Genomic DNA, 114167 nt, shown 5'->3' on the forward strand with positions numbered 1-114167 from the left:
TCGATGTCGGCTCATCGCATCCTGGAGCTGTAGAAGGTTCCAAGGGTTAGGCTGTTCGCCTATTAAAGCGGTACGTGAGCTGGGTTCAGAACGTCGCGAGACAGTTCGGTCCCTATCTGATGTGGGCGTAGGAGATTTGCGGGGACCTGTCCTTAGTACGAGAGGACCGGGATGGACGAACCTCTTGTGTTCCAGCTGTCATGCCAGTGGCACGGCTGGGTAGCGAAGTTCGGTTGTGATAAACGCTGAATGCATATAAGCGTGAAGCACTCCCCAAGATCAGATCTCCCAACCCGTAAGGGGCAAGAAGGGCACAGGAAGACCACCTGTTTGATAGGCTGGAAGTGGAAGCGCAGCAATGCGTGTAGCTTACCAGTACTAATCGCCCGTTCGGCTTGACCATAAAATTTACTCGGTGCATCGAAGCACTCAGTACCCGCAGCTAACTTCAGTAGAAACTGACTTCAAGTTGACTGCAGGCTGAGCGCTTCGCGCCGACGGTTTTGACCGGTCAGCCTTAAATTTCACTCAATCTATTCAGTTGTGAGGCTTCGTCCTCACCGTTCTTTGAATTTCGGATGTCATCCTGAACGAGCGCCGCAGTTGCGCGAGTGAAGGACCTGGGCGAGTCACCGCGCGCCGAATCGCATTGCGATAAGGTTTAAAGCGCGAGACGAGCTTCCTTGAACATCCGAGCGACTTTGTCGGTGACCATACCGCGGGGGCAACACCCGTTCCCATCCCGAACACGGAAGTTAAGCCCCGCAGGGCCGATTGTACTGCACGCGAAAGTGTGTGGGAGAGTAGGTCGTCGCCGGCATAAAAAATAAGGCCGATTACGTTTCGCGTAATCGGCCTTTTTGTTTTTGGCCGACCAGAGCGTCCGCCCCCACATTCAAATTTTCTGCTGCTTCCACTGGCCGCGGCGAAATAGCAGAATGCCCGCGGCTGCGATTGCGGCTTCGGCAATTACGATCGCGTAGAAGACGCCACTGGTTCCCCAGCCAGCGCGGATCGCCAGCCAGTACGCCAGCGGAATTTCCAGGAACCAGAAACCGAACAGGTTGACGATGGTGGGTGTCACCGTGTCTCCGGCGCCATTGAAGGCTTGCAGCATGACCATCCCGTAGGAGTAGCCGATGTTCCCATAGCTCAGGATGCGCAGGCACGAAGTTCCCAGCCGGACGACCACTGGATCGTGGGTAAAAAGCCGTATTATCGGTTCAGCGAAAATTATAAAGACGACTCCAATGCCTCCCAGGAACAGCATGTTATAGAAGCCCGTGCGCCACACGGATGCCTCGGCACGCTGCGGCTGATTTGCGCCCAGGTTCTGCCCGACAAGCGTGGCCGCAGCGTTACTCAGACCCCAGGAGGGCAAGATGACGAAAATCAGTATGCGAATCGCGATGGTGTAGCCGGCGAGGGCAGCCGAGCCGAAGGTGCTCACAATGCGTACCAGTCCGATCCAACTCGTGTGCGCGATGGCGAATTGCAGAACGCCGGTGAGCGAGACCCGTATCAGGCGCCACAGCACTGGCAGATTGAGACGGATCTGGCGGGTGAGCACGCGGATGCGCTCTGTCCCGCGCAGCAGCCGATAAAACTGGTAGGCCACGCCGATGCTGCGCCCGGTCAATGTGGAGACGGCCGCTCCGGTCACGCCTAACCGTGGAAATGGGCCCAACCCGAAGATCAGGCAGGGATCGAGCACGAGGTTGATGATGTTTGAAAGCCATAGCAGCCGCATGGCGATTGCCGCATCGCCCGCGCCGCGAAAGATGGCGTTATTCAGAAACAGCATCAGCACAACCCCGCCGCCGCCCAGCGCGATCCGCGTGTAGCTGCCGCCGATGCGGACGATTTCAGGGGATGCGCCCATCAGCCCCAGCAGACGCGGCCCATACAGCAGGCAAGGAACACCAATGAGCAGGGACACGCCCAGTCCCAAGGCCACCGCCTGAACTGCAGCCACCGCCGCGCCTTCCGGATCTTGCTCGCCAATGCGACGCGCCACCATGGCGGTGGTCGAGAGGCTCAAGCCTAGTCCTATGGCGAATACCAGCGACAGCATTGATTCCGTGATGCCTACGGTAGCTATGGCATCCGCCCCCAAACGTCCGACCCACATCACATCCACCACCGCGAACAGCGATTCCAACACCATCTCCAGCACCATAGGAATCGCCAACAACAGAATGGCGCGATTCAGGTTGCCGCTGGTGAAGTCCTGGTGTGTGCCCTGGATCGCTTCCCACACCGACCCCCAGAAACTCTGGGACACCTCTGCTGTGGCCGCATGGCTCATAGAGACCTGCACATTCGTAGCACACTGGACGACTCTCGTCCTGCTAAAGATTCTGTGCGATAATACGGATTCAGCGGGTCAGGTTGAGTCACCAGCCTGGCCCGTTTTCTTTTGACCAGCGAGTCAGGCTCGCGCTATTGGCGCGGGCCGTTTTATTTTTTGGAGGAAACACATGTCAGAATTTCAGGGCAGACGCGTCACCCATTCCTACACCCAAAGCAACAAGGCGACGCCGGAGAAGGTCTTTCCGCTGCTCTGCCCGGTGCGCGAGGCAGACTGGGTTCCGGGGTGGGAATATCGGATGATCTACTCGCAAAGCGGAGTCGCCGAGGCGGGGTGTGTATTTGCTACTCCCAATGAGGGCCACGGCGCTGGACAAAGTGAGCCTTCCGAAACGATCTGGATTGTTACCGAGTACGATCCGGCCGCATTCAGGATCGGATATGCATGGATTAATCCGGGCCTGGTGGCCGCACAGATTAAAATTTCACTGCGCGCAGAGGGACGGGACACGGCAGCTGGCATTCGCTACACCTACACCGGCCTCTCCGAAGCTGGTAATAAAGAGGTCGAGCGCTACGACGAAAAATGGTTTAAACACAAAATGCAGCACTGGGAAAAAGCGATTAACCACTACCTGGGATCGGGAAAGCTGATTTCCGCAGACGCCTGGGAGTAGCGGCCGCCGGCGTAGCTGTGGGGATGTGGCTGGGAAGACGCAGAGCAAAAAAATATCTGAACTCGTGAGAACAGGTTGGAATATAGCTCGGACCTAGGGCAGCAATTCTTTCGGGATCGGATTGTCAGGGCGTTCCTGGTCCCAGATCGCTGACGCGATCCACCACCGCTTGCCATCCCAGAAGAGTTCAACGCTGTTCACCCCACGCATAATTATTGGGCCCTTGGCCGTGGTCCGGCTTTCATAAGTGCTGAAAACGTGTGCAATGTTGCCGAAACGTTTGGTCTCTCGATGGAGTTCGTTTTCGAAGAAGCCGTTTTTTACAAGCGGCGGATCTGACCGGTCCACGAACTGCTGATGGTCCACAATCTCGGCATGCGGCTTTCCATTTTTGTCTTCACTCATTTCGACAAATCGAACGCCTGGAATATAAAGACTGCGATCGCGCTCCCACTGCCGGGGTTGACCCGCGGATCCAGAAATAACTTCGTAGAAAGCTTTCATGATGGAGTCAATGCTGGCTACGTCCTCTGGACGCGGCGGCACGGTGCGGACTTCAACGTGCCGGGACTTTGTGCGCGCCTGAGCGGCCAATGCCGTCCAGCCAGCCGTAACGCAGGCGGTCAACACTGCCAATTGCAATAATGACATCGTCAATGATCGCGGGCGCATTCGGTCTCCTCGCGGCAATACGGCAGACACTCTAACACGAGGAATTATTTCTTGAATATGCCGACGGACCAGCGTGGTTCAGCGAGTGGTTTTGGTGACTTGCCCGGTAGGATTTAGCCAGTTCTGCACGTGGCGCTGGTGTTCTTTTGAAAGCCTGACAAAACGGATGCCGGCGCGCCCGTTCTTATCTGCCCAGGTGATTTCGCCGACAGTTTCGATCGAGATTTTGCTGTCGGGCAGAAAGAATCGGAGGTGCACCTTCTCTGTGATCTTGACCTTTTCAGGCATGCGTATGGAGACGCCGCCCTCACTCAGGTTGAGCAAAACCGATTTAACGTAATGAATTCCGTCCAGAGATACTTCAACCGCCATGTGCAGCGACTTTCGGAACTGCTGGCGGCGCTGCGGATACATGAGGTTCTTTACGGCGCGCAAACCTTGCATAGCGCGTTCCAGTGAGAGGGGCGTGTAAAACACAAAGTTTGCGCCCTCATCGAAAGCGCCGCGCACGGTATCTTCTGGGCTAAGAATTGCAGCGACTATGATCTTGCGGTCCGGTTGATCGCGGAAGCCTTGCAGCACCAAATGAGAGTTGAGCAGGTGTAAGTCTATGATTGCAGCTTCGAACTTCTGTTTCTTTAAAAGCTCCTGAGCCGCATGTGGTTCACCGCACACCACCGCCTCAATATCCAGCCGAGAAAGTGCTTGTCTAAGCGCTGTGATGCGCTCGGCATCGCGGCAAAGTAGTAAGCACTGGAAGGTCATACTCACTGAAAATGTTAAGGCCTTGTAACATCGGAGGCTAGTTACGATGGTCATGGAAAGCCATTCAACAAATACAACTGCGCCGTAGTTAAGGAATCTGGAGACGGCGGGTACGTAAGTAACTTGTGTGTCGCGAAACCGGTACTAAGATGGAATCTCGTCGCTCGAAATAAGCAATAGTCCGTGACTCCAGCCTGCGAGTCGTTCTCACGCGGAGCAGGTGCATTTAAAGTTGGAGGAGGTCAGCGTGGGGTCAGATACTGTTAACCATGTTTCAGCCATGCCGCAGTTTCCGCCGGCGCGGCCAGCGAATTCCCGTAAAACCATTAGGAGCTTCGGTTTTCAACATCTCGAAGAGGTGAACCGCGAGCTGTGGTTAGTTTTGTCGTTGTTCATTCTGGCGGGATTGATGAATTTTCTGCTGGATGCGCACCGCATGGTGTTGGGCCTGTATTCGCTGCCGACCCTGTTCTCCGCGTACATTTACGGCCGCCGGCATGCCACGTTGACTTCGGTCGCCAGCGTAGCCTTGGTCTCGCTTCTCACCTACTTCAATCCGGTCTTATTTGCGCAACAAGAACAAGCTCTTCCGGTCAGCGGTAAATGGTTTGATATTACGGTGTGGGGCGGAATCCTGCTGATCACTGCTTACACCATGGGCACGCTGTACGAGAAGAAAGAGCAGCATGTTCGCGAACTTAAGCGTACCTATCACGGCATTCTTATCATCCTGAGCCAATTCATATCCAAGGACAAATACACCCAAAACCACTCTTATCGAGTCTCGGTGTATGCGGCGAAGCTGGCGGCCCAACTGGGTTTGAGTTCAGACCGCATTGAGGATGTTCGTGCGGCGGCGCTGCTGCATGATCTGGGCAAGCTCGAGGTCAGTCGCGACATTTTGCACAAAGCGGCAAGGCTGACAGAGCACGAATCCTCGGAGATGAAGAGGCATGTTGACCTTGGGGTCGGCATGCTCGAACCGGTGGGTGGTTCACTGTCACGACTGATCCCAATTATCCTGGCACATCATGATAAGTATGACGGGACGGGCTACCATCCTTCTCAGGGCAACGAGATCCCGATGGAATCACGCATTCTGACAGTCGCGGATGTGTACGATTCGCTCACCAGCGATCGTCCGTACCGCAAAGCGATGTCGCCCTACGACGCTAAAGAAGTCATACAGAAGGGATCAGGCAAGGATTTTGATCCCAAAGTAGTGGACGCATTTGTGATTGCCTTCAGAAATGGGCAGATGGAAGTGCCGGAAGTGATCGTTTAGGCGCCCTCCGTTTGTAGATTAGAGCGCCTACCCCGCCAAGACCTACGCTACAACTCTTCGTGTAATATCAAAGTTTTGCATGGCAGCGATCATCGTAGCTGAGGACCTGCGTAAGACTTACCACGTCGGCAAAGTGGAGGTGCCGGCGTTGCGCGGAATCTCGTTCACCGTGGAAAAGGGAGAATTTGTCAGCGTAGTAGGGCCTTCGGGGAGCGGTAAATCAACCCTCTTCTATTTGCTTGGAGGCTTGACGCGCGCCGATTCCGGTCGCGTGCTGATAGACGGTGCGGACTTCGCCTGCCTTTCCGACGGGGAGCGCACCCGCATGCGCAAAAACAAGATTGGTTTTGTGTTTCAGAAATTCAATCTCCTGCCTACGCTGGATGCGCTCTCCAACATAACTATCGCGCAGGACATAGCCGGCAATCACGCCAGCCCCAACGATGAATACTTTCGGCGCATTATTGAGTTGTTGGGAATCGCGCCACGCCTGCATCATAGGCCATCCGAGCTTTCTGGCGGTGAACAGCAACGTGTGGCTTTGGCGAGAGCGCTGATTAACCATCCCGCAATCGTGCTGGCCGATGAGCCTACGGGAAACCTGGATTCCAAGAACTCTGAAATCGTACTGAATATGTTGCGGCACTCCAAGGAAGCGCTCGGCCAAACCGTCCTGATGATCACCCACAATCCTGAAGCCGCCGCCTACGGCGACCGCACTATCCATATGCGGGACGGACAGATTGTGGACGGTGCGGCCATTGCCACGGAACCCCGGTGAAGGCTAGTTCCTCAAGCCGGTGCCAATCGGTTTTACAATAAGCCTCATGGAAGACCTGCGAACTCCTATCCTGCCCGGCACCGCTGCCTCCGATTACGAGCGCTACCTGCGTACCGACGAACTCCTGAGCCTGCAGAAGCAGCCGGAAGAGCTGCTGCACAAGGATGAAGTCACATTCCAGGTTGTGCATCAGGCATCCGAGTTGATGCTGAAAGGCGCGGCATGGGAACTGGAACGTGCGCTCGATCACCTTGAACAGGGTGACTTCGGCAACACTGGCCGCCTGATTCGTCGCGCCAACATGGAAATTGATTATCCGATCCAGATGTTGCATGTGCTGGAGACCATCACCCCTTACGACTACCACCTGATCCGCGCTGGCTTAGGACACGGCAGCGGCCTGGACTCACCAGGTTTTTTGTCGTTGTTGCACGTGGGGCCACGTCTGGGGAGGGCGTTCTACGAGCAACTTGAGCGAACCGGGATCACCTTGGATGCCCTGTACCGGCATCACCAGAAACATTTTGCCCTTCATGAGGTTGCCGAGAGCCTGCTGGATTTTGACGAGCGGGTGCAGATCTTCCGCTTTCATCATTTGAAATTGGCGCAGCGCATCATCGGCGGGGGAGTCGTGGGGACGATGGGTACGCCGGTGGAGGTGCTCCATCAGCGGCAGGAACACGTCTTATACAAGGAACTCTGGGATGTGCGTAACCAGATCACAGCCAGAGCCAATGAAAGCCTGCAGAATGAAGGGAAAATCTGAAGGCGGCGGCCCACCGGCTGAATCAGGCTGGAGTGCGGGATTGCCTGTGTTTCGAAGGCTCATTTATAATCGCTGCTATAATCCTTTCAGTCGAGCGGGAGTAACTCAGCGGTAGAGTGCGACCTTGCCAAGGTCGAAGTCGCGGGTTCAAATCCCGTCTCCCGCTCCAGAATTTCTGACCCAGAGATTTGCTCTGAACCCTCCAGCTATCCCTCAGCGACAAGCATCGAGAGCGTAACCAGAGCAGCAACCTAGCGGCGGAGTGCAGAAGCTACCCGTCCCACAGGAGTGCAAGGGCCAAGGAGGCCTTGGGGCCGTGTCACGCGCCTTGGTCGTGGAATTCACGTTAAGTCAACATTTGTGCCCAGATGCAACTTGTTAGGAGGCCAGTGCAACAGTTGTGTATCTGCAGGCCGTTACCAATATATAAACACGCTGTCCCGAGCGCGGGAATCTACTCAGGAAAAGGCTGTTGAAAAAAACGGAACACTGCGTGCTTGCTATTCCAAATGTGAAACTACCGCCCTCGACTTTTCCTCGCGCAGAACGTCGGCGGAAGATTGATGTTTCGCTCAGTCCCACAGGTCGACCCCGAAAGAAAATCCAAACAGAGAGGATAAAAATGAAGAACTTCATTATGCTGCTCATCTTCGCCGTCGCCTGTACCCTATCGGCGAGCGCCGAAGTGCCCAAGGGGGAGAGCGGTTTCCTGCTGGGCGGCAATGCCCAGAATGCTCAAGATCCAGAGAACCCGGCGAATGACGTAATTGTGATTAACACTCTAGCTCCGCCTTTTTACGGTACGGTGTCGCGGGTGCTCGGGGTACAAATTGCCGCGCTCGACAATATGCTCGAGTTTAAGTCCTATTTTCAGAACCGCAGCTGTGGCGGTGGGTCCCCGCGCTTCGTGTTGACTATCGATCTGAACGGCGATGGTGTCCCCGACGGTGACGTGTGGGCCTACACCTTCCCCTTTACTCCCGGCGGTTGCGTGCCGAATCGCTGGCAATACGATGATTTGACAGACGAGATGCCGCGGTGGGATGCCTCTCCGCTGGTCGCGTCCGGATTCCCAGTGCTCGCCACGATATGTTCAAACCCACTCTTCAATACGAATCCAGCAATCGCTCCTCTGTGTCCTTTCGTACAGAACAGCAGCTACGTGCCGTGGAATGTCTTCAAGACTGTGCTCACTGTTCTCTACCCGAACCACAAAATATGTAGCGGAGCTCTAGTCGATGACTCAGGTTGGATGGCAGCGGCTGCGGGGGTCGCCTACTACGACATCATCTCCCTGGGTCGGGCCACGTGGGAAGATCACGAAGATAGCGTGGGACGCGGTTTCGCAAAGGGTTGCGGACAGCCTGATGAAGGTGACGTCGAGATTCCGGGCGACGAAAACCATGATCGGGCGGTCAATGATGACGACCGCAATTGGAAGAGTAGGCACAGCGGGCAGTGAGCTTCACCAGCATTAAGAGGGCCGAAAAAATCCGGCCCTCGTGCTTCCCCAAGCAGAATAATTCAGCTCGGCGAAAGTGACCTCCAACGATCCCGTATTGTCGCGCATTACTCCTATGGCATTAAGTGTGTCCCGCTCGAAAGGAAGCCCGCCAATTCCTCTAACGCCGTGGAATCTCGACATCAAATCGTGACATCAGCCTCTCTGCCTGTTTACAAGTTCTGCATGCTGTCCAGGTTTTGTGCACGCAACATGGGCGTAGTAAAATCACTCAGAGCGAGCTTCTGGAGCTATCCGCCAAACATCTTGGCGTCAGTTTTCTAACTGATTTAGGCGCGGTACCCAAGTGGTAAGGGAGAGGTCTGCAAAACCTTTATACGTCGGTTCGATTCCGACCCGCGCCTCCAACTTTCTTTCAATCCAGTTGCGCGATTCAGCTTTCCTTGCATTTTTGTCACTGTAGCGGAATGTGTAGCAACTGCTCGTCACGTTTCGCATATTCGGCGATTGGGTTTGTCCTATTGAATTCCTCGACACGTCGCACGGCAGCACTTTGGTGCTCCTCGGTCGGATGCGCATACCTCAGAACCATCTGAATTCGGGAACTGCTGCAAAGTGCTTTGCGGCATAACGGGGGTCGTCCAGGATCCTGCAATCCTGCATCCAAGCTGCTGGAGGACCTCCATGTTCCTAACCAGGGTATTTGCTGCCTTTATTATTCTTTGTACCGGGCTGGGTTGGTCACAAGTCAGCGGTTCGGGAAGCACGAATTTTGTGCCGCGTTGGACAAGTTCGAGCAGCCTTGGGAATACATCGCTTTTTTACAATCCAACTTCTGGCCGCTTTTCTATCAACTCCAATACTTCAGCCGCCAAGTTCAGCATCCGCACGGGATTGAATTTTGCGCTCTGGGTGCAGAGCACGGCGGCCGGCGCACACGTCATTCGCGGCGAGGCCCTGAACAGTGCTGGAGGAGCGGGAGTTGAGGGCTCTGCGGCTGGCGCGAAAGGGATTGGTGTCCACGGAATCGGTGGCCACGAAGGCGTGGTGGCAGAGGGTACCGGCGATTCGGCGGCGATCGGGCTGCACGCCAAGGGAAATGGGGTCGGAGTATTTTCTGAGACGTTTCTCGGAGCTTCGGGAGCGATTGCCGGCGTGTTTCACAATGCCACCGGAGGAGACATATTGCTTGGCACCAGCGGCTTCTCCATGGACCGCAAGTTTCGCGTGGATGGCGCCGGCAATGTATTTGCAAACGCCTACAACACAGGAGGCGCCGATTTCGCTGAGTCAGTGGCCGGTGCGGCTGCGGGGCGCAGCTACGAGCCCGGAGATGTGCTGGTGATCGATCCGGCCTCTGATCGTCGAGTGGGACTCTCACCAACCCCTTACTCGACGTTAGTCGCCGGTATTTACTCCACCAAACCTGGCATCCTGGCCAGCCCTTATGGGATGGGTGAGCGGCCGAGTTCTCATTTGCCTTTGGCGGTAATGGGAATTGTTCCCTGCAAAGTGACTGCGGAAAATGGCTCGATTCAACGTGGAGACTTGCTAGTCACATCCTCAGAGAGCGGCTATGCCATGAAAGGTACGGACCGCAGCCGGATGCTGGGCGCTGTCCTGGGAAAGGCAATGGAACCGCTGAGAAGCGGCAAAGGCACCATCCAGGTGCTGATCACGCTGCAATAGAATCTAAAGACGCCGGTGCCTCAAGACGGCAGGCATAGATCGCCACTCGAACTGTTGAGCCTCAGTTTGGGTTAGGTTTGGTCGAAGAACAAAATGAAGCATCAGATTGTTCACACGCTTCAGAAATACTTTCTGAACCCGCCCATCAAGTTCGCACTCGGAATAGGTCTGCCGCTGCCCGGATATGCGCTGCTCGAAACGAAGGGGAGAAAGACGGGAAAGCCACGGCGCACGCCAGTGGGCGATGGTCGCATTGGAAACCAGTTCTGGCTAGTGGCAGAGCATGGCGTGAAGGCTGGATACGTCCGCAACATTGAGCACGATCCGCATGTGCGTCTGAAGGTGCGTGAGGGGTTAAGATACCGCTGGCACGCGGGGACTGCCAATCTGCTTGTTGATGATGATCCGTGTGAACGCCAACGTTGGCTGGCGCGTCAAAAGCCCTCAAGCGCCGGGAACGCGAGAGCGGTGCGGCTTTTCGGAACAGAACTCCTCAGCATTCGAGTTGATTTGGATCACTAAGCGAAAAGGGTTCAGAACAAGGCTAAGCCACCGGGATGAGGATCTAAGTGCTTGGCTCGTAGGTATATTGCAGTGTTCCTCGGGATGGTGTCACGTGACTGAACTCTGCATTTGCCCCTTGCACTGTTATTAGCACTGCCGTGCCCAGCACACGCTGCGCTGCTCGCAGCACTCTCACTTCTGTTGAACCCCTCGGACGCCGGACACGCCTTACACCAATAGAGACTTAGCTATACGGTATGCGCCTAGACAAATGTAGACGACGGCGATTGCAAACCACGCAGCACGTTGCTTTCTGCCAAAAGGCCTGCTCTCCTCGACCGCTTTGGCGAGGCCGAGTTGCTGCAAATTTTGCCAACGCCCATTAAAGACCTGGTACAAAAAAAGGAGTCCAGCCACGACATCAAAAACACCCTGCAGGACAGCATCTTGGTTGCTCATTTCAGTTCCATGTGCAGGACACATTATGGCATGCAGACGTCAGCGAACTACCGCACCACAGCACCATATTCAGCGCCGCACACGCGCCCACCAGATCACACACGCTGGCGTCAGAGAGAACCAGGAGACATGATTGAGCCGCGCACACGGAAGATCATTAGGCATGAGGAGATCACAAGCAGGTATGACCGCGAGATCGTAACATCCCGTTACTGTATCGTGGCCTGTCCCGAAAGCTGAGCGCCCGCATTATCAAATATCTGGACGACTGCGAGGTGAGGCCGCGTTACCCTGGACATGTGCGAGGTCAGCACATCAAATGTTTTTCTCGATCGAGCTGCGAGACCGCATTGTGCCCAGACACAATGTCGGCATCCCCAATCGTTCCAATGCGTACGTGGGTTCGATTCCGACCCGCGCCTCCACTTTTTTCAGCTAATTTCACGATCCGCCCTTCCTTCCATTTCTATCACTGTACCGAAATATGTAGCGACTGCTCGTCGCTTTTCGAATATTCGGCGATTTGGTTTGCCTTATTAAACTCCTCAAACCGATACACGGCCGCAGTTTGATGCAAGCATACGAAGAAGTGCTGATCTTAGATCAGTACCTACGAAAGGTGAGGCTCAAATGGGTGTTGAATCATCGTATAATTGTGAGAATGTGGTCTCGAACAGTTCATAAAGTTCGGGGTCGAATTCTGCTGAGAGAAACATTGCTGGCCTCTTGTCTTTTGTCGTGTGATAGGGGATAAGTTCTATCAAAGCCCACTCTCCCTTCACAATCACGCCTTGCATTGTTGGTGCGGACGTATAGCTGCGTAATCCAGTAATGACACTCGGAAATTCCTTGGCCAGTTGCTTCCAGCGACCGGATGTCGCTGATTTGTGCGGCTGCACCTGATGGATCGAACTCGTATTCACCAAGGTGCTTGCGAAAGGCTTCAATCGCTTGTGATCCTACGCGGGGATTCCATGTGAGTACGCGCAATGTGGTTCGAGCGATCTTCGCATTGTTCAGGTACTCCCGCATATCATTCAGCGTATCTTTGGACATGATGCTGACATATAGGACGTCCTTGCCGCTTTTAAATGCACTCTCGTACACCCTGCCGTAAACTTTTTTGCGGTGACGCAGAAAGAGGCTGGCATTGCAAGAGTCGGCATATATATTCTTAGCTGCGTTTTCTGTATCCGAGCCTTGCACTACCTCAACAATCTGCTTGAATCGGGCAAGTACGATTTCAAACAGTACGTGTTTGCCGAACTCCGAAAATATGTCAGGAAATGGCATTCCGCCCACGCTCTGTCCGCCCTTGGTCATTCCACGCGCTCTGTTTCCTATCGTCGCTGATAGAACGCGGCGCCATTTTGCCCGTGGCGAACCGAGAATAGCAGGCTCTTCAGGACAGACCAAGCGGCAATTCTATTTTCGAAAAGATGCAAGGGGCACTGCGGTAGGGTCAGTGCGGCGGAGTGGTAGAGGGCTCGGTCTTCGTGGGACGCCGCGACACCACACCCCGACGAGCGGTCCCTCTACCTTTTTGCAGCAGTGGAGGCTCGTCGGGGAATGGTCCTCGCCAGCCACTTTTTTAGTGCACAGTCATCCAATGGGGCGACGATGGAATACCGTTGGCGACGACAAACAATTGGCTAAGGCCGGTTTCCGTGTTGGCCGGAACGTCAAAGTGGGTTGATACAGTTTTGCTCCCAGTGGCCACTGCCATTGTGCTGTGGCCATGAGTACGGCAGTAGAACACATGTCCCGTAGCCGCGTTCACGATGCGAACTAACGGATAGTTGGTGGCATCCTGGAAATCGTCGCCGTAAGCCGCTGCCTGCGAGAGTCCATTGAATTGCGTACCCGAGATGCTGTAGCTGTTGCCCCGGGTGACGTTGGCAGGAGCTGAGCTGATGGCTGGAGCCCACGCAGCATTGTAGGTACCGGCCGGGGTGAAGATCTCAACATCGCTGGTGAAGTCGGTGAACATGATCTGTCCCGTGGGCAGGACAAGGAGATGTCCGACGTACGATGCGTCTGCCAGCGCACTCGGTGGCGTGCTGGTCAACGAGAAGGTCGAACCATTCCACTCGAAGAATTGCCCAGCCGGAGGATAGAAGCGGCTGGGGCTGGAGAAGACCAGAACGTTGCCGTTGGGTTCCAGGGCCGCAGGTCCATCCGCAGCGCCATAGGCTCCGGGAAAATCTGGTCCAGCAGTCCATGCGCCCGACTTTGAGTTGTAGATGGCTGTGTGGCCTGGTCCGCAGGTATTTGCGCCAGTGTAAAAGACCGTACCATCCGGCCTCAGGATGGCAGGACCAACTTCATAAGAAGCCAGGTTTGATCCTCCGCATGAGTCCCAAAGTTGCACCCGGGTGCTGCCAGCGCTCGTCCATGTGGCAGTACCTGGGCTGTAGATCTCCGAGTTAGTACCGCTGGCGTCGTACTTGAACACATACGCATCAACCGTCAGAACTTTTCCGTTCGGCAGCAGCGTCCATCCTTCGTCGTTGATATCGAACTTGCCTTTTCCGACGTTGGTCCAGGTCAAAGTTGATGGATTGAAAAGAGCCTGTTCGGTGGTGCAGCAGTTCGCCTGCATATAAGTTCCATTGGGCAAAATCACTGATTGGGCGTCGCCAATTGTCGTCCAGCCTGCTGGCGGCTGCACCGACTTCCAGGCGTTCTTCAGAGGATCGTAGAGCGCCCCTTGATTGGTCCACACTGCGTTGCAGCTTCCACTAGCGCAGTTGTATTCGCCGCCCTCAATGACCACGCGGCCATCGGGCAACACAACGGACCCGAAATATAGAGGGGCATAGCCGCTCGGCAACGAAGCCACTTGCTTCCAGGTGCCGTTCACGTAGCTGCCATGGCTATCAGGTATCAGCTTGTACCAGGAACTATAGTCTGTGCTTGTGCAGGTAAGGCAGTTGGGTTCCGAGTGCACCAGGACGGTGCCATCGGTCAGGAGCAACATTGCTCCCGGGCTGAAAGTTGGCTGGTTAGCCAGTGGTTGCCAGGTCTGGCATAGGGCGGCACTGGAACTGACGATGATAACGGCGAGCATGACCGCTAACTTCCGCAATAGTTTCATTGCCTTCTCCTCGGCGTGATTATGGGTGTTCAGGAAGCCCGATTTATGGATCAGGAATGTCACGTTTGCTGCTCTTCAGCAGCTAAGAAAAATGGGTGGCGCCCACAGGCGTACTAATCCGGGTTCGTACTTCGGACGGGGTAGATTCTGGGCCACTCTGAAGGGTTGCTTCTAATTAGGAGAGAGTAGGATCACCCGCAATTGACGGCTGACGAGAATAGACTTCCCCAACGGACCAATTGGGGCACAAACGGCCAAGTGTTCGCCTGAGCACAGCAAGCGGTCACAGAGTGTTGCGATTCTGGGCTGGTGCTCTATCGTTTTCCTGAAGAACAAGTCCATAGGCATAGAATCTACTGCTTCCAGGAGGGGATGACGAAAATGCGGGATTACACGATCGGAGTGGCTGTGGCGTTGCTGGTAGCTGGCGGATTTCTTTTGCGCGCACAATCGTCGCCAGCGGGTTCAGCAGAAGAGTCGGACAGGAGGGTCCTTAGCCAGAAGTTGCCGAAGATGAATGGCGACAACCTAACCGTGCACTTGGTGGAAGTTGATTATCCCGTGGGCATCGGGTCCGAGCCTCACAGCCATCCCTGCCCGGTTATCGGCTACGTTGTCAACGGCGCCATCGAGTCACAGGTCAAAGGATCGCCTGGTCAGACCTACGAAGCCGGTAAGGCCTTCTACGAACCACCCAATGGGATCCATCAAGTCTCCAAGGATGGTAGCCCCAGTCAAACCTCGCGATTGCTGGCGATCTTTATATGTGATCGCGACGTTCCGCTGTCCGGTCCTCCAACCCCGGACGCACATATGACCAAATAGCAGGGTGAGCATTACCTTCGTGCTTTGACCCGGTAACACGCCGCCGTTACTTTGAAGCAAGGTCTCGCAAATGTTAGAGTCCTCTCAAGTTTCGGTTCGGCGGCGAGCACAGCGTGCAAATCCGCGTTTCTTATTTTCTGGCCGAGTGATGCTCTTTGAAGCCGAACGGACGGAAGTCACGGCTGGCCGGGCCCTCGGCATAAGCCTCTCAGGATTAGCGGCAGTGCTCCCACGGGACCTTTCCCTGGGTCAAACGGTCGAGTTAGAATTTGTATTCCCGCTTTCGTCAGACGCTTTGCACCTCCGCGCCATCGTGCGCAATCGCATTGGGGACCGCTATGGATTCGAATTTGTGTCCCTGAGCACCGATCACCGCGACGCTATCGAGCGAGGATGCGCCGGCCTGGCGCCTCTGTAAGCCAGCAGTCACTAAGGTACTAGTCTTCACGCTGAGCAATCTTCTACAACCTTCTTTAAGCCTCTGAATTATGACCCACCCACAAATGATCAAGCTGGCCGTGGACTGGTTGCGGCGCTATGGTTGCGGCGTGGTGCTCTCCGAACAGCTTTGCCAAAGCGGAGAGATGCCCGACGCCATCGGCTGGAAGCGGCGCTGTCACTCGGTGGTCGTGGAATGCAAGATGTCGAGGGCAGATTTTCTGAGCGATTCCAACAAGCCGTTCCGGCAAAATCCCGAGATGGCTCTGGGTTGTGAACGCTTCTATATGGTTCCCAGGGGGCTGGTCACCACGGGCGATCTGCCACCCGGCTGGGGATTGCTGGAATGCACGGGCAAAAAAGTCGAGCTCCGCCGCAAGAGTCGTTGCCAGCGCAGCTTAGCTGGGCTGATGTTCGAGATGAATCTATTGCTGGCCAGTCTTCGGCGGGTAGAGATTCGCATTGAGCCCCAGACCATCACCGAATTCCTCAAATGGAAGAACAGGCTCATGGAATACAACGGCGGCGTGTGCCCCAAGGAACTGACGCCCTCGCAAGAAGAGCCCAATCAGCACCTGATAAATCACTGAACTTAATGGAAGGATTGACCTGCGCTCAGAGTGCCACGGCAGAGTACAATATGAATAATATGTCCGAACGCACCTTTACCCTGGAAGAAGCCCACGACCTGTTACCAATCCTGGAATCGCTCCTGCGGACGGCGATCCAAAGCAAAAAAGACGTGACTCAAATCGACAAGGAATTCGAGGAGATTGCCCACCGCGTATTTCTTGCCGGTGGCTTGATGCTGCCCATCGTCAAACTTGCGCGTCGCAAGGCGGAGCGTGAGAAGTCGGTCCAGCGAATTAAGGACGCAGTTACCGAAATCCACTCTACCGGGGTCCAGGTTAAGGACTTAGACATCGGATTGCTCGATTTTCCCTGCGAAGTAGAAGGCGGCACGATTCTGTTGTGCTGGAAGCTTGGCGAGCAAAAAATCACGCACTGGCACAGCACTGAGGAAGGTTACTCTGGGCGCAAGCCTCTGGATGACCGCATTCTGAAGCTGCCGCCAAAACGCCAGCACTGAGCGGTAAATCTAAATTTCAATAAGACCGATAGAAAAGCCAGCTCTGCTAAAATTCTGTGCAGCAATGCCTTGGTTCGACGTTCCCAGGATGACTCTATCCGGGTCCGCGGAGTTCATTGTTGATGCTCAAGCGCAGTAATTTGCCCATTTCGGGATTGGCTTTTCTGCTGATTTTTGTGTTGGTGGCCTGCCACGGGTTTTTCGTAAATCCGGTGCTCACGTCCATTACGCTGAAGCCGGCAAACCCTTCTATTGCTAAGGGAGCCACGCTGCAGTTCACGGCAACTGGAACTAATGACGACGGTAGCACCGGGAACCCAAAGAACCTCACCTGGACAACTTCTGACAAGACCATCGCAACCGTCAACAGTTCAGGATTGGCGAAGGCGGTGGCGCCAGGATCGGCCACCATAACCGCAACCTCAGGGACGGTCAGCGGAACCGCCACCTTGACTGTGACCGCATCAGCCCTCACCAGCATCAATATCACCGCACCCAACTCGGTTGTCTCCTTGGGCGGCACCGATCAATTTACGGCCACGGGCACATTTGCCGATGGTAGTAGCAGCACCATTACCAATTCCGTGACCTGGAATACGAGCAACCAAAACGTGGTGACAATTAATTCACAAGGCTTGGCCACGGCCAGCAGCACCACGACCGGCACGGCCAACATTACGGCCACTTCCTCTTCCGGCTCGATCACCAGTAATACATTTACTATCACCGTGCAATGAGCGAAATCCGCACCATCGGGATCTCCACGGGCGGCGGTGATGCTCCTGGCCTCAATGCTGTGATCCGCGCGGTAGTGAAATCCGCTTTTCTGAAATACCACTGGAAAGTTATCGGTATTCCCGACGGTTTTGATGGCCTCATCAACCCGGAGAACGCCTTTGAGCTCACGCTTAAGCACGTCAGTGGGATTCTTCCTCGCGGCGGCACGATTTTGGGGACCACGAATCGAGGTAATCCCTTCGTCTATAAGGCCACTGAGGACGGCAAGGAGGTCACGAAGGATGTCTCGGCGGACGTGATCGCGAACGCACGCAAGCTCGGAATTGACGCGGTAGTTGTGATCGGCGGCGATGGCTCGCAGAAGATTGCGCTCGAGCTCGCCGAAAAGGGCCTGAAGGTTGTAGGCGTCCCGAAAACCATAGACAACGATCTTTCCGCCACCGACATTACCTTCGGCTTCGATACAGCCCTCTCAACCGCAACTGACGCAGTTGACAAAATCCATACCACAGCAGAATCACATCACCGCATCATGCTGGTCGAGGTAATGGGACGCGACGCTGGGTGGATTGCGTTAGGCGCAGGGGTGGCGGGGGGCGCACATGTAATCCTTATTCCTGAAATCGCCTTCAGTGTTGAAAAAATAGCGGAGTATGTACGGCGCCGCGAGAGCTATCGCAAAATGTTCACGATCGTAGTGGTTGCAGAAGGGGTGAAACTGCCGAAGGACCTGAACCCCGAGATTGCACAGGAGCGGCGCCGCAATCCGAGAAGCGGAAGCGTGGGCAACGTCATTGGCGACGCCATTGGGCGCGCAACCAAAAAAGACGTGCGGGTCACCGTCCTGGGGCATATACAGCGCGGTGGAACACCATCAGCCTTTGACCGTATCCTCGCAACCCGATTCGGGGTAGCCGCGGTTGACATGATCGCCCGCGGAGAATTCGGCCGGATGGTGTGCCTGCACCAGTCCAAGGTGGGCAGCGTGCCCATCGCGGAAGCCATTGGACACTTAAAGTGCGTTGACCCTAACGGCGAACTAGTGCACGTAGCGCGGTCCATAGGAATTTGTTTTGGCGATTGATTCCCGGTAAACCTTCTCTTCTCCCAGTAACAGAGTTGATACATCCTGGCGAAACACCGAAGTCACTGTGACACCGCCCGTCACGGAAGCTATATTTAGTCTGAGGTGAAATTGGTACAGGCATATTTCTTCCGCCGCTGCTCGCGATTTTCGTTGTTGTCCGCGGGACTCCTTGTTTTCTTAGCCATCCTGCTACTGATGGCGTGTGGAAGGGGAAACGCCTCGCGTGAGGTGGCTTACGTCACGGTTCCGCAACTTTATCTACGTGATCAGGTCGCCGCCACCTACAACAAAGTGGAGCTGGTTAAGAATGGTGACCGCTTGGAAGTTCTGGAAAGAGCCCGCCGTTTTGCTCGAGTACGGACCGAAGGCGGCAAAGAAGGCTGGGTCGAGCAGCGTTACCTGACCGGCCAGGATACATTTGACCAGTTGCTAAAACTGGCGGCTGAGTACAAAAGCGCCTCCGTGCAAGGATCTGGGACCACCCGCAACGATACCAACATTCATCTGCTGCCTGCCCGCGATGCGGACCATATTTACCAGGTCAAGGAAGGCGAACAGGTGCAAGTCCTGAAGCGCGCCACCAGTCCTAAACCCCAGACTGCTCTGCTGATTCCGGCGAAGCATACAACCGGAAGAAAGCTGGAGGAAAAGCCAGTGATGGAAGACTGGTGGCTTGTGCGGGACACGCAAGGCCATACCGGTTGGGTGTTGTCCCGGATGATAGATCTCAACATTCCCATCGAAATTTCGCAATACGCGGAGGGTCAACGAATTGTGGGTGCATTTCAGCTGGATGAAGTGAACGATGGCGACAAGAAAGTTCCGCAGTATGTTGTCGCCCTTTCAGAGCCCAAGGATGGTATGCCCTTCGACTTCAACCAAATCCGAGTTTTCACGTGGAACGTGAAGCGTCATCGTTACGAGACCGCCTATCGCGAACGCAAGCTATCTGGTTTTCTCCCCGTCAACATAGCTCGCGAAAACTTTGATAAAGAAGGCAATTTGCCGCTGTTTGAGCTACACCTGAAGGACGTGGACGGCAACCTTGTTGAGCGAAAGTACAAGCTGAATGGACCCATTGTCCGTCGCGTGCTTACCCCTGAAGAGCAGCAATCGACAGCCGCGCAAAGGCGCCCCGGCCGCCGCTCCCGCCCGCAGCCTTAATCCTTTCCCGGGAGGCATCAGTACGCCCCGGCTACGAATCCAACTGTGCTCGGGGGGCGGGTACTATGGCTGAGAAGGTAAAGAAGCTCAATCTAGAGCGCGATTATCGGAATTACCTGTACTACCTGGATGGTGAGGGGAACGTCTGCCAGAAGGCCAAGTCTGGCAAAGGCGACTCCCAGATCCTCGTTCCCAAAGCTGTCGAGCGCGACAATCAATACTTGTACTTCATTGATAAAGATGGCGATGTAGCTCGCTCACGCCGCGGCGCCAAAGACAAAGATAAAGATAAGTCAAGAGCGGCTTAAGCACCGACCTAAGAGCTCGAGCCCACCAATTAACTCATGCTTGTATTTCGTGACGGCCGACGGAACGTCTCGGGAGCTGCATTAGTTCGCCAATTGGTCAGCAGCATCCGAGCGGCAGGCCTTCACACGGGTCAAGCCAAGCCAGAGTTTCTGCTGGACGCCCTTCTGCGATGTGGCGAGTTGGAATGCGCTTTAGCTGATTCTGGCGCTGCGGACGCTCGCGCCATTGCTGAAATCACCGATCATCTGGCCCACCTGCTACTCGGTGGCACTTGCGGTATGCAATACGGACAGACCCTTCAGCAGCTCTCACGAATCAATTTTCCCGTAACCGTTCAGAGTTCGCCGCCCGAAGGATTTGCCTACTACGGCCTTCACCCACTGAAGTTTGTCGATCTTGCTGATTCCTTTCTGTCGCTTTCTCAACCGGCAGCAGTGGTCGGCATCCGCAGCATTGGGACCACGCTCAGCGCGGTTGTCGCCGCAGCTGCGCGCCGGCGGAGGGTCCCGGTGTCGCGTATTACGGTGCGTCCTACTGGGCACCCGTTTTATCGCAAGACTGAATTTACTGTCGCGGATCGGCGCTGGATCGCGAAGCAGCGATCAGCATCGGCACAGTTCATGGTCGTGGATGAGGGCCCGGGGCTGAGTGGTTCTTCGTTTCTCTCGGTTGGAGATGCTCTGCTGGAGGCGGGCGTCGCGCGTGCGCAGATCACCTTCCTGTGCAGTTCACTGTCCAACACCAGCCGTCTCTGCACCAGGGATGGTCCAGCGAGATGGGCGCAATTCCGCTCGCTTGCCGTCGAGCACATCAGTCATATGCCTCCGCAGGCTGAAATCGACGCCAGCGGCGGATTGTGGCGCGAGTTTCTCCTGGAAAGCAAAGATGAGTGGCCAGCCTCGTGGATTTCGATGGAGCGCAGCAAGTTTCTTTCCGCAGACCGCGGTTGCCTCTGGAAATTCGAGGGGTTGGGACGGTTCGGGAGTGAGATACGTGAGCGGTCACTCGCGCTTGCGGCTGCCGGCTTCGGTCCGCCGGTTGAAGAGTTTGACCAGGGTTACGTCTCCTACGAGCTTGTACCCGGATGCCCCGCGAGACCCAAGGACATCTCGACAGAAATCTTGGATCGGCTGGCCCAATATTGCGCCTGGCGAGAGAAGGAATTCACAGTCTCAGACCGGCAGCCTGAGGATTTAGGAAAAATGCTTGCCTGCAATCTGCGCGAGGAATTCGGCGAGGGGATAAACGATCCAGAGCTGGGTTTCGATGTTGAGGATGTCGTATTGGCCGATGGCCGTATGGCGCCGCACGAATGGATTCTCTCGCCGAATGGTTTGATCAAGACCGATGGCGCTTCGCATGGTGACGACCACTTTTACCCCGGACCGACAGACATCGCCTGGGACCTGGCGGGCGCAATTACGGAATGGCGAATGGATTCGCGGGCCCGCAACTATTTTCTGCAGCAATATCGAAGGTTGAGTGGATGCGATCCGCAAGCACGGCTACCAGCATTCCTTCGCGCCTATAGCGCATTCCGAATGGGCTACTGCAAAATGGCAGCCGAGGCGCTGCGCGGCAGCATCGAAGAGGTTCGCCTCACGCGCGAATATCTCTATCATCGAGATCGTGTCGCGCAAGCGGCAGGAGTCGGCTTGGCTGCGTGAAGAGTTCGTGACCTGGCGCCGACTATCCTAAATTAGCTAATGTTCAATTGTGGGGTAAGAGGGTAAGGCAGCGCCGTTTTCCAAGGCTGCCGACCACTGCGTGATAGCGTCTCGCAGTTTGGCAAGGTGAATACCTCCGTGGCGGGCGGCATACACCGAGAGATTTCTGTTTCCGCGAAGTAATAACGATCGTGCACCGGCGATGTTTCCCCGGGAGTGATGATGTAGCCCGACGGCGATCTGAATCAGGCCCTGCAAGAATTTCTTTTCCGCCACTGGCGCTGCCCGCCACACATCTTCCAAGACTTCATGGGCGTCAAAAAACTCCGCTCTATTGAAGAGCTCTAGTCCGCGGCGAAAGCTGTCTTCATGGACGCTCATGCCAAAAACTTCAGGATTGTGCTGCCACGGGTGATTTGCGCACCAGCCGCCGGCCAATCACATCGTAATTTCCTTCAAGGACGATATTGATGGCTTCGGTATACGCGATATGTTCCTGCTCAAGAATGCGGGTTGAAAGCGTATGCTCGTCGTCGTTCTCTAGTACGGGCACGGTCTTCTGCACGATGATCGTGCCGTGGTCGAGATGCTCGTCAACGAAGTGAACGGTGCATCCAGACACTTTGCTACCGTGTTCGAGTGCCTGCTTTTGGGCTTCCAGCCCAGGGAAGGCAGGTAGCAGCGAGGGATGAATATTCAGAATGCGGTTAGGGAACTGTTGCACAAACCAGGGCGAAAGCAGCCGCATGTAGCCCGCCAGACACACCAGATCAACTTTCTTTTCTTTCAATACCGCCACAACTTCGGAGTCATGCTGTTCGCGTGTTTTCCCCTTTGATGGGACGACGCGAGTATGGAGGCCACGCCGCCCAGCGGCTTCAATGCCGGGAGCTTCCGGGCGATTGGAGATCACCACCGCAATGTTGGCGTGAATTCTGCCGGCTGCCACCGAGTCGGCGATCGCTTCAAAATTCGAGCCGCGCCCGGAAAGCAGAATGCCGAGGTTCTTCATGGAAATGATTATTTATCACAGGCGGCACACAGGCCAGCGGATCCTCTAGGAGTACTGAACTTTTCGGTCCCCTTTTATGATGCGGCCCATGGTGTAGCTCTTCTCGCCAGCACGATCCAGTAGGGTCTGCACTTTCTTAAAGTTCAGATGTGGAACCACCAATACCATACCGATGCCCATGTTGAAGGTTCGCATCATCTCGTTCTGCGGAATGTTTCCCAGCTTTTGCAGGTGCTCAAAAATCGGAAGCACAGGCCAGGTACCCATCTCCACCACCGCACCCGTTCCTCTGGGCAGCACTCGCGGCAAGTTCTCAGAAATTCCACCCCCGGTAATGTGGGCAAGACCGGTAAGCAGTCCGGCATCCAGTAATTTTTTAAGCACGGGCCAATAGCTCTTGTGGGTGCGCATCAGTTCGTTACCGACCTTGTTCTTGATATCGCTCACAAAGGTCTCGGGAGAGTAATGCGCCACCTCGAACAGCAACTTTCGGGCCAGTGCGTAGCCGTTGGTATGGAGTCCGTTGGAGGGAAGCCCGAGAAGCACGTCACCCGGTTGAATATTTTTGCCGGTGAGGATTCGGTCCCGTTCAACTACTCCGACGATGAAGCCGGCCAGATCATATTCACCTTCGGGATAAAATCCCGGCATTTCCGCAGTTTCGCCGCCGATCAAGGCACAGCCATTGGCCTTGCAAGCGTCGGCAATACCTCCCACGACCTTTTCGGCAATTTCCGGTTCCAATTTGCCGGCAGCCAGATAATCCAGGAAGAACAGAGGGGCGGCGCCCTGCACCGCAATGTCGTTCACGCAGTGGTTCACCAGATCGGCGCCCACGGTGTGATGAAGGTTCATCTCAAACGCCACCTTGAGTTTGGTGCCGACCCCATCTACGCTCGAGACCAGAACCGGTTGCTGATACTTGTCATTCAGCGCAAACAGGCCCCCAAAGCTCCCTATGTCGCTGAGAACGCTTCTGGAAAAGGTCTTGTGGGCAAGATACTTGATTCGTTGCTTGGTCTTGTTGGCCCGATCAATGTCAACGCCCGCATCGGCGTACGTGACGCTGGTATCGGGAGTCGTATTTCGAGGCACAGAGATGTTCCTTTTTCTTTGCGAAGGAAGATTGCTACCGCTGGAAAAGCGTTAGGAAAGCGCACATTGTAGCATGGCTTTGGGTCAGGGCTGGACTCAGAGATAACGTATAGGAAGTTCCAAACGTTATCGCAGCAGTCGCTCTTACGCTTTGCAGACGAGTGTGCCTGACCGCGACCAGTGCTAGGATTGGGCGATGTAACCCGAAGCGTAGTAAGCAATAACTCCCAGCAGCGCCAGAAATAGCACTGCGTAGCCGGTTAAAATCCAGACTCTGCGCCGATCCAATTCGCGTGCGTCAGCTTCGTTGCTTGCGGTTGCGGTAATCGAAGTTCCAGTTACCTTTTGCTCCATGAACTGCCTCCCGAGGGTATGTAATCACTATGAACGACAACCGGTAAACCCGGTCGTACATAGAACGCGCCCCGCGGGCGATATAAGAAAATGTCGTGCCTCAGGCAGGCAGCCTGTTTCGGGAAGATTTTACTACGACTCCAAAGCGGGCGACCCGTTTCCGGGTAATTTTTGAGACAAAAGAAAAGCCCCCGGTTTGCACCGGGGGTGAACCCCAAAAAGCAAAAGACCTCGGTTACTGAGAGGTCTTCGCGGCGTCTTTCTTTGCTTTCTTTGCGGCCTTCTTGGCAGCTTTCTTTTCCTTCTTTGCGGCTTTCTTTTCCGCCTTGGTAGCCTTGGCGGTGTCGCCCTGCGCCGTGCTGCCCGCTTCTTGGGCGGCGGCAGCCATCGAGAACGTCAGAGCAACTGCGAATAGTAATGTGAGAAGCTTCTTCATTTTCCTGGCTCTCCTTGAGAGATTTGTCCGGCAATTTGAGGACGCAAGACAGCGAAACAGTCAGCGCAGCCTGTGCCCTCAAATGCTTAAACAGCGTGGCTGGTCAAAAGTTGCTGCCTTGGCAAAGATTTTGCTGTAGCACAGCCGTTAATGCACACCAGCTAAATGATATTCAGTCCTGCGCCTTAACATATTTAATATCAGTGATTTGAGCAGACCAGCGCTATTACCCTTCCTCGCTCTTGAGCCCTGATGACGTGATAGGACTCACAGGTGATGGCCCGGACGGAGACTAAACTGGCTCTTATGACGACCGCTGCCAGCAGTTCTAAGTCGTTGAAGCCGAAGCCAACAAGAGATCCCTCGCACGACGTTTTGCGGGCCGAACGTCATCCGCTGGACAGCATTTTCAAACCTCGAAGCGTGGCGGTGATTGGCGCCACCGAGCGGCAGGGCAGTGTCGGACGCACCGTATTCTCTAATCTGCTCAGCACTCCTTTCGGAGGCACCGTATACGCCGTTAACCCTCAGCGCAGCGACGTGCTCGGGACAAAGTCATACCCCAACGTTGCAGCCGTTCCTGAGCGGGTAGAGTTGGCGGTGATTGTGACGCCTGCGGCCACGGTTCCGGGCATCATTGCTGAATGCGTTGCTGAAGATGTGCGCGGCGCAATTGTGATCTCCGCCGGGTTCAAAGAGCATGGCGAGCAAGGGAAGGAGCTCGAGCGCCAGATCAAGGAACAGCTCCGGGGCAGCCACTTGCGTTTGATCGGTCCAAACTGCCTGGGGATTATGAATCCGCTGACTGGGCTCAACGCTACCTTTGCTCAGGGCGGCGCTCGCCCTGGAACGGTTGCGTTCATCAGTCAAAGCGGGGCGCTTTGCACATCCATTCTGGACTGGAGTGCGCGTGAACTTGTGGGCTACAGCGCCTTCGTTTCTGTGGGATCTATGTTGGATGTGGGCTGGGGTGACCTGATCGATTACCTGGGCGATGACCCACGAACCAACAGCATTGTCATTTATATGGAGTCGGTTGGGGACGCCCGCAGTTTCCTCTCTGCGGCGCGCGAAGTCTCATTGACCAAACCCATCATCGTCATAAAAGCGGGTCGTACTGAAGCGGCCGCGCATGCCGCCGCATCCCATACCGGCGCTCTGACCGGTAGTGACGAAGTGCTGGATGCAGCTTTCCGCCGTTGCGGCGTTTTGCGGGTCAATACCATCGCCGACGTCTTCTATCTTGCCGATGTCCTATCCAAGCAGCCGCGCCCCAGAGGACCGCGATTGGCGATGGTGACCAATGCAGGGGGCCCCGCCGTGCTTGCCACCGATGCACTCATAAGTTTGGGTGGTCAGTTAGCGCCGCTGTCACCCGAGACCTTGCAGAAATTGGATCACCTGCTGCCGCCCCATTGGAGCCACAACAACCCGGTTGATGTCTTGGGCGACGCTGATCCAAAACGTTATGCAAAGGCGCTCGAGATTGTGGCGGAAGATCCCGCCAATGACGGTCTGCTTGCTATTTTGTGTCCCCAAGGTATGACCGATCCCGCTCAGACTGCGGAAGCTTTGAAACCATTTGCCAAAATCGGTAAGCCGCTTCTAGCAAGTTGGATGGGCGGCGAAGAAATGGCTGCCGGTGAGCGCGTGCTGAAGGAGGCAAACATTCCTGCGTTTCCCTTCCCAGATACCGCGGCTCGCATTTTCAATTACATGTGGCGATACACTTACAACCTGCGTGGCCTCTACGAAACCCCAGCCTCAGAAGCTAATTCTGAGCCTGCGCGCGACCGCCTCCATGCCGCGAACATTATTCAGCGTGCACGGGAATCCAAAAGAACGATCCTCACCGAATTGGAGTCCAAGGAATTGCTGCTCGCTTATGGGATTCCCACGGTACCCACCTACATCGCGGCTCAAGAAGATGAGGCAGTAGAGAAGGCTGCCGAAGTGGGATTTCCGGTGGTACTGAAGCTCCTTTCTGAGACGATCACTCACAAGACTGATGTCGGGGGAGTGAAACTCAACTTACAGAACGCCGACGCGGTCCGCAGCGCTTATCGAGCAATCCAGACTTCAGTACGGGAAAAGGCCGGGGCTGGACATTTCCTGGGTGTAAGCGTGCAGCCGATGGTCAAAGCAGATGGCTATGAGCTTATTGTCGGCAGCAATATTGATCCGCAGTTTGGTCCAGTGCTGTTGTTTGGCACGGGAGGTCAGCTGGTTGAGGTATGGCGCGATCGTGCTCTGGCCCTTCCTCCGTTGAACACCACCCTGGCGCGCCGGATGATGGAGCAAACGCGGGTTTTTGAGGCCCTTCGCGGTGTGCGTGGTCGAAAGCCGGTGGACCTCGAGGCTCTTGACGAGCTGCTCGTGCGTTTCAGCCAGATGGTTATCGAGCAGCAGTGGATCAAAGAAATTGATATCAATCCTCTCCTGGCGTCTCCCGAGCGGCTTCTGGCTTTGGACGCTCGCGTCGTGCTTCACGGGCCGGAGATTACGGAACAAAAGCTACCCCGGCCAGCGATCCGGCCCTATCCGACGAAGTATATTTCTCGGTGGAAAACAAATAATGGCACTGATGTAACCATTCGTCCGATTCGGCCCGAAGACGAGCCTCTAATGGTCAAGTTTCACCAGGCACTCTCGTCGCAAAGCGTTTACCTGCGCTACTTCCAGCCCTTGAAGTTGAGCACGCGTACCACCCACGAACGGCTCACGCGGATATGCTTCATTGATTATGACCGGGAGATGGCTCTGGTCGCGGAATACCGCCAGCCAACCAACGATCAGTCTGAGATAGTGGCGGTGGGGCGTTTAAGCAAGCTGCACGGAATCGACAAGGCTGAAGCTGCGGTTGTAGTGGCGGATCAGTTCCAGCATCAAGGGATCGGAACTGAGCTCTACCGCCGTCTGATTGAGATTGCGCGCAGTGAACATTTGAGTGCGATTAGTTCGACCATACTGGCCGAAAATCACGGCATGCGCGCCCTCTGCGACAAGTTGGGCTTTAAGATGCATTCACGTCTTGAAGACGACACGGTTCAGGCCGAACTGACATTGAACTAACCGGTGTGTCGTCCTTTGTCGAAAGCTTAACTGCTATAATCGTGCGTTTCGTTAGCCCCTTGTCACTGCTTTTGGTGACGTCAACCCCCATGCAAGAGATCGAGACGTTCTTGCAAGATGGAGCGTCTCGGATGCGGACTCGATGGCCCAGACCTTTCACCGAAGCACCAACACAATTTCCCGCTTCACCATTTTTGGGGCGGTGTTTTTTGTGGCGGCGCTGCTCTGGGTCTTTGCTGAAATCCAGCGCTCGCCATACACCACGTATGCGGGTGTCGCTCGTCCGCAGCCGGTGCCTTTTAGCCATCAACATCACGTTGGAGGCTTGGGTATTGACTGCCGTTACTGCCACACCTCGGTCGAGGTCTCGAGTTTCGCCGGGATTCCTCCTACCAAGACTTGCATGAATTGTCATTCCCAGATATGGACCAACGCACCGTTGCTCGAGCCGGTACGCCAAAGCTTCCGTTCTGGAGAGTCTCTGGTTTGGAACCGGGTGAACGATTTGCCCGACTACGTTTACTTCAATCACAGTATCCACGTGGCCAAAGGGGTTGGCTGCAATACCTGCCACGGTCCAGTGGATCGTATGCCGCTGATGTACAACTATGCGTCGCTCCAAATGGAATGGTGCCTTGACTGCCATCGCGCGCCGGAAAAATATCTGCGGCCCCGCGAGCAAGTTTTCAATATGCGATATTCACCGCCTGACTCGTTGGCTCCAGCGGAACTGGATGGCACGAAATATTACGACCAGAGATCGTTGGGTCTTGCTCTGGTCAAGAAATACAACTTGCGGAGCGTGCATGACATTACCAGCTGCAATACCTGCCATCGGTGAGGTGGCGAGAACTTCGGGATCGGCCCGGTTGTCAATCTAGTGTTTTGGGGAGGAAATGGAACCAAAAGCAAAGAAACATACGGAGGCCGTATGTCCCGAGAAAAAGGGCAAGCTGGATTTCCAGGAAGCGGCCCGGAAACTTGTTGGTCGCAACGGCGCTCGCTATTGGCGCAGCTTGGAGGAGTTGGCCAACTCCCCTGAATTCCAGGAGCAGTTGCACCGAGAGTTTCCCCGAGGAGCCTCAGAGTGGCTGGATCCCGTCTCTCGTCGTGGTTTCCTGAAGCTTATGGGGGCTTCCATGGCGCTTGCCGGGATGACCGGATGCGTTAAGCAGCCGCTGGAGCCAATTGTTCCCTATGTGAAACAACCGGAGCAGATTATTCCCGGCCGACCACTTTTTTTCGCCACCGCTATGACTTTAGGCGGCTACGGTGTTCCCCTGTTGGTGGAGAGCCACATGGGACGGCCCACCAAGGTCGAGGGGAATCCTGATCATCCTGCCAGCCTCGGCGGAAGCGATGTGTTCTCTCAGGCCTCGATCCTCGATCTTTACGATCCCGATCGTTCGCCAGCAGTCACGTACATTTCGGAGATACGGCCTTACCCTTCGTTTCAGGCGGCGATGCAAGGTCCGCTGGCCGCGCAGAAAGTCAGCCAGGGGGCGGGGCTGCGTTTCCTTACCCAGACTGTCTGCTCACCGACTTTGGCTGATCAACTTCAAATGGCACTACGGCAGTTTCCCGCCGCCAAATGGCACCAGTACGAAGCTGTGAACCGCGACAACGCTCGAGCGGGAGCAGTCGCGGCCTTCGGCCAATCCTGGGAGACGCAGTACCGGCTCGCAGATGCCGACGTGATCCTCTCCCTGGACGCCGATTTTCTCTATCCTGGCTTCCCGGGGTTCCTGCGCTACGCACGAGATTTTGCCTCCCGACGTCGTCCCGAACAAGGGCAGCCGATGAGTCGCTTTTACTTGGTGGAGAGCACTACTACGTCCACCGGCGCCAAAGCCGATCACCGGCTTCCGTTGCGGGGCGCAGAAGTAGAGCAGTTCGCGCGTGCCGTTGCTTCCGGGTTAGGAATCAATGCCGGGGGCGACGGGATGAGTGGCGAAGCCGAGAAGTTCATGGGCACACTGCTTCAGGATTTGCGCAGGCATCCCGGCAGAACTCTCGTGATCGCCGGCGACGAGCAGCCTCCGGTTGTTCATACACTCGCCCATGCCATGAATGGCGCCCTCGGCAACGTGGGACGAACCGTCATTTACACGCCAGCTGTTGCCGCCAATCCCGTGGACCAAGGTCAGTCCATTCGCGAGCTAGTGGACGATATGAGTAGGGGCAAAGTGGAGCTGCTGGTCATCCTGGGCGGCAACCCGGTGTACGACGCTCCCGCGGACCTGGGATTTGCCGAGTCAATGAAATCAAAGGTCCCGCTGAGAGTGCACCTCGGGTTGTATCAAAACGAAACCGCGGAGCTCTGCCAGTGGCACGTCAATGAGACCCATTATCTGGAATCCTGGAGCGACGCTCGCGCCTATGATGGCACCGCCAGCATTGTGCAGCCCTTGATTGCGCCGCTTTATGCCGGCAAGAGTTCGCACGAACTGCTGGCCCTCTTTACCGGCCAGGGGGAGACCACTTCGTACCAAATTGTTCGCGCTTACTGGCAGAAGCAGCGCCAGCGAGTGCCTGCCGCCACGGCGGGTAAAGCCGCAAAACCCTCCGCAAGTGTCCCGCAAAACCAGCCCGAAGATTTCGAGATTTTCTGGCGCAGGGCTGTGCACGACGGATTCATAGAGGGCACCGCCTTCCCGGTCCAGGACGCCAAACTGCAGTCCATTAGCTTCAAGGCGCAATCTGCTACCGCTCAGGGCCTAGAGCTGAATTTCCGTCGCGATCCCTCAATCTACGACGGCCGATTCAGCAACAACGGCTGGTTGCAGGAGCTCCCCAAGCCAATGACCAAGGTGACCTGGGACAACCCGCTGCTGGTCGCGCCGGCAACCGCCAATCGGCTGCAGTTGAAGACGAATGATCTGGTTGAGCTCGATGTGCAGGGGCGCAAGGCCCGCGCTGCAGTCTGGATTCAAGCCGGCCAGCCCGATAACGTACTCACCGCATTCCTCGGTTACGGACGTACACGCTCGGGCAGAGCAGGGACTGGCGCCGGGTTCAATGTGTACCCACTGCGCACGATTGCCGCCCCCTGGTCCGCGCCGGTGCAGCTCAAGCAGCTTGGGTCGCAGTACCTGCTGGCAACTACCCAGGGGCAACAAAGTATGGATACCCCTTTGGGCACACGCGATCTGGTGATCGCCGGCACCTTATCGGAGTTTCAGAAGGACCCACACTTTGCGAACCAGAATATCTTCACACCGCCAAAGGACCTGACGCTCTATCCGAATTATCAATACTCCGAATACGCCTGGGGGATGGCCATAGACTTGAACGCCTGCGTGGGATGCAACGCTTGCATCATCGGGTGCCAGGCAGAAAACAATATCCCGGTTGTCGGCAAAGTGGAGGTCAATCGTGGGCGGCACATGCACTGGCTTCGGGTGGACACGTATTACCAAGGAGACCGCGCCAATCCGAAGGCCTACTTTCAGCCGGTACCCTGCATGCACTGCGAGAACGCGCCCTGCGAATACGTCTGCCCGGTGGGAGCAACCGTGCACAGCAGCGAAGGCCTGAACGACATGGTTTACAACCGCTGTGTGGGGACCCGCTATTGCTCGAACAACTGTCCCTACAAAGTCCGGCGCTTCAACTTCTTCTTATTCCAGGACTGGAACACTCCCCAGTTGAAGATGATGCGCAATCCTGATGTGACGGTACGCAGTCGGGGCGTGATGGAGAAATGTACGTACTGCGTGCAGCGCATTTCTGAGGCCCGGATAGATTCCGAGCGTGAAAATCGCAAGATTCGCGAAAAGGAATTGCAAACAGCTTGCCAGCAAGCCTGCCCGGCGGATGCCATTGTTTTCGGCGACATCAATGACCCCAACACGCGAGTCGCCAAGTTGAAGGCGCAGGAACGCAATTACGCCCTTCTGGCTGAGCTGAATACCCGGCCGCGCACCACCTACCTGGCAGCCGTGAATAATCCAAATCCGGGGCTGGAAGCGCCAGCGGAAGAAAAGTAGTGATGGAAGAGAAAGACATCGTCGAGCAGATCTCGGTTCGCCAAGGGAAGCCGCCGGTCATTGAACCGGGGCACACCTTCGCAACCGTGACGGACAAGATCAGCGCCATTGTTCTGACCCGGCCTACTTCTGTCCAATGGCTAATTGCGTTCGGTTTCGCCTCGACTCTCACGTTCCTCATGTTGTTCGCGGTCACGTACCTCTTCTATCGCGGAGTGGGCATCTGGGGCGTGAACATCCCCGTGGGATGGGGATTTGCCATCGTGAATTTCGTCTGGTGGATCGGCATCGGCCACGCCGGGACACTTATCTCAGCCATCTTGCTGTTGTTACGGCAATCGTGGCGTAATTCGATCAACCGTTTTGCGGAAGCCATGACACTGTTTGCCGTGGCATGCGCCGGATTGTATCCAGTGCTTCACCTCGGGCGTCCCTGGTTGGCCTATTGGCTTTTTCCTTACCCCAGCACAATGGGAGTGTGGCCACAGTTCCGTAGCCCGCTGGTTTGGGACGTGTTCGCGGTATCCACCTACTTCACAATTTCGCTGCTCTTCTGGTTCATTGGTCTGATTCCCGACCTGGCAACGCTGCGTGATCGCGCTCTGAACCGCTGGTCACGCGCTATCTATGGTTTTCTGGCCATGGGCTGGCGGGGCTCGGCGCGGCATTGGAAGAGATATGAGTCCGCTTATCTGCTGCTGGCGGGACTGGCTACCCCCCTCGTACTCTCTGTCCATACTGTGGTGAGCTTCGATTTCGCCATCGCCATTCTGCCCGGCTGGCACACGACTATTTTTCCGCCTTACTTTGTGGCTGGCGCCATCTATTCCGGCTTTGCCATGGTGCTTATTCTCGCGATTCCCATCCGCTATTTTTACAAGCTGGAGGATTTTGTCACCCTGCGTCACTTGGAAAACTCCGCCATGATCATGCTAGCGACCGGCCTCATCGTCGCCTATGGATACATCATGGAATTTTTCATGGCGTGGTACGGAGGCAATCCCTATGACAAGTTCTTGGTTTGGAATCGCATACATGGTCCTTATCGTTGGTGCTACGCCGGTTTGATCGTAGCTAACATCGTCATCCCGCAGGTTCTGTGGATCAAAAAGATCCGGACGAATACCTCATGGCTGTTCTTGATTTCGCTCGATGTGCTGATCGGCATGTGGTTGGAGCGATTCGTAATCGTGGTGATCAGCCTGCATCGCGACTTTCTTACATCCTCCTGGGGTATGTATTACCCCACGCAGTGGGATTGGTACACGTATGTGGGGACGATCGGGTTCTTCTTCGCCTGCATGTTGCTCTTCCTCCGCATTCTTCCGATGATTTCCATTTTTGAAATGCGGACGCTGCTGCCCGAGGCGGAGGTCAAGGCCGAATGACCCGCCCGCCAATTTACGGAATGTTGGCAGAGTTCGATAGCCCCTCCGCACTGGTGGCCGCTGCTCGTCGTGCCTATGAAGAGGGCTACCGCCGGATGGATGGCTACAGTCCCTTTCCGGTAGAGGAATTGAGTGAAGCCATTGGGTTCCATCGCGACAATGTGTCTTTGGTGGTATTGATCGGAGGGATTGTCGGCTGCGTTGGAGGATATCTGATGCAGTGGTGGATTTCGGCGGTGAGTTATCCCATCAATGTTGGCGGAAGACCATATCACTCCTGGCCGGCTTTTATCCCAGTTACCTTTGAGATGACAGTGTTGGTTGCAGGACTCTCGGCGGTGTTGGGGATGTTGGCCCTTAATGGGCTGCCGATGCCCTATCACCCGGTATTCCACGAGCCGCGTTTTGCTTTCGCTACCAGAGACCGTTTCTTTTTGGCGATCGAAGCCAGAGATCCGAAATTTGATCGAATCGGGACCCGGCGCTTTCTGGAGAGCCTGAATCCGCATGCAGTGACGGAGGTGCCTTATTAGCCTGCGTCACCGATTCGTAATTGCTGCCCAGACGGTTCTGCCGCTGGTAGTGGTTTCTCTTGCGGGATGCCGTTACGACATGCAAGACCAACCCAAATTCAAGCCCTTACGCCAAAGCGACTTTTATGCCGACCAGCGTTCTTCTCGCCCGCTCCTGGAAGGGACAGTTGCGCGAGGGCAGTTGCAAACCGACGCTTACTTGTATACCGGCATGATCAATGGAGAGCCCGGGAATGAGATGCCATTTCAAGCAACTCGCCAGGTTCTGGAGCGTGGACGCGAACGTTTCAACGTGTATTGTTCGCCCTGCCATTCGCGTTTAGGCGATGGGAACGGCATGGTTGTGCAGCGGGGATATCGGCGGCCACCCTCGTTCCATATTGATCGTCTGCGGCAGGCGCCCATGGGGCACTTTTTCGACGTCATCACCAACGGATTCGGCGCCATGCCGGATTACGCAGCGCAGATTCCAGTGCAGGACCGATGGGCCATCATCTCGTACATACGCGCACTGCAGTTGAGTCAGCAGGCCCCATTGAGCATAGTGCCGGCACAAGAGCGTGATCGCATGCTGTCACAACCCTCTGCAAGCAGTACCCCGCAAGCCGGGACGACGTTGCCCAGCGGCTCACAAGGCGAGGGCGCTTCGACGGAGCAGCCGAAATGAAGAGCGCATCACGGCTGAACGACGTGAACTTTGAGGCACCTCCCGTGGCACAAGCCATCCAGCAACGCTCTCTGGTGGTGGGGATAATTTTCGCAGTTCTGGCGCTGGTGGGCGCCTTCATTACTCCTGCGCAGTTTTTCCCGGCCTATCTAATCGGGTTCATGCTCTGGATTGGGGTCACACTTGGCTGCCTCACTCTCCTGATGCTGCAGCATCTCACGGGCGGAAACTGGGCTGTGCCGATTCGCCGCATCCTTGAAGCCGGGACTCGTACTCTATGGCTGATGATTTTGTTTTTTCTTCCGATTGGCATTGGAATTTCCAGGTTGTATCCGTGGGCGCGACCGGCTGAGATTGCACATGATGCTCACCTGCTGCACGTTGCCAAGCTTTACCTGGCGCCAAGCTACTTCGTGCTCAGGGCAATCTTGTATTTCATTGTTTGGGCTGTTTTGGTGTTGTACCTGAATCGCTGGTCAAGGCTGCAGGACGAGCCGCCGGAACGGGATTTCTCTCGCCGCTTCCGCCGGATCAGCGCCCCCGGACTGGTGATCTACGCCTTCACCATGACCTTTGCCGCAATTGACTGGGTAATGTCGCTCGATCCGCATTGGGTCTCTACGATTTATCCTCTGATCTTTGTCGTTGGGCAGGGCCTTTCAGGAATCTGCTTTGCCGTGGTTGCAGAGACGATTCTGTCTCGCTACGAGCCCATGCGCTCGCTGCTGAAGCCTACGACTCTGAGGGACCACGGTAATCTCATTCTGACGTTTGTGATGCTGTGGGCCTATTTCTCGTTCTCCCAGTGGCTGATCATCTGGGCGGGGAATCTGCCGGAAGAGATTCAGTGGTATCTGCCGCGGTTGCAGCACGGCTGGAATCATGTCGGAGTATTCCTGACGATCTTCCACTTCGCGGTGCCGTTCGCGCTCTTGCTCTCGCGAAACTTTAAGCAGAACCCGGCAACCTTGGCAAGGCTGGCGACCTGGTTGATCGTAATGCGCTGGCTTGACCTGTTCTGGATGATCGAACCCAACTTTCATCAGCGATTTTTTATCGGTTGGCTGGACTTCGTGGTCCCAGTCGCGATTGGCGGCTTCTGGTTGTGGTTGTTCTTCAGGAACTTAAGAGCTCGCCCCTTGGTGCCGCTCCAGGACGTGAGGATACGCGCAATTTTGGAGTCTGAAATTGGCTGATCTCGGGCACGAAGACATTCGGCACCCCGAAACCACTTACGAGGCACGCGATCTGGGTGTGCGCGGCGTGTTGTCTTTCCTGGTTGGACTCGCATTGGTTTGCGTGATTGTCAGCGTTGTGATCCTGGGTATGTTTAAGTACTTGGACCATTTCCAGGCGAAGCGCCAGCCGCGTCCCAATCCGCTTGAGACCGCCCACACAGAGACGAGAGCGCATGCCGAGCAGGCTGTGCAGCAATTTCCCCAACCCCGGCTCCAGCCAGACCCCGTCGCTGACCTCAACAGATTTCGCGCCCGTGAGGATCAAATTCTTGACAGCTATGGCTGGAGTGACCAGAGTGCGGGCATAGCGCATATTCCAATTGAACGAGCAATTGACATGATTGCCCAGCGGGGCTTGCCAACCCGGGAAACGAATGCCGCTGGCGCGGGACTGGCGAGTGCTGGGGCAGAAACGGGTAGAAAACGGTGATGAATAGCCTAAAGTTGAGAAAAGTTCTTGTCATTGCCAGCTTGGTATTAATTTGCGCCTGGTGCATGACAGCTCTCGGGCAGGACATGATGGGTGGCGGCGCCCAATCTCCTCCTGCGAACGTTCGCCCGCCCGGTTTGCAGAATGTCGGCATCCAGCAAAACTTAAACCAGCAGATTCCACTGGGGCTGGCGTTTCACGATGAATCCGGTAAGCCGGTCACGCTCGGGGAATATTTCGGCAAGCGACCCGTGATCCTGAATCTGGTTTATTACAACTGTCCCATGCTGTGCGGTGAGGTTCTCGCCGGACTCACCAGCGGGCTTAAAGTTCTGCCTCTTACCATGGGAAGAGACTTCGACGTTCTCACGGTAAGTTTTGACCCGAGAGAGACTCCGGCAATGGCGGCAGAGAAGAAGAAAGTCTACCTTCAACGCTACCGCCGGCCGGGCGGAGAACAGGGTTGGCATTTCCTCACTGGAAGCGCGGAATCTATTACGGCGCTTACCCGCGCCGCTGGCTGGCAGTACCAATACGATTCGAAATCCGGGCAATTTGCCCACACTACCGCGATTGCTGTGTTAACCCCACAAGGAAAGATTTCGCAGTACTACTACGGGGTGGAATACGCGCCGCGTGATCTGCGGCTCGGCTTGGTGCAAGCTTCAAGCGGGCAGATCGGCACCTTGATCGACCAGGTGTTGTTGTACTGCTATCACTACGATCCCAGCAGTGGAAAGTACAGCGCCATCATCAGCCGCGTACTACGAGTAGCGGCGCTAGTCACAATGCTGGCTCTCGGCAGTTTTTTATTCATCATGTTTCGATTGGGCAGCAGTAACCACAACTTAGGACGCGCCGCATAAAACCATGAACTTCCAGATGCCATTTTGGCCGCCCCAAGCTTCCACCTCGGCTGCCCGCCTGGATGCGCTCTTCATTTTTCTGCTGTTGGTGACCGGATTAGTCACAATCCTGATCTTCGCCCTGATTGTCGTCTTTGCTTTGAAATTCCGGGACACCAGAGTCCGTGCTGCCACGCAGATCGAGGGCTCCCTTCCCATCGAGCTCACGTGGAGTATCGTGCCGTTCGGGATTTTTATCGTCTTCTTCGTCTGGGGCGCAGTTTTGTACTTCCAGGAGCGAACTCCTCCCCAGGGCGCAATGGAGATTTATGTCGTAGCCAAGCAGTGGATGTGGAAGCTGCAGCACCTGGAAGGCCAGCGGGAGATCAATGAATTACACATTCCAGTTAATCGCGACGTCAAGCTGATTATGACTTCGCAGGATGTGGTGCACAGTTTCTATGCGCCCGCTTTCAGGCTCAAGCAGGATGTGATCCCGGGGCGTTATACCGTCCTCTGGTTCCATCCCATTCGCGCGGGAACTTATCATCTGTTTTGTGCTGAATTCTGTGGAACACAACATTCCGGAATGATCGGAAGCATCGTGGTGATGAATCCCTCTGATTACCAGACATGGCTTTCAGGAGGAGGGGCCGAAGGCTCATTGTCGGCGACCGGGCAGAAGCTCTTCCAGGAGCTGGGCTGCGGTTCTTGCCACCGCGCGGATACGCAAGGTCGAGGGCCCAATTTGGTGGGACTCTATGGCAAGCCTGTGCAACTCGAAGACGGACGGGTGGTTACGGGCGATGAAAACTATATTCGCGAATCCATACTGAATCCTGGCGCAAAAGTGGTCTCCGGATTCAAAAACATCATGCCCACGTTTCAGGGAATTTTAAGCGAGGAACAACTCTTGGCGCTGGTCGAATATATTAAGTCGCTCCAGACTCCGCAACAGCGCGAGCCGGTGAGCAACCGTCCAGCCGTCCCGAGCAGAGCAACCCGACCGTAGAGGAACTGACATGGCAACCGCAGTAGCAACCGCAGAGCGCACCCATTACTTGAATGCCGACTATGGCATCAGGTCTTGGCTGTTGACCACCGATCACAAGCGCATCGCGCTGCTCTATCTGATCTCCATTACCTTCTTCTTTTTTATTGGCGGCTTCTTCGCATTGTTGATCCGGCTCGAGCTGCTCACCCCGGCTGGAGACCTGGTAATGCCAGACACCTACAACAAGTTGTTTTCCATGCACGGCCAGGTGATGATCTTCTTTTTTCTGATTCCTTCAGTGCCGGCAGTGTTGGGAAATTTTTTGATTCCGATGATGATCGGCGCTAAGGACCTCGCATTCCCGCGCCTCAATCTACTGAGCTGGTACTTATACATCTCCGCCGGACTTCTAATGCTGTACACCATCATGGCCGGTGGGGTTGATACCGGCTGGACTTTTTACCCTCCCTACAGCACCTCATTTAGTAATTCAAATGTGGTCCTGGCAGCCACCTCAATCTTCATTGCTGGATTCTCTTCTATCCTTACTGGACTCAACTTCATCGTTACAGTACATCGCATGCGGGCGCCGGGGATGACCTGGTCGCGACTGCCATTGTTCGTCTGGTCTAACTACGCCACGGCAATAATCCAGGTGCTTGGAACGCCGGTGCTCGCCATCACCTTGGCGCTGGTTGGCCTGGAGCGCATATTTCACATTGGAGTTTTCGACCCCAAAGTCGGCGGAGATCCGGTGCTGTTTCAGCACCTCTTCTGGTTTTATTCGCACCCCGCGGTTTACATCATGATTTTGCCGGGCATGGGGGTGGTGAGCGAGATTGTGCCTTGTTTCTCGCGCAAGAGAATATTCGGATATTCGTTTATTGCAATGGCCAGTGTTGCCATAGCCGTGCTTGGTTTCCTGGTATGGGCCCACCACCAATTTGTGGCCGGAATTTCCGTTTACTCGGCCATGATCTTCTCTTTTTTCAGCTATATGGTGGCGGTTCCTTCGGCCATTAAAGTCTTCAACTGGACTGCCACCATGTACAGGGGCAAGATCTCCTATACCACTCCCATGCTGTATGCCTTCGGCTTCATCGGCCTGTTCACCATGGGGGGAATGACGGGGCTGTTCCTGGCTGCTTTGGGACTGGATGTTCACGTTCACGATACATACTTTGTGGTCGCTCACTTCCACTACATCATGGTGGGCGGAATGGTTATGGCCTATATCGGAGGCCTGCATTTCTGGTGGCCCAAGATTTCCGGCCGGATGTATCCGGAACTGTGGGGCAGGCTCGCGGCGTTGATCATCTTCATAGGTTTCCATTTGACCTTTTTCCCGCAATTCATTCTTGGGTATCTGGGGATGCCGCGGCGATATCACGCATACACTTCGGAGTTCCAGATACTGAACGTGCTCTCTACTGCCGGAGCCTCTATTCTTGCCGTCGGGTACTTGTTACCGATGGTTTATTTCCTGTGGTCGCTGCGTTATGGAAAGTTGGCCACAGACAACCCTTGGGCCGCTTCGGGCCTGGAATGGATGACCCCTTCGCCGCCGCCTACTTTTAACTTTGAAGAAACCCCAGTGGTGACCTGGGAGGCGTACAACTACGACCAACTCCCGCAGGAGGTCCCGGTTGGGGAATAGCCGGACAGTAGTCGCGAAACGCGAACTGCGCCACCACTTCTCCGACCTGGAGCAGCAGCGGGAAGCCTCCAGCATGGGGATGTGGGTGTTTCTAGTCACCGAGATCATGTTCTTTGGCGGCATGTTCTGTTGTTATCTGGTCTATCGCTATCTGTACTTCCACGCCTGGGTGGAAGGCAGCCAGCACATGGAATTCTGGTACGGCACCATAAATACCGTGGTGCTGATCGGTAGCAGTTTGACGATGGCATTGGCAGTGCGTGCCTCTCAATTGGGACAGCGGAAGCTGCTGGTCCTTCTGCTCCTCCTTACTATTTTGCTGGGATTGGCATTCATGGGCATCAAGGCCGTCGAATACCATCAGCATTGGCTCAATCACGAGTTTCCCGGAAGCAGCTTTGACCTGAAGAAGTGGCAAGATGCCCCGCATGTTGAAATGTTTTTTGTCTTGTACTTCACCATGACTGGGTTCCACGCCCTACACGTCGTGATCGGGTTGTTTGCTGTAGGGTTCGTCGCCTATTTTGCCTGGCGCGGGCGCTACACCGCGGAGTATCACAATCCGGTTGAGAATGTGGGGCTGTACTGGCACTTTGTTGATTTGGTATGGATCTATTTATATCCCCTGCTTTACCTGATTAGTCATCGGCACGCATAGAGGCACCATGGAACACATTTCACCAAAGAGAACGTACGTTCTGGTCTGGGCCGCCTTGATGGTTTTAACGGTGGTTACCGCCGCTGTCTCGCGCATTGATCTCGGGCCGTTTAGCACGCCGGTGGCCCTGTTTATCGCCAGCTGCAAAGGTGTTCTGGTTGTGCTTTTCTTCATGCACGCGAAGTACATCAGCGGGAAGACTACTTACCTGGTTATTGCCGCGGGATTCTTTTGGCTGCTCATTCTCCTCTTCCTGGCTATGAGCGATTACATCAGCCGAGCCTGGATCTAGCGCGGCGGGAAACCCCGGCTACTCGGCGCATTGCCGTTGTTGGCCTGAGTGCCGTTGCGATATACTCCCGGCCAACCTACACTTTTGCGCGTTTGAGGTGCGCCAATGGCATTCTGTACATCTTGCGGAGCGACGCTGGAAACGTCCGGGCGATTTTGCACCCAATGTGGAGCAGCTGTAGCTGCGACAGTCACCGCGCAATCGACGTCATCTCAATCCGGCAGCGGGTTTGCAGCTCGGCCGGCAATGCAAGCCATCCCGAACAGCGCCACCGCACCTGCGAGCAGCAACGCAGTTAAGATCGTGCTGGTTGTAATTGCTGTCCTTGTTGGTTTAACTGTTATAGGTGGCGTGACGGCAACGCTGATTGGCCTGAAAATCGCTCGGGGCGTGAAGGTGGAAACGCAAGGCGACCACGCTCGGGTGGTGACTCCTTTTGGCACGGTCGAGAGTGACGGTGATGCCGTGCAGGCTGCCAGGAACCTTGGGGTTGATGTTTATCCCGGAGCGCGCCCGCTTCCTGGCGCCTCTTCTGTCAAGATGGGAGGATTCAGCACTGTGACTGCCTCATTCGAAACCCCAGATCCACCGGACGCAGTCCAGGCGTGGTACCACTCCAGGTTTCCACGTTCAAATCTTTCTGTGAATGATCAGAATAGTCACACTTTAGCGTTTGCCACCGATAAGGGAATGGTAAGCATCGTCATTGAAGCGACTGGACGCGGCAGTCACATCCAGATTTCCAATGTGGGTGGAGTCGGAAAACCAAGCGCCGAGCGGTCGCCGAATTAGGGCTCGACCGACTGCGCTCATTCAGGGATTTGTAAGCAGGGCACGGTCAAGACCGTGCCTTAGTTTTTAAGGGCAGGTTCCGTGGCCAAGACATGCCAGAAACTTCTGCTGGTAAGCCAACTTTGATTAGCCAATCACAACCTGCTCTCTGGCGAAATCCTATCCAAGTTGACTCGCGCGCACTGGAAGCAGCGCTGCGCAAGGAAGTGGAGGGAGAAGTTCGCTTTGACGAAGGCAGTCGCGCCGCCTATTCGATGGACGCTTCGAACTATCGCCAAGTGCCGATCGGGGTCGTGGTCCCAAAAAGTAAACAGGATGTGATTCAGACCATTGCGGCGTGTCGTAAGTTTGGGGCGCCCGTGCTGTCGCGCGGTGGCGGCACCAGCCTGGCGGGGCAGTGCTGCAATGTTGCGATTGTCATCGACTGGACCAAGTATCTTCACCACATTCTGGAAATTGACCCGGCTAGAAAATTCGCTCGCGTTGAGCCGGGGACGATCTGCGACGCTCTCTGCAGCGCCGCCAGGCCGCACCGCCTGACCTGGGGGCCGGACCCCGCCACCCACACCCACTGCACTTTTGGCGGCATGATCGGCAATAACTCCTGCGGCGTGCACTCGCAGATGGCGGGTAAAGCGGTGGAGAACGTCATCGAGATGGAGATTCTTCTCTACGATGGCACCACCATGAAAGTCGGCTGGATGACAGATGGCGAGATGGATGATGCCATTCGTCAGGGTGGCCGAGGTGGTGACATTTACGCCCGGCTCAAATCGCTGCGCGCTCGTTATGCAAAGTTAGTGAAGGAACGTTATCCGAATATTCCACGTCGAGTTTCGGGCTACAACCTCGACCAACTTTTTCCCAACGAAAATGGCCGTTTTAATATCGCGCGTTCACTGGTGGGGACTGAGAGCACCTGCGTGACCATGCTGGAGGCCAAAGTACAGCTCATCTACAGTCCACCGGAGCGGGTCCTGCTCGTCCTCGGCTACCCCGACATTTACCAGGCGGCGGACGCTGTGGCAGAGATCGTGACCTTCAGTCCTATTGGGCTTGAAGGTTTCGACGAAATTCTCACCACAAACATTCAGAAGAAAGGCCTGCCGCAACGCGAGTACCTCCCCTTCCTGCCGGCTGGCAGGGGCTGGTTACTGGTGGAGTTCGGAGGAGAGACGAAGGCGGAAGCAACCGAACAGGCGCGCCGCCTGATGAAAGCTATCGGCAGCAGAGCAGAGATGAAGCTGTTTACCGATCGGGCTGAGCAAAGAAAACTTTGGATCATTCGCGAGTCGGCCCTGGGTGCGAACGCCTTCGTTCCCGGTCACCTGCCCGATTGGGAAGGCTGGGAGGACTCGGCGGTTGCGCCTGAAAAAATCGGCTCCTATCTGCGCGATCTCAAAAAGCTGTACGACCGCTACAACTATCACTCTGCGATGTACGGACATTTTGGCCAGGGATGTGTCCACAACCGTGTGGACTTCGATCTGCTAACTGAAGCCGGCATCAAAAAGTGGCGCGCCTTCATGGAGGAAGCCACCGACCTGGTGGTCAGTTACGGCGGATCGCTTTCCGGCGAACACGGTGATGGCCAAGCGCGCGCTGAATTTCTCTACAAGATGTTTGGGCCGGAGTTGGTGGAGGCCTTTCGCGAATTTAAATCAATTTGGGACCCGGACTGGAAGATGAATCCGGGCAAGGTGGTTGATCCCTATCGTATAGATGAAAACCTCCGCTTGGGGACGAATTATCGCCCCTGGGAACCAGCGACCCACTTTAAATTTCCTGAAGATCAGGGCAGCTTCGCTCGCGCCACTTTGCGCTGTGTCGGTGTAGGGAAGTGTCGCCGCGCGGCGGGTGAAGGTGAGCAGGACACTATGTGTCCCAGCTTCATGGTTACCCATGAAGAGGAGCACAGCACGCGAGGCCGCGCTCACCTGCTGTGGGAGATGCTGCACGCTGAGGTCATCAAAGACGGTTGGCGCAGTGAGAACGTCAAGGAAGCACTCGATCTTTGTCTCGCATGCAAAGGCTGCAAAGGCGATTGTCCGGTCAACGTAGACGTAGCGACCTACAAGGCCGAATTTCTATCGCACTATTGGCAAGGAAGGCTGCGGCCGCGTCACGCCTACGCATTTGGCTGGATTGACAAGTGGGCCCACCTGGCATCAATCGCGCCCGGGTTTGTAAATCTGCTTACCCGGGCTCCGGTAATCAGTTCATTAGCGAAGGTTGCAGCCGGCGTCTCACAGCAGCGCCCGATTCCCGCATTTGCGCGGGAGACATTCAAGGCACGGTTCGAGAGACGGGGAGTCCGCAATCAAGGCTCACCGCGCGTAATTCTTTGGCCAGACACGTTCAACAACTATTTTCTTCCGCAAACTGCCCATGCCGCGGTGGAGGTATTGGAAAGCGCGGGACATCAGGTTGTCGTGCCGAGGCAACATCTCTGCTGCGGCCGCCCGCTCTACGATTATGGATTTCTCGACATGGCCAAGTCTTATTTGCAGCGGATCATCGCGACTCTAGCCGACGAAATTGCTGCCGGCACACCCATGGTGGTGCTGGAGCCGAGTTGTTGCTCGGTTTTCCGCGATGAGATAAGCAGCCTTCTTCCCGATTTACCTGAAGCTAAAAAGCTGAAGGAGAGTACGTTTACCATCGCAGAATTTATTGAGAAAGATCCTGAAGCTTTTCAGTTTTCCAGGCTGAATAGCCAGGCAATCGTACAAGGGCACTGTCATCACAAGGCGGTGATGCGCCTGAGGGAAGAAAAATCTGTAATGGACCGAATGGGACTTGATTACAAGCTCCTGGAATCCGGTTGCTGTGGGATGGCCGGCTCATTCGGCTACGAAGCAGACAAATTTGATATTTCGAACCAAATTGGCGAGCGGGTGCTGTTGCCAGAGGTTCGCAAAGCAGCGTCGAGTACCCTGATCATCGCCGACGGTTTCAGTTGCAAGAGTCAGATCGAGCACGCGACCAAACGCCGGGCGTTTCATCTGGCTGAGGTCCTGCAACTCGCCATGCACGCTCCTCAGTGATTTAGATAGATGCCACAATTTTCTCCCGCTGCGCTCTCGGATGTGCGCCTCCTGGCCGCCTACGCAATCTTTTCAGCTAGTTATCTGGTATTCGCTCTCGGCAAGTTTCCAGGAATGAAGATTGATCGCCCGGGCGCCGCCATCATAGGCGCAGTGCTGATGGTGGCATTCCGCATCGTTCCGCCCTCGCAAGCGTTGCGGTTCATAGATTTCGGTACCCTGGTGCTGCTTTTCTCCATGATGTTGATTGTCGGAAATCTGCGCCTGGTGGGTTTCTTCGAATGGATTACTGAACTGGTTCTGCGCCGCCTAAGGCCAAAGCACCTACTGCCCACGGTGATTTTTACTTCCGGTTTGCTTTCCGCCTTCTTTGTCAACGACATCATCTGCCTGGTCATGGTGCCGTTCGTGCTGGCGGTAGCCCGCCGGATGAAGGTGCAACCGCTCCCGTATCTGCTGGCGGTCGCCACTGCTTCAAATATCGGGAGCGTGGCCACAATTACTGGAAATCCGCAGAACATGCTGATCGGTTCCTTTTCCCGCATTTCCTATAGGGATTTTCTCGCCCACCTCGCTCCTGTGGCGCTGGTCGGATTGGCAATAGATTGGGCAATGCTGCACTGGCTTTGCCTGCCGCACGAGCCTGCCGAAGCGCTGGCCGTTCAGGCCGTCCCGCTGCAGCGCCCCCCGGCTTCTAGTCTGACAAAGCCCGCCATTGTAGTAGCAGCCGTTGTCGTAGGTTTCTTTGCTGGTGTTCCGCCGGCCACCATGGCCGCTCTCGGGGCGGCAACACTGCTCATTACGCGCACCCTGGATCCCCGCCAACTCTACGATGAAGTTGACTGGGGCCTTTTAGTCTTCTTTGTCGGGCTGTTTCTGATCGTTGGAGGCGCGGAGAACGCGGGAATTGTGTCCTGGCTCCTTGACATCGGTCGTCACTGGAATCTCCAGCACTCCGGCGTGTTCACAGTGGTGACTGCGATTCTGAGCAATCTAGTCAGCAATGTCCCCGCGGTAATGCTGCTCAAGTCACTGGTACCTGGCTTCGCGAATCCCCACACGGGTTGGCTTGTCCTTGCTATGGCCAGCACTCTCGCCGGCAATCTGACCATCACTGGTTCCGTGGCCAACATCATTGTGGTGGAGAGCGCGCGGCCTGAGGTCCACATCAGTTTTCGCGACTACTTCCGCGTAGGGCTGCCGGTTACCACAGCAACTTTGCTCTTCGGCTGGACTTTTCTCATGCTCGTTCATTGACCGAGAGCCGCGCCGCCTCTGGTTTATTCCTCACGGTGTATACTCGGTCGCCCAGACCACAGATTGTGAAAAGAGGAAGCGATGATTCGACGCAGATTCTCGTTCAGCACAATATTTCGCATGTCCATCGGATGGGTCGCGCTCGCGGGGTTGGCTCTGCTGACGCCCGCCTTCGCCCAAACCTCCAAGACCGTCACTTATCACGCCACCATGAATGACGTGAAGTACACCTATGGACCTGCGACGCCGGTTGCGCGTCTGCAGTCGGGCGACATTCTGGAGACCAACACCGTAGACGCTTTTGGCAATGCACTGCAGAAGCCTGGAGACACTCTGAGCATGGTGAAGGGAGACAATCCCCTGACCGGCCCATTTTTCGTCCAGGGCGCTGAGCCGGGAGACACGCTGGCGGTAAAGTTCCTCGACATCCAGGTAGATGGCAACCAGGGAGTAGGCGCATTCGCGCCGGGATTCGGTGCTATCAATCCCACCGACTACACCCCCATGATCACGCAACCTGTTCCGGAAAAAATCTGGTACTACCCGATTGACCATGCCACTAACACTGGCACGTTTCGCGCGCTTGATTCGGATTTCTCAGTCAAAATTCCGCTGCACCCTTTCTTCGGCTGCATCGGGGTCGCCCCCGCCGGCGGTGAGGCGCGGAGCTCCATAGTGCCTGCTGAATTCGGTGGCAACATGGACTCCCCCGAGGCCAGCGTAGGAAACACTCTTTACCTTCCTGTAAATGTGCCGGGAGCTTTGCTCTATATGGGAGATGGCCACGCCGCGATGGGAGACGGCGAAATAGCTGGAACGGCGATTGAGGTGCCATTGCGCGCACGCATGCAGGTTAGCGTCATCAAGGGGCAGCGCATTAAATGGCCACGCTTTGAGAATGAGAGCTCGATCATGGCCGTGGGAGCTTATCGTCCGCTGGATGACTGCCTCCGTATCGCGTTCACCGAGCTGGTCCACTGGATTCATAATGACTACGGCCTATCTGAGCTCGATACGTACGAATTGCTCTCGAAAGTGGCAAGGATCCACTTGAACGAGATGGTGGATCCCAATTATGTGATCGTGGCCTCCATCGAGAAGAAGTACTTGCCTCCGAAAAAGAAGCCGTAAAGTCAGGCGTTCTAACTTATCGCGTGAGCGGCCCCAGGTAGTGACTACAGTGTCCAACCTCTGTCACCTTGACAGGGGTTGGGCTCCGGGCGAAACTCCGTTACAGGGAGGACTGTTAACCACTTCTCCGGATTGCACTTAAGTGCTTTGGGGGAAAGGGAACCGACGCTTCCTTCACTGACCCGCATGTCTGACCACACGGATTCAGGACCTGTCGCAACGAAAGATGCTGGTGTGGACGATCTCCGTTCGCGGGCACAAGAACATTCTTCCCAGGATCGCGTGGCGCAATCCGAATTTGAAGCCAGCCTGGACGCGGCACTCAGATTAGTGAGTGAGCAATCCGTTGTGATGACGCGTGCTACAGGTTCCGCCATCGCGCTGAAGCAAGGCCAGGTCATGTTCTGCAGGGCGCGGGCGGGTACAACCGCTCCGGAGTTAGGTGCGCAGCTTGATGGCACCTCCGGACTTTCAGGAGAGTGCGTCCGCACCGGCCGCCTGCTTATTTGCCACGATACGGAATCCGATCCTCGGGTTGATCTCGCGGTCTGCCGACTGCTGGGCATCCGCTCCATGGTGGTGATGCCGCTTTATCTTGGGGTTGAGCTCATTGGCGTCTTCGAAGTATTTTCCTCAACCCCTTCAGCGTTTGGACGCCACGAGATATCCGTGCTGGAAAGCATGGGTGAGTTGATCGTCTCCGTAGTTGAACCCGCTCCAGAGGTGTCGTCGCGGGCATCCGATCCCGCTGGCACTCCAGTTATCGCAAAGAAGGCGCGCAGTTCTGGCAAGGTGGACGCACCGGAGGCGAGAGTACCAACGTCCCCATCCCCTCTGAAACAATCCTCAAAGACGGACGCAGGAGACGACCTGATCTGCGAAATCGAGGCCGGGAATGTGCATTTGGGAAAAGAGGAGATTCCCGCGTCTGAGCCGGCGATTTCCGGGCCCTTACTCACGGGCGAGCTGACACAGCGCAACCGTGCTCACAAGCCGATACTGGCCGGTATTCTCCTGCTGGGAGGATTGCTAGGATTCGGATGGTGGATCCGTTCCGTCCGTTACGCGAAGACTGCAGCGGTCGAATTGGCGGATACGCCGCCCAGTAGTGACCCGCATGCGGCAACCGATTCTCAGGGAGCTCCCTCTGCTGGACAGCCACTGCACTTGGATGACAACCAGGCTTCTCCCAAACTCTCAGAGCCGCAAGATCCCGCGATGACCGCAACAGACAGTTCCTCTTCAGGAGTGGCCAATGAAGGGAAACCGGAATCTCTGGCTGGGGAGCCATCCGCAGACGTGGACCCAAAAGCTGATGGAACTAACCCTGATACGCCATCGGCATCCGTGGCCGATCCCAAGCTGTCCAAGCCTCTGCCCAGCACAGCGTCGCAGACAAGACGAGACAAAGTCGCCGCCGCGCACGACATTAAGACGCTTCGAAGTTCTGCCGAGTCAGGCGACCCGGATGCGCAACTGGCATTAGCCGTACGTTACGCCAATGGCGATGGTGTCAAGCAGAGTTATGGGGACGCCTTAAAGTGGTTCTCCCGTGCGGAAGCTCAGGGGGCCCTTCCGTCTGATCACAAGGCGCTTGACGCCGAAGAGCGAGCCCAAGCTTGGGCGGCGAGCAGATAAGCACCAGACGGTTTGTTAATCAGGATAATGTCCCCCCAGACTTCTCGGGATAGGCCCTACTGTGGCGCAGGTTACCTTGACACCGCAAATAGATGGTATGAAACTCCAAGTAATGCAACAGCTCAGGCTTTTGGAGCCTGATTTTGCGGCAGAATCTCGACTTTTCGCTGTAGAGTAGTGCTGGCATGGATCAATACTCCATTCTCGGGCCGCCTTCCAATCGCCACGAAGATGGCAAGAGGCAGTCTGATTGGCCAATCGCAGAGCCTTCGCCGGAGTCCCATCCACCAACTGCGGATGCGCAAGACACTCTATTCAAAGGACCTGAATTGGGTCGCGAGGCCACGTTCTCCATTGCGGGCCCGGGGAATTCCGAATCTGAACTGAATTCGATACTGCAACTCACCGCGGAACGTGCGCAATACATTACCGGCGCCTCGGCTTCAGCTATTGCCTTGAAGAAAGGTCCGGAGCTGGTATGTTGCGCCGCAACCGGCACGATCGCCCCCGATTGCGGGGCGCGTCTGGACATGAAGTCCGGCCTTATCGCGGAGTGCATCCGCACCGGTGAAATTTTGCGCTGCGACAATGCCGATCTCGATCCTCGGGTAAACATTGAAAGCTGCCGCCGTCTGGGAATCGAATCTGTTGTTGTCATGCCGCTGTACCAGCAGAATGAACTCATTGGAATTTTTGAGCTGTTTGCTTCCCATGCGTATGCATTCCAGGAACGTGACATACAAACCTTAAAAGGGATGGCTGCAGGCGTAATTTCAGCTCTGAACCAGGTTGGGGCTAAACGCAACGGCCTGGAGAATTCCACGCAAAATGGCGTCAGTGCAGGAATAAGTTCATCGCCGGAAGAGAATTCCGCCACCGAGGTCGCGAGTCAATTGCTGATAATTGACAACTCGAGACTTCAAGGCGTTTGCAAAGCGTGCGGCGCGCTCATAGATATGGAAGCGGCGATCTGCCCGCAATGCGATGCCTCGAATCCGCTTTCCGCTGAACCGGTCGAGCCGGTCATCACGGCCCCGGCGTGGAGGCAAACTCTCCCCGCAAAAAGATTGCTTCTCCCGGCGCTGTTTGTTGCCTTAGCCCTGCTTGTGGCGTTCGCGCCCATTCCGCGCAGAAAAGCAAATCCACCGGCATTCAGCTCTGACCAGGCGCCAGGTTCGGAGCCCAGCTCCAGCTTAGAGCCCTCCGCGACGCCGAACACTGTTGAATCAAGTAACTCAGCATCTGCTGGCAATGGACAGGTTAGTACCGGAGTGAAGCAGCTTCTCACCGGGGTTGGTTCAGACTTCTCCAAGCTCTTGCCCACCACAGAAAAGGAAGACTTGAGCGCGCCCGCTAATGATCCCAGCATTAAAGTTTGGGTGGATACCCGCAAAGGTTATTACTACTGCCCTGGGGATGAACAATACGGTCGAACTGGACGTGGAACCTACATGAGCCAGAGAGAGGCGCAGACCGATTACTACATTCCAGCTCTGATGAAACCCTGTTCCTAACGCTCCGTTCGCCGCGCTTTCTCATTGTGCTTGACAAACTACTCACGACTGCATAAATTCCGGACATCTGCCCGCATACCGGGTGCCTACTATGAAGAATGTGTATGAGGTTTTGAGACAAAAAGAACTAGAGTTGACCCGCTTGGAAAAGGAAGTCGAGGCGTTACGCATCGCCGCTCCGTTGCTCACGGAAGAGAAAGCTGAGACCGCCGGGGAGGCAACGGCCGCCAAAAGTGCCGTTACCGCAACCACCTCCGTTCCACAACAGCCCATCCGCGTGCCTCAGCCTGCAGTCGTTTCCGCTGGAGGCGCGAGACCGGCGGGTTGGGAAGAGACCGCCAAGCGCTGGCCATAGATTTGGGAGTTCGAGTCGGGCAATCCGCCGGGTGGGTCTCTCGCTGCGGCTTACCAAACCTTCCTGTGTGCCCAGAGCTGCAGCTGTAAGTTATTAACCCGCAACCACTTCCTTTCCCTTCTCGACTTCTCGTTGACACTGTCGTGAACTAGGGCTAGTCTTTTCTGATTTGGTGGTACGTGAAATGCTGCTAGGGCCCAGGTACTCCAGCTTTACAGTTCTTAGATCCAGCGAGCTCTCGGAGGGTGACGGAGGCGTATGAGTCAAGCAGCCCCGGCCACACCGCCCGACGTTCAATCCGCTCGCCGACGGCACCCCCGGTACCAACTTGCGGTTCCTCTCGCCGTAACCGTTTTTCGTCCGGCTACCACCACCCGCCTCACCGGTCGGTCTCAAGATGTCGGCTTGGGTGGAATTCGCGGCGCAATGTCGGGCGAGTTGCGTCCCGGCGAAAGGGTTGAGCTGGAGTTTTCTGTCCCTTTTGCAACCACTCCATTCAAGATGCACGCCGTAGTTCGGCACAAGGATGAGCTTGAATTTGGATTCGAATTTCTCACCCTAAAGAGTGATCAGAGGCAGGCTTTAACCAGTCTCGCAAAACTGCACGGCAAAGCACCCATCCTGAACCTGGTTGAGCAGCCTGCGCAGATCGCCGCCGCGCCGAAACCGGCGATTGTGATATGTGCGGGCTGCGGGAACGAGTACACCGAGGACAAGGCCTTCTGTATTCTCTGCGGTCGTCCAGCGGAGGTACCGCCCGCGCCTGAAGTAGAAATTAAACACGACTTAAACGCCAAGTTGTTCCGTCCCTCGGCTTGGGCCTCGGCCTTTAGGGTTTCTGCCCACTATTACGGGGTTTCCCGCGGTGCACACAACGCTGTCGTGGATACGGTGGTCGCGCTTGTGTTCTTACTTACCCTCACCATTGGGGTGTGGCAATGGTTGAATACTCCGGCGGAGGATTCCCAGGCCAGTACCGTGGATATTCATATTGGGAGCGTGCTTTTGCATCTGGATCCCACACCGCCTATGACACCGGAATCGCTGGCGTCGAGTCCGGCGGCCCAGGTCCTCTCGGGAACGTATCGGTCGGCGAATAGCTCGGACAATTCCTTATTCTCGGCGCTCGTACGGCCTGAGCGAAAGAACGCTTCTCAACCGCCGAGCGAGAGCATCGGCCAGCCGGGCAGCGCCAGCGCCGAGACGCCCAGGCGAATCACTGCGGGAACCCCGACATCCCCTGGAAGGCCTAAAGCACCGGAGAACCGTACGCCAATCCAACCCACGAATGCGGGCGCGCAAAAGGTTCTAAACCTAGCTCCAAGCTCAGAGCGATCCTCAACTGGCGCCCAAGTGTCATTACTTCGCAAGATATTGCCTGTCTACCCGAATGAGGCTCGAGAGGAGCATGTGGAGGGGGACGTTGTATTGGCGGCGCTGATTGCCAAGGACGGCACAGTTGCAGAACTGCGTCCCCTCCGCGGACCCGAAATCTTGAGCGCCGCGGCCATGGATGCAGTCCGGCAATGGCGTTTTAAGCCTTACGAATTGAACGGCAAGCCAGTGGCAGTCGAGACCAGCATTCTGGTGAGTTTCCAACTTCCTAAATAGAAAACTACAACGTGCGAGCGGTGCTCAGGAGCGGTGTACGATCCGCAGCTTTGGGGCTGCTTCCGCATAATCAGGCTCGTTCTGTTCCCCGTCAGTGTCCTTATCGAGAACCGCTGAGTTTGGAGCTGCGGTTTCGGGAGCGGGCTGCGCACGAGTTGGACTCGCAAGCAGGAACGTCCAGGCAGCTATCAACAAAAGGGCAATCGAGACAAACGTGCGATTCGAAGCCACAAAGTCGAGCAGGGTATCGCTCCAACTCGTCGGACCGAAGTCAACCGCTACCGAACTCGCAGCCGCGGTCTGAGTCCGCGTGAGGGGTGAGATCCCGCCCAATCCCGCAACATAGTCGGATACCCCTGAATAAAGCGCTTGCGCGATCTTCTGCCGATAGGCCGGATCTTTGAGTTCGCGCTCGTCATCGGGATTGCTGAGGAACGATATCTCGGTGAGAATGGCGGGCATATTAGCGCCGGTCAAAACGATGAATGGCGCTTCCTTGACGCCTCGGTTGTGAGCATTTGGCAGTTCTTTTGCCAAATTCTTTTCTACATCGGTCGCGAGCTCTCGCGACTCTTCAAGCCTCCCTGCCATGGCAATTTTTTGTACCAAGTCCCGGAGTTGGTTTACCGAGCGCTGCGAGACCATGTTCTCGCGTGCAGCTACTTCCAATGCCGCTGGAGATGAGGTGAAGTTTAGGTAATAGGTCTCTATCCCGTGGGCGGAATGATCAGGACTGGAGTTCGCGTGGATGGAGACGAAAAGATCTGCTTGTTCCCGGTTCGCCCTCTGGGTGCGGGCCTCGAGCGGCAGATAGACGTCAGTCACTCGCGTGTAGGAGACTTCGGCGCCCAGGTTCCTGAGGAGCTTGCCTAGCCGCATGGCAACATCCAGAACCAGGTCTTTTTCCAGGACACCGGAAGGTCCAATGCCGCCCACATCATCGCCGCCATGACCGGGGTCAATCACGATTTTGCCGATTTTCAAGCCCAGGGCGCGAATGAATGTACGTTGGCTTGCTGGCATCATCCCCGAGCCCGATAGAATGGCGGATGGCGCCAAGGGCCGGCTGGGTTTCGAATGTCCCGCCATGGCTTCATCGCGCGGATTCACGTCGCCGATGGCAACCGCAGCGGTGACAATGGCTTTATTCCGCTCCGCCAAAACTGACTCATTTGATGACCGAGTAGTTGCGGAAGCCTTCTTCCGTTCGGCAGGGCTGGCGCTGTTGCTCTTGCTTGAGGCAGGCTTATCGTCAGGTGGGCGTAGAGTCACCTGCAATCGATAGGGATCAGGAATCAGCTGCGCGGAGTAGGAAACGGGCCGGGAGAGATCAAAGACGATGCGAGTCGCGCCATTTTCCGAGTGCGCCACTCGGACATTTCCCAAAAATCCGTCTCGTCCAGAGAATTTCTTGAGTAGGACAGCGGGTTCTAATTGCACATCAGATATATCGAAATAAAGACGCTCTGGTGCATGCAGATATCCGACCTTGTACTTCACCGCTCCATCCAGGTCTATGGCCACATTCGTGACCTCAGCACTCGACCAGTGGCGTACGGCCAGCACGGTTCGGCGGACAGCGGCTTGGTTGGAAGAGTTGTCGTTCTGCGGAGTCTTCGAGCTTGGGGCTGAATTGCCAGCTACGCTCGTTGGCCGTGGTAAAACACGCGCAAATGCGGCTTTCCGGGTAAGCCCGAGCAGCATAAGAGAGCACATGCCACTTAACAGAAGCAAGCGCCAACTGCTCTTAATTAGGCCCCGGTCGGACATTCGAGCGAAATCGCTCACAAGTTGCAACAGTTTATACCGGAAACTCAGGAAAACGAACCCCCCAAAAGTTGACAAAAAGTAAGTGTCATTCCGAGAGGGCTTTAGACACCAGGAGCCCCTATCATCAGTCAGAGTTGTTGCGGGCTGTAGAGATTCCTCACTTCGTTCGGAATGACATACGATCCTCGCGTCGCTGGAATTGACTTGGGCCGAGGTTATTTCGAGCGATCGCGTAGCTTGAAGCGCTGTAATTTGCCGGTGGCGGTTTTAGGGAGATCGGCCACAAACTCAACTGAACGCAGGCGCTTGAATGGCGGAAGCTTCTCGCTTACCGATTGCTGCAACTCGGACCCCAACTCCGGCGCGGGCTGGCTTCCGTTCCGCAGGACCACATAAGCAACTGGCTTTAGAAGTCCGTCTTTGTCCTCGCGGCCCACTACTGCCGCCTCCTGCACCGCGGGATGATCTACGAGCACGCTTTCTATTTCCACTGGACTTACCCACATCCCACTGACCTTCAGCATGTCGTCAGACCGTCCGGCATACCAGAAGTACCCGTCGGCGTCCTGATAATACTTATCGCCGGTGCGGATCCAATGGCCCTCGATTGTGCTCTTGGTTTTTTCGTGCTGGTTCCAATAGGAGGCGCAGACGGCATCGCTTTTGATCAGCAAATCGCCTATGTCACCCGGGGCCACAGCCCTCCCGCGTTCATCCACGATCCGGGCCTCGTACCCAGGAATGATTTGCCCGCTGGACCCAGGCCGTACTGCTCCCTGCTTGTTGGCGATGAACATGTGGAGCGCCTCAGTGGATCCAATCGCATCAAGGATTTCAACCCCGAAGCGTTCCTTAAAGCGATGGAACAGGGCGGCCGGAAGCGCCTCACCGGCCGAAATTCCATAGCGGACAGAAGAAAGGCCGAAGTCAGGCCCCTCTCGCTGAAAATTTAACAGCGCAGCGTAGTTGGAGGGAACAGAGAAGAAGAGCGTCGGGCGATAACGTTCGATCACCTCATAAACTTCAGCCGGCCGATTTCTGCCGGGCCACAAAATACTTGTCCCGCCGACGGCTAGGGGAAAGTACAACCCATTGCCCAGACCGTATGCAAAGTAGAGTTTGGCCACGCTGAAGCAACGCTCGTCGGCGGTGATCCCAAGAATGCCTTTTGCATATCGCTCGGCGCAGACCACCATGTCATGCTGCAGATGCACGCAACCCTTAGGAAATCCGGTACTGCCGGAGGAGTAGAGCCAAAAAGCAGCATCATCCTTGTGGGTGGGCTCGGGATCCAGTTGGGCCGAACTCTGTTGGATTAAGTGGCTAAATGATTCATATCCGGTGGGGGACGTACCAACCACCACCACGTGCTTCAGATATCGTAATTCGGAGCGGTCTATTGCCTGTAGCTGCGAGAGCAGTTCGTGACTGACAAATGCCACGCGCGCCCGGCTATCATTCAGCAAAAACGCATAGTCAGAGGGTCTTAGTAATGTGTTGACTGGCACCGGGACGGCGCCGATCTTGATTGCGCCAAAGAAACTATAGGCAAATTCTGGCGTATCGAGGAGAAGCAGGAAAACGCGTTCTTCGATTCGCACCCCCAGCTGCCGGAGTCCATTGCCGACTCGATTGACGCGTTCGAAAAGCTGACCATACGTCACTCGATCTTCGCCACACTCAATGGCGATCTTGTCGCCGCGCCCTTCGGGAATATGCCGGTCCACGAAATATGTGGCCGCATTGAATTGATCTGGGAGGGAGAGCGGATCACTCATACCCGCGAATCATAGCGAATTTGGCCAGCTCTGGCTTGTCCTCCTTGCCGCCAACTTCGGGGCAAAAAAATCCGGCCGTGCGGGCGGCCGGAAGCGGTTGAACGTTTTATTGTTTACGTCTATTTGCCGGACTTGCCGGTAATTGCCTGTTGCAGCGCGCGGCGTGTGTACACCTCAGCCATGTGCTTGCGATACTCCGCCGAGGCGAAAGAGTCGCCGATAGCGTCAATGTGCTCGGCAGCGTGCTTCGCCGCTTCTGCGACCTCGCTGGTGGGCTTGCCGCGCAGCGCATTTTCGGTGAACGTTGCACGGTAGGCCACCTCGCCGACGCCGGTGATGCCGATCGCCACGCTTTGCACGCTGCCACCGCCAACCTTCACCACCACGGCCACGCCAACTACGGCATATCCAGAAGCGGGATGGTGAAACTTCTTATAGGCAGTTGCAGCTCCGGTGGTTTTTGGCACCCTGACTTCCGTGATGATCTCGTCCGGGCGCAAACTGGTAGTGAACATCCCACTGAAGAACTCACGCGCGGGGATCACGCGCTCGCCCTTGCGGCTGAGGGCGACAATATCCGCGTCCAAAGCCAGAATGGCGGCGGGATAATCCGCTGCCGGATGGGCTCCGGCCAGGCTGCCTCCAATTGTGCCCCGATTGCGCACCTGCACATCGCCAATTTCATGTGCTGCTTGCGCCAGAAGCGGTGAAGCGTCGTGCAAGAGCTTCGAACTCGCCACCGCGGTATGCGTAGTTAGCGCGCCGACGATGATGCGATCGCCAGCATCGCGAATTGTATCCAGGCCCGCAATCCTGCCTAGGTCAATCAGCAGACTGGGAGCGGCAAGGCGCAACTTCATCGCTGGAAGCAGACTGTGACCACCGGCCAGCAGTTTGGCATCGTCGCGGGACGAGAGAAGATCGAGGGCTTCGTTCAAATTGCGAGGGGATTCATAATCAAACTGTGCCGGAATCATGCATTCCTCCTTCCAGCCTGCGAGCGCCCATTGCCGGAGGATCGCGAAGCCTTGTCCACCACAGCAGCTGCCACCGGCACTTTAGCGGCCGAGGCTTGCGCTGCCCTGATTGCCTTCCAGACTCGTTCCGGTTTCAGCGGCATATCAATGTGCCGAATCCCAAGCGGGGTCAGGGCGTCGCACACGGCGTTGACCATTGCCGGGGTTGAGGCGATCGTTCCCGCCTCGCCGACACCTTTCACCCCCATGGGATTCACAGGTGAAGGCGTAGTCGTGCGCTCCAGGATGAACTCCGGGATATGCACGGCTTTGGGGACCGCATAATCCATCAGTGTTCCAGTAACGAGCTGTCCCTCATCGTTGTAAATCATTTCTTCGTACATGGCCTGCGCCATGCCCTGCGCTATGCCACCCTGGATTTGTCCATCCACCAGCAGCGGATTTATTACATTGCCGCAGTCATCAACCGCCACGTACTTCTCCACTTTCACTTCACCGGTTTCGGGATCAACCTCCACCGAGACCACATGGGTCCCGAAGGGGAAGGTGAAGTTCGAGGGCTCGAAGAAATGCGTGGCTTCCATGCCCGGCTCGAACCCTGGAGGGATGCTCTTTGCCGTGTAGGCGGCCAGGATTACTTCGCCAAAAGCAAGAGACTTCTTGCTGTCACCCTTTACGCCCACGCGTCCGCCACCTATGACAATGTCGGCAGGCTTCGCGCCGAGCAGGTGTGCGGCAAGCACGCCGATCTTGGCCCGCAGTTTTTCAGCCGCCATATAGAGCGCGCTTCCTCCTACAGCCGTAGCGCGGCTACCGAAGGTGCCGATCCCATAAGGAACAGCCAAGGTGTCGCCATGTACTACGGTGATGTCATCTGGGGTTATGCCCAACCGGTCAGCGATCAGCTGCGCGAATGTGGTTTCCTCGCCTTGACCATGTGGGGAAGCACCGGTAAGTATTGTTACCTTGCCGGTCGGTTCGATACGCACTGTGCCGCTCTCCCAACCTCCGGCCGGGGTGGCTACTGATGGGCCAATAGCGCAAATCTCCACATAAGTAGAGACGCCAATCCCGTAGTACTTACCTTCCTTCCAGCCGGTTTTCTGACGTGCCCGTAGTTTTTCATAGCCAGCAAGGTCCAGAGCTTTCTTCAGGCTCTGCTGGTACGCTGCGGAGTCGTAGAGCAATCCCGCAGCGGTAGTGAATGGGAATTCTTTGGGCAGAGGGAAGTTCTTTCGCCGTATTTCGACGGGATCGACTTTCAGTTCGCGCGCGGCGCAATCCATGATGCGCTCGATGTTGTAAGTGGCCTCCGGCCTTCCGGCGCCGCGATACGCATCGGTGGACATCTTGTTGGTGAACACGCCCACAATGTCAATCTGAAACGCCGGAATCTTGTAACAGCCCGGTTGCATTAGAGCGGTGAGCTGAGGAATCAATGGTGTGAGCAACTGGTGATAGGCACCCATATCCGCCAGCAATTTCACTCTCAGCCCAAGAATGGTGCCATCCTTCTTGAGCGCAAGCTCCACGTCGCAAATGTTGTCGCGGCCATGGATGGTGGCCATGAAGTTTTCCCGTCGCGTTTCCGTCCACTTTACTGGCCGGCCCAGCGTCATCGCCAACTTTGGGACGAGCCCTTCTTCTGCATACACGTTCAGTTTGCTGCCGAAGCCACCTCCCACCTCGGGGGCAATCACACGCACCGCGGTTTCCGGCAAACCCACCATGACTGAAACTTGCGTCTTTAACAGATGAGGTATCTGGGTTGAAGACCACAGTGTAAGCCGCTTCTCTCCCGGCAAATATTCCGCAACCACGGCGCGCGGCTCCATCGCGATTGGCGCCAGCCTCTGATTGACGAAGCGCTCCTTCACAATGTGGTCGGCCTGCTTAAATGCTGCGTCAATGTCGCCAGTCTTGATCTGATGAGTGAACGCCTGGTTGGAACCGAACTGCTCATGAATGATCGGGCTACTTTTCTGGATGGCCTTTTCCATGTCAACAACCACTGGCATGGGTTCATATTCCACGCTCACCAGCTCCGCGGCGTCGCGGGCTATATAGCCATCTTCCGCAACAACGGCGGCCACTGGCTCTCCTACATAACGCACGCGATCTTTCGCCAGGACAGGATGAGGAGGGATTTTTAAATCCGGCATCGCGATGGCGCAGGGAATATTTCCCACCTCTGCCATATCAGCCGACGTGACTATGGCTACCACCCCAGGAACAGCGCGAGCGGCGTCAGTGTTGATGGAAATAATGCGGGCATGCGCGTGCGGTGAGCGAACAATGGCGCAACGAGCGACGTTCGGCAGCCGAATATCGTCAGTGTAGTGGCTGATGCCGCGGATCAAGCGTGGATCCTCTTTGCGCTTAAACTTCTGGCCGACCCACTGCCCGTTCGCCTTGCCGTTCTTGCCGTTTTTTCCGTTGGAACTTCCATTCTTCGCCATCGCTCACCTTCCTACGCTGCGCGGGCCGCCACGCGCTTATTCATTTTGCGGGCCGCCGCTTTAACGGCATTGACGATGTGCTGGTAACCGGTGCAGCGGCACAGATTGCCGCTTAGCTTTTCACGGATTTCGTTGTCCGAGGGCGCGGCGGAATGTTCCAAAAGGTCATGCGCACACAGGATCATGCCCGGCGTGCAGTAGCCGCACTGCAGCCCGTGCTCCTCCCAGAACGCCGATTGAATATCGTGGAGTTCTTCGCCTTTTGCCAGTCCTTCAACCGTGGTGACCGAATGCCCATCGGCCTGCACAGCCAGCACGGTACACGACTTGACCGCCTTCCCATCCAGCAGCACGGTGCAGGCGCCGCACAGTGACGTTTCGCAGCCCACGTGGGTTCCGGTCAAGCCGATCTTCTCCCGCAACAGGTGCACCAGTAGAAGACGGGGTTCAACTTCGGCACTATGCTCGGCGCCGTTGATTTTGATGGAGACGTTTTTATTCATTAGGACCCCCAGATCAGAGGGAATAAGGCAGGCCAAAGCCCACAATTGATGGCGCGCCACGATAACAAAACCGGTGACCGGATTACAAGGGCTGCCAGTGGATATTTGAGAGTAGGCGCAGGTTCCCGGTCAGGATCGTATTCGATCCTGGAATGGGACGCGGGCATTTCAAGATCGCCGGAAACTCTCTTCAACTGCTTAGCGGTTAACCGATTGTCCGAAATTGATATAGTTTCGAGGCTCGTTATTTCGGGAGGAAACCCATGATTGCACGTCTGTGGCGTGGTGTGACTCCGGCGCCTAGAAGCGACGAATACCTCGACTATCTCTACCGCACCGGTTTGAAAGATTATCGCAAGGTAACCGGCAACCTTGGGGTTTATGTGTTGCGCAGAGTTAAGGATGAGCAGGCTGAATTTTTACTCATTTCACTCTGGAATTCATGGGACGCGATACGCAGATTTGCCGGCCCGGACTACGAGAAGGCCGTCTACTACCCCGAGGACCATCAATTTCTTCTGGAGCTCGCGCCCAACGTGGAACATTACGAAGTGGCGGCGACCCTCACGTAGCATTGAGCTGCTGGCCGAGCCATTGGCCGGCGCCACGTCAGGGCACTACAATTGAGAGCACCCAGGCTATGCCTAAGATCCCACAGAAAATCCATGAACGGCCAGCCTTCGCCGCGCTCATTGTTCTCATCGTGCTCGCAGTTGCAGCGCTGGTGCTGACGCGTGAATCGGGGCAGCCCACTACGGCGAGCCGACAACCTCAGCGTGCTGGTGCCGACCAGCCGACAATTGATCAAAGCCCGCTCCAAACCGCACAGGCGTTGGCCCAGTCAGCTAGTACAGCGGAGGAGCGTCAATTTGCGCAGGAGGCCCTACGGCTGGCTGATCATGAGGTGGATCTTGCTTATAACACCGCCTTAAGGGAAGCCGGCTCACATCCAGCTCCACTTACCCCTGAGACACGCGACATTGCAGCCCGAATTAAGCAATTAGAAGCCCTGGTGAAAGAGGAGAAGGACCATGTCTCGGTATTGACCAAGCGCGTGGCGGCTGCCAGCGATGACGAGAAAGAGGCCGCCAAACAGCGCCTCGATATTGCCCAGGCGCAGCTCGATCTTGATCAAGAGGAGTTGAACGACGCCAAACAGGACCTGATCCGCGCTGGAGGGGACAAGCAGGGAAAGATTCAACGCATGCTGGACGAACATGAGGCTCTCATGCACAGCACTGCGGGAAGCGAGTCCCCTGCCGCAGCAGCTGGTGGAAACCAGGGCCAGCTTCAAGAATCCAGTCTGCTGGCGCAATTACGTGCCTGGGGCGCAGTCCACCTTGCACGCAACCGAGTACGGAATGCACAGCAGGATGCAATCAATGGGGCTGCCGTGCTGGCACGCGACCATCAGGCCCTGGAACAGGAGATCAAGCAAGAAAAATCAAAGCCTTCGGCTTCAGGCTCGGGGGCGGCTACCGCCTCCCCGCACATAGGCAATGGTGCGATTCAATCAAATTCAGATGCGACCGCAGCCCTGACTTCCCTGCATCATCTTTCCAACGATCAGCGAACCTTGTCCGACTTCGACAAGCGAATACAGGACGAGCGGGAGTTGAGTGAAGTTTATGGCGCTTGGGCCGCTTCTCTTTCGGTTCGGCAACGCGCTATTCACCATGCGGTTATTCAGGCGGTTCTAGCAATTTTATTGATCATCTTGCTGGTCTTGATTTCCGATCATTTCATCGATCGATTTTTTCTCGAGCTGAGGAGCGATCGAAGGCGTCTGCTCAACCTGCGGGTCGTCCTGAGATTCGCCGTGCAAGCGGTGGCCGTGCTCCTGGGTGTGTTCATCGTGTTTGGCAGGCCGGGCCAGATCTCTACCATCCTCGGACTTGCCGGCGCCGGCCTGACCGTAGCGCTCAAGGACTTCGTGGTCGCCTTCTTCGGCTGGTTCGTGCTCATGGGCCGCGACGGCATCCGCGTGGGCGATTGGGTGGAGATCAATGGCGTTGGTGGCGAAGTGGTGGAAATCGGGCTGCTGCGCACGTTGTTGCTTGAGACCGGTAACTGGCACGATGCTGGCCATCCCACTGGCCGCAAGGTCGCATTCGTCAACAGCTTTGCGATTGAAGGACACTTCTTCAACTTCTCCACCAGCGGACAATGGTTGTGGGACGAAATACAACTGGTAATTCCGGCGAGCGAAAATCCCTACTCGATCGTGGATCAGATCCGAAAAATTGTTACCGACGAAACTGAGGCGAATGCGAAATTGGCGGAAAAAGAATGGGAGCGGGTAACGCGCCGTTACGGTATGAAGACATTTGCCGCCACCCCTGCGGTGGATGTGCGTCCTAGCGGCGGTGGTGTGCAGGTGATTGTCCGCTACATTACCCGTGCCAACGAACGCTACGAAGTGCGTTCGCGGTTATACCAGGCGATAGTGAAATTGCTCAACCGGAAGCATATGGGAACGGTGGCCAAAGAGCTTGTGGTTAAATCAGCCGCGGAATCAGACTAGCCGGACCGTCACTGGCCAGCCTGATGGAAGCGAGGATTTGCTCCGATCTCTTCCGCTACAGCTGCAATCCAGCTTAGCCAGGCGGAGCATCTAAGCTCCTAATGTTTGAATAACGGCCGGTTCGTGGCGGTAAGCGCAAGCGCAGCGAGGTATCGAATGAGACGCAAGAAAATCGTAATGATAGTGGGTGGAGTACTCGCCTTGATTCTAGTAGCGGCGGTGGCTTTACCGTTTCTGATTGATGTTGACCGGTTCCGGCCCACCATTGAAACTCAGCTCGCAAACGCGCTGGGCAGGCAGGTGCGAATCGGTCACTTGAGGCTGTCGCTATTGCGGGGGGACGTCAGCGCCGATCAGATCTCCATCGCCGATGATCCCGCTTTTGGCAATGCTCCTTTTGTGGAAGCGCAGTCGTTGGGAGTCGGAATTGAACTTGTTCCTTTGATCACTTCCCGTGCTGTACACGTGCGCTCATTGACTCTGAAACAGCCGCAGGTACGGCTGCTGCGCTCCGCGTCTGGAACATGGAACTTTTCGACTTTGGGCCATGCCCCAGCCAAGCCAGCTTCCCCCGCCAGTACTGGTTCTGCGCCCGCAGGAAAGTCCAGCCCCGGCCAAACCGACCCTGGTTCGAACCAAACTTCCGCGCCTGAAATAAGCGTGCAGCAGTTAAAGATTAGTAATGGCCGTTTGCTGGTGGGTAATGCCCGCCGTCAACAGACCTATGATTCACTCGAAGTTACCGCCCAAAATATCTCCTACGAGTCAGCCTTTCCTTTCCAGTTGCAGATGCGTACTCCCGGTGGGGGACAAGTGAAACTTGAAGGCACCGCCGGGCCCGTGGACCGTCAGGACACCGCGCAGACGCCTGTACAGGCGAAGATTTCGGCGAAAAATGTCGATCTTGCTTCCACCGGGTTTGTTGATCCCGCCGCTGGGCTCGGAGGACTGGTTGATTTCGACGGGACCATACATTCCGATGGCAAAGTCGCCCACTCGGAGGGCACGGCTCGAGCCAGTAAACTGCGTTTAGTAAAAAATGCAAGCCCCGCCACTCAGCCCGTAAACATCAACTACGCGTCCGACTACAACTTAAAGAGCCAGACTGGCACTTTAACCAAGGGACAGCTCCTTACCGGCAAAAGCGCCGTGGGAATGTCGGGTACGTATGATCTCAAGGGGGAATCGCCCACTCTGCACATGAAACTGAACGCCCCGAATATTCCAGTGCAGGACATCGAAGCTCTGCTGCCGGCGCTCGGCATTACTCTGCCAGCAGGGTCATCTTTGCAGAGCGGTACAGTGAATGGCCACTTCACCGCAGAGGGTCCGGCGGACCGCCTGGTTACGGCGGGAGATATTGCACTTTCGAATGCCAAACTCTCAGGCTTCAGCCTGGGATCACAAATGCGTGCCCTCTCAGCCCTGAGTGGCCTCAAGGCCGGCTCGGATACTTTAATCCAGACCCTGAGCTCACAACTTCATATCACGCCCGAAGGAATTCGGTCTGACAACCTGAAGCTGATTGTGGCGGATATTGGCACCCTTACGGGGGCGGGAACGATCAGCTCCGGAAACGCATTGAATTTCAAAATGATGGCTCAGGTGGCAAGCGGCGGCGGGCTGGCAAATTTACTGGGGCGCAATGCCAGTCGCGGACTCCCGTTCCGGGTCCAAGGTACGACCTCTCGCCCAGTTTTCGTGCCCGATGTGGGCGGAATGTTGGCTGGGTCGGTGCCAGGAGTTTCTCAACAGCCAGGTTCGCCGGGCCAAAACCTAGGGGGCATTCTGGGAGGACTGCTAAACAAGAAGAAAAAGCAATAGGAATGATGGGGAGTTACATCAGAAGTGATCGCTGCGGCCGAGCCAACTATCTAGGCCTCTACTGCGGCTCCAGCTGAGCTTCCCAAGTCCGCCATCTGGGACATGGCGCTTTCAAACCATGTAGGACCCGACTCATCGACATCTTCCGTTGAGCGGCGTCGCCTGTGCGCCCTGTCCATTGCTGCCTTGGCCAAACGGTCCGCCTGAGAGTTGCTCTCCCGTCGGATATGGGTGATGGCGAAATGGTCCAGCGAGCTAATCAGTCGCTTGCAAATTTCATGAATACGCCGCAAAGCCGGGCTCTGGCAGTTATAGGCGCCACTGATCTGGCGTACAACAACCTCGGAATCGCTGAAAACCTGTAACCGGCAGCACTCTGCAGCCACTGCATAATGCAGGGCAATCAAAAGGGCGGCGTACTCAGCGTAATTGTTGTCAGACGACTCAATGCACTCGCTGATCTCCACCCGGTGCCCGGTGGAGTGCTCAATGACGACGCCTACGCCTGCGGGCCCGCGACGCCCCCGCGAACCACCGTCCACATACGCCACCATGTGCGACATAATTGTGGAGTATACACACGATTTTTGTGGATAAGTAGTAACGAACAAAATGCTTGAGCCCTCCGTGCCGCAAGATGTAGGATGCTTGTCCTCCCTTTCCGGAGGCCAGGAGATTCATCGCAATGCCACTCGCAGTCGATCTCAAACCGCAAGGCCGCCTGGCTCAGGCGTTGGTAACCCGGATGAACGAGCTGGACGTCACTATCCGGCAACTCTCCGAGCGGACTAGCCTCACCTACGAGCACATTCGTAAGCTCGCTAAGGGAGCGGCCTATCCGTCAAAGCTCGCTCTGCGGGAAGTCTGCCGGGTGCTGTCACTCGACGCCGCGAAGATGGACACACTGGCAACGGCTGACCGTATTGAGAAGAAGTATGGTGGTATCCCTCACGCCCTCGCCGGCAAACATCCAGAGCTGTCACTCTTGGCCCCTTGGTGGGACCGCTTGACGGAGCAGCAGAAACAGATTTTTCGCATTCAGATCAGGAGCGTTGCTGAAGTCAATGAACAGACCCCAGCCACTCGCAAGCCGCCAAAGCCGAGTAGTACTGCGAACGTCGTATCCCGGCGGGCACGCGGATGATCGCGCGTGCCTCTGCAGAGCCCCTGTTTTCCACAGAGCGGCGCTAATTTCCACACAAAATTGCGTTGACAAGAATTGTTTCAAACTTTACTGTAGGCACCGTCGACGGCCGAAAGGGTTGGAAAACTTAAATGTAGCCAGTCCAAAGTAGGCTGAGTGATTAGCCGTCCGGGGCAACTCGGAAGGTGACCGAACCCGAAAAAACCGACTGCTTTGCGAGAGGACGTTGGGGTTCGGAACTGCGAAAGCAGTGATCGCATCAGGGGCTGTGACGGTGCATGTGTCCACGCTATGAACTCCCTCGCAGGAGTTTGTGGCTAGCGCATAACCAATGTCACAGCCTTTTTAATTTTTTTACGCAATATTCTGCCGGAGTTGTTCCCTTCTGCATAAATCACCGTGGTTCAGAGCTACACCTGAAGACCTAATCCAGGAAGGGATCTCCCCTCGCCGAGGACAACTGCCGCTGGATCGGCGGCCTCTCTCCAGACGCCTCTCTCCAGACAAAGAAATGCCCGCTCGCCAGCTGGACGCGTAAGGCGACAGGCACGAATAGAGACAAAGATTTTTAAAAACGAAAGGCGCCCATTACTCCAGCGGCTTTACAAATCTGGAGAGCGACAGCTTAAATGCGCCCGCCAGTTTTATCAAAGCCGTTAGATTGGGACTATGGTTGCCCTGCTCATAATTCCATAAGCGGGTCAGAGAGATGCCGCTTCTTTCTGCCATCTGACGCAACGACCAGTTCTGCTTTTGTCGTTGTTTACGTAGATGGCGTGCGAATTCCCGTTTCAACTGCACAGCCTTGCGACTTGAGCGTTTATTTTTCGGCATAGTAAGTGCTGTGACATCCGGGAGATAGTTAAGCAATGGTACAACCTGCTGGTTCCTGCAAACCTTGGTTCGGTTCCAACAGGCAAACACAACTGAGAAATTATAAGCCCAGAACCGTGAACCGCCAACCCAAACCACGAAATATTAAGGCTTGCGCTTGATTCTTCATAATCAACGACGGAAATGTACTGCATGGCGGCAGCAGCGAAGCTGACTTTTGGATTATCGATAACCGCTTAGCTGGAAAGTCCCAAACCGTAACTGGAACGCACGAGGAGCCCCGCCATTGGCACCGGCGGTGACGTGGTGGGATGACGCATTTCCCGTTCCGGGAGCAACCCAGATTTGTGACTAGACGATATCCCGCGGTGGCAATGAAGCAGAGACGAAAGCGTCGCCAGCCAGGGCATTCTTTATGGCCTGCCGGAGGTCCGTTTCCATGTCTTGCACAAGAACATAGCCGCTCGCGCCCGCGCCAAAAGCTGCGCGGACACACTCTGTACTGCGACAGGAGGTAAAGAAGACGACTCTCGCCGAGCAACCGCCTCGCTGCAGCCTGCCAGCCGCTTCTAACCCGCTGATGCCCGGCATGGAAACATCGAGGACTACCACCGCTGGCATCAACGCGGCCACCGCGTCCAGCAGGTCGTCTCCGTTGCCTACCGCTGCAACTACATCAAAGTCGCGATCGAGTCGCTCCACCAACATATCGAGCAACCCCCGGTTAGCATTCGCCAACGCTATCCGCGTTCGAGGCACAATGCCTCCTTGTGACGAGCGTGGCAGAACTTCTAATCTGCTTTTTAAACGTGCACAGCTCCCGATCGTGAGTCTCTAGAATGGGTGAAGCTGCAAGCCAATTCACACTGGGCCGAGGTTCTGCAGGCGTGACAGTAAAAGAAAGAAGGACGGCGAAGCCGCCGAGCTTACTTAAGCGATGACGTCTGGAGGAATATCCTCGCTTCGGATATTGGCCCCTTTGTAGCCCAGAGTCAAACATTAAGAAATTATTAATCGCATTCCCATAACTCGATGGTCAATTTGGAACCAACGCCGTGTATCATTAAGACTAAAGTTATTAGAGTATTGGGCGATGTAATGAGTTGTAAATGGTCACGCAGTGGTATTAGGCGGGCCGACTTGACGAATACAGTTTAGCTTCTGTATATTCGGCGCTAGTTATGTTGTCACTCTTCCAGAACGCCGGCACAACAACATTGCGCACAATGGCCATGCGCATGCGAATTAGTGCGCTTCTGGAGGAGGGATACCTGAGCTAGAGTAAAGAGAAACACAAGTTCAGAACCCACCGCCAGAAGCAACTGGTGGTGGGTTTTTTATTGCCCAAAATGGGGCCAAGGACGGGTATGTCAAGCCTGAAGCAAGACGGGTCTCAAAAAGCGCAAGAGGAGAGGGGCTGCGGTCAACGCCCGCGAACTCCTGAGCTGGAGCCGGCAAAACCAGGCCCTCTGGTGCTGAAGTTCGGCGGTACGTCGGTCGAGGATGCAGATGCCATTGGTCGAGTCGTGCACATTATTCAGGGACGCGTATCGCGTTGTCAGGTAGTGGTCGTGAGCGCGCTAGCGGGAGCTACCGACCAACTCCTCCGGGCAGGAGAAGCAGCCGCCGCCAGCCACCTTGATGCTGCGCTTGGATTTTTGGGCGCGCTCGAGCGACGTCACCGAAGCCTGGCGGAACAGCTCCTCTCACCCGTGGCCTTGGCTTTGTTCTCCCAATTGCTGGAAAAAGAGTTTCAAAACTTGCGCGAGCTCCTTGCTGGAGTGGCTGCCTTGGGCGAATTCACCGCCCGTACTTCCGATAGAGTGCTGGGCGTCGGCGAGATCCTTTCCAGCAAACTGTTGGTGGAAGTACTGAGGCAGGCAGGGCTCAATCCAGAATGGCTCGATTCGCGTGAGGTCATTGTTACAAATGAAGCTCACGGTTCTGCCCAGCCGCTGCGCGATCAGACCAATCGCAGGCTGCGAAGCATTGTGGCGCCGCTGGCTTTGGGAGGCAGACTTCCAGTGCTGCCGGGATTCATTGGAGCAACCCTGAAGGGTGTCCCCACTACGCTCGGACGCGGCGGCTCCGATTTCAGCGCCGCCATCGTGGCAGCGGCCTTAGAGGCCAGTGCGTTGGAGATATGGACGGACGTTGATGGCATTATGACCGCCGATCCACGGCTGTGCCCGGATGCTCAATTGATCCCGGCCATCAGCTTCGAGGAAGCGTCAGAGTTGGCTTCTTTCGGCGCGAAGGTTCTGCACCCCTCCACCTTGTTGCCGGCCATGAAGCAGGGAATCCCGGTGCTCGTCCGCAATTCTCGGCAACCGGATCGGCCTGGCACTCGTGTCTTCGCTGACGTAGGTGGATCGCCTAAGGTACAAGCCATTACGGCGAAGCGGGGAATGGCCTTGGTCCACATCAGCAGTCATCAACACACCGCGTCTGATCTGGTGCGCCAGGCGCTCAACGCTTGCGACCGGCACAAATGTGTTGTCGAGCTCTTCTCGGCTGCGCGGGGCGGCGTCTCGCTGCTGGTCCAAGGCACGAACGCTTTGCCGCACCTGGTCACTGAACTGGAAGGTGTGGCTGATGTGAGATGGGAGAATCACAAGGCGCTGATCTGCTTTTTTGGAGGCTCGGATCGAAATCAGCGACGTTCAGCCGAGCACGCGCTGCGAACTCTTTCCGATCTGGACGTGAGCCTTCTTAGCCAAGGCGGGTCAGAGCGAAGGATCGGTCTACTAGTAGATGAAGACCATGTTGCCGAATCAGTTTGTCGCTTACACGGATTGTTTTTCCCGGACGCTTTGTTGAAGAGCGCGGAGCAAGGGGCAGGTGCATGATGGCATCACCTTTCCCAACCCCCCGGCCGATCACGTTTCCACCGCGTGCAGTGACGGTTCTTTCCGCGAATCGAGTCTGTAAGATCGCCATCCTGGGCTTCGGTACTGTCGGACGTTCGGTGGCAAAACTTCTCACAGAACAGGCGCCGTCACAGCTGCAACTCACGCACATTTTCAATCGTAACGTGGAGCGCAAGCGTGTTCCCTGGGTTTCCGCGGATGTGCGCTGGACGGAAAAAGTGGAGGACGTTTTGTCCTCAGATGTGGACGTAATAGTCGAACTGGCAGGCGGCATGGATCCCGCCGGCGGATGGGTACGCAGAGCCCTGCTTCGCGGCAAGTCTGTAGTAACGGCCAACAAACAGTTGATTGCCGCTGAGGGACCTGAGCTCGCAATATTGGCTCGGCGGCAGGGGGTCCGTCTGGAATTCGGTGCCGCGGTAGCTGGCGGAGTTCCAGTCCTTTGCGCTCTTCGCCCAGGGTTGAGTGGTGACCGCATCCTGAAACTCGCCGCAATACTGAATGGCACCTGCAATTACATTCTTAGCTCGATGGAGACTCGCGGACTGCCTTTGCAGTCGGCATTGTCGGAGGCCCAGGAGCGTGGCTTTGCAGAAGCCGATCCTACCGACGATGTGGATGGCCTGGACGCTCGCGCCAAGCTAGCAATACTAATTCGCAGCGGATTTCAGGTGGAAGTCCACCCCGAGCAGATTCTGGCTGGTAGCATTCTCGACGTGAGCTGCGAAGATTTCAGCTATGCGCGCGAACTGGGATGCACCATTCGCCAAATTTCTCGTGCCGAACTGAAGGGCGAGACGTTGCTGGCATCGGTACAGCCCGCACTAGTTGCACTGGGATCTCCGCTGGGCCGCGCCCATTCCAATCAAAATGTGCTTGTTACCACCGGCAAGTATGGCGGAGAGACAGTCCTTTCCGGAGCTGGGGCAGGCGGGAATCCAACCGCCGTGGCGGTGGTTTCAGACTTGCTTTCGGTCGCGCAGGACCGCTATGCTCCAGAGCCACCGCGCTCACCTTTGCTGCCGTTGCCTGTTTCAGCCTATTTTCATTCAGCGCACTATGTGCGCCTGATTGTCAATCATCAGGCGGGGGCGCTTTCATCCATCAGGCGCTTGTTGGCGCAACACGGCATCAGTTTGCGAGCGGTGTTGCACCGTCCACCACAAGGCGGTGAGGCACAGGAAAGATCTTATGTAGCGCTGGTCTTAGAAGAGTGCGCAGCCTCCGCGCTGAAGAACGTATTGCAAGATCTAAGACAAGCAGAGTTTTTGGCGAAACCACCCCTGGTTCTGCCCATTGTTTAGTCGGAAGTCTTTGGGCGACCATTGATCGAGAAGAAGATGACAAAACGATATGAACTGCGATGTAGGGAATGCAACAAATCCTGGGGAAACCAGCCGCGCACCATCTGCGACGATTGCTTTTCGCCCGTCGAAATTGTGTATGACTACGACGCCATTCGAACATGCTTGACACGCGAGCGCATAGCCCAGCGGCCGCCGAGCCTATGGCGTTACTCGGAGCTGCTGCCACTCCCAGATGGCTATGCGCCTGAATTACCGATCGGTTTCACCCCATTGGTTCCTGCCCCGCAACTTGCTGCCAAACTCGGTATAAAAAAACTTCTTCTCAAAAATGACTCGGTTTGTTTCCCGACGCTAAGTTTTAAAGATCGAGTGGTCGCCATGGCATTAGCGGCAGCATGCGATTTCGGATTTGAGGTGGTGTGCTGTGCGTCCACTGGAAATCTCGCCAACGCGGTAGCGGCACAAGCCGCACGTCTCGGACTGGAAGCCTGGGTTTTCATTCCTGATGATCTCGAACCAGCAAAGGTCCTCAATACACAAGTTTATGGCGCCCGGCTGGTACGTGTTTCAGGTAACTACGATCAGGTCAACCGACTTTGCCAGCAACTGGCTGACGAGTATCCCTGGGGATTCGTCAATGTAAATCTGCGCCCTTACTACTCAGAAGGATCAAAGACGGTTGGATATGAAATAGCCGAGCAACTCGGATGGCGCTTGCCGGACAACATCGTCGTGCCCATGGCTGGCGGTTCTTTAATCACGAAAATTAAAAAGGCGTTCGATGAGTTGGTCATGATCGGCCTGGTCGAACCCAAGCCGGTGCGATTCTTCGGCGCTCAAGCCACCGGATGCTCACCTATCAGTACGGCGGTAAAGTCTGGCAGCAAAGAAATTGATCCGCAGAAACCAGCGACCCTGGCTCGGTCGCTGGCTATTGGAAATCCGGCAGATGGCCCTCACGCTATTGAGGTCATCACCTCTACCGGGGGTTGGGCGGAGGACGTGGCGGACCCTGAAGTGGTCAATGGCATCAAGCTTCTGGCCTCGACCGAAGGCATCTTCACGGAAACTGCTGGCGGCGTGACGGTGAGCGTTGCTCGCAAGCTTAGAGCTCAGGAACGGATTTTGCCGGATGAAACCACGGTGCTTTGCATTACTGGAAATGGACTGAAGACTCTGGACGCCCTCGCGGGTCAGTACGCTCTCGAAGAGCCGATCCGGCCCAAGGTAGCTGATTTCCAGAACTATTACGCTGAGTTCCTGGACGTGAAACGCGCTGTGGGAGCCTGAGGGCAGTGGCCCGATCTTTTCGTGCTACTTCGTGTCCTTTTTGGTGAGCACCTTTGAGCGGTCTTACTTACCGATATCTTCATTCCATAAATCGGGGTGTGCGGCGATGAATGCCCGCATCAGTTCCACGCACTCCTCGTCGTTTAACACCGTGACGCCAACCTGATTTCTGGCGAACAGATCTTCGGCCCCCAGAAAATTCTGGTTTTCGCCGATAATTACACGCGGAATACGGAACAGTAACGCGGTCCCGGTACACATAACGCACGGGCTCAACGTGCTTACCAGAGTCAGTTCCGGCCAGTCACGTCGCCGTCCCGCGTTGCGGATGCAAGCCACCTCGGCATGTGCGGTCGGGTCCCCGGTCTGCACGCGCAAATTGTGCCCTCGGGCTACGATTTGCCCCTGAGCGTCAGCCAACACCGAGCCAATCGGCAGACCACCTTCTTTCAAACCGAGCTTGGCTTCGGCCAGTGCCTCCTGAAGCAACGATTCCGCCTGTCTTTCGTGCCTCATAACGGCCCAAGTAAGCTGATGAGCAACAGCGATAACACAACCGCCGTTACCCCGACATAAAGCCAGTCTTTTTCCATAATGAAGGCAAACAGGGAGAAGGCCACACGCGCAACTGGGGTGGCGATGAGTAAAAGCAGACCGAACTGAATGATGCCCCTTCCACGGCCTGCGAGCGCATCGGCAATGATGCCATGTACCTCCCGCAAGTCGTTCGGTTCACCACGAAAGATGCGGTAATCGGCCAGGGTGTGCCCATAATTGCGGAGGTAGAGACCTGCTCCGGCTAACACCACCGCGGCCGAAAGCATTACTCCGAAGCGCAGCAGGTTGCCAATGATCTGCTCGATGCTTTGGTCGGTCCAATTGCTGAAGAGTCTAGTCACATCGCGCTCGTCAATCCGTGATAAATCATCTCGATGCCCAGAGCTACGATCACCGCGCTAAAAATCAAACGCAGGCTGTGAGTTTTCGCTTTTACGAGCGTCTTTGCACCGAGCAACGACCCCGCCAGGACGCCCAGCATTACCGGCATGGAGAGACCGGGATCAATATAACCGCGCCGCAGATAGATTCCCGCACTCGCCGCTGCAGTCACTCCAATCATGAAGTTGCTCGTAGTAGTGGAAACTTTAAAGGGAATTCGCATGGCCTGGTCCATTGCCAACACCTTCACTGCACCCGACCCGATTCCCAACAATCCGGAAAGCGTTCCTGCGCCGAACATTAACCCGAATCCGGCTGGCACCCGGTGGACGAAATACGGCTGCGGGCCGTGGTCCGTGGGATAACTTCCGTTCATCCTCAGCAGCGTACCCAGACGATCTGGTTGCTGGCCGAGCTTCTCGGCCGGTGGCCTGGCAGAAAGATAGGCGGAATAGAGCAGCACAGCTCCAAAGATGATTGCGATGCCTGCGGTCGGCACCTTGGTGGCCAGGAATGCGCCTACCAGCGCGCCGATGGTTGTGGCCACTTCCAAAAACATTCCGATGCGGATGTTGGAGAATCCTTCTTTGACGTACGCAGCGGCAGCGCCGGATGAAGTTGCGATCACTGATACCAGGGAAGCGCCTACCGCATAACGGATGTCCACCTTGAAAACCAGTGTAAGCAACGGCACCAGGACAACGCCGCCGCCCAACCCAGTGAGCGAACCCAAGAAACCGGCGACGAAGGATCCCATCCAGACAAGAACTGTGAATTGAAGAACGGTCATAAGTCTTGCGGAACACCAGAATCCGGCGTCGGCGGTTTGGCGTCAAGCAATTTCAATTGTGCATGTGGAATGAACGAACAATCGATGACATTACGGAGAGCTACAGCTCTCGTAATGCCACCGCTACCCTAGCGCGCGCGGCACGAAGCGCTGGTGGAACTCCACCCACGACTCCCATCGCCAGAGCAAACCCTAGTCCGAGCAGCAGCAGGGGCGGGGTAATACGGAAAGCAAATGCCAGGGAAGAGAAAGTCTGAAAATTCATGGTGCTGGTCGTGATCCCGTTCAGCGGCAGGACTCCGAGGCAGCCCAGTAGCCCACCCACAAAAGCAATGCACAACGACTCGAAGACGAACGACATAACGACGGCTGTGGTCCCGAAACCAATCGCGCGCATGGTGGCAATTTCCCGTGTCCTCTCAATTACGGCCGAGTACATGGTGTTCAGTCCGCCGAATACCGCGCCAATCCCCATGATTGCTGCCACCATTGTGCCGAGCACGGTAATGAGCGTGGTCACAGCCCGCGATTGCTTCTCGTAATATTCCACCTCGCGTTCCACTTGTACGGTCAGTCGTGGATCGGAAGTGAGCGTATCCTTGAAACGCGTGAGCGCGTCGGCAGAGTTCAAGTGTGCAGTTACCGATTGAAAGAGGTTCTGCGGACGCTGGTATACCTGGTTAAGTACATTGGCATCGCACCAGACTTCAGAGTCGAACGCGCTGCCGCCGGCGTCAAAGACGCCCACCACCTTCCAAGTCCCGCCGCCAAAGCGCACCGTGGTGCCCAGGTCTAAGCCAGTGTATGTACCTTCCACATTTCTTCCTACAACGAGTTCGTTGAGTCCCGGCTGGAAAAACCGGCCAGCCGCCATCTTGATGGAGTTCCGAACCTGCAGCACCTTGGGCGATACTCCACGCACCTGAACATTGGCATCGGTGCCGGTGCGCTTCAGGGGAAAAGGGGCCACTACGACCACTTCCGGACTGACGAGAGGGCCATCGCTCCCATGTACTACGCCGGGAGCATCTTCAACAATTTTCACCTGGTCCAGCGTGGCCGCGCTCATCATCTCTGACGTGGAACCAGCACGAAGAACAATCGCGTTGCTGGCAGAGCCGGAGGCGACCAGCGTCGCTTTGAAGCCCTTGGCCAGCGAGAGCACCGCTACAAAGACGCCCACCGTCCCGGCAATGCCGAGCACTGCTACCACTGAAGAAGTCCAGCGCTCACGCAAGCTGCGTATGTTGTAGCTCAGAGGAATTGCCATTACACTCTCCGCAACGCATCCACCACTTTCAATCGCATGGCGCCCACAGCCGGCGTAATTCCGGCCAGCAGTCCCACCGTGAGGGCGAGCGCTAGACCCACGATGGCTGCTTCGTTGGTCAAATAAAAATTAGCCAACATTCCGCCGGTTGGATCACCCCTGAAAGTGAGCAGCTTTACCAGCACCAGGCCAAGGCCCCCACCGATAATGGCCAACAGCAACGACTCAGTTATGACCAACATCAGAACAAACCGGTCAGAAAAGCCGACCGCTTTGAGCACTGCCAATTCACGCAAGCGCTCCCGGACCGCGATCGCCATGGTGTTCCCGGTAACCAATAACAGCGTGAAGAAAACGACGCCGCCGATTGACAGAATGAGGAACTCGATGTTGCCCAGCTGCTTCACCCACCCGGCAGCGAAGGCCTTTTCCGTTTCAGTCTTCGTCTCAAAAGGCGAGTTGGCGAACATTTCGTCAACCGTCTTGGCGATTTTTACGGCATCGTCTGGATTCGAGATGCGGATGGTGTACCAGCCGATCAGGCCTTTGCCGTACGTCCTGCGCTCATCCAGGTAGTCGTATCTGAACCAGAATTGAGATGTGTCATCGGCGGGTCGACTGCCGTGGTAAATACCACGAATGTTGAAATCCCACGTGCCTTGAAAAATGGTGCCCTTAATGGGTATTCGATCACCAATTTTCCAATGGAATCGGCTCACCAACTTCTCTCCTACGATGGCGCCCTCACGGTCGTTTAGAAATGCCTGCCACTGATCGTCGGGGATTTTGAACTCATTAAACATCTGGCGGTAGGTTTCCTTGTCCACTGCGAACTGCGCGAAGAAGTTACGCTCGTCCTGATACACGCCACCGAACCAATTGGCATGGGTAACACCGGTAACTCCTGGAATTCGCAGCAGGCGGTCTCTGTAAGACAGGGGAAGTGGCTGAATAATGGAAACGCGGTTCACGGTCACCAACCGGTCCGCGCCGGCAACGTCTACGCCAACCCCGAACGCAGTGCGCACGATTGCGAGAAGCCCGAATAAAAATATCGCAACCGCAAACGATCCCAGCGTGAGCAGCGTTCTGATTTTCTTCCGCCAGAAGTTCGCGGAAATCAGGTGAGCGTATTTCATTGTGCCGCCTGCAATTTTCCAGTCTCTGCCAATGCGCCTTTCTCCAGATGCAGTATCGCGTCGGCTTGATCTGCTACGACGGGATCGTGTGTTACCAGCAGCACTGTCTTTTTGAATTCCTTCACCAGGCGATTGATCAGCGCCATGATCTCGTCGGCACTTTTGCGGTCAAGATCGCCGGTAGGCTCGTCGGCCAGAAGAAAAGTCGGGTCGGCCACGATCGCCCGTGCGATTGCGACTCGCTGTTCCTGTCCACCCGAGAGTTGCCGCGGGTAATGGTTCATCCGTTCCTCCAGTCCCACCACTCCCAGCGCGGTCTCAACATGCTTTCGCCGTTCGGCTTTTGAGAGGCCCGTCAACAACAGCGGCAATTCCACGTTCTGAAATGCCGTCAGAACCGGAATCAGGTTATACATCTGGAAGATGAATCCGACGTGCCGAGCCCGCCATGCGGTCAACTTTCGGCCGGACATGCTGGTAATCTCATCTCCTGCCACCATAATGCTTCCAGCGGAGGGCAGATCCAGGCCACCCAGCAGGTTCAGCAGGGTCGTTTTACCGGAACCGCTTGGACCCATGAACGCTACAAAGTCACCCGCATCAACGTCCAGATTCAGTCCTTGGAGAACGTGGATTTCCTCGCTGCCGCGCTGATATTTTTTATCCAAGCCGCGCACCCGAACCAGGCTTGTACTATTTCCCCTTCCGTCCACTCTGATCATGCATTCTCCGTTGCCGATGATCTTCGACTACTCACGGATCTCCACCCGCTCTCCGTCCCGCAATGCATCTGGTCCTTTCACTACAACCCGGTCTCCATCACTTAGACCGGCCACGATTCCCTGTTCGTCTCCGCGGCTGCTGCCCAACCGTACGGCCCGCCGTTCAAGCCGGCCATCTCGATACACAAACACAACCGAGTCGCTGCCGTCTTTTCGCACTGCACGGCTGGGCACGAGCACCTCGCCTGCAGCCGATTCTTGCTTCGGCGGTTCATCTCCCAAAAATGTAACCTTCACACCCATATCCGGCAGGATTCGCGGATCGAGCTTGTCGAATGTGATCCGCACTTTCACCGTGGCCTTTTGACGGTCCGCCGTGGGGATGACGGTCCGCACCTTCGACGGAATCTGCCAATCCGGGTATGCGTCCAACACCGCCGTCACTGGTTGTCCTACCCGCACCCTCGCAATATAGGACTCATTAACGTCCACCTCGGTTTCAATCGATTCCATGTCCACGACCGTGGCAATGCCGGTGCGCGTGAATCCGCCGCCCGCGGAGATAGGGGATACCATCTCGCCTCGTTGTGCGTCCTTGGAGACCACAATGCCGGCGAACGGCGATCGGACCGTGCAGTTGTCCACATCCTGCTGGGCCGTCTTGATTCTGGCATCTGCGGCGCGTGTCTGTTCTTCCGTGAGCGCGATGCGGGCACGCAGACTATCGCGCGTAGTTTGCGCCGTATCCAGCGCCTGCTGACTGTTCACGCCGCCTTTCTGTAACTCTTGGGCACGGTGTAGTTCCCGCTCAGCATTGGCCAGCTGCACTTTAAGGTCGGCCAAGGCTGCCGCGGTAGCTTCGCGGTCCGCCTTCGCGGAAGCAAGCCGGACCTGCGCATCCGAATCGTCAAGCAGGGCAAGCACCTGCCCGGATTGCACGCGCATACCCTCTTCGGCATACATTTGTTTTACCCGTGCCGTGATTTTGGCCGCTACCGTCGCCCGACGCCGCGGTGTGACGTACCCACTGGCATTCAATAAGGCGATTCGCTGGTTGCCGCTAACTCTATGTGCTGGCGATACTTCTACGCTTATTGCTTTTCCCTTAATGGCGAAGATGAGAGCGGAAGCCAGCAACAGCACTCCGACAGCAGCCGCAAACCATCGGAACCAGCGAAATCGGGGCCCCTGCTTGCGCGCGCGGTCCTCAATCCGCAAGGCGGAAAGGTCGTGAATGGTTGGTGACTGGTGGGCTCCCATTGGAGTGTCTTCGCGAGAGCGAGGTTCACTCAAAAGTTACACTGCAGACCTGATCCGTTGCAACATGCGAACAGCTGCTGTCTGTAGCTTCGAGCTAGACCCAGGCGCGCCAGAGATTTAGGGAATAAAACCGTCTCCCCGAGGTTTACTCTGTATGGCGTGCCGCAGGCGAAGCTCCAGGCTAAAGACTTTGAGGCGCTGGCGATGCCTCTCTTCGCGTCGCTCTACAACTTCGCCCAATGGTTGACACAGAATCGGGAAGAAGCCGAAGACCTGGTACAAGAGACATATTTGAAGGGGCTGAGAGGCATCGGGTCATTTGAAGCGGGCACCAATTTTCGTGCCTGGATGTTTCGTATATTACGCAATACGTTTTTGACCTCCAGAACCGGGCTGCGGGTCACCAAGACAGTCGCTCTTGATCAAGAAAACGAAGAGCTCATGCTGCCAACCGATTTCGAAACACCGGAATCAATTCTGCTGGACCGGAAGAGCCAGGAAGTGGTGCAGCAAGCGATCGAGGCGTTGCCACTACCGTTCCGAGAAGTGGTCTTACTTTGTGACGTCGAGGAGATGTCTTATCAGGAAGCCGCAGAGACAATGGCAATACCGATTGGGACGGTGATGTCGCGCCTGTCTCGCGCACGTAAAGCGCTGAGGGCAGCGCTGCAGGAGAAACCGCAAAAGGCCTAATTCATGGGTTGTGAACTGTGGTCCGAAAAACTCGAGATCTATCTGGATGGCGAGCTTCCGGCTGAGGAAACGCGTCTTCTCGACCGGCACGTCCGTGAATGCCCGCTCTGCGCAAGCGATGCCTTAAGCCGGGTGCAGTTAAAGCGTGCCGTCCAGGTCGCTGGCAAACGGTTCACTGCCAGCGCGGAATTTCGCCGCAACCTTGAGTTGCGTGTGGCTGGTAGCTCTCCCAGCCGTGTGTTTCAGAAATGGATCCCAGCTCTGGCAACAACCGCCGTGCTTCTGGTTGTTGCTTTCGGAGTCACAAGCCAGCTGTCGAAGCGCTCTCAGGAGGCAGGCATTTACAGCGAACTGGCTGACATGCATGTTGCCACGCTCGCCAGCGCGAATCCGGTAGACGTCGTCTCCACAGATCGGCACACGGTCAAGCCATGGTTTCAGGGAAAATTACCGTTCACTTTTGAATTGCCTGAGCTCAAGGATACGGAGTTCTCTCTAAGGGGTGGAAGAGTCTCGTACTTAGGTCAGACTCCGGGGGCGCACCTGCTCTACCAGTTCAGGAAACATCAGATTTCTGTGTTCGTCTATATGGATCGACACTTCGCCCCGGCAATGCCTTCCTCTGCCAGCGCCAGCCAATCCTCATTTAACGTGCAGACTTGGAGCCAGCAGGGGATGCGGTACTTCGTTATCGGAGACGCCAGTTCCGATGACATCCGCAACTTGTGTCACATCTTGCGTAGTGTGAAAGGCCCCTGAGCAGCACTACCGGAAAAGCGAAAGCTGCGGCCGGGAGCATGAGCGAGCGCGTCAACCGCGTCCATGGGATCGTTGAAGCCTGCCGCCGTAACCAGGGCCACAAAAATCTGCTCGTACTCATTCTCCGGTAGATGGCGGATATCAACCTGTTCCTCCAGCTCGCGGTAGAGCTGTAGCAAGTTCTCAACTCGTTGTTCGGCTGTTGTGCCGGGCTGAGGCTTGTTCAGCGAAGCGAAAATGTCGGTGACATTCGGGGTGGACAAGCAGTCACCTCCTTAGATAGGGAGGAACCAAGAGAGACGCAACTTTGTTCCTAAAACAGTTGCGTGTCAAGAACAAAACAGCAGTAGTGATTTTGAGACAGGCTGAAAAGATGTACGCCGTCTATATTTCCGTTTTTCGCCAGTGCCAAACGTTATAGGCGTACAGCGCGACGCAGAAGACGTTCGCCGGAATCAGGCCTAGCTGTTCCGTGTTTTTAGCAAGGACGCAAATAACCATGCTGTTTATGGCCGCGAGTATCCAGCCCTGCCAACACCTACGACCGATCAATACAGTGGAAATTACTGTAAGCACACAAGATATGTAGTCCAGTCTGAACACGTGAATGGTCCGCCTGTGGCTGGCGCGCCATCCCTCTTTCTGGCGCTACTGTCCGTAAACCAGCAGCAGCATCTTAAGAGCCAAGTGCCGGCTGCTCCTAGATCACGAACGTAACCTGCCAAACCCTGGGCAGAGATGCTGGTCTAACGCGCGTGAGAAGAGGTGCTTGACAACCCGTGCGGCTAGGAGCAAACTTCGTGGCACCTTAACGCCCGGGTTCATGGAAGCGGTGATTTATGAGATTTCTGGCGTTTACGTCTGCAGATCGTTTCTCGTTGTACCGGATAATCCTTCCCTGACAAACCTCCCCAGTTCCTTCCAGCGAAACCAGGCATTAGGGCTCCCTAGCGGGGGCCCTTTTACACACATCTCATTTTAAAGCGTACTGATGATCTCAGCGGGAACGCAAAGGTTACTCTCTACGAGTTTTCTTTTTCGGACGACGCTTGCGTTTAGTGGCGCGAGTTTTTGACATGGCCCGATTGTACAGCAGAGTAGCTTTCGCTAATCTCCCTATCTCAGCTCGGCAGTGCTCAGCGCTGGAATTACTCGCATGCACTCGGTATAGTGCGCTGAGCAGCCGACCAAACTTAGCCAGGCGGAAAACACACATGAAGCTGAAAGCTTGCTTTCTGGTTGTGGCTTTGCTCACCTTAGTTATAGCTTTGGCTTTTCCTCTCGCAGCCTCCCCAGAGACTTCTAATCTCACAGAGCTTCAGAGCGGATGGCGAATGACCAGCGCCAACAATGTTACAGGCGACGATGCGGCCGTCTCTCAACCGGGCTTCGATGCTTCGAAGTGGTACACCATTCAGCGCATGCCAGCGACGGTGTTGCAGGTACTCGAAGACAACGGAGTCTACAAAGACCTCTATTACGGAATGAATCTCACCAAGCCGGGAGATCTCTGGAAGCAGGATTGGTGGTACCGAACCACTTTTTCGGCGCCAGCGGGAGCGGAAGCTCATACCCTGATTTTCAAAGGGATCAACTACCGAGCGGATATCTGGCTGAACGGCCACGAAGTAGCCGACCACTGGCAGGCGGTCGGCATGTACAACCGTTTCGAGTTTGATGTCACCAAGTTCATCAATTCCGAAGGCGAGAATACTCTCGCAGTAAGAGTCACACCTGAGAGAGGGCTACTGACTGAAGACGGCAAAGTCGTGGGCGATCATCCCGTGGAGTTAGCTGATAGCTGGCTCGACTGGATCAATTGGAAGTACATCGGATATCACGATCCCCAAAACGGAATAAATATTCCTTTCGTCCCAGACCGAAATGCCGGAGTGTGGAAGCGAGTCTTCCTTCGCAGCACCGGGCCGGTGTCTATCGCCAATCCTTATGTAATGACAGACCTGCCGCTGCCCGCCACCAGCCCGGCCGCGCTTACGGTGTACGCCGATCTCACGAACCACAGCGAGAAGCCGCTTACCGGAGTGCTGCACGGTGAGATTTCGCGTCCCGGCAAGGAGACGATTAGTTTTGAGAAAGAAGTCTTTCTCAGGCCCACGGAGACCAAAGAAGTTGAATTCACACCCGCTGAAGTTGCCAAGCTTTCGCTTCCTGATCCCGATCTGTGGTGGCCATATCGCTGGGGCAAGCCGAACCTCTACCACCTCAACCTGAGTTTTGCTGTGGCCGGTAAGACTTCTGATAGTCACCCAATCGATTTTGGAATTCGCAAGATCACTCAAGCCCGTGACACAGACAACAGCTTCCCGAATATTGGCAGTGGGGGTGGAAATTTCTACCTGAAGATCAATGGCCGCGATTACCTCATTCGCGGTGGTGCCTACGCCCCCGATCTGCTTTTTAAGCGTGATCCGGCCCGCGACGCCGCCATTATTAGTTACGTAAAGGATTTGGGCCTAAACCTGGTTCGCTGGGAGTTGAAAATCGCAGATGACACCATGATTGAGCGCGCCGACCGCGAGGGAATCCCCATAATGCTGGGCTGGATGTGTTGCATGCAATGGGAGCACTGGGACTTGTGGAGCGCCGAAGACCAGTGGGTAGCGCGTGCCAGCCTCCGCGCGCGTTTGCGCGAATTGCGGGCCCATCCCTCGGTCGTAATTTGGGCCAATGGAAGCGATAGCCTGCCTCCCGACTCAGTTCTCAACGACTATCATCAAATCGAGAAAGAGCTGCACTGGCAAAATGCCGTCGTCGATACAGTCGCCGAGAGAAATCGCTTTTGGAGTGGAATCCACATGGTGGGCCCGTATGTCTGGCGGCCACCATACTATTGGTTCAGTGAGCGTTACGGACCAGCGCGCGGCTCATCCGCCGAGGAAGGCGACAATGAGACCATTCCGCCGCTGGAAACCCTGAAGAAGTTTATTCCCGCAGACAAGCTGTGGCCACCTAACGATTACTGGTACTTCCATGCCGGTGGCAATGAAAGCGGAAACAGCACTTTGGCAAACATTCGCAGGACCTTGGACCATCGTTACGGGCCATCCAACAATGTGGGAGATCTGGCAAAGAAAGCACAGCTTGCGCACTACGAGGATGTGCGCGCCCAGTATGAGACCTACGCAACTCACTGGACGAATCGCAAGATGCTCATGCACTGGATGATGAACACTCCCTGGCCGTCGTTCTTCGGACACATCTTTGATTCCTACTTCAAACAAGGCGGCGGTTATTTCGGGGCCAAGAAGGCCATGCAGCCGCTGGCCGTAGTGTGGGATTATTACGCTACCGGTGACCGCAACACTTCACATCTTTATGCGGTTAATCAAACCTCCGAGCCCCTGTCGCAAGCGAAAGCCACGATCGCGTATTACAACCTTGACGGTACTCGCAAGTACACCAATGAAGTGACAGGCGTGAACGTGGCTCCGTATTCCTCAGCCGACGTGATGTCCGTTCCCAGGATTCCGGGCCTCACTTCGACATATTTTGTTCGTTGCCAACTAATTAAGGCGGACGGCACTCGTCTCGCCGATAACGTTTATTGGCAGTCCACAACTGATGATGACTTAGGGGAACCGAGCAACGACGAGCAATTCACAACCAAGCTGGTCAAATGGGCCGATTTCTCGGCTCTGAGTCGCATGCCCGCTGCCAAGTTGGATGTGGTAGCAAACCTAAGCGGCGCTGGCGACGAGCGCACCGCGAATATCAAGCTCACTAACAACTCGAACCGCATAGCCTTCTTTGTGAGGGCCGAAGTGACGAAGGGAATGGATGGAGACGAGGTCCTGCCGATCACTTACGATGACAACTACGTCACTTTATTTCCCCACGAGTCTCGCACGGTAACTGTGCAGCTCAAAGGCACTGACGGGCAAAGTCTGGGTGTGCGCCTGGAAGGCTACAACGTCGCCAAGCAGGTGCTAGCTATAAAGTGAGTCTTGCAAGCCCGACTTACTGGCGATCGGGAACGGCCAGGGCAAACGTGAGGAAGTCGCCGGGATGAAAACTCATGTTTCGGTGTAACTCGAAAATGCTTTTGCCAGGCCTGTACCGTGCGTCAAGGAAGAATGTTTTGCTGATGTGGTGGAGGGTGCTCTCTGCCTTAGGTGGCGGTGGGCCTTCGTCTGCGTCCGAATCCAGCATATGAGGATCTCTCAAGTCCAAACATTCGACGGCAATGTATTCAATCGCCTCCGGTTTTGTATTCGGCGGAAGCTCCACCGTCGTGCGGTACCAGCCAGTACGAGAGATGACTAGCCCTTCTCTGCCACGGTGAGAGCTATACATCCGAGCGTCGCCTTTCAACTTCACCCACATGACTAATCCGGCCTGCCGGTTTTCTGCCTGAATTTCAAAGTACAGATAAGTGCGCGGATCGCCGATTGCCTCGCCTTCTGTGATGCCAAACGGCCGGATTTTGTGCTCACGGGCGAGTTCCTGCGCCATGATGGAATAAGTGAAGAGAAAACGGTCCATCACTTCCTCGCGCGAGTGTTGGCTCAGGTCCTGATAAATGGGAAGTAACCTGTATTGCACCGGTGAAGAGCCGGTATCAGCAAAGCAGTTGTTTGGGGTCGCAACCAGAATCAGAGGATGGCCGCCGATTTTAGAACCCTTGAATCGCCGATCATCGTGCTCCATCCCTTGAAAGATTTCTTTTTTAATCTCGCCATTCTTTCCGAAGGTCACGCGATAGATGTACTCAATGTCGGTGGCGCGTCCCCACCGTGCCATGAGCGCGTCCGTCGGTGTGCCACTATCTTCATTGCTAAAAAGCACGCTGTATTGCAATACTTCGTCTGCGCCCTCGCGGAGGCGTTCGTACCACATCACCATTGGAACGTCGGAAAAGTGGCCCAAGGTGTCCGCCCGGGCGTAAACGATCGGTGCGTATTGGATGGCCTGGTATTCAGGATCGCTTGCGGTGACTGCCCGGACGTTCACGGCTTGCAGTTCGAGGCTTGCGCCAGATGCGGACCAGCGCGCGCTTCGTTCAATGCGCAAGCGATGGCGGCCGGTGGGAATCAGACCCAGGAAGACCGAATAGGTCTGCGGAAGGGTGCCGCGGTCAACGACAAGATCCTGGTTGTAAACGCCATCAACCGCAATGGTCGCGACGGCCGCTTCTGCTCCAGGCTTCTGCCAGGAAGAACCCGGACTCGATGCCACAATGTCGGCTACCACCTCACCAGAAGAATTCAGCATGAATGGAAAATCTGCGGCTGCCATCGCGGGGCGAAACACCGCGAACATAAGAAGAGCGAGTACTAGCTGGCAGCTTAAAAGTGTACGTTTTCGTGGAATGTGATTGATTTGCAATTGACACCCGTATTTCCCAAACGCAGAATAGGCAGTCTTTCTGTTCGCTCAACCGAGCGCGATTCTACCCTAATGACAAAAAACTTCGCTTGCGTCACATCAATTATTCTGTCGCTTATCTTTTTTTTAATTCTTCCCGCCGCCACTTTCGCTCGCGAATACCACTTGATGCCACAACCGGCGCGACTTCTGCCGGGCAACGGTAGGCTGATGATCGATGGCTCGTTTCGTGTTTCATTGGTGGGGTATCAAGAGCCGCGCCTCCAAATCGCTGCGGCCCGGTTCATCAAGCAGCTCAGTTTGCAGACCGGAATTCCAATAAATGATGCCCTTGCGCAATCGCCCAGCGCAGCGTTAATCATCCACTGCGATCACGCCGGAGAACCCGTGCAGTCAGTTCGCGAAAACGAGTCTTACAGTTTGCACATAAGTCCCACGCAGGCGATTCTTTCGGCTCCGACGACGGTCGGCGCGCTGCGTGGCATGGCAACGTTCAAGCAGCTGGTCGAATTCGATGGAACTGGTGTCTCGGTGCCTGCGTTGGTGATTGAAGACCAGCCGCGGTTCCCTTGGCGTGGGCTCATGGTGGACGTCTCGCGCCGGTGGATTCCGCCCCCGCTCATCAAGCGCAATCTCGATGCCATGGCTGCCGTCAAGATGAATGTGCTGCACTGGCATCTCACCGATGACCAGGGATTTCGCATCGAGAGTTTAAAATTTCCCAAGCTTCAGCAGATGGGCTCCGACGGCAAGTACTACACCCAGGACGAAGTCCGCGACATCGTCGCGTATGCTCGTGACCGCGGCATTCGCGTGGTGCCGGAATTCGATATGCCCGGTCACACCGGTAGCTGGTTTGTTGGTTATCCCGAACTAGCCAGCGCACCTGGGCCCTTTTCTATGGAGCGCAATCTCGGCATTCGCGACGCGGCTATGGATCCCACTCGCGAAACGGTTTACCAGTTCCTCGATGAATTTATGGGCGAAATATCGAGACTGTTCCCGGACGAATACTTCCACATTGGCGGCGACGAGGTGAATGGGAAACAGTGGAAGGCGAATCCACGGATACAGGCCTTCATGCGAGCACACAACATGAAGGACCATCACGATCTGCAGGCCTACTTTAATCAGCGCCTGCTGCGAATCGTGCAGAAGCACGGCAAAAAAATGGTGGGCTGGGATGAGGTCCTCCATCCCGACCTGCCCAAAGACATTGTGGTGCAGTCTTGGCGAGGGCAGCAGTCGCTGGCCAATGCCGCTCGCGGCGGCTACATGGGAATTCTTTCCACTGGCTACTACCTTGACCTGATGGAGCCGGCTTCTGCCAGCTACAAAGTTGATCCGCTGGGAGCGGAAGCGGCTAGCCTCACGCCCGAGGAGAAGAAAAAAGTTTTGGGCGGCGAAGCCTGCGTGTGGACCGAAAATATTGACGCGCAGACTTTCGATTCCGCCAACTGGCCCCGCACCGCCGCAATCGCGGAACGATTATGGTCACCGGCCGAGGTCCAGGACAGTGATTCGATGTACCGGCGGCTTGAGTTTGTAAGCCGGCAGCTGGAGTGGCTCGGGCTGACCCAAAGGGCTTCTTCGCGCATGATGCTGGAGCGGCTGGCTGGCGATGCTGATCCTGCGCCTCTGATTGCGCTTGATGCAGTCCTTGTACCGCTTAACTGCGATACGCGCAGAGAGGTCCACCCGTACACCAGCCTCACCCCACTGAACCGCTTGGTGGACGCCACTCCACCGGAGAGCGACGGCGCGCGCGAACTTGCTAAATTGGTTTCAGATTGGCAGGCCAACAAAGAATTGGTCCGGCAGCGACTCTCGTTTCTACGCGATAACCATACGCATGTGCTCTCGGTGATGCAGAGTTCCGCCTTGCTGCAGGAGGCAATTCCTTTAGCTGAAAATGTTGCGGCATTAGCGACAGCGGGACTGGAAGCTTTGGACTATTTAGATCGGCATCAGGCGCCGCCGGCGGAATGGGTCACAAAACAAAATGCCCTGCTTCAGAAAGCAGCAAAACCGCATGCAGAATTGCTGATCGGAATTGCGGATCCGGTTTCGAGACTTGTGAGCGCAGCGCAGAACAGCACTAAATAACGATAGTCTGTAGTTGAGTGTCGTCAGGCTAAAGGTCTGCTTCCGCCAGATACGCTCGCGGCCTCAGCCTCTCCGGTCGGTGCAGACGCGTCGATAGGCGCTTTCTCCTGCCAGAAAGTCATCAGGATCGTGCTGCCCAGTACCAGCACACCGCCGATTATCGCGGGAAGAGTAAGACGTTCGCCGAGCCAGAGTGCGGCAATGGGAACTCCGAAAAAGGTCACAAGATAGTTCGACACTGATGCTTGGATTGCATCCAGCACCTTCAGCGCTTTCAGGAAAAGCACCATGGAGAGGAAGTTGTGAAAGAACGTAAGCAGAATCATGCCTACCCATGTCTGGGTTGTGAAATGCGGAATGCGGGCAAATACATCGCCTTCTCTAGCGAGCACCAGAGGAGTGAGGATCACGAACATCGCCGAATAGGTGTAAAACAGCATCTCCATCGGCGAATATCGTTCCAACATCTTCTTGCCATATGTGTTGTAAAAGCCGCTTCCGGTCAGTCCCAAAAACACCAGCATATTTCCCAGCCAGAAGCTCTTGGCAAAGTGCGCGTGCCGCAGGTCAGACCCTGAACATAGCAGCACTCCCACTACAGCCAGCCCAAAGCTGACCCAACGATTCATGGTCATGTGCTCGCCGAGGATGAACACGGCGAGTATGGCCATGGTGATCGGCGCCGTTAGCGCTATCAGGGCGGCGTTGCTGGCGGTGGACATTTGGGTTCCCCAGGTCACCCACACTTGCGCTGGAAATACACCTACGGCAGCCATAAGCAGGTACCGCAGTACGTCCGACTTGGTGTGTGCTCCGGGAGCGGGATGATGTTTGCGTTCGCTGCGAATCAGGGGATACAGCATCACGGTCGCGAGCGTCATCGGACCCCAAACAGTGAACAGCGGTCCTACCTGGTCCTGTACCAACTTCACGCAGGTAAACTGCATGGCCCACATAAAATTGCAGGCCAGGAGATAGATCCAGGATCGCATTCGGTTACGACCTCATGTGATGCGGTTCAGATTTTTATGAATATTCGGCGCTGATATAGCCAGTAACAGAGATACCAGAACACCAGAAATATGGAGAAAGCCTGGGCGACAGGCGCGAACTTGCCCAGAAAGGGATAACCCCGGGTAAACGTTCCCACGATGTCATTGGTCATATCTGTAAACACAATGTGCACGCAGTAAATAAATATCGAGTTCACCCCCAGCACCACCAGCGGAAACACCAGCCGCCGGTAGCCTTGCATCTCGACCAGCCAGTAAAAGAAAAGCAGGAGCAGCAGCACGCACCCGCCGCTCACCATAGTGAACGAATCTGTCCAAATCCGTTTGATCATCGGTTGAAAAGGCATCATCGCAAAACCTAATGCAAAGCAGATCGCCGCCCCCCCGGCAAGGGCTTTCACGTTATAAGCGTGTCCTTTTCTCTTCAGGAATAGTTGGCCGCACCACACTCCTAGCAGCGTAGTGACTGTGCTGCTAAGCCAGTTGATGCTCACGTAAAAGCCATCTGGATTTTTCCCAAGAATGACGCGATCAATTCTCTGGCCGATGTTATCGGTCATGGAGTAAGCGCCGTCCTTGCCTGGGAAGGCAACGAATAGCCCCCAGTGCAGCGCCATGATGCCGAGAGCAGCGACCACTTGCCAACGAAACTCCAGTTGCATGATCAGGAAGCAAAGTAGATAAGTGATTGCAATCTGCGCCAGAACATTGTCCAGTTGCAGATGCGGGATGTACCGGGGATAACCTTCGTCTGAGATTGACATCAAGATCTGACTGATCAACATCAGCATGAACGAGCGATAGAGCACGTGCTTCAATTGCTGCTGAAAGGCCTCCCCTTCAGCTCTTCTGCGCAGGAATGAGAACGGCATCGCCAGCCCCACCATAAACATGAACGCTGGCTGAATCAGGTCCCAGGCGACCATGCCTTTCCAGGGCACATGGTCGAACTGCCTGCCGAGCCAACCCCAGGTGGGATCTTTTGCCAGGGCGAACAGTCCAAAACCGTTGGAGATCAGGACCATCATCACGAAGCCGCGGAATGCATCCAGTGACAGGAGTCGGCCGGTGCCCGGTTTATCGGCCCGCTCTTGTTTAACAGCAGCGGCAGGTACTGAGCGAACCTTGACTGCTTCAGTGGACATGAGCGCCTCGCTAATCGCACTGCAAGGGGCTAAAGCCTGACAAAGGCTCTCTGCAATGTCAACAGGAAACTCGTTCAGCGGTGTCAGCAATCAGCTGTCGGAAGGTATGGTTGGCATACATCAAACTCCCTTCTAATCAGGCGGCTCGCATCCCGTTCCGGTATGGCAATCTGCTTGACATGCATCTGTTCCAGTATTACTGTGCGTCTCCGCTGGTCAACGCAGTTGACCCTCTCCTGATGGCGACGACGAGGGAAAGGACCAAAGCATGAATCGCGTGTCAACCGTTCGCGAGAAAGATAAAGCGGTGATTATGGCCACCGTCCGCCGCTTTGGCCCGATCTCACAGGTTGGCATCCATGATCTCACCCGAATTCGGCCGGCCACCATCTCACCTTTGGTTCGGGAATTATTGGCAAGCGGCAAGCTCAATGTAGTCGGACACGCAGACAACCCAATGGGTAGAAAGCAAGTAATGTTGCGCATCAACGAAGAGTCCGGCTATGTCGTCGCACTGGATTTTGATGAAGAGTTCGTGGATGTTGCGCTCCTCGATTTGCATCCTCGTGTGCGGCGCTCGCTACGCGAACCCACCAATCTGGCTTCAGGTATTGATGGCTTGCTTGAGCAGCTGTTCTCTTGTGTGGAACGGATCATCCCGCAGTCGGGGTTGCAGGCGCAATCGATCCAGGGAATCGGAGTTGGGGTTCCGGGACTGGTAAATCCCAGCACGGGCACGGTGATGATGTCGTCCACTATCGAGTTTTGGAAACAGATCGAATTAAAAAAACTTTTTGAGACTCGGTTCGGTATTTCGACAGTTGTCGAGAATAATTCCCGTACCAAAGCAGTGGCCGAGCGCGTCCTCGGTGCCGGCCATATGTCGGAAGACATGATCTACGTCGAATACGGGAAGGGAATTGGCTCCGGGATCATTGTCGGCGGCAAAGTTCTTCACGGGCATAGTTACAGTGCGGGTGAACTCGGTCACACACACGTGGGTGCAGATGACCGAGCCTGCAAGTGCGGAAGCTTCGGCTGCCTGGAAGCCATCGCCGGCATCTCGGCCCTGGAGCGAGAGGTTCAAAGCGAGCTGCGAAACGGAAGTCAATCCGCTCTCGGGAAAAACGGAGATGAAAGCCACCTTGACGGTTGGATGGTCTTGAAGGCCGCCCGAACCGGCGACAAGTTATGCGTCGCCATGGTTGAGCGATTAGGTCATCATCTGGGACTAGCTTTGGCGAACCTGGTGAACCTGTTTAATCCCTCAACCATCGTCCTCGATTCTCGGCTCGAGGCTGCCGGGCTGCAGTTACTTGAGCAGGTTAGCCGGGTCGTACGCCTTCAGGCTTTGAAGCACGCTACCGAGGGTCTTGTCTTTCGCTTTGGGAGCTTAGGCTCAGAGGTAGGCGTGCTCGGAGCCGGTCTCCTGATCACGGAACGTTTGTTTGAGGTTCCCCTTCTGAAGCCACCGCGATTCATCATCGAGCATGAAGCGTTTTCTACTCGCGGATCGAAAGGAACTGCAAGCAGGAGCGTTGCCGCACGCGCGGGGGGTACGTTGGCTTCAATGCCTAGGGCGAAACTAGGGACTTGATGAAGCCGTTCGGTTTTTTAGCCATCATGTTGTACCCCTGCATTATTTCCTCCAGCTTTAATCGGTGACTGATCAGTGGCTGCACATCCACCCTGCCCGACGAAAGCACATCGAGTGCCCGCGAATAGCTATATGGATTCACCCAGGCTCCCAAGATGGTCAGTTCCCGCGACAGTAAGTTAAAAGGGATAAAGCTGGCCTTCTGACCTTCGGGAGCAAAGCCGAAGATCACGACCCGCCCTCCTCGTTTAGCCAGCTCAAAGGCCTGCTCAATCGTTTCCGTCCGACCCACCGCTTCGATTACTACGTCGGCGCCAAGCGCATTCGTCAAGTCGAAGACTTGTTCCTTGACTCTGCCTTGCTTGGGATCAATCGTCGCGTCTGCACCAAATTTCTTGGCTAACGCTCGCCGGGTTTCATTGGGATCAATGAGAAGTACTTTGCTGGCGCCTGAGTTGAGTGCAAATTGCAGATGGATCAGCCCCAGCGGCCCGCCTCCGATAATGCAAACCGTTTCTCCAGGACGATAGGCGATCCTGTCCACCGCGTGCACCACACAGGAAACGGGTTCGGCAAAAGCGGCAACTTCATCAGGAACATTTTGCGGTATCGGGTAAACACCTTTTTCGCTGGCGGTGCAGTACTCGGCAAAGCCACCGTCACGCAACACTCCGTAAGCGGCCAGGTCATTGCAGAAGCAGGGCTGATGGTTCCTACACCAATAACATTTGCCGCAACTCTCGTTGGGATCGCTGACTACTCGTTGTCCGATCTTCAAATTCCTTACTTCCTTGCCCACTTCGACGATTTCACCGGCATACTCATGCCCCGGCACCACCGGGATCCTGGCGCTGTATTGACCTGTGTACAGCTTCAAGTCAGTTCCACACATGCCGCAGGTCTTGATCTTGATCACTACCTCGTCGGGCTTGGGTTGAGGGACAGGAATGTCTTTGACCGCAATTTGCTTAATATTTTCGAGGACCGCGGCTTTCATTAGTTCTGCTCCTGCCGATTTGTGAGTTGCCGCACTATTAAACGAACATCACAGGCGCACGGTTTTGCCGGTACGCCCCGACTCCTCCGCGGCCAAAATCAATCGCGTATTGAGTAGTCCGTCTTCGCCGCTGGTCAGCGGCTTCTTCCCATCGCGGATGCATTCCACAAAGTGATAAATACTCTCGACCCCGAATCCCATCTGTTTCCCCTGGACTTCAGGAGTAATAAACATATCGGGAAAGGGTGCATCGGGAAACCCGGACAGCGTCTTTTCCGTGTACTTGGCAATGGCGCGACCATGCGTGGGATCAACGTAGATCACGCCCTTGTTGCCGACAATCTCGCATTTATGATCAATGAGCGAAGGCGAAGACTGCGGCAGCACCCAGCTGTTTTCCACGACCGCCGTTGCTCCGTTCTCAAAATCGAGCAATGTTATGTACATGTCCGCGGTGTTGATTCGTCGAGACTTCAGAATGCCTTCCTTCCGCCTGCAGAACACACTGGTCGGTCGGCTTCCTATCAGCCAGCAAGTGGTATCGAGGGCATGGCTGCCCAGAAAAAGCATGACTGTACTCTTTCCGGCCCAGGGCAGCATCTTGGTCGGCACGTAAATCGTATCGCTCAGGCGGTAGTAGATGTAATGCACGGCGCCGATCTCTCCGGCTTGGATGGCGCTCCAGGCATGATAGTAGGGCGGATTCCAACGATTGTGCCAGTCCACCATCAGGTAAACGTCATTGGCGTGCGCGGCAGCAATCATCTGTTGACATTCTTTCACCGTAGTCGCCAAAGGTTTTTCCACCAGTATGTGCATGCCGAGCTTGGCTGCTGCTATTGCTATCTGGGCATGAGCAGTGTCTGGTGTTGCCACCGAAATGCCCTCCAGGTTCTGCCGCAGCATCTCCGTGACATCTGTAAACACCTGTGGAACTCCAAACTCCCTGGCCGCCTGCAAAGCTCGTTTCTTATCGCTGTCACAGATGGCCACCAAGTCGGCTGACGGATGCTGCGAATAAGCACGCATGTGCATTCGCCCCCAAATGCCGCAGCCGACCACACCCATGCGGACCCGCCGGGCCTTCACAAACCCATGCCCTTCATGGTGGCGAAAACGCGGTCTACTATGCTCAGCGTTTTCTGGACATCCTCATCGGTGTGCGCGGCGGAAAGGTACCAGAGGCCCTTTTCGGTGGGAAAAATATGGATTCCGTTGTCGAGAAGCAGTTGGCGGAAAACAAAATACTTGTCGTTGGACTCGTCGAATGCGTCCCGCATGTCCCAGATTTCGTGACCGTGGAAGGAGACGCAGAACACCGATCCCGGACCCTGGATGCGTACAGTTATCCCATGCTTTTTCGCCATCGCGGCAATTGTGCTCATCATGTGCTTGCCCACTTCATTGATGCGGCGAATAATGCCGCAATTGTCTTTCCTTAGTTCCTTAATCACTGCAATAGCGGCAGCGCAGCCGACAGCATTCGCGTTGAAAGTTCCCGCGTGCACCGCTTGCCGGTTCGAGACCACTTGCATTATTTCAGCGCTCGCTCCGTAGACGAAGATAGGGAAGCCCCCGCCCAATGCCTTAAAGCCGCAAGTGATGTCGGGAATCACGCCGAATATTTCCTGCGCCCCGCCGAGCGCTCCGCGCATTCCGGTTATGGTCTCGTCAAAGATAAGCATGGCTCCGTTCGCGGTGGCGAGCTTTCGAAGCCCTTCCAGATAGCCGGGACGGGGCATGATGATGCCGCAATTGCTCATGATGGGTTCGGTCAGGATTGCGGCAATCTCACCCTTGTGCGTGCGGAATGCTTTCTCAACAGACTCAAGACTGTTCCACGGCAGGGCCACAGCGTTGTCCAGAACATTGGGAGTGATCCCCTTGCTGTAGTTGTGGATCACAGGCTTGGGGTTTTCACGAGTGCCGAAATCTTCCCCCTGGTCGGGATGAAAGCTGAAAAATACATTGTCTATCCATCCGTGGTAGTGGCCCTCAAACTTGATGAATTTCGTGCGGCCGGTTACAGCCCGCGCCAGACGCAGTACGGCCTGCACCGCTTCCGACCCCGTGTTGTTGAAGTTCACTACCTCAAAGCTGGGCACCGCTTCCACCAGCAAGCGAGCGGCTTCGATCTGAAGGGGATGCGGTTCGCCGAAGGCTGTTCCCTTATCGAGCTGTGCCCGGACCGCGTCGTTCAATACTTTCGGGGAGTGGCCTAAAATGAGCGGTCCGTAATTGAGCAAGTAATCAATGAACTCGTTACCATCAACATCGTAGAGCTTGCTTCCTTTCCCATGAGTCATGTAGAGAGGATGGGGCCGGCTGAAGCTCTGCACTTGCGATCCCACTCCCATCGCGAAAACGCGCTTGGCGTCTTCGTACATCTGCCGCGATTTCGGGTACTCCTTCCATTTGTGCGTCATCTGTTCGTTCTCAGGAGAGCTTCACTACTTTGTTGGTTTGGTAGGACTTCACGACAGCTTCAACCGCTTGCGTGGCGATCATGCCTTCCTCGCCGCTCACTGGGGAGGGCTTGTCCTCGAGTACGCACGAGACGAAATCAACGATCGGAGGTTCCTCGGTCACGTTCAGCATCACAAAGGGAGTCTGGTACTTGTCGGCTGTAATCGTGATGTTCTCGTAATCAGCGGCCACGTCAATCCTGCCGGTCTCGCCCTGCACGGAGAGCCACATGTCATTCACCGGATTGCGCCAATTCCTGGCTAGGACCCATGATGATTCGAAGTGCACGAGGGCGCCCTTTCTCGTTTTTATGGTGGCCTTTACTAAATCACGGGTTTTGAAGCCTTTGCTTCGGAGAAGACCTTCCCTGGCCATGGCAAACACTTCTTTGGGCTTGTCCCCCAACATCCAGCAGGCCAGGTCCGCTATGTGAGTCATTAAAAACCATTCCGGACCGCTATGTTCAGCCCAGGTCATATTGCCTTCCACCCATGAAATTGTGTCAGAAAGCACAAAGTTCGCGCACACTGGCTTGCCAATCCTACCCTCCGCAATTGCATCTCTGGCCGCGATGAATGCGGGATACCACCGATTGTGATAATTCACCATAAGCTTGGCGCCAGACCGGTCCCTTGCAGCCAGGATGGCTTCGCATTCCTTTGTAGTTTTGGCCATAGGTTTTTCAAGCAGCACGTGTTTGCCGGCCTTTAACGCAGCAATGGCGTACTCCGTGTGGGCGTGATCCGGGGTAGCAATGGACAACAACTGAATGCGGTCGTCCTCCAGCATATCTCCGAAGCGTGTAGTGGGCTTGCAGTGATATTCCTGGGCGACTTTCTTTGCTCGTGACCCACTCCTGCTCCATACTCTCAGCAAATCCACCCGAGGGTCCTTGCTGTAGGTTCGCGCATGGACCGCACCGTAAATCCCGCTGCCCACCACCCCTACGCCCAGTTTCTTCATCTGTTTCCTCTCCCTGCGAATGGGCAGAGCTAGCTGCATCCCGCAAAACGTCTTGGAACTTGGTGACTTTCTTACGGGATTGATCTTAATCCGCCCTTGTATCAGGTGACGGCTTCCGTTTCAAGCCGTGGCTGTGCAAGGCACTCGTCTGATCGCTTACCAGAAATTAAATTTATTGTTGAGAGCAGGGCTTAACGGCAAATAGGAATTGACTTTCTTTCCTAAACGATATAAACACCCAAAGCCGAAAGAAAAATCCTGCGCCAGGGCCGTATTCCGTTTGGTCGAAGGGCAACTTGTCCCCCCCCCGGCGATCGCGGCAGCCTGGTAATTTTCCCCGGGTGAGCAGGTAGCGGGGCTTTTGGCTTCTGCACGCCTCCAGGAGGGCTGTCATGGACCGCATCGTTGACCATTCTCGCAATCTCGACTTGGGAACGTTTCTTCTGCGCAAGGGTGCCGCCGGAATCGCGTTTCTCGTGTTGTGCTTTGGCCTTTCCGCGAGCTTGTGGGCCCAAAAAGACACCGGCAGTATCGTCGGTACGGTGCGGGACGCCACTGGGGCTGTGGTTCCTGGAGCGAAGGTCACGGTTAGCGATGTGGATAAAGGCACCGCGTTCGTAACCTCCACTAGTAGCTCTGGCGACTATGTGGCTTCGCCGCTTCGCATTGGCCGCTACTCTGTGACCGTTGAGAAAGAAGGATTTAAGACCTCGGTGACAGAGGCAATCGAGCTCCAGGTACAACAGCGTGCCGCGGTGGACATCGCCCTGCAAGTCGGCCAAATCCTTGATCGCGTCACGGTCACCGATGTGGCTCCTTTGCTGGAGACGGAAAGATCCGAACTGGGGCAATTGGTGGACAGCCGCGCCATGGCGAACCTGCCGCTCAACGGCCGCAACTTTGCTCAGCTGGCTCAGCTCAGCGCGGGCGTGGTTCCGAGTGAACCTGGCGCTCGCAACGCCAACAGTTACGGCTTCAGCTCCAACGGCGGGCGCTCCTACCAGAACAACATTCTTCTCGACGGTGTGGACAACAATTCCAATTTGACGGATCTGCTGAATAACACCAGCTACGTGATTCAGCCGTCCGTGGACGCTTTACAGGAATTCAAAGTTCAAACCAATGCCTACAGCGCCGAGTTCGGCCGTGGCAACGGTGCTGTATTAAATGCCACCATCAAATCCGGCACCAACTCGCCTCATGGGAATGTGTACGAGTTCATCCGTAACGATCACCTGGATGGCCGCAATTTTTTCGACAACAAGAAACCTCCGTACCAGCAGAACCAGTTTGGCGCCACATTCGGCGGGCCAATATTCATTCCGCATCTCTACGATGGCCGTAACCGCAGCTTCTTCTTTGTGGACTATGAAGGGCTGCGCGTTCGCCAGGGCGAGTCGCTGGTCGCGACGGTACCTACAGCCGCGCAGAGGGCTGGTGATTTCTCATCTCAACTCGACCTCTCTTCTCCTACTGGAGTGCTTGACTGTAATGGTGTCCCGACCTACGGAGGAGAGATCTTCAATAGCCGGCTGGCACAAACTCTGGGCTCGGGCACTATTTGCGGTGTGCCCTTCGGCTATGACGGAAGCGGCAATCCGAGCAATGTGATCCCAGCGGGAGTCATCGACCCCTTGGCGAGGCGATTGACCCAGCTTTTCCCGCTTCCGAATGCCAATGGCGGAGGCTTTAACTTCCAGTCAAATCCAAAGTTGCGTCAGACCCGCAACAACTTCGATACCCGGGTTGATCACAGGTTTTCAGATAAGGACACTGCCTTCTTTCGTTTCAGTTATGAGCACCAGCCGAGCATTATTCCTGCCGTGTTCGAGGCGACAGGCGGCAATGGCAGCGACTTTGCCACGGGCGATGAAGATCAGGCCTATCGCAGCATCGCGTTAAGTGAAACCCACATCTTTACACCCCGCCTGGTGAACGAATTCCGCTTTGGCTATAACCGGATCCACTCTCGCCGCTTCCAATTCAATTTCAATAAGGACGTCTCCGCTTCACTGGGTATTCCTGGCGTCCCTTTCATTCCTACGAACGGCGGCATGCCGGAATTCGATTTCGGTGATGTGGATTCGATTGGCGACCCAACCTATCTGCCGTCACTCGAGATCCAGAATACTTACAGCTACTCCGATAACCTGACCTGGATCCGAGATAAACACACAATTAAATTTGGGGCCGAGATCCGCAGTGAGGAATTCACCATCTTTCAGCCCGCTTCGCCTCGCGGCAACCTGGTTTTCGACGGCCCATTGACTGATAACCCAGCCGCAACAGGGTCCGGTGGCTCGGGATTCGCTCAATTTCTACTGGGGTTAACCAATGGGGGGAACATTACCAACCTCCATAACGTCGACTACGGTCGGCCGGTGTATGCGTTTTACGCCCAGGATGATTATAAGGTAACGCCTAAGCTGACGTTGAACCTGGGTCTTCGCTATGACGTTTTCGTGCCGGTCAAAGAAAGATTCGACAACCAGGCCAGCTTCGATATCAAAACCAGAACGCTGCTTGTTCCGAAAGGTTTGGTAACGCAGTTCACGCCCTTTATCGGTGCATCAATCCCAATCAGCGCCACGGCGCCCCGCGGGTTGGTTCCTACAGATAAGAACAATTTTGCTCCCCGCATCGGTTTCGCTTACAAGCTGACTTCGCGGATGGTGGTGCGCGGCGGTTACGGAATATTTTACGGCGGTTATGAAACCGGCCCCTGGTCGAACCCCAGCCCTGCTTTTAATCCGCCATTTTTCGTGACCGAAAACTTCAATCAGCCGTGCAGTGCCTCCTCAGCTAATCCCGCTCCCGGACAGACCGACTGCTCAATTCCAGGGCTCAGTCATTTATTCAATGGATTTCCCGCGACGGCACTGACCGATCCGAATACTCCGCAATTGCTGCAACTTGATCCGAAAATTGTTGCGCCTTACATGCAGCAGTGGAATTTCTCAACTGAGTATGAGTTGCCCGCCCAGACTGTCCTGCAGGTCGCATACGCCGGATCGAAGGGGACAAAACTTTACACCTTTTACGATGCGAACCAAGCGAACCCGACATCCGATCCTTCCGCGGCCTTTGCCCAGCGACGGCCAGTGCAGCAATGCGACGCCGCTGGGAATTGCAATCCGGTGTTTGACACTAGTATTACCAATTTCGCCTCGAGCGGATCATCGCATTACCATTCGCTGCAAACCCGTCTCGAGAAGCGTTTTTCTGCCGGCTTGTCGTTCCTGGCGTCGTACACCTGGAGCCACTCCATCGATAATGCATCGTCCGCTAACCTGGGATCAGACAACAACAGCGGCCCCCGCTTCTTCCGAGCTCATCCGGAGTGGGAAGTCGGGAACTCTGACTTTGACGTTCGCCATCGTTTCGTCTTCAGTCACCTTTACGAACTCCCCTTCGGCCACGGCAAACCTTTTGCCGGCAATGCTAGCGGTTTGGCTGAGCATGTCCTGGGTGGGTGGCAGTTAGGCGGTATCGTCACGCTGGCCAGCGGGAACTGGTACACGATCACTGACAACAACGGCAGCTTCTCGAACTCCGATGGCGGTCAAAGAGCGGACTTGGTACCGGGCCAGGATCCCAACGGTCATCCCTGTGTTCCTGGGACCTTCTTTAACACTTGTGCCTTCCAGGACCCGCCTCCAGGAGCGCCGGCATGGGATCTCTTTGGCTTTGGCAATGCCGGCCGGAACATTGTTCAAGGACCGGGATTCAAGGAGTGGGACCTGTCTATCTTTAAGACCTTCCGCACCTCTGAGAAGACCCATTTGGAATTCCGGACGGAGGTCTTTAATCTTCCCAATCACACGAATTTCACCGTCCCGTCAGGAGGATCCAAGCACTTGGGTAGTGGGAATTTCGGATTTGCCACGGCTGCGCGGCCGCCGCGTCAGATTCAGTTTGGCTTGAAGTTCTATTACTAGGTCGTGATTAAAGGTGTGGAGTCCGGCGCTTTTCGTACGCCGCCGCTCGATTTACTTACCTGCTGGGGTGATGTCCGTCACCGGCATGTCCCAGTGCGCCAACAATATTTCAAACCGGCGCTGCTCGTCGCGCTTGTAAGTCTCTTGGTCAGGCCATAGCTGCTTGATCAGGGACTCCTCCTCTGGATTGGCGGTTGTTGCAGCGGTCGAGTTCTTGAACTTGATTGTGACTCGATAGTCCCAACGTGCATCCTCGGTCATGTGGTTGGCAGGTGTTTCTATTTTTACTGACACCATGCGGCCGCCCTCCACGCTCTTCTTGAGAAGTGGGTAGTGGTTCTTCAGGAAAAGCTGCAGGAACTCCTGCTGACGCCCCCACTGGACTTTGTAGTAGTACTCCATGGTGTAAGGCTGGTTGGCCCCGGCTTGAGGCGGAGCACCCTGGGCAAATATCGGCAACGCTAAGAATAGAAGCAACAGCCCTGGTAGCACGCGCTTCATTGCTCCTCCAAGACCAACTGGCCTGCATTGTAACTGAGGCTAATCGTCGCTGTGGTCGCTGCGGGCGGGATCTTCGGGATCGAACGCTGAAAGAGGTAGCAGCTCGGACTCGTCCGAGAGCACATCGTTGTGACCGATATCGGCTTCCGGGCCGCGGTCCTGTTTCTCCGACTTTCGCTGACTACGGCGTTCGGCTTTCTCACGCTGTTTGTCCTGGCGTGAGCGCTCCTTCTGACGTTTGGTAAAGCTTGAACGGCCTCGACCGGGCATAGTTATTTCTCCAAGAAGACATGATTATTCTACCGTGTGCCGAACTGCTTGTATTCAGTTTACACGGAGGAGCAGGTTCTCCGTCTGGTCAAATCTTTCATTAAAACCTGTTCAGGAGTGCTCTGTTAAGCCCCTACCGGATTAGGCCGCCTTGCGGCCCTCGGGTTTGGCTTCCGGATGGCCGCGTTCTGTGGCGGCATGCTCAATTTCCGCAGACTTTCTCCGCCCAAAATAACGGCAGTGTCATCACCGACACCCCGCGATAGGGATTCCTCACTTCCGGGAATGACATACATTGAACCATCTCGCAACGCTTGCACGCATCCAACAATTCGTTGTACATAGCACATATCCGTCCAGGAGTTTTCATGAGGTGCTCAATGAAAAACAAGCTGCGCATCACCGTTGCTTCCGTAGCCATGATGTTGTTGTTGGCAATCCCGTCGGTCGCGCAACCGCCACAGGCCAGGGCAGCCGCCCGTCAGGCGGCAGCGGATCAACCAAAAATGAGAGAAGCATTGGCCCATCTCAATCAGGCGAAAAAAGCATTGGAACAAGCCATGCACGACAAAGGTGGCCACCGCGCCAAGGCCATCGGCCATATAGACCAGGCGATTAGCGAGGTGCAGGCTGGCATCGCGTATAGCGAGCAGCACAAAAATAAGCACTAAGACCGTTTTATCGCGACCAAGCGAATCGTTTGCGGGAACCCAGGCCGGAGTCCTAGATGGACTGGCTAGCGGGCCAGCCGTTGTAGAGCCAGCAGCGAAAGTACGCCCAAAATCAGCATTGTCGCCCACCGTACCCAGAATTCGTCTTTTAGGGCGGCAAGCTTGGTGGCCAGAGGCGGTTTGAGGAGTTTCATTCGTCATATACGATTCAGCTACTCTGCTTAGTGTTGCCGGACAGAGAACTGATTTCCGTCACCCCCCGCCGGTCGCGACGCGACAAACGGTCCGGTCTGGCAGTTCTTTTAGAATAGCGGCATGCCAGAGCTGGCATTCTTCCTGGGTAAAGGCGGAGTGGGCAAAAGTACCGTATCCGCCGCCTATGCGGTGTATAGCGCCCTACAAAGCCCCCGCCGGCACGTGCTGTTGTTGTCAACCGATCCCGCCCACTCGTTAGCCGACATTTTGCAGCTCAAATTAGGCGAACGGCCCACCCCGGTTCCGCTGCCCGCCAAAGGACATCTGAGCGCATGGCAACTCAATCCAGCCAAGCGTTTCCGCGCCTTCCTGGCAAAGTATAAAGATGAACTCTTGGCGACCATTGAGAAGGGGACGATCTTCACTCGCCAGGAAATCGAGCCATTGCTGGATGCCACGCTCCCAGGCATGGCCGAGGTGTCATCATTACTTGCCATTGATGACGTTCTTGGTGGCGCGGAGTTTGACAGCATCGTTGTAGACACCGCGCCATTTGGGCACACTCTTCGTTTGCTGAGTCTGCCCGAGCACTTCTCCCGGTTTCTGGATTTTGTTGAACTAGCGAGCAGCCGCGATGCAGTTCTGGCAGCGCATTTTGGCGGCACTGCCAAGCCAGTTGCAGCATTTCTCGGGACCTGGCGAAAGATCGTGCAGGCAATCCGGGATGCGCTCATCGGCAACGCCAAATTATTTCTGGTCACCACTCCGGAACGACTTGCGCTGAACGAGTCTTTGCGATGCGCGCAACAACTGCGCGATTCGCCCGAACACCTGGAATTCAGCAGCATAGTTCTCAACCGCGCGGTGAGAGCAGCCGCCGGCTGTGCCACTTGCAAAAAGCGCGCGCTTGCCACCCGCTCCGCATTGCCGTTGCTGAAGAAGCAATTTCCAAGCGCTCATACTCACATAGGGGAGGACGTCGGCTCACCCGTTCTTGGGGCAAGCGATCTACAGCGCTTTGCCGAGCACGTGTTTGAAAAGAGAGCGCTTGGCCTGAAAATCGCGCCGCCAAAAGCGCCGGAACCGAAGCTGAAGTCCGGGAGCTGGCCGCAGCTGCAACAGTCGCTGATCATGTCTGTAGGCAAGGGTGGGGTCGGCAAGACCACAATTGCGGCAGGCTTGGCATGGCAGATCCGCAAATCAAAGCCCAACGTCGCCATCTGCTCGGTTGATCCCGCGCCTTCCCTGGACGACATTTTTCAGCAACCCGTGGGTGACAGCGCGACATCCGTGCTCGATGATCCAGGTCTGATGGCCTCCGAGCTTGACGCTCCCTCTCAATTTGCCCAATGGGTAACGACGGTACGTCAGCAAATTGACGTTGCACTCTCTCGCGACGGCGACGGAGTGGGGGTGGACCTCTCGTTCGAGCGGCGGTTATTTTCCGCGCTGTTGGATGTGGTTCCCCCCGGAGTTGACGAAGTTTTCGCGGTGTTTCGCATTCTCGATTTGCTTTCCGCCAACTCGTCCGGCAACGACGACAAAAACAACCGGCGCGTGGTCATTGACATGGCTCCTACCGGACATGCCCTCGAACTTTTGCGCATGCCCGAGCGGATGCAGGTGTGGTCGCGCCTTCTGTTGAAAACCCTCTCTGCGCACCGTAGACTAGCTCTCGCCCGCGATGTAGCGGTACAGATTGCGGAGATGGGCCAGCGGGTGCGCGAACTGCGCCAACTGCTGAAAGATTCAGCCAGAACACAGATTTGGACGGTGATGCTGGCCGAGCCTCTCCCGGACCGCGAGACCGAGCGACTGCTTCACCAGTTGTCCGATTTGGACTTGCCACTCGGCCCCATGGTTGTGAACCGCGTATTGTTCAGAGAAGATGTTAAAAACTGCGATCGCTGTCAGCGGGCGCGACGGTGGCAACTGGCGACCCTGGCCAGAGTTGGTAGACGGCGCGGACGCGACATTTACGTTATGCGAAATTTTCCCTCGGAAATTGTGGGCCGGCGAGGCCTGCAAAGCTTGACCCGGCAAATCTGGTGCCTCGGTTGAAGAGCAAAAAAACAACCCGCAGCGGAAAGAGTAGCCAATCTCCGGAGACGGTTTTGTACCTTTACGGAATCAGTCAAGAGGCAGGCGAGACCCCTGACGTTGCCGGTGTTGATGGCCAGGCGCAGGTGCAAGCGATTGCAAGTGCCGGCCTGGTCTCATGGGTGAGCCCAGTCAGCAAATCCGAATTCGCCGACAATCTTGTTAAGAACATGGAGAACCTGGACTGGCTGGCCGCCGTAAGTGTGAGGCATCAACGGGTGGTGTCGGCCATTTCTCAAAAACGCGCGCTGCTGCCTGCACGCTTCGGCACTGTGTTTCTGGGTGAGTCCTCGTTAAAGCAGCACATTGCCGAGCGCAAGGCCAGTTTGCAATCCGATTTGAAACGAATTGAAGCAGCGGACGAATGGGGAGTAAAGATATTTGGCGAACTGCCGCACAAGTCGGTAGCCACTCAAATACCACGCTCAGGTAGGGAATACCTGAGCGCGAAGGCGGCAGGGTTACAGGCGCGCTCCTCGAACGCGGCAGATGGAGAAATTGCCGGCTTCGTGGAAGCGTTGAAGCAACTGGTGGAAGAATTGAGCCCCGGAGGCGCAGTCAGCTCGGGGCAGCGCGGCCTGCTATGGCACGGCTCCATCCTGCTGCACCGTACAGATCGCAAGAAGCTGGAGCGATTGTTGGCACGCTTCTCGCGCCAATGGGAAAATCAGCGCCGCATCGAATGTACAGGTCCATGGCCACCTTATTCTTTTGTCACGCGGGAGGCGGAGACCTAGTCGAGTAGCTGTTGTTGCGTCTCTGGAATACCTCCATGTCTTTTCTGGTCAACGACGGCGACTCTGCGGACGAGGTTTCTCTTCTGGACATCCTCGACCATGTGCTCAATTCCGGTATCGTCATTCACGGAAGGCTCATTATCTCGCTGGCCCAGGTTGACCTGGTGTATGTGGGTTTGAATGTCCTGCTCACTTCGGTTGAAACTGCCCTGCGGCAGCGGACAGAGCCATTACCCCTGCCCAGAAAACGAAAGTAGCAGCGACGGGCTTCGTTTGTGGTCCTTTCTCATGCCAGTGCTCGCGTATTGCATCACGGAATCCGGGCCTCAAGCTGCGCCTGCACTAACCGGGGTAGCGGGGGCTCAGGTCGAGAGTCTTACGGAAGGGGAGCTCCGCTGTTTCATCTCTGAATTCCAGACTCAACCCGAGGGGAATGCCACTGACGCGGTGCTTCAGTTCAATCGTGTTCTTCAGGATATTCTTTCGCGAACAGGAATCATTCCATTTCGCTTTCCCACGGTGCTCGCCAACGAATCAGAGCTTCGTGACTATCTTCGCGAGCACAGCGAACCGTGCCGTGAGGCCCTCCATCGCTTAAAGGACGACGTCCAGATGGAAATCCAGGTCACGCTGAAAAGTCCCCGCGCGGAGGAGCAAACGACGACTTCCGGCCGTGAATACTTGCAGCAACGCCAGGCCCGATCTAAAACCCTGGAACAAACAGCTGCTAAACTGCAGGAGTTGACCGTCGGATTGACCCGAGATTGGCTGCAGAAGGCCAACTCGCAGGGTCTTCGCTGCTACGCCCTGGTGAAACGGTCCTCGGTGCGCGAGTTTCAACAAACGGCAGGTGCGTTCCCTGGTTCCGCGGAGGTCAGAATCAGAGTTACGGGTCCGTGGGCAGCGACAGAGTTCATGTCTTTGCCCGCTCCAGGTCAGCCGACGCAACCATAAATCAACCATGACGGATTCGAAACAATTTTCCTCCGGCGAGATCGAGCAAGCCATCGCGGACCTGCGACGGCAGCTATCCAATGCCAGTGATGGAGCCCTGCAGCGCATTGATTGTTCGGGCGAGAATATAGAACAAGGGTTGGCCAAGCTGGTGCTTGGCCTCATTGAGCTGCTTCGTCAATTGTTGGAACGGCAGGCCATCCGTCGCATGGAGGGAGGCAGCCTGACGGACGAACAATTGGAACAGATGGGACAGGCACTCATGAAGCTCGAGGCCAAGATCCACGAATTGGCCGCCCAGTTCGGGCTTTCTCCAGCCGATTTGAACCTTGAGCTGGGTCCGTTAGGGAATCTTTTGCCGAAGTGAAGCAACAGCTCTGCGCATTGTTGAATCTAATCGCGGCGGCGAGGTTCAGCAATCTGTTGGGCACTCCATTCGGTGCAACTGGTCAGCTAATGTGCGGGATGCCGCGATTAGGGCCGGTTGACAGCGAATCGCAACGCGTTTAGGATTCTCCAACTGTAGCGTTAACGCGCCGCGTCACCATCCGTATTAATTAAGCGCCAGAAGCCTATGGAACGAGTGCCGAGCATCTCGGGAACGGCCAATCTTCTCGACATCCTGGATCGCGTACTCGACAAGGGTCTGGTGGTCGCCGGCGACATACGCATCTCCCTGGCCAATGTGGAGTTACTCACGATTCGCATTCGGCTGCTGGTGTGCTCAGTAGATAAAGCGGAGCAGATCGGGCTCAACTGGTGGAAGTACGATCCCCACCTGACGATGCCAGCGCAATCGTCGCCGGAGATTGCGCAGCCCAGGGCAAGACTTGCGAGACCGCCAGCTCCACGTGGCGGAGCACCACGGAAAACGCGAAATCGGTAGCGACTTGAGGAGGAGAGAATGGCGGTAGAACGGGTATCGGGTGGTTCTAGCCTGATCGATGTTCTTGACCGGGTACTGGACAAAGGCATCGTCATTGACGCCTGGGTCCGGATTTCGCTGGTCGGCATTGACCTGATCACGGTGGAGGCTCGGGTTGTGGTCGCCTCCATTGACACTTACCTTAAATATGCCGATGCCGTGGGTTTGGTCGGACTGGTTTCGCGGCCGCAGCTCGCGGAAGTAGAGCCTCCACCTGCCATCGTCGAAACCACACGACGTGGGACGCGGGCTCCTTCTCGACGGCCAGCGCGGCGCTAACTACTGGCAGGGGGCCAAGGCGCGGAAATGGCAACGGCGATGGTCCGGAAGATGGTCCGGAAGAGAGTCTGGCAATCCTCCGGGCCCGATGGCAGAGCCAGTTCGGTGGGTGGCACTGCTGGTCTGCGGCTGCTCTCTGCAGAGCGCTCCGAAGAAATTTTCCCCATCCTCCTGGAGGAAATAGTTGGTCTCGGTTTTGTTCGCGCCCTGGTGTTGAGCGTTGATTTCGAAACCGGCGACATCGAACCCGCAGCCGCCCTGAAGTGCAGCAAAGCCTTTCTACAAAAATTCCGGACCTCTCTCTGGGGCGATAATCCAATCGTCCGTCCCTTGCACGACATGCAACCGGCCGTGGTGGCAGGTCTGGGAGTGAATGGCGCCCCTCTCTATTGCCATCCTATTGTTTATCGCAATCAAAACCTGTGCTGGGAAGCGGAACGCGAACGCAGCCAGCAATGCCTGGCTGTCGAGAATTTCCGCGCGCCGCGCAAATTACAACTTAGCGAGCAAGTCTGCTCTACGTGTGCCATGCGCGCCTATGCGGCGGCGGTGCTGGTAGAGGTGAAGAAAACCACCAACGACGCGCAGATACGGCAGCTCCAAAGCATGATTGAGCTGGCGAACCGTTATCTCGCCCGCCTGTTCAAGGTCGAACATTATTACAACCGCATGCGAGACATGGATGTGATCATCTCGCAAATGCGGACGGTCATGAGGAGCATGGCTGATCCGGTGATCCTCACCGACACGCATCACCGGGTGGTCATGCAAAATAAGGCGGCGGAGCGCTTCTTCCGCGCCCCGGAAGGGATCAGCGAAGGCGGAGCGCGCGCAGTGGAGTTGAACAATCTTCTTTTTTCTGCCGCGCTCTCATCCATGGCAATCAGCGCGGACGAGAGTTCGCGCGACCTGACGCTGGTAGATGTGATGGAGGGCGAAGAAGTCTTGTTCGAGGCGGTGTGCGCGCCCACCCAGAGCAGTGACGGCTCGCGCAGCGGCATGGTGACGGTAATGCGTGATGTCACCGATCTCCGCCGCGCTGACCAAGAACTGCGCGCGAACCTCGAACGGCTGAGAGAAACTGAGGAAATTGTCCGCCAGGACCGCGACCGCCTCAACCTGGTGATTGAGAACGTCGGCGATCCTATTATCGTCGCCGATAACTCTGCCAAAGTCGTGTTGTTCGATCCGCTTGCCAAAGAGTTGCTGGGCGCCGGGTCCGAACAGCAACATCCTGCCATTGTGAGAAACCAGGCAAAACTGGACGCTTACCTGACCGCTTTTACTTTCTCTTTTGCTGATAAAGAGAACAAGCCGCTGCGCCTGTTTCATCCCGGTACGAATGCTGAAATCGAATACGCTGCTCGATCGGGAAAGATTTACAACGCTCGCGGCCAGGTGTCTTATACCGTGACCGTTTTACGCGACTTTACTGCCTGGAAAAAGTTAGAGCAGTTGCAAGTCGAGCGCCGGATGCTGGAGATGGAAAAATTCGCAGCCACCGGCCGGTTAGCGGGCACCATCGCCCACGAAATCAACAATCCCATGGAAGCGATCAAGAATGCCGTCTACTTGATGCCGGGAAAGTTGAGGCCGGAAGCCGAGCCCCTGTATGGAATTCTCAAGAGCGAAACCGAGCGGGTCACGCGTATTGTTCGCCAGATGCTTGGCCTCTATCGCAACACCGAGCAGGTTGGTGGTTTCGATCTTAATGTCGTGGTCGAAGACACCCTCACCCTCTTTGCGCGGCAGTTGGCGACCGCGGGAATCACCGTGGACAAGCGGTTGGGCAATCTACCACCGCTGATCGGCTCGGCGGACAATTTCCGTCAAGTGCTTTCAAACTTGGTGGTGAATTCTCGCGACAGCATGACTCAGGGTGGCAAACTGACCATTCGCACGCGGCACATACGCTCCATGGACGGGGTGCGTGGCTGGACCAGGCTTGTGGTGGCTGACAGCGGATCCGGCATCCGGCGCGAGATTCGGGAAAATATGTTCGAGCCTTTCGTCACCACCAAAGGCCAAAGAGGCACGGGTCTTGGCTTGTGGATTGTAAAGGGCATCGTCGAGAATCACCGAGGACGGATCCGTGTGCGGAGCGAAGTCGGTAAGGGCACAATTTTCAAGCTGGACTTTCCACTGGTTCGTTAATTGAAGATGGCCGCGAATCCAAAACCGAGGGTGTTGGTGGTAGATGATGAGCCCTCAGTGTTATTTACATACAGGTTGCTTTTTGAAGAGCAAGGCTACGACGTGGTCGCGGCGCTTTCATCGGAAGAAGCCACCACTGCTCTTAAGGATGGGGCCTTCCAGGTGATCTTGTGCGATCTGTCGCTGGAACGAGATCGCACTGGTTTTGATGTGATTGGGGTTGCCAGAGAACATTCTCCTTCCGTACCTTGCGTGCTTCTGACCGGCTACGCCAATAAGGAGGTAGCCGACCGTGCGGAGCGGAATAATGTAGCTGTTTTATATAAACCGATAGAAGTTGACGAATTGCTAAGCACCATTCAACGTATGCTGAGGGACTCTGATGCCAACTAGCCAGAAGCGCAGCACCGCAAAACGCGCCCGCAGGACTGCCAAGGTGGAAAGCATTCGCGGCGAAGATGTACACGTGCGGGTTGAATCGCCGCCCCGCTCCATTGATACGGCTCCAGGCCAGGGCGGTCGTTACGTCTACGGCGTCATCCAGGCGGACCAGTCCATGGAGTTCGGCAAGATGGGTATCGGCGGACAGGGCGAGATGGTGTACACGGTGAACTACCAGGATATCGCCGCTGTGGTCAGCAACACGTCGGTTTACATGTTCGACCCTACCCGTGAAAACGCTCTCGCCCACGAACACGTGATCGAATCCGTAATGAAGAGTCACACCATCATCCCGATGAGCTTCGGCACGGTGTTTCGCACCGACGATGACATCCGCGAGGTGCTGAAGAGTATTTATCCTTCGCTCAAAGACGTCCTGAACCAGATGGCCGGCAAGCTGGAGTTCGGATTAAAAGTTAACTGGGACCGGGAACGAATCATTGAAGAATTGAAGCACGAAGACGAAGAGATACGTCAGTTCCACCAGGAAATCACGCGCAAGCATCTACAGTCCACCTATGTGGCCCGGATGCAGCTCGGCCGGATGATTGATAAAGCCCTGGCAGAGCGCTCCGCGCAATACGTCCGCGAAATTTATGAAGGCCTGCGTAGTTCGTGCGTGGCTTCCCGCGACAATAAACCCATCGGCGACAAAATGATTTTGAATGCCGCCTTTCTGGTGGAACGAGATCGCGAATCAGCATTTGACGCGGCGGTGAACCGTATCGCCAAGAAGTATGGCGAGCGGTTGAACTTTAAATACACCGGGCCCTGGCCGCCATATAATTTTGTAAATATTCGACTGAAGTTGGAGCGCGGCACTGGTTGAGCTCTACCTGGATAAAAGTATGTTCCTGATTGATGACTTACTGTTCTCTCCCATTACCGGCTTCAAGTTCATCATGCGCACGTTGGCGAAGGTGGCCGAGGAGCAGTACACCGACGATGCTCCGCTCAAAGAGCAACTGCTCGAACTTCAGGAAAAACTGGATTCGGCTGAAATCACGGAAGAGCAATACGTGCAAGAAGAAGCGGTGATCTTGCGCGGACTGCGAGACATTGAAAATCGCAGACGTGAGATGGCCGGCCTTGCTCCTGAAGAGCGCGACCAGCCGTTCTCCGGCAAAGTCGGCGAAGGATCCGGCGCCACTGTGAATCTGGATCACGTGAAGCCGCGCTAACTCGCTGACAATTCGTAATGTCATATCCAGCTCGGAACGCGGCTTTCTGGGCCGTTTGGGCTGCTCTGCGGTAAAAATTACCCGCTTCCATTTTTAATCAATCTCCACATTTCAGTAAGTCACCTCAGGTAAATCACTTAAAGCAGCTCGCAATTGGCGAGGCAGTTGCGAACACCTCCTCCCGTGCAAATGATTCTTGAAAGCCGCCCGCAGAGCCGGGCGCGCGGAGGGCTAACCATGTTGTTAGCAATGAGCTCTGCGGGACCGCCTCGATCTACCGATGCAGACAAACATTCGGGCCAGCGAATACTTTGTGTGGCATTCGATGTAATGCTGGCTGAAACTCGCAAGCTTCTACTGCAGCACGCCGGCTACGACGTGGTGTTAGTGATGGGGAGCTCGGCGGCGAGACAAGTTGCCGCATCGCAACACTTTGACGCCGTGCTGGTCGGGCATGACGCTCCCTATCGTGAGAGAGCGGATCTCCTGACCTGGATAAAGGCAAACATGGCGGGAGTTCCCATTATTGCTCTTCAATCAAGCGCATCAGAGACCCTGTCCCTGGCCGACTATGCAGCCAACGTGTACGACACTGATGAGTGGCTCAATACCTTAAGAAAGGCGCTCGAGTAGGGGTCGCCACTTTTTTCGTTGCCACATCAGAATCCTGAAGCCGCTCTGGTAAGTTGGCCATCCAAAGGTCTAGACTGGAAACCATACCCGTGAGCAGAGTTGCAATCAATGCGGCGGCGGTAATGCTCGTAAGCGCAGCTTTACTGCTCGCGCACTGTCCGTTTGCGTCGGCGGCATTGGCATCGGCTGATGCTCCGATTCCGTCCGGTTGCCATCATCCGTCTCCGATATCACCGGGTACACATTCCTGCTGCTTCGCAACACCCTCTTCAAGTCCCATTCTTGTGAAGGCAGAGTTGAAGGTTGATCCCGGTATGACAGCCAAGCCGGCAGGGACGATCACCGTTGACAGAAGCCGAGTGGAACGCGTCGCTTTGAACGATCCTCTGCTCGCAACCTCTCCGCCGGGCCGACCGCTCGCCTTGCGCATTTAAGCTCCGAAACTCGCTTCGTTCTTATTCAGCCACTCGGATATTGCGAGCGCATCCAGATTCCTGCGCAGCCATGCCTTTTGGCATCAGCTAACCCAGCACCTTAAGAAAGCAAGTTACGTGCCCAGAACCGCGAGATTAATTTTGCTGCTGTGCTGTGGAATTTCCTCACTACATGCACAGCAGATGCCGGAACCCACCGGACGGGATTCCATGCCGCCCGGCATGAACATGTCGCAGCATTCTCTGGTGGAGAATATTCCGGGCCATACCAGTTCCGGAACAAGTGTTCAGCCCAACTCCTCCGAGGTGCGCATGCTGATGACGACCAAGGGCAAATGGCGCCTGATGTTCCACGGCGAAGCGTATCTCAATCTCCTGCAGCAGAGCGGTCCGCGTGGAGCTGACAAAGTGTTCTCGACCAACTGGTTCATGCCTATGGCGCAGCGCGACCTCGGACCTGGGCAGTTGACGGTTCGAACCATGCTCAGCGTGGAACCTGGCACCATTTCTGGGGAAAGATACCCCGAGTTGTTTCAGCAGGGTGAGACGGCGTTCGGCCGACCCATCATTGATGGCCAGCATCCCCACGATTTTTTGATGGAGATCGCCGGCATCTATGATCTGAAACTTGGCAAAGAGGGCCTGCTCTCGTTCTACGGCGGACCGGTTGGCGAACCCGCGATGGGCCCGACTGCCTACATCCACCGTGCCTCCGCCAGCGAAGATCCCATTGCGCCGCTGGGTCACCATCTACAGGACTCAACCCATATCGTGGATGACGTGGTCACCGCCGCAGTGACTTTCCGATGGTTGAGGGTAGAGGGTTCAGGATTTCATGGCCGTGAGCCCGATGAGCATCGCTGGGACTTTGACAGCGGCCCCATAGACTCGTGGTCCACTCGTGTAACCGTGAATCCTGGGCAGAACTGGAGCATGCAGTATTCCATTGCCCACCTCACCAGTCCGGAGGCTGTGCATCCGGATGAAGACCTTCGCAGAATGACCGCGTCCATTATGTATAACCGTCCGTTGGCACGCGGCTCTTGGGCCACCACCCTCCTGTGGGGTCGTAATTCCAGTCTTACGCAACATCAAGTGTTCAACGGGTACCTGCTGGAATCAACGCTGCATTTCCTGCAGCGAAACTCGCTATGGACTCGCATGGAAAACGTAGATCGCACGAGTGAACTGTTGGGTGACAAAGCGGCCGGGGCGCCATTACCGTTAGCGGATCAATTCCTCGCCCGGGTTCAGGCATACACTGTGGGCTACGACCGCGAATTGCCACTGGTTCCGCAGCTTTCTACTGCTCTGGGCGGACAATTAACCTTGTACCAAAAGCCCGGATTTCTCACGCCCTTCTATGGCGATCATCCCCTGGCCTTTCTGCTTTTTGTGCGGGTTCGCCCCGGCGGACATCATTGAACCTCAGGCGTGAGCTCCACTACCAGGCCTTCGCCCCAGCCATATTTCTGTCGTGACAACGCTTGCACTTCTGCGTTCAGTTGGTGTTCGGCCTGCTCCTCAATCACCCGAGCACGCGCGCTGAAGAGACGTTCTCCAATCCGCACCCGGACGGCCGCATTGGTGATGATGTTTTGCACCCAGTGGCTGTGACCATGCTCCGCAATAACGTAATAGCGTCCATCACGCTGAGTGAACCAGATTTCGATCTCGCGCGGCAGGCCGCTGCGTCGGCCAACAGTCGTAAGGTATAGATAGACGGGTTCTTTATCAGTCATCTGCGAGGCTATTCTCCTCGTCGCGCGCCTCACCTCTCAATTGGTCTTGCACCACAACTGCGGCGGCAACAGACGGCGTCCTGCTCTCATCCCATGTAAGCACGTCCTGCAAGCGCCGGAGAAGACGTTGAAGATTACTATTTTGGGGCTAACGCTCTCCTCTTCCTGGGGCAACGGGCATGCCACTCCTTACAGGGCACTGCTGCGGGCACTGTATCGCCTCGGACACAAATGCGTCTTCTATGAAAAGGACGTTGAGTACTATGCCTGGCGCCGCGATTTTGCCGATTGCGAATACTGCCGGCTTCATCTCTACTCTCATTGGAACCAGGTTCGCCCCCAAGCCCTGGCCGACGCTGCCGACTCCGATGCCGTAATTGTGGGCAGTTACTGTCCCGAAGGCGCGCGTATCAACGATGATGTGTTAGCGCTGAATGGCCCCCTCCGAGTGTTCTACGACTTGGACACCCCCATCACCTTGCAGAAGCTCAAGCAGGGCGACCTCGATTACCTGCGCGCCGATCAAATTCCCGAGTTCGACCTGTACTTATCTTTTACCGGCGGCGCAATTTTGCGGGAACTCGAAGAGGTGTGGCGTGCGAGGTGCGCTCGCGCGCTCTATGGTTGTGTGGATCCCGACCTTCACTTGCGAGCTCCCTCCCGGCCGGAGTTCCAATGTGACCTCAGCTACATGGGTACCTATGCTCCTGATCGTCAGCACAAGTTGCAGACCTTGTTTCTGGCTCCCTCGGAATCCAGGCCCGACGCCCGCTTTGTTCTCGCCGGTTCACTTTACCCACGGATGATGCAGTGGCCGGAAAATGTCTTGCACTACGATCACGTCGCGCCTGCCGACCATGCGTCTCTTTACTCGTCGTCGCGTGCAACCCTGAATATCACTCGCGACGGCATGGCGCGCACCGGATACTGCCCCTCCGGGCGTTTCTTCGAAGCTGCGGCCTGCGGAACTGCAATTCTTTCGGACTGGTGGCTGGGATTGGATTCGTTCTTCCGTCCGGAAGAAGAAATTCTGCCGGTGCAAAACGCCAATGACGTTCTCGCCGCCCTGGATCGCCCTGAACATGATCTGGCGAAAATGGCCCATCGGTCGCGCGAACGTACTCTCGACCAGCACACTGGCGATAGCCGCGCCCAGGAACTGCTCGCATATTTAGAAGAAGCGCGCCAGCGTGTTTGCAATACGCCTCGCACTATCGAAGACAAAGGCAGCGTGCACCGCGAGGAAGATCAAGCTCAGGAGAAGATGGCCTCATGATCGGGATTATCCCCGCCGCCGGAGCCGGTCAGCGCATCCAGCCCCTCGGCTGTTCCAAGGAGTTGTTGCCGGTTGGCTCCCGCGTGGTTGATGGTGTGCCGCGTCCCAAAGCGGTGGCCGAATATCTGGTGGAGCGCATGATCGCCGCCGGCGCCGAGCAAATCTGCATGGTGATTTCGGCCGAGAAGACCGACATCATGCGCTATTTCGCCGAGCGCCACTACGCTGCCGAGATCTTTTACGTGGTCCAGCAGCAGCCCTTGGGTTTATGCGATGCCCTGTTTCGCGCCGCGCCCTTTGCGCGCCAGCATGATCAAGTGTTGATCGGCCTGCCCGACACCATCTGGTTCCCGGAAAATGCGTACGGTTCAGCCTTAGAAGCTCACCCCGAAGCCGACGTGAACCTGGTGCTCTTTCCGGTGCAGGATCCCACCGTCTTCGATGCCGTGGTCTGTGATTCCTTGGGCTACGTCCAGCAGGTTGAGGTCAAGCAGCCGGATGCGCACTCACGCTGGATCTGGGGCGCCGTCACCGCCAGCGGACGGGCCTTCCACGCCCTCAAGCTGCTATGGGAATCGCGGCACCGCCAGGACCAGTACCTGGGCCACTTGCTGAATGCCTACATTTCCGCGGGAAACAGCGTGCGGGGGACACACGTGGGCGAGCACTACATGGACGTCGGCACCTTGGATGGTTATCGCAGCGCGCAGGACTACCTGCGCAGTTTCGCGGAAAAGAGGGTAGTATTGCCGGAGTCGGCGTAGGCATTCAAACAGCGTAGGCTTTCAAACAGCCGCCAGCCTAGCCTTGTGAGCGCAGGATCTCCCGTATATCACGGTTAATACGTGCCGCATCGCGGGAGGCATTGTCCAGCAGTTCCAACCAACGTTTATTAGCGTCGTCGAGTTTGGCTTGGCCGAGCAGGTACGATGCCTGCATGACTGTCTCTATCGAGTTGCTCAGGTCATGCGCCAGGGTACGAAGCTTGGTGATGACTTCGGGTGCCAGTTTCGCGGTGGGTGTGCTCGACATGGATGGGTCCTTTAGCGCTGCCTAAGAGTTTAGCTGACTTTGGTCTCCCCTGCTCGCGCCCAGGCCCCCCGAACACCACGACACCAGGTGAAACCCCGGCGACAGGCGCTTCACCACTTGGAATGCAAATCAGGGCCTTAGCGTTGTTTCTGCCCGCCAACAAAGTTGCTGCACGGCAACTTAAGTTTGGCAGACCCAGGTTTGGCAACGTAATTGAATGGGAACAATGGGTTAGCAGGGCGGGGGTTAGCAGGGCGGTGTTTGACAGCGGCTCAACCCGCCTGTGAAAATAATGGAGCATTTCTTTCCTGTTGGTTCTAAGTGTCCCGCGACACGCTCCGGGCCGAAGTGGCGGAATTGGCAGACGCGCATGGTTCAGGTCCATGTACCCGCAAGGGTGTGGGGGTTCGAGTCCCTTCTTCGGCACCA

General features: G+C 55.8%; 106 protein-coding genes, 3 tRNA genes and 2 rRNA genes. 72 read left to right on the top strand and 39 right to left on the bottom strand.

Annotated elements, in window-relative coordinates; translation table 11 throughout:
* Positions 1-403, top strand: a 23S ribosomal RNA gene (locus VFA76_05295); the annotation flags it as partial.
* Positions 404-703: 300 nt separating this feature from the next.
* Positions 704-820, top strand: a 5S ribosomal RNA gene (rrf, locus tag VFA76_05300).
* A 75-nt stretch (positions 821-895) separates the two neighbouring features.
* On the opposite strand, the gene VFA76_05305 is transcribed toward rrf, so the two are convergent.
* On the bottom strand, positions 896-2308 hold the full coding sequence (locus VFA76_05305; GenBank protein ID HZR31252.1) for an MATE family efflux transporter: 1413 nt from the start codon (positions 2306-2308) through the stop codon (positions 896-898).
* 172 nt (positions 2309-2480) lie between these two features.
* Between VFA76_05305 and VFA76_05310 the strand changes: the two genes are divergently transcribed.
* The gene (locus tag VFA76_05310; GenBank protein HZR31253.1) at positions 2481-2987 is read left to right on the top strand and encodes a hypothetical protein; all 507 of its coding nucleotides are present in this window, start codon (positions 2481-2483) and stop codon (positions 2985-2987) included.
* A gap of 93 nt (positions 2988-3080) precedes the next feature.
* Here VFA76_05310 and VFA76_05315 read toward each other — a convergent pair whose 3' ends face one another.
* Positions 3081-3638 carry a hypothetical protein gene (locus VFA76_05315; GenBank protein HZR31254.1) on the bottom strand — a complete coding sequence of 186 codons (558 nt, stop codon included), beginning with the start codon at positions 3636-3638 and terminating at the stop codon, positions 3081-3083.
* 99 nt (positions 3639-3737) lie between these two features.
* Positions 3738-4424 (bottom strand): PilZ domain-containing protein, encoded by a 687-nt coding sequence (locus VFA76_05320; GenBank protein HZR31255.1) that lies wholly within the window; start codon positions 4422-4424, stop codon positions 3738-3740.
* A gap of 247 nt (positions 4425-4671) precedes the next feature.
* On the opposite strand from VFA76_05320, the gene VFA76_05325 reads away from it, so the two are divergent.
* The 8 genes from VFA76_05325 to VFA76_05360 all read left to right on the top strand — a co-directional run bounded on the left by VFA76_05325 (position 4672) and on the right by VFA76_05360 (position 10929).
* The gene (locus VFA76_05325; GenBank protein ID HZR31256.1) at positions 4672-5709 is read left to right on the top strand and encodes an HD-GYP domain-containing protein; all 1038 of its coding nucleotides are present in this window, start codon (positions 4672-4674) and stop codon (positions 5707-5709) included.
* Between the two features lie 79 nt (positions 5710-5788).
* Complete coding sequence (locus VFA76_05330; GenBank protein HZR31257.1) at positions 5789-6490, top strand: ABC transporter ATP-binding protein; 702 nt, start codon at positions 5789-5791, stop codon at positions 6488-6490.
* A 46-nt stretch (positions 6491-6536) separates the two neighbouring features.
* The gene (locus VFA76_05335) at positions 6537-7256 is read left to right on the top strand and encodes a tryptophan 2,3-dioxygenase family protein (GenBank protein ID HZR31258.1); all 720 of its coding nucleotides are present in this window, start codon (positions 6537-6539) and stop codon (positions 7254-7256) included.
* Positions 7257-7350: 94 nt separating this feature from the next.
* Positions 7351-7425: transfer RNA gene (locus VFA76_05340), tRNA-Gly, on the top strand.
* Positions 7426-7878: 453 nt separating this feature from the next.
* The gene (locus VFA76_05345) at positions 7879-8718 is read left to right on the top strand and encodes a hypothetical protein (protein ID HZR31259.1); all 840 of its coding nucleotides are present in this window, start codon (positions 7879-7881) and stop codon (positions 8716-8718) included.
* A gap of 332 nt (positions 8719-9050) precedes the next feature.
* A tRNA-Cys gene (locus tag VFA76_05350) sits at positions 9051-9125 on the top strand.
* Between the two features lie 277 nt (positions 9126-9402).
* A complete protein-coding gene (locus VFA76_05355; GenBank protein ID HZR31260.1) occupies positions 9403-10407 on the top strand; it encodes a hypothetical protein in 1005 nt (334 codons plus the stop codon).
* Between the two features lie 93 nt (positions 10408-10500).
* Entirely contained in the window at positions 10501-10929 is a 429-nt protein-coding gene (locus tag VFA76_05360; GenBank protein HZR31261.1) for a nitroreductase/quinone reductase family protein, read from the top strand.
* 210 nt (positions 10930-11139) lie between these two features.
* Here VFA76_05360 and VFA76_05365 read toward each other — a convergent pair whose 3' ends face one another.
* From VFA76_05365 to VFA76_05375, 3 genes are all read right to left on the bottom strand, one after another.
* On the bottom strand, positions 11140-11370 hold the full coding sequence (locus tag VFA76_05365; protein HZR31262.1) for a hypothetical protein: 231 nt from the start codon (positions 11368-11370) through the stop codon (positions 11140-11142).
* A 678-nt stretch (positions 11371-12048) separates the two neighbouring features.
* On the bottom strand, positions 12049-12693 hold the full coding sequence (locus tag VFA76_05370; protein ID HZR31263.1) for a hypothetical protein: 645 nt from the start codon (positions 12691-12693) through the stop codon (positions 12049-12051).
* 268 nt (positions 12694-12961) lie between these two features.
* Positions 12962-14467, bottom strand: a complete 1506-nt coding sequence (locus VFA76_05375) for a hypothetical protein (GenBank protein ID HZR31264.1) — start codon at positions 14465-14467, stop codon at positions 12962-12964.
* 372 nt (positions 14468-14839) lie between these two features.
* On the opposite strand from VFA76_05375, the gene VFA76_05380 reads away from it, so the two are divergent.
* The 9 genes from VFA76_05380 to VFA76_05420 all read left to right on the top strand — a co-directional run bounded on the left by VFA76_05380 (position 14840) and on the right by VFA76_05420 (position 21785).
* Complete coding sequence (locus VFA76_05380) at positions 14840-15292, top strand: cupin domain-containing protein (protein HZR31265.1); 453 nt, start codon at positions 14840-14842, stop codon at positions 15290-15292.
* Between the two features lie 70 nt (positions 15293-15362).
* Positions 15363-15710 carry a PilZ domain-containing protein gene (locus tag VFA76_05385; protein HZR31266.1) on the top strand — a complete coding sequence of 116 codons (348 nt, stop codon included), beginning with the start codon at positions 15363-15365 and terminating at the stop codon, positions 15708-15710.
* Between the two features lie 70 nt (positions 15711-15780).
* Complete coding sequence (locus tag VFA76_05390) at positions 15781-16320, top strand: hypothetical protein (GenBank protein HZR31267.1); 540 nt, start codon at positions 15781-15783, stop codon at positions 16318-16320.
* Positions 16321-16370: 50 nt separating this feature from the next.
* Positions 16371-16820, top strand: coding sequence for a DUF2203 domain-containing protein (locus VFA76_05395; GenBank protein HZR31268.1), 450 nt, complete (start codon positions 16371-16373; stop codon positions 16818-16820).
* 122 nt (positions 16821-16942) lie between these two features.
* On the top strand, positions 16943-17557 hold the full coding sequence (locus tag VFA76_05400) for an Ig-like domain-containing protein (GenBank protein HZR31269.1): 615 nt from the start codon (positions 16943-16945) through the stop codon (positions 17555-17557).
* Positions 17554-18642, top strand: a complete 1089-nt coding sequence (locus VFA76_05405; protein ID HZR31270.1) for an ATP-dependent 6-phosphofructokinase — start codon at positions 17554-17556, stop codon at positions 18640-18642. The genes VFA76_05400 and VFA76_05405 overlap by 4 nt, the downstream gene beginning before the upstream one ends.
* A gap of 105 nt (positions 18643-18747) precedes the next feature.
* The gene (locus VFA76_05410) at positions 18748-19809 is read left to right on the top strand and encodes an SH3 domain-containing protein (protein HZR31271.1); all 1062 of its coding nucleotides are present in this window, start codon (positions 18748-18750) and stop codon (positions 19807-19809) included.
* A gap of 65 nt (positions 19810-19874) precedes the next feature.
* Positions 19875-20117: a hypothetical protein gene (locus VFA76_05415; GenBank protein ID HZR31272.1), complete on the top strand. Its 243-nt coding sequence runs from the start codon at positions 19875-19877 to the stop codon at positions 20115-20117.
* Between the two features lie 36 nt (positions 20118-20153).
* Positions 20154-21785: a hypothetical protein gene (locus VFA76_05420; protein ID HZR31273.1), complete on the top strand. Its 1632-nt coding sequence runs from the start codon at positions 20154-20156 to the stop codon at positions 21783-21785.
* 36 nt (positions 21786-21821) lie between these two features.
* On the opposite strand, the gene VFA76_05425 is transcribed toward VFA76_05420, so the two are convergent.
* The 5 genes from VFA76_05425 to VFA76_05445 form a co-directional block, all read right to left on the bottom strand.
* Positions 21822-22166 (bottom strand): DUF309 domain-containing protein, encoded by a 345-nt coding sequence (locus VFA76_05425; protein ID HZR31274.1) that lies wholly within the window; start codon positions 22164-22166, stop codon positions 21822-21824.
* A gap of 10 nt (positions 22167-22176) precedes the next feature.
* Positions 22177-22797, bottom strand: a complete 621-nt coding sequence (gene purN / locus VFA76_05430; protein ID HZR31275.1) for a phosphoribosylglycinamide formyltransferase — start codon at positions 22795-22797, stop codon at positions 22177-22179.
* 45 nt (positions 22798-22842) lie between these two features.
* On the bottom strand, positions 22843-23892 hold the full coding sequence (gene purM, locus VFA76_05435) for a phosphoribosylformylglycinamidine cyclo-ligase (GenBank protein ID HZR31276.1): 1050 nt from the start codon (positions 23890-23892) through the stop codon (positions 22843-22845).
* A gap of 183 nt (positions 23893-24075) precedes the next feature.
* Positions 24076-24246, bottom strand: a complete 171-nt coding sequence (locus tag VFA76_05440) for a hypothetical protein (GenBank protein HZR31277.1) — start codon at positions 24244-24246, stop codon at positions 24076-24078.
* Between the two features lie 235 nt (positions 24247-24481).
* Positions 24482-24682, bottom strand: coding sequence for a hypothetical protein (locus VFA76_05445; GenBank protein ID HZR31278.1), 201 nt, complete (start codon positions 24680-24682; stop codon positions 24482-24484).
* 306 nt (positions 24683-24988) lie between these two features.
* Between VFA76_05445 and VFA76_05450 the strand changes: the two genes are divergently transcribed.
* The 21 genes from VFA76_05450 (at position 24989) to VFA76_05550 (ending at position 51790) form a co-directional block, all read left to right on the top strand.
* On the top strand, positions 24989-27754 hold the full coding sequence (locus tag VFA76_05450; protein HZR31279.1) for a bifunctional acetate--CoA ligase family protein/GNAT family N-acetyltransferase: 2766 nt from the start codon (positions 24989-24991) through the stop codon (positions 27752-27754).
* Between the two features lie 142 nt (positions 27755-27896).
* Positions 27897-28595: a cytochrome c3 family protein gene (locus tag VFA76_05455; protein ID HZR31280.1), complete on the top strand. Its 699-nt coding sequence runs from the start codon at positions 27897-27899 to the stop codon at positions 28593-28595.
* Between the two features lie 55 nt (positions 28596-28650).
* Positions 28651-31743, top strand: a complete 3093-nt coding sequence (locus VFA76_05460) for a TAT-variant-translocated molybdopterin oxidoreductase (protein HZR31281.1) — start codon at positions 28651-28653, stop codon at positions 31741-31743.
* Positions 31744-31745: 2 nt separating this feature from the next.
* Positions 31746-33131 carry an NrfD/PsrC family molybdoenzyme membrane anchor subunit gene (gene nrfD / locus VFA76_05465; GenBank protein HZR31282.1) on the top strand — a complete coding sequence of 462 codons (1386 nt, stop codon included), beginning with the start codon at positions 31746-31748 and terminating at the stop codon, positions 33129-33131.
* A complete protein-coding gene (locus tag VFA76_05470; protein ID HZR31283.1) occupies positions 33128-33664 on the top strand; it encodes a DUF3341 domain-containing protein in 537 nt (178 codons plus the stop codon). Before nrfD ends, VFA76_05470 begins: the two co-directional genes overlap by 4 nt.
* Positions 33665-33743: 79 nt before the next feature.
* On the top strand, positions 33744-34331 hold the full coding sequence (locus VFA76_05475) for a cytochrome c (protein ID HZR31284.1): 588 nt from the start codon (positions 33744-33746) through the stop codon (positions 34329-34331).
* Positions 34328-35527, top strand: a complete 1200-nt coding sequence (locus VFA76_05480) for a hypothetical protein (GenBank protein HZR31285.1) — start codon at positions 34328-34330, stop codon at positions 35525-35527. Before VFA76_05475 ends, VFA76_05480 begins: the two co-directional genes overlap by 4 nt.
* A complete protein-coding gene (locus VFA76_05485; protein ID HZR31286.1) occupies positions 35520-35999 on the top strand; it encodes a hypothetical protein in 480 nt (159 codons plus the stop codon). Before VFA76_05480 ends, VFA76_05485 begins: the two co-directional genes overlap by 8 nt.
* A gap of 65 nt (positions 36000-36064) precedes the next feature.
* Positions 36065-36865 (top strand): SCO family protein, encoded by an 801-nt coding sequence (locus VFA76_05490; GenBank protein HZR31287.1) that lies wholly within the window; start codon positions 36065-36067, stop codon positions 36863-36865.
* 4 nt (positions 36866-36869) lie between these two features.
* Positions 36870-37856, top strand: coding sequence for a cytochrome c oxidase subunit II (coxB, locus tag VFA76_05495; GenBank protein ID HZR31288.1), 987 nt, complete (start codon positions 36870-36872; stop codon positions 37854-37856).
* A gap of 10 nt (positions 37857-37866) precedes the next feature.
* Positions 37867-39495 (top strand): cytochrome c oxidase subunit I, encoded by a 1629-nt coding sequence (ctaD, locus tag VFA76_05500; protein HZR31289.1) that lies wholly within the window; start codon positions 37867-37869, stop codon positions 39493-39495.
* A complete protein-coding gene (locus tag VFA76_05505; protein ID HZR31290.1) occupies positions 39485-40153 on the top strand; it encodes a cytochrome c oxidase subunit 3 family protein in 669 nt (222 codons plus the stop codon). Before ctaD ends, VFA76_05505 begins: the two co-directional genes overlap by 11 nt.
* A 7-nt stretch (positions 40154-40160) precedes the next feature.
* A complete protein-coding gene (locus VFA76_05510) occupies positions 40161-40445 on the top strand; it encodes a cytochrome C oxidase subunit IV family protein (GenBank protein ID HZR31291.1) in 285 nt (94 codons plus the stop codon).
* Positions 40446-40691: 246 nt separating this feature from the next.
* Positions 40692-41237, top strand: a complete 546-nt coding sequence (locus VFA76_05515) for a hypothetical protein (protein HZR31292.1) — start codon at positions 40692-40694, stop codon at positions 41235-41237.
* A gap of 92 nt (positions 41238-41329) precedes the next feature.
* On the top strand, positions 41330-44284 hold the full coding sequence (locus tag VFA76_05520; protein ID HZR31293.1) for an FAD-binding and (Fe-S)-binding domain-containing protein: 2955 nt from the start codon (positions 41330-41332) through the stop codon (positions 44282-44284).
* A 9-nt stretch (positions 44285-44293) separates the two neighbouring features.
* A complete protein-coding gene (locus VFA76_05525; GenBank protein HZR31294.1) occupies positions 44294-45541 on the top strand; it encodes an anion transporter in 1248 nt (415 codons plus the stop codon).
* A gap of 81 nt (positions 45542-45622) precedes the next feature.
* Complete coding sequence (locus VFA76_05530) at positions 45623-46672, top strand: acetamidase/formamidase family protein (protein HZR31295.1); 1050 nt, start codon at positions 45623-45625, stop codon at positions 46670-46672.
* Between the two features lie 186 nt (positions 46673-46858).
* On the top strand, positions 46859-48310 hold the full coding sequence (locus tag VFA76_05535) for a GAF domain-containing protein (GenBank protein ID HZR31296.1): 1452 nt from the start codon (positions 46859-46861) through the stop codon (positions 48308-48310).
* A 185-nt stretch (positions 48311-48495) separates the two neighbouring features.
* Positions 48496-49824, top strand: a complete 1329-nt coding sequence (locus tag VFA76_05540; protein HZR31297.1) for a GAF domain-containing protein — start codon at positions 48496-48498, stop codon at positions 49822-49824.
* 112 nt (positions 49825-49936) lie between these two features.
* The gene (locus VFA76_05545; GenBank protein HZR31298.1) at positions 49937-50179 is read left to right on the top strand and encodes a hypothetical protein; all 243 of its coding nucleotides are present in this window, start codon (positions 49937-49939) and stop codon (positions 50177-50179) included.
* A 258-nt stretch (positions 50180-50437) separates the two neighbouring features.
* The gene (locus VFA76_05550) at positions 50438-51790 is read left to right on the top strand and encodes a TonB family protein (protein ID HZR31299.1); all 1353 of its coding nucleotides are present in this window, start codon (positions 50438-50440) and stop codon (positions 51788-51790) included.
* A 24-nt stretch (positions 51791-51814) separates the two neighbouring features.
* Here the strand turns inward: VFA76_05550 and VFA76_05555 are convergent, their stop codons facing one another.
* The 5 genes from VFA76_05555 to VFA76_05575 form a co-directional block, all read right to left on the bottom strand.
* Positions 51815-53494: an N-acetylmuramoyl-L-alanine amidase gene (locus VFA76_05555; protein ID HZR31300.1), complete on the bottom strand. Its 1680-nt coding sequence runs from the start codon at positions 53492-53494 to the stop codon at positions 51815-51817.
* A 281-nt stretch (positions 53495-53775) separates the two neighbouring features.
* Positions 53776-55338, bottom strand: a complete 1563-nt coding sequence (locus tag VFA76_05560) for a benzoate-CoA ligase family protein (protein HZR31301.1) — start codon at positions 55336-55338, stop codon at positions 53776-53778.
* 119 nt (positions 55339-55457) lie between these two features.
* Positions 55458-56315 carry a xanthine dehydrogenase family protein subunit M gene (locus VFA76_05565; GenBank protein HZR31302.1) on the bottom strand — a complete coding sequence of 286 codons (858 nt, stop codon included), beginning with the start codon at positions 56313-56315 and terminating at the stop codon, positions 55458-55460.
* Positions 56312-58774 (bottom strand): xanthine dehydrogenase family protein molybdopterin-binding subunit, encoded by a 2463-nt coding sequence (locus tag VFA76_05570; protein HZR31303.1) that lies wholly within the window; start codon positions 58772-58774, stop codon positions 56312-56314. The genes VFA76_05565 and VFA76_05570 overlap by 4 nt, the downstream gene beginning before the upstream one ends.
* An 11-nt stretch (positions 58775-58785) precedes the next feature.
* The gene (locus VFA76_05575) at positions 58786-59277 is read right to left on the bottom strand and encodes a (2Fe-2S)-binding protein (protein ID HZR31304.1); all 492 of its coding nucleotides are present in this window, start codon (positions 59275-59277) and stop codon (positions 58786-58788) included.
* Positions 59278-59540: 263 nt separating this feature from the next.
* On the opposite strand from VFA76_05575, the gene VFA76_05580 reads away from it, so the two are divergent.
* The 3 genes from VFA76_05580 (at position 59541) to VFA76_05590 (ending at position 63625) form a co-directional block, all read left to right on the top strand.
* Positions 59541-59849 carry an antibiotic biosynthesis monooxygenase gene (locus VFA76_05580; GenBank protein ID HZR31305.1) on the top strand — a complete coding sequence of 103 codons (309 nt, stop codon included), beginning with the start codon at positions 59541-59543 and terminating at the stop codon, positions 59847-59849.
* 68 nt (positions 59850-59917) lie between these two features.
* Entirely contained in the window at positions 59918-61801 is a 1884-nt protein-coding gene (locus VFA76_05585) for a mechanosensitive ion channel domain-containing protein (protein HZR31306.1), read from the top strand.
* Positions 61802-61957: 156 nt separating this feature from the next.
* Positions 61958-63625, top strand: a complete 1668-nt coding sequence (locus VFA76_05590) for an AsmA family protein (GenBank protein ID HZR31307.1) — start codon at positions 61958-61960, stop codon at positions 63623-63625.
* 50 nt (positions 63626-63675) lie between these two features.
* On the opposite strand, the gene VFA76_05595 is transcribed toward VFA76_05590, so the two are convergent.
* Positions 63676-64188 carry a ribonuclease HI family protein gene (locus VFA76_05595; protein HZR31308.1) on the bottom strand — a complete coding sequence of 171 codons (513 nt, stop codon included), beginning with the start codon at positions 64186-64188 and terminating at the stop codon, positions 63676-63678.
* Positions 64189-64310: 122 nt separating this feature from the next.
* On the opposite strand from VFA76_05595, the gene VFA76_05600 reads away from it, so the two are divergent.
* Positions 64311-64769: a hypothetical protein gene (locus VFA76_05600; GenBank protein ID HZR31309.1), complete on the top strand. Its 459-nt coding sequence runs from the start codon at positions 64311-64313 to the stop codon at positions 64767-64769.
* Between the two features lie 588 nt (positions 64770-65357).
* On the opposite strand, the gene VFA76_05605 is transcribed toward VFA76_05600, so the two are convergent.
* The gene (locus VFA76_05605; GenBank protein ID HZR31310.1) at positions 65358-65603 is read right to left on the bottom strand and encodes a helix-turn-helix transcriptional regulator; all 246 of its coding nucleotides are present in this window, start codon (positions 65601-65603) and stop codon (positions 65358-65360) included.
* Positions 65604-65954: 351 nt separating this feature from the next.
* The gene (locus VFA76_05610) at positions 65955-66362 is read right to left on the bottom strand and encodes a response regulator transcription factor (GenBank protein ID HZR31311.1); all 408 of its coding nucleotides are present in this window, start codon (positions 66360-66362) and stop codon (positions 65955-65957) included.
* Between the two features lie 608 nt (positions 66363-66970).
* On the opposite strand from VFA76_05610, the gene VFA76_05615 reads away from it, so the two are divergent.
* Genes VFA76_05615 through thrC form a run of 3 tightly spaced genes read left to right on the top strand, consistent with a single transcriptional unit; the run spans position 66971 to position 71070 of the window.
* Positions 66971-68452, top strand: a complete 1482-nt coding sequence (locus VFA76_05615) for an aspartate kinase (GenBank protein HZR31312.1) — start codon at positions 66971-66973, stop codon at positions 68450-68452.
* A complete protein-coding gene (locus VFA76_05620; GenBank protein ID HZR31313.1) occupies positions 68449-69777 on the top strand; it encodes a homoserine dehydrogenase in 1329 nt (442 codons plus the stop codon). Before VFA76_05615 ends, VFA76_05620 begins: the two co-directional genes overlap by 4 nt.
* A 36-nt stretch (positions 69778-69813) precedes the next feature.
* A complete protein-coding gene (gene thrC, locus VFA76_05625; GenBank protein HZR31314.1) occupies positions 69814-71070 on the top strand; it encodes a threonine synthase in 1257 nt (418 codons plus the stop codon).
* 63 nt (positions 71071-71133) lie between these two features.
* Here the strand turns inward: thrC and VFA76_05630 are convergent, their stop codons facing one another.
* From VFA76_05630 to VFA76_05660, 7 genes are all read right to left on the bottom strand, one after another.
* Positions 71134-71586, bottom strand: a complete 453-nt coding sequence (locus VFA76_05630; protein ID HZR31315.1) for a nucleoside deaminase — start codon at positions 71584-71586, stop codon at positions 71134-71136.
* Complete coding sequence (locus VFA76_05635; protein ID HZR31316.1) at positions 71583-71969, bottom strand: DUF1634 domain-containing protein; 387 nt, start codon at positions 71967-71969, stop codon at positions 71583-71585. Before VFA76_05635 ends, VFA76_05630 begins: the two co-directional genes overlap by 4 nt.
* The gene (locus VFA76_05640) at positions 71966-72799 is read right to left on the bottom strand and encodes a sulfite exporter TauE/SafE family protein (GenBank protein ID HZR31317.1); all 834 of its coding nucleotides are present in this window, start codon (positions 72797-72799) and stop codon (positions 71966-71968) included. Before VFA76_05640 ends, VFA76_05635 begins: the two co-directional genes overlap by 4 nt.
* Before the next feature lie 100 nt (positions 72800-72899).
* Entirely contained in the window at positions 72900-74069 is a 1170-nt protein-coding gene (locus tag VFA76_05645; protein HZR31318.1) for an ABC transporter permease, read from the bottom strand.
* Positions 74069-75208: an FtsX-like permease family protein gene (locus VFA76_05650; GenBank protein ID HZR31319.1), complete on the bottom strand. Its 1140-nt coding sequence runs from the start codon at positions 75206-75208 to the stop codon at positions 74069-74071. The genes VFA76_05645 and VFA76_05650 overlap by 1 nt, the downstream gene beginning before the upstream one ends.
* Positions 75205-75930, bottom strand: a complete 726-nt coding sequence (locus tag VFA76_05655; GenBank protein ID HZR31320.1) for an ABC transporter ATP-binding protein — start codon at positions 75928-75930, stop codon at positions 75205-75207. The genes VFA76_05650 and VFA76_05655 overlap by 4 nt, the downstream gene beginning before the upstream one ends.
* Positions 75931-75957: 27 nt before the next feature.
* The gene (locus tag VFA76_05660; GenBank protein ID HZR31321.1) at positions 75958-77190 is read right to left on the bottom strand and encodes an efflux RND transporter periplasmic adaptor subunit; all 1233 of its coding nucleotides are present in this window, start codon (positions 77188-77190) and stop codon (positions 75958-75960) included.
* A gap of 159 nt (positions 77191-77349) precedes the next feature.
* Between VFA76_05660 and VFA76_05665 the strand changes: the two genes are divergently transcribed.
* Positions 77350-77883: a sigma-70 family RNA polymerase sigma factor gene (locus tag VFA76_05665; protein ID HZR31322.1), complete on the top strand. Its 534-nt coding sequence runs from the start codon at positions 77350-77352 to the stop codon at positions 77881-77883.
* Between the two features lie 3 nt (positions 77884-77886).
* Entirely contained in the window at positions 77887-78642 is a 756-nt protein-coding gene (locus VFA76_05670; GenBank protein HZR31323.1) for a zf-HC2 domain-containing protein, read from the top strand.
* Here the strand turns inward: VFA76_05670 and VFA76_05675 are convergent.
* On the bottom strand, positions 78612-78905 hold the full coding sequence (locus VFA76_05675) for a hypothetical protein (protein HZR31324.1): 294 nt from the start codon (positions 78903-78905) through the stop codon (positions 78612-78614). The two genes, VFA76_05670 and VFA76_05675, sit on opposite strands and share 31 nt — an antisense overlap.
* Positions 78906-79856: 951 nt before the next feature.
* On the opposite strand from VFA76_05675, the gene VFA76_05680 reads away from it, so the two are divergent.
* Positions 79857-82604 carry a glycoside hydrolase family 2 protein gene (locus VFA76_05680; GenBank protein HZR31325.1) on the top strand — a complete coding sequence of 916 codons (2748 nt, stop codon included), beginning with the start codon at positions 79857-79859 and terminating at the stop codon, positions 82602-82604.
* Between the two features lie 16 nt (positions 82605-82620).
* Here VFA76_05680 and VFA76_05685 read toward each other — a convergent pair whose 3' ends face one another.
* A complete protein-coding gene (locus VFA76_05685; GenBank protein HZR31326.1) occupies positions 82621-83874 on the bottom strand; it encodes a hypothetical protein in 1254 nt (417 codons plus the stop codon).
* A gap of 186 nt (positions 83875-84060) precedes the next feature.
* On the opposite strand from VFA76_05685, the gene VFA76_05690 reads away from it, so the two are divergent.
* Complete coding sequence (locus VFA76_05690; GenBank protein ID HZR31327.1) at positions 84061-86094, top strand: family 20 glycosylhydrolase; 2034 nt, start codon at positions 84061-84063, stop codon at positions 86092-86094.
* Positions 86095-86117: 23 nt separating this feature from the next.
* On the opposite strand, the gene VFA76_05695 is transcribed toward VFA76_05690, so the two are convergent.
* Positions 86118-87086, bottom strand: a complete 969-nt coding sequence (locus VFA76_05695) for a DMT family transporter (protein ID HZR31328.1) — start codon at positions 87084-87086, stop codon at positions 86118-86120.
* A 26-nt stretch (positions 87087-87112) separates the two neighbouring features.
* Positions 87113-88252: a hypothetical protein gene (locus tag VFA76_05700; GenBank protein ID HZR31329.1), complete on the bottom strand. Its 1140-nt coding sequence runs from the start codon at positions 88250-88252 to the stop codon at positions 87113-87115.
* A gap of 268 nt (positions 88253-88520) precedes the next feature.
* Between VFA76_05700 and VFA76_05705 the strand changes: the two genes are divergently transcribed.
* Entirely contained in the window at positions 88521-89849 is a 1329-nt protein-coding gene (locus VFA76_05705) for an ROK family protein (GenBank protein HZR31330.1), read from the top strand.
* On the opposite strand, the gene VFA76_05710 is transcribed toward VFA76_05705, so the two are convergent.
* The 4 genes from VFA76_05710 to VFA76_05725 are packed head-to-tail and all read right to left on the bottom strand — an operon-like array spanning position 89827 to position 94275.
* A complete protein-coding gene (locus tag VFA76_05710; GenBank protein ID HZR31331.1) occupies positions 89827-90846 on the bottom strand; it encodes a zinc-dependent alcohol dehydrogenase family protein in 1020 nt (339 codons plus the stop codon). The two genes, VFA76_05705 and VFA76_05710, sit on opposite strands and share 23 nt — an antisense overlap.
* 48 nt (positions 90847-90894) lie before the next feature.
* Positions 90895-91935, bottom strand: a complete 1041-nt coding sequence (locus VFA76_05715) for a Gfo/Idh/MocA family oxidoreductase (protein HZR31332.1) — start codon at positions 91933-91935, stop codon at positions 90895-90897.
* Complete coding sequence (locus VFA76_05720) at positions 91932-93272, bottom strand: aspartate aminotransferase family protein (GenBank protein ID HZR31333.1); 1341 nt, start codon at positions 93270-93272, stop codon at positions 91932-91934. The genes VFA76_05715 and VFA76_05720 overlap by 4 nt, the downstream gene beginning before the upstream one ends.
* Positions 93273-93282: 10 nt before the next feature.
* Entirely contained in the window at positions 93283-94275 is a 993-nt protein-coding gene (locus VFA76_05725; protein ID HZR31334.1) for a Gfo/Idh/MocA family oxidoreductase, read from the bottom strand.
* 392 nt (positions 94276-94667) lie between these two features.
* On the opposite strand from VFA76_05725, the gene VFA76_05730 reads away from it, so the two are divergent.
* Positions 94668-98213, top strand: a complete 3546-nt coding sequence (locus VFA76_05730; GenBank protein ID HZR31335.1) for a TonB-dependent receptor — start codon at positions 94668-94670, stop codon at positions 98211-98213.
* A 51-nt stretch (positions 98214-98264) separates the two neighbouring features.
* Here the strand turns inward: VFA76_05730 and VFA76_05735 are convergent, their stop codons facing one another.
* Both VFA76_05735 and VFA76_05740 read right to left on the bottom strand, forming a co-directional pair.
* The gene (locus VFA76_05735) at positions 98265-98714 is read right to left on the bottom strand and encodes a hypothetical protein (GenBank protein ID HZR31336.1); all 450 of its coding nucleotides are present in this window, start codon (positions 98712-98714) and stop codon (positions 98265-98267) included.
* Positions 98715-98753: 39 nt separating this feature from the next.
* The gene (locus tag VFA76_05740; GenBank protein ID HZR31337.1) at positions 98754-98984 is read right to left on the bottom strand and encodes a hypothetical protein; all 231 of its coding nucleotides are present in this window, start codon (positions 98982-98984) and stop codon (positions 98754-98756) included.
* A gap of 380 nt (positions 98985-99364) precedes the next feature.
* Here VFA76_05740 and VFA76_05745 point away from each other — a divergent pair, with 380 nt between their 5' ends.
* A complete protein-coding gene (locus tag VFA76_05745) occupies positions 99365-99655 on the top strand; it encodes a hypothetical protein (GenBank protein ID HZR31338.1) in 291 nt (96 codons plus the stop codon).
* A 65-nt stretch (positions 99656-99720) separates the two neighbouring features.
* On the opposite strand, the gene VFA76_05750 is transcribed toward VFA76_05745, so the two are convergent.
* A complete protein-coding gene (locus VFA76_05750) occupies positions 99721-99849 on the bottom strand; it encodes a hypothetical protein (protein ID HZR31339.1) in 129 nt (42 codons plus the stop codon).
* Between the two features lie 121 nt (positions 99850-99970).
* On the opposite strand from VFA76_05750, the gene VFA76_05755 reads away from it, so the two are divergent.
* The 14 genes from VFA76_05755 to VFA76_05820 all read left to right on the top strand — a co-directional run bounded on the left by VFA76_05755 (position 99971) and on the right by VFA76_05820 (position 111113).
* Positions 99971-101911: a TRC40/GET3/ArsA family transport-energizing ATPase gene (locus VFA76_05755; GenBank protein ID HZR31340.1), complete on the top strand. Its 1941-nt coding sequence runs from the start codon at positions 99971-99973 to the stop codon at positions 101909-101911.
* Positions 101908-102687, top strand: a complete 780-nt coding sequence (locus tag VFA76_05760; protein ID HZR31341.1) for a GvpL/GvpF family gas vesicle protein — start codon at positions 101908-101910, stop codon at positions 102685-102687. The genes VFA76_05755 and VFA76_05760 overlap by 4 nt, the downstream gene beginning before the upstream one ends.
* Before the next feature lie 35 nt (positions 102688-102722).
* The gene (locus VFA76_05765) at positions 102723-102944 is read left to right on the top strand and encodes a gas vesicle protein (protein ID HZR31342.1); all 222 of its coding nucleotides are present in this window, start codon (positions 102723-102725) and stop codon (positions 102942-102944) included.
* 31 nt (positions 102945-102975) lie between these two features.
* Entirely contained in the window at positions 102976-103641 is a 666-nt protein-coding gene (locus tag VFA76_05770) for a GvpL/GvpF family gas vesicle protein (GenBank protein HZR31343.1), read from the top strand.
* A gap of 7 nt (positions 103642-103648) precedes the next feature.
* Positions 103649-104008, top strand: coding sequence for a gas vesicle protein K (locus tag VFA76_05775; GenBank protein ID HZR31344.1), 360 nt, complete (start codon positions 103649-103651; stop codon positions 104006-104008).
* Positions 104009-104215: 207 nt separating this feature from the next.
* On the top strand, positions 104216-104527 hold the full coding sequence (locus VFA76_05780) for a gas vesicle protein (GenBank protein ID HZR31345.1): 312 nt from the start codon (positions 104216-104218) through the stop codon (positions 104525-104527).
* Between the two features lie 18 nt (positions 104528-104545).
* Entirely contained in the window at positions 104546-104845 is a 300-nt protein-coding gene (gene gvpA / locus VFA76_05785) for a gas vesicle structural protein GvpA (GenBank protein ID HZR31346.1), read from the top strand.
* A gap of 27 nt (positions 104846-104872) precedes the next feature.
* Positions 104873-106999 (top strand): ATP-binding protein, encoded by a 2127-nt coding sequence (locus tag VFA76_05790; GenBank protein ID HZR31347.1) that lies wholly within the window; start codon positions 104873-104875, stop codon positions 106997-106999.
* Positions 107000-107005: 6 nt separating this feature from the next.
* Positions 107006-107392, top strand: coding sequence for a response regulator (locus VFA76_05795; GenBank protein HZR31348.1), 387 nt, complete (start codon positions 107006-107008; stop codon positions 107390-107392).
* Entirely contained in the window at positions 107382-108269 is an 888-nt protein-coding gene (locus VFA76_05800; protein HZR31349.1) for a GvpL/GvpF family gas vesicle protein, read from the top strand. Before VFA76_05795 ends, VFA76_05800 begins: the two co-directional genes overlap by 11 nt.
* A 19-nt stretch (positions 108270-108288) precedes the next feature.
* The gene (locus VFA76_05805) at positions 108289-108621 is read left to right on the top strand and encodes a gas vesicle protein GvpG (protein HZR31350.1); all 333 of its coding nucleotides are present in this window, start codon (positions 108289-108291) and stop codon (positions 108619-108621) included.
* A gap of 315 nt (positions 108622-108936) precedes the next feature.
* A complete protein-coding gene (locus tag VFA76_05810) occupies positions 108937-109254 on the top strand; it encodes a hypothetical protein (protein HZR31351.1) in 318 nt (105 codons plus the stop codon).
* 89 nt (positions 109255-109343) lie between these two features.
* Positions 109344-109688 carry a hypothetical protein gene (locus tag VFA76_05815; protein HZR31352.1) on the top strand — a complete coding sequence of 115 codons (345 nt, stop codon included), beginning with the start codon at positions 109344-109346 and terminating at the stop codon, positions 109686-109688.
* A 183-nt stretch (positions 109689-109871) separates the two neighbouring features.
* Positions 109872-111113, top strand: a complete 1242-nt coding sequence (locus tag VFA76_05820; protein HZR31353.1) for a hypothetical protein — start codon at positions 109872-109874, stop codon at positions 111111-111113.
* On the opposite strand, the gene VFA76_05825 is transcribed toward VFA76_05820, so the two are convergent.
* Positions 111107-111463, bottom strand: coding sequence for a nitroreductase family deazaflavin-dependent oxidoreductase (locus tag VFA76_05825; protein HZR31354.1), 357 nt, complete (start codon positions 111461-111463; stop codon positions 111107-111109). The genes VFA76_05820 and VFA76_05825 overlap by 7 nt on opposite strands.
* A gap of 94 nt (positions 111464-111557) precedes the next feature.
* Here VFA76_05825 and VFA76_05830 point away from each other — a divergent pair, with 94 nt between their 5' ends.
* A complete protein-coding gene (locus tag VFA76_05830) occupies positions 111558-112706 on the top strand; it encodes a glycosyltransferase (protein ID HZR31355.1) in 1149 nt (382 codons plus the stop codon).
* On the top strand, positions 112703-113470 hold the full coding sequence (locus tag VFA76_05835; GenBank protein HZR31356.1) for a sugar phosphate nucleotidyltransferase: 768 nt from the start codon (positions 112703-112705) through the stop codon (positions 113468-113470). Before VFA76_05830 ends, VFA76_05835 begins: the two co-directional genes overlap by 4 nt.
* A 37-nt stretch (positions 113471-113507) precedes the next feature.
* On the opposite strand, the gene VFA76_05840 is transcribed toward VFA76_05835, so the two are convergent.
* Positions 113508-113738: a hypothetical protein gene (locus tag VFA76_05840; GenBank protein HZR31357.1), complete on the bottom strand. Its 231-nt coding sequence runs from the start codon at positions 113736-113738 to the stop codon at positions 113508-113510.
* A gap of 342 nt (positions 113739-114080) precedes the next feature.
* On the opposite strand from VFA76_05840, the gene VFA76_05845 reads away from it, so the two are divergent.
* A tRNA-Leu gene (locus tag VFA76_05845) sits at positions 114081-114167 on the top strand.

The organism is Terriglobales bacterium, assembly GCA_035651655.1.
Taxonomy (GTDB): domain Bacteria; phylum Acidobacteriota; class Terriglobia; order Terriglobales; family Acidobacteriaceae; genus DASRFG01.

Excerpts from the sequence above, each read along its gene's own strand:
- VFA76_05685 (HZR31326.1), bottom strand. The coding sequence starts at position 83,874 with ATGCTGAATTCTTCTGGTGAGGTGGTAGCCGACATTGTGGCATCGAGT.
- VFA76_05535 (HZR31296.1), top strand. The coding sequence starts at position 46,859 with ATGTCTGACCACACGGATTCAGGACCTGTCGCAACGAAAGATGCTGGT.
- VFA76_05575 (HZR31304.1), bottom strand. The coding sequence starts at position 59,277 with ATGAATAAAAACGTCTCCATCAAAATCAACGGCGCCGAGCATAGTGCC.
- VFA76_05560 (HZR31301.1), bottom strand. The coding sequence starts at position 55,338 with ATGAGTGATCCGCTCTCCCTCCCAGATCAATTCAATGCGGCCACATAT.
- purN (HZR31275.1), bottom strand. The coding sequence starts at position 22,797 with ATGAAGAACCTCGGCATTCTGCTTTCCGGGCGCGGCTCGAATTTTGAA.
- VFA76_05600 (HZR31309.1), top strand. The coding sequence starts at position 64,311 with ATGCCACTCGCAGTCGATCTCAAACCGCAAGGCCGCCTGGCTCAGGCG.
- VFA76_05770 (HZR31343.1), top strand. The coding sequence starts at position 102,976 with ATGCCAGTGCTCGCGTATTGCATCACGGAATCCGGGCCTCAAGCTGCG.
- VFA76_05735 (HZR31336.1), bottom strand. The coding sequence starts at position 98,714 with ATGAAGCGCGTGCTACCAGGGCTGTTGCTTCTATTCTTAGCGTTGCCG.
- VFA76_05405 (HZR31270.1), top strand. The coding sequence starts at position 17,554 with ATGAGCGAAATCCGCACCATCGGGATCTCCACGGGCGGCGGTGATGCT.
- VFA76_05440 (HZR31277.1), bottom strand. The coding sequence starts at position 24,246 with ATGGAGCAAAAGGTAACTGGAACTTCGATTACCGCAACCGCAAGCAAC.
- VFA76_05555 (HZR31300.1), bottom strand. The coding sequence starts at position 53,494 with ATGCTGCTCGGGCTTACCCGGAAAGCCGCATTTGCGCGTGTTTTACCA.
- VFA76_05445 (HZR31278.1), bottom strand. The coding sequence starts at position 24,682 with ATGAAGAAGCTTCTCACATTACTATTCGCAGTTGCTCTGACGTTCTCG.
- VFA76_05515 (HZR31292.1), top strand. The coding sequence starts at position 40,692 with ATGCAAGCCATCCCGAACAGCGCCACCGCACCTGCGAGCAGCAACGCA.
- VFA76_05470 (HZR31283.1), top strand. The coding sequence starts at position 33,128 with ATGACCCGCCCGCCAATTTACGGAATGTTGGCAGAGTTCGATAGCCCC.
- VFA76_05800 (HZR31349.1), top strand. The coding sequence starts at position 107,382 with ATGCCAACTAGCCAGAAGCGCAGCACCGCAAAACGCGCCCGCAGGACT.
- VFA76_05740 (HZR31337.1), bottom strand. The coding sequence starts at position 98,984 with ATGCCCGGTCGAGGCCGTTCAAGCTTTACCAAACGTCAGAAGGAGCGC.
- VFA76_05630 (HZR31315.1), bottom strand. The coding sequence starts at position 71,586 with ATGAGGCACGAAAGACAGGCGGAATCGTTGCTTCAGGAGGCACTGGCC.
- VFA76_05590 (HZR31307.1), top strand. The coding sequence starts at position 61,958 with ATGAGACGCAAGAAAATCGTAATGATAGTGGGTGGAGTACTCGCCTTG.
- VFA76_05475 (HZR31284.1), top strand. The coding sequence starts at position 33,744 with ATGCAAGACCAACCCAAATTCAAGCCCTTACGCCAAAGCGACTTTTAT.
- VFA76_05355 (HZR31260.1), top strand. The coding sequence starts at position 9,403 with ATGTTCCTAACCAGGGTATTTGCTGCCTTTATTATTCTTTGTACCGGG.
- VFA76_05820 (HZR31353.1), top strand. The coding sequence starts at position 109,872 with ATGCCGGAACCCACCGGACGGGATTCCATGCCGCCCGGCATGAACATG.
- VFA76_05380 (HZR31265.1), top strand. The coding sequence starts at position 14,840 with ATGACGAAAATGCGGGATTACACGATCGGAGTGGCTGTGGCGTTGCTG.
- VFA76_05710 (HZR31331.1), bottom strand. The coding sequence starts at position 90,846 with ATGAAAGCCGCGGTCCTCGAAAATATTAAGCAAATTGCGGTCAAAGAC.
- VFA76_05700 (HZR31329.1), bottom strand. The coding sequence starts at position 88,252 with ATGTCCACTGAAGCAGTCAAGGTTCGCTCAGTACCTGCCGCTGCTGTT.
- VFA76_05640 (HZR31317.1), bottom strand. The coding sequence starts at position 72,799 with ATGACCGTTCTTCAATTCACAGTTCTTGTCTGGATGGGATCCTTCGTC.
- VFA76_05805 (HZR31350.1), top strand. The coding sequence starts at position 108,289 with ATGTTCCTGATTGATGACTTACTGTTCTCTCCCATTACCGGCTTCAAG.
- VFA76_05765 (HZR31342.1), top strand. The coding sequence starts at position 102,723 with ATGTCTTTTCTGGTCAACGACGGCGACTCTGCGGACGAGGTTTCTCTT.
- VFA76_05750 (HZR31339.1), bottom strand. The coding sequence starts at position 99,849 with ATGAAACTCCTCAAACCGCCTCTGGCCACCAAGCTTGCCGCCCTAAAA.
- VFA76_05385 (HZR31266.1), top strand. The coding sequence starts at position 15,363 with ATGTTAGAGTCCTCTCAAGTTTCGGTTCGGCGGCGAGCACAGCGTGCA.
- VFA76_05365 (HZR31262.1), bottom strand. The coding sequence starts at position 11,370 with ATGAGCAACCAAGATGCTGTCCTGCAGGGTGTTTTTGATGTCGTGGCT.
- VFA76_05755 (HZR31340.1), top strand. The coding sequence starts at position 99,971 with ATGCCAGAGCTGGCATTCTTCCTGGGTAAAGGCGGAGTGGGCAAAAGT.
- VFA76_05420 (HZR31273.1), top strand. The coding sequence starts at position 20,154 with ATGCTTGTATTTCGTGACGGCCGACGGAACGTCTCGGGAGCTGCATTA.
- VFA76_05645 (HZR31318.1), bottom strand. The coding sequence starts at position 74,069 with ATGGCAATTCCTCTGAGCTACAACATACGCAGCTTGCGTGAGCGCTGG.
- nrfD (HZR31282.1), top strand. The coding sequence starts at position 31,746 with ATGGAAGAGAAAGACATCGTCGAGCAGATCTCGGTTCGCCAAGGGAAG.
- VFA76_05585 (HZR31306.1), top strand. The coding sequence starts at position 59,918 with ATGCCTAAGATCCCACAGAAAATCCATGAACGGCCAGCCTTCGCCGCG.
- VFA76_05525 (HZR31294.1), top strand. The coding sequence starts at position 44,294 with ATGCCACAATTTTCTCCCGCTGCGCTCTCGGATGTGCGCCTCCTGGCC.
- VFA76_05690 (HZR31327.1), top strand. The coding sequence starts at position 84,061 with ATGACAAAAAACTTCGCTTGCGTCACATCAATTATTCTGTCGCTTATC.
- VFA76_05565 (HZR31302.1), bottom strand. The coding sequence starts at position 56,315 with ATGATTCCGGCACAGTTTGATTATGAATCCCCTCGCAATTTGAACGAA.
- VFA76_05660 (HZR31321.1), bottom strand. The coding sequence starts at position 77,190 with ATGGGAGCCCACCAGTCACCAACCATTCACGACCTTTCCGCCTTGCGG.
- VFA76_05570 (HZR31303.1), bottom strand. The coding sequence starts at position 58,774 with ATGGCGAAGAATGGAAGTTCCAACGGAAAAAACGGCAAGAACGGCAAG.
- VFA76_05650 (HZR31319.1), bottom strand. The coding sequence starts at position 75,208 with ATGAAATACGCTCACCTGATTTCCGCGAACTTCTGGCGGAAGAAAATC.
- VFA76_05425 (HZR31274.1), bottom strand. The coding sequence starts at position 22,166 with ATGAGCGTCCATGAAGACAGCTTTCGCCGCGGACTAGAGCTCTTCAAT.
- VFA76_05835 (HZR31356.1), top strand. The coding sequence starts at position 112,703 with ATGATCGGGATTATCCCCGCCGCCGGAGCCGGTCAGCGCATCCAGCCC.
- VFA76_05490 (HZR31287.1), top strand. The coding sequence starts at position 36,065 with ATGACAGCTCTCGGGCAGGACATGATGGGTGGCGGCGCCCAATCTCCT.
- VFA76_05330 (HZR31257.1), top strand. The coding sequence starts at position 5,789 with ATGGCAGCGATCATCGTAGCTGAGGACCTGCGTAAGACTTACCACGTC.
- VFA76_05510 (HZR31291.1), top strand. The coding sequence starts at position 40,161 with ATGGAACACATTTCACCAAAGAGAACGTACGTTCTGGTCTGGGCCGCC.
- VFA76_05780 (HZR31345.1), top strand. The coding sequence starts at position 104,216 with ATGGAACGAGTGCCGAGCATCTCGGGAACGGCCAATCTTCTCGACATC.
- VFA76_05620 (HZR31313.1), top strand. The coding sequence starts at position 68,449 with ATGATGGCATCACCTTTCCCAACCCCCCGGCCGATCACGTTTCCACCG.
- VFA76_05680 (HZR31325.1), top strand. The coding sequence starts at position 79,857 with ATGAAGCTGAAAGCTTGCTTTCTGGTTGTGGCTTTGCTCACCTTAGTT.
- ctaD (HZR31289.1), top strand. The coding sequence starts at position 37,867 with ATGGCAACCGCAGTAGCAACCGCAGAGCGCACCCATTACTTGAATGCC.
- VFA76_05310 (HZR31253.1), top strand. The coding sequence starts at position 2,481 with ATGTCAGAATTTCAGGGCAGACGCGTCACCCATTCCTACACCCAAAGC.
- thrC (HZR31314.1), top strand. The coding sequence starts at position 69,814 with ATGACAAAACGATATGAACTGCGATGTAGGGAATGCAACAAATCCTGG.
- VFA76_05540 (HZR31297.1), top strand. The coding sequence starts at position 48,496 with ATGGATCAATACTCCATTCTCGGGCCGCCTTCCAATCGCCACGAAGAT.
- VFA76_05375 (HZR31264.1), bottom strand. The coding sequence starts at position 14,467 with ATGAAACTATTGCGGAAGTTAGCGGTCATGCTCGCCGTTATCATCGTC.
- VFA76_05615 (HZR31312.1), top strand. The coding sequence starts at position 66,971 with ATGTCAAGCCTGAAGCAAGACGGGTCTCAAAAAGCGCAAGAGGAGAGG.
- VFA76_05725 (HZR31334.1), bottom strand. The coding sequence starts at position 94,275 with ATGAAGAAACTGGGCGTAGGGGTGGTGGGCAGCGGGATTTACGGTGCG.
- VFA76_05745 (HZR31338.1), top strand. The coding sequence starts at position 99,365 with ATGAAAAACAAGCTGCGCATCACCGTTGCTTCCGTAGCCATGATGTTG.
- VFA76_05370 (HZR31263.1), bottom strand. The coding sequence starts at position 12,693 with ATGACCAAGGGCGGACAGAGCGTGGGCGGAATGCCATTTCCTGACATA.
- VFA76_05670 (HZR31323.1), top strand. The coding sequence starts at position 77,887 with ATGGGTTGTGAACTGTGGTCCGAAAAACTCGAGATCTATCTGGATGGC.
- VFA76_05415 (HZR31272.1), top strand. The coding sequence starts at position 19,875 with ATGGCTGAGAAGGTAAAGAAGCTCAATCTAGAGCGCGATTATCGGAAT.
- VFA76_05720 (HZR31333.1), bottom strand. The coding sequence starts at position 93,272 with ATGACGCACAAATGGAAGGAGTACCCGAAATCGCGGCAGATGTACGAA.
- VFA76_05315 (HZR31254.1), bottom strand. The coding sequence starts at position 3,638 with ATGTCATTATTGCAATTGGCAGTGTTGACCGCCTGCGTTACGGCTGGC.
- VFA76_05695 (HZR31328.1), bottom strand. The coding sequence starts at position 87,086 with ATGCGATCCTGGATCTATCTCCTGGCCTGCAATTTTATGTGGGCCATG.
- VFA76_05345 (HZR31259.1), top strand. The coding sequence starts at position 7,879 with ATGAAGAACTTCATTATGCTGCTCATCTTCGCCGTCGCCTGTACCCTA.
- VFA76_05400 (HZR31269.1), top strand. The coding sequence starts at position 16,943 with ATGCTCAAGCGCAGTAATTTGCCCATTTCGGGATTGGCTTTTCTGCTG.
- VFA76_05480 (HZR31285.1), top strand. The coding sequence starts at position 34,328 with ATGAAGAGCGCATCACGGCTGAACGACGTGAACTTTGAGGCACCTCCC.
- VFA76_05795 (HZR31348.1), top strand. The coding sequence starts at position 107,006 with ATGGCCGCGAATCCAAAACCGAGGGTGTTGGTGGTAGATGATGAGCCC.
- VFA76_05550 (HZR31299.1), top strand. The coding sequence starts at position 50,438 with ATGAGTCAAGCAGCCCCGGCCACACCGCCCGACGTTCAATCCGCTCGC.
- VFA76_05705 (HZR31330.1), top strand. The coding sequence starts at position 88,521 with ATGAATCGCGTGTCAACCGTTCGCGAGAAAGATAAAGCGGTGATTATG.
- VFA76_05335 (HZR31258.1), top strand. The coding sequence starts at position 6,537 with ATGGAAGACCTGCGAACTCCTATCCTGCCCGGCACCGCTGCCTCCGAT.
- VFA76_05840 (HZR31357.1), bottom strand. The coding sequence starts at position 113,738 with ATGTCGAGCACACCCACCGCGAAACTGGCACCCGAAGTCATCACCAAG.
- VFA76_05395 (HZR31268.1), top strand. The coding sequence starts at position 16,371 with ATGAATAATATGTCCGAACGCACCTTTACCCTGGAAGAAGCCCACGAC.
- VFA76_05520 (HZR31293.1), top strand. The coding sequence starts at position 41,330 with ATGCCAGAAACTTCTGCTGGTAAGCCAACTTTGATTAGCCAATCACAA.
- VFA76_05730 (HZR31335.1), top strand. The coding sequence starts at position 94,668 with ATGGACCGCATCGTTGACCATTCTCGCAATCTCGACTTGGGAACGTTT.
- VFA76_05790 (HZR31347.1), top strand. The coding sequence starts at position 104,873 with ATGGCAACGGCGATGGTCCGGAAGATGGTCCGGAAGAGAGTCTGGCAA.
- VFA76_05360 (HZR31261.1), top strand. The coding sequence starts at position 10,501 with ATGAAGCATCAGATTGTTCACACGCTTCAGAAATACTTTCTGAACCCG.
- VFA76_05530 (HZR31295.1), top strand. The coding sequence starts at position 45,623 with ATGATTCGACGCAGATTCTCGTTCAGCACAATATTTCGCATGTCCATC.
- coxB (HZR31288.1), top strand. The coding sequence starts at position 36,870 with ATGAACTTCCAGATGCCATTTTGGCCGCCCCAAGCTTCCACCTCGGCT.
- VFA76_05450 (HZR31279.1), top strand. The coding sequence starts at position 24,989 with ATGACGACCGCTGCCAGCAGTTCTAAGTCGTTGAAGCCGAAGCCAACA.
- VFA76_05595 (HZR31308.1), bottom strand. The coding sequence starts at position 64,188 with ATGTCGCACATGGTGGCGTATGTGGACGGTGGTTCGCGGGGGCGTCGC.
- VFA76_05460 (HZR31281.1), top strand. The coding sequence starts at position 28,651 with ATGGAACCAAAAGCAAAGAAACATACGGAGGCCGTATGTCCCGAGAAA.
- VFA76_05305 (HZR31252.1), bottom strand. The coding sequence starts at position 2,308 with ATGAGCCATGCGGCCACAGCAGAGGTGTCCCAGAGTTTCTGGGGGTCG.
- VFA76_05455 (HZR31280.1), top strand. The coding sequence starts at position 27,897 with ATGGCCCAGACCTTTCACCGAAGCACCAACACAATTTCCCGCTTCACC.
- VFA76_05775 (HZR31344.1), top strand. The coding sequence starts at position 103,649 with ATGACGGATTCGAAACAATTTTCCTCCGGCGAGATCGAGCAAGCCATC.
- VFA76_05605 (HZR31310.1), bottom strand. The coding sequence starts at position 65,603 with ATGCCGAAAAATAAACGCTCAAGTCGCAAGGCTGTGCAGTTGAAACGG.
- VFA76_05655 (HZR31320.1), bottom strand. The coding sequence starts at position 75,930 with ATGATCAGAGTGGACGGAAGGGGAAATAGTACAAGCCTGGTTCGGGTG.
- VFA76_05390 (HZR31267.1), top strand. The coding sequence starts at position 15,781 with ATGACCCACCCACAAATGATCAAGCTGGCCGTGGACTGGTTGCGGCGC.
- VFA76_05580 (HZR31305.1), top strand. The coding sequence starts at position 59,541 with ATGATTGCACGTCTGTGGCGTGGTGTGACTCCGGCGCCTAGAAGCGAC.
- VFA76_05320 (HZR31255.1), bottom strand. The coding sequence starts at position 4,424 with ATGACCTTCCAGTGCTTACTACTTTGCCGCGATGCCGAGCGCATCACA.
- gvpA (HZR31346.1), top strand. The coding sequence starts at position 104,546 with ATGGCGGTAGAACGGGTATCGGGTGGTTCTAGCCTGATCGATGTTCTT.